This is a genomic window from Bradyrhizobium sp. NAS80.1, assembly GCF_001908205.1.
Lineage (GTDB): Bacteria > Pseudomonadota > Alphaproteobacteria > Rhizobiales > Xanthobacteraceae > Bradyrhizobium.
In genome coordinates, this window is sequence record NZ_LGHL01000028.1 from 1 (window position 1) to 94,905 (window position 94,905).

At 63.3% G+C, this 94,905-nt stretch carries 83 protein-coding genes, 1 tRNA gene and 2 pseudogenes; 27 read left to right on the plus strand and 59 right to left on the minus strand.

Going from position 1 to position 94,905, the window contains the following annotated elements; genetic code table 11:
* The 10 genes from AC629_RS07190 to AC629_RS07235 form a co-directional block, all read right to left on the minus strand.
* A partial coding sequence (locus AC629_RS07190; RefSeq protein ID WP_143198968.1) for a chemotaxis protein occupies positions 1-1,520 on the minus strand: 1,520 nt, incomplete at its 3' end.
* 5 nt (positions 1,521-1,525) lie between these two features.
* A complete protein-coding gene (locus tag AC629_RS07195; protein WP_084804038.1) occupies positions 1,526-2,617 on the minus strand; it encodes a protein-glutamate methylesterase/protein-glutamine glutaminase in 1,092 nt (363 codons plus the stop codon).
* Between the two features lie 15 nt (positions 2,618-2,632).
* Positions 2,633-3,487, minus strand: coding sequence for a CheR family methyltransferase (locus AC629_RS07200; RefSeq protein ID WP_084804039.1), 855 nt, complete (start codon positions 3,485-3,487; stop codon positions 2,633-2,635).
* A gap of 136 nt (positions 3,488-3,623) precedes the next feature.
* On the minus strand, positions 3,624-5,819 hold the full coding sequence (locus tag AC629_RS07205) for a HAMP domain-containing methyl-accepting chemotaxis protein (protein ID WP_084804040.1): 2,196 nt from the start codon (positions 5,817-5,819) through the stop codon (positions 3,624-3,626).
* A gap of 65 nt (positions 5,820-5,884) precedes the next feature.
* Positions 5,885-6,373: a chemotaxis protein CheW gene (locus AC629_RS07210; protein WP_084804041.1), complete on the minus strand. Its 489-nt coding sequence runs from the start codon at positions 6,371-6,373 to the stop codon at positions 5,885-5,887.
* Positions 6,374-6,433: 60 nt separating this feature from the next.
* Positions 6,434-8,128: a methyl-accepting chemotaxis protein gene (locus AC629_RS07215; protein WP_084804042.1), complete on the minus strand. Its 1,695-nt coding sequence runs from the start codon at positions 8,126-8,128 to the stop codon at positions 6,434-6,436.
* Positions 8,129-8,170: 42 nt separating this feature from the next.
* Positions 8,171-8,632 (minus strand): chemotaxis protein CheW, encoded by a 462-nt coding sequence (locus tag AC629_RS07220; RefSeq protein ID WP_168195417.1) that lies wholly within the window; start codon positions 8,630-8,632, stop codon positions 8,171-8,173.
* Positions 8,632-10,752 (minus strand): chemotaxis protein CheA, encoded by a 2,121-nt coding sequence (locus AC629_RS07225; protein WP_084804044.1) that lies wholly within the window; start codon positions 10,750-10,752, stop codon positions 8,632-8,634. Before AC629_RS07225 ends, AC629_RS07220 begins: the two co-directional genes overlap by 1 nt.
* Entirely contained in the window at positions 10,749-11,114 is a 366-nt protein-coding gene (locus AC629_RS07230; RefSeq protein WP_027562191.1) for a response regulator, read from the minus strand. The genes AC629_RS07225 and AC629_RS07230 overlap by 4 nt, the downstream gene beginning before the upstream one ends.
* Positions 11,114-11,437, minus strand: coding sequence for an STAS domain-containing protein (locus AC629_RS07235; protein ID WP_084804045.1), 324 nt, complete (start codon positions 11,435-11,437; stop codon positions 11,114-11,116). The genes AC629_RS07230 and AC629_RS07235 overlap by 1 nt, the downstream gene beginning before the upstream one ends.
* Positions 11,438-11,722: 285 nt before the next feature.
* On the opposite strand from AC629_RS07235, the gene AC629_RS07240 reads away from it, so the two are divergent.
* The 3 genes from AC629_RS07240 to AC629_RS07250 all read left to right on the plus strand — a co-directional run bounded on the left by AC629_RS07240 (position 11,723) and on the right by AC629_RS07250 (position 15,890).
* Positions 11,723-12,844, plus strand: a complete 1,122-nt coding sequence (locus AC629_RS07240; protein WP_084804046.1) for a response regulator — start codon at positions 11,723-11,725, stop codon at positions 12,842-12,844.
* A gap of 205 nt (positions 12,845-13,049) precedes the next feature.
* Positions 13,050-13,721 carry a hypothetical protein gene (locus tag AC629_RS07245; protein ID WP_084804047.1) on the plus strand — a complete coding sequence of 224 codons (672 nt, stop codon included), beginning with the start codon at positions 13,050-13,052 and terminating at the stop codon, positions 13,719-13,721.
* Positions 13,722-13,739: 18 nt separating this feature from the next.
* Positions 13,740-15,890 carry an adenylate/guanylate cyclase domain-containing protein gene (locus AC629_RS07250; RefSeq protein WP_084804048.1) on the plus strand — a complete coding sequence of 717 codons (2,151 nt, stop codon included), beginning with the start codon at positions 13,740-13,742 and terminating at the stop codon, positions 15,888-15,890.
* Between the two features lie 180 nt (positions 15,891-16,070).
* Here AC629_RS07250 and AC629_RS49765 read toward each other — a convergent pair whose 3' ends face one another.
* Together AC629_RS49765 and pobA are read right to left on the minus strand one after the other, a co-directional pair.
* A complete protein-coding gene (locus tag AC629_RS49765; RefSeq protein WP_283845854.1) occupies positions 16,071-16,199 on the minus strand; it encodes a hypothetical protein in 129 nt (42 codons plus the stop codon).
* 198 nt (positions 16,200-16,397) lie between these two features.
* Positions 16,398-17,570 (minus strand): 4-hydroxybenzoate 3-monooxygenase, encoded by a 1,173-nt coding sequence (gene pobA, locus AC629_RS07260; RefSeq protein ID WP_084804050.1) that lies wholly within the window; start codon positions 17,568-17,570, stop codon positions 16,398-16,400.
* Positions 17,571-17,621: 51 nt separating this feature from the next.
* On the opposite strand from pobA, the gene AC629_RS07265 reads away from it, so the two are divergent.
* Positions 17,622-18,527, plus strand: coding sequence for a helix-turn-helix domain-containing protein (locus tag AC629_RS07265; RefSeq protein WP_084804051.1), 906 nt, complete (start codon positions 17,622-17,624; stop codon positions 18,525-18,527).
* A 25-nt stretch (positions 18,528-18,552) separates the two neighbouring features.
* On the opposite strand, the gene AC629_RS07270 is transcribed toward AC629_RS07265, so the two are convergent.
* The 3 genes from AC629_RS07270 to pcaH all read right to left on the minus strand — a co-directional run bounded on the left by AC629_RS07270 (position 18,553) and on the right by pcaH (position 20,504).
* On the minus strand, positions 18,553-18,942 hold the full coding sequence (locus AC629_RS07270; RefSeq protein WP_084804052.1) for an SPW repeat protein: 390 nt from the start codon (positions 18,940-18,942) through the stop codon (positions 18,553-18,555).
* Positions 18,943-19,084: 142 nt separating this feature from the next.
* The gene (gene pcaG / locus AC629_RS07275; RefSeq protein WP_084804053.1) at positions 19,085-19,711 is read right to left on the minus strand and encodes a protocatechuate 3,4-dioxygenase subunit alpha; all 627 of its coding nucleotides are present in this window, start codon (positions 19,709-19,711) and stop codon (positions 19,085-19,087) included.
* A gap of 4 nt (positions 19,712-19,715) precedes the next feature.
* A complete protein-coding gene (gene pcaH, locus AC629_RS07280) occupies positions 19,716-20,504 on the minus strand; it encodes a protocatechuate 3,4-dioxygenase subunit beta (protein ID WP_084804054.1) in 789 nt (262 codons plus the stop codon).
* 105 nt (positions 20,505-20,609) lie between these two features.
* Here pcaH and AC629_RS07285 point away from each other — a divergent pair, with 105 nt between their 5' ends.
* Both AC629_RS07285 and pncB read left to right on the plus strand, forming a co-directional pair.
* Positions 20,610-21,530 carry a LysR family transcriptional regulator gene (locus AC629_RS07285; protein ID WP_084804055.1) on the plus strand — a complete coding sequence of 307 codons (921 nt, stop codon included), beginning with the start codon at positions 20,610-20,612 and terminating at the stop codon, positions 21,528-21,530.
* A gap of 129 nt (positions 21,531-21,659) precedes the next feature.
* Positions 21,660-22,964 (plus strand): nicotinate phosphoribosyltransferase, encoded by a 1,305-nt coding sequence (gene pncB, locus AC629_RS07290; protein WP_084804056.1) that lies wholly within the window; start codon positions 21,660-21,662, stop codon positions 22,962-22,964.
* A 167-nt stretch (positions 22,965-23,131) separates the two neighbouring features.
* On the opposite strand, the gene AC629_RS07295 is transcribed toward pncB, so the two are convergent.
* Positions 23,132-23,752, minus strand: a complete 621-nt coding sequence (locus AC629_RS07295) for a TetR/AcrR family transcriptional regulator (protein ID WP_084804057.1) — start codon at positions 23,750-23,752, stop codon at positions 23,132-23,134.
* A 52-nt stretch (positions 23,753-23,804) separates the two neighbouring features.
* On the opposite strand from AC629_RS07295, the gene AC629_RS07300 reads away from it, so the two are divergent.
* The 3 genes from AC629_RS07300 (at position 23,805) to AC629_RS07310 (ending at position 28,486) form a co-directional block, all read left to right on the plus strand.
* On the plus strand, positions 23,805-24,071 hold the full coding sequence (locus AC629_RS07300; RefSeq protein ID WP_084804058.1) for a hypothetical protein: 267 nt from the start codon (positions 23,805-23,807) through the stop codon (positions 24,069-24,071).
* A 331-nt stretch (positions 24,072-24,402) separates the two neighbouring features.
* Positions 24,403-27,804, plus strand: a complete 3,402-nt coding sequence (locus AC629_RS07305; RefSeq protein WP_084804059.1) for an acyl-[ACP]--phospholipid O-acyltransferase — start codon at positions 24,403-24,405, stop codon at positions 27,802-27,804.
* A complete protein-coding gene (locus AC629_RS07310; RefSeq protein ID WP_084804060.1) occupies positions 27,746-28,486 on the plus strand; it encodes an alpha/beta fold hydrolase in 741 nt (246 codons plus the stop codon). The genes AC629_RS07305 and AC629_RS07310 overlap by 59 nt, the downstream gene beginning before the upstream one ends.
* 27 nt (positions 28,487-28,513) lie before the next feature.
* On the opposite strand, the gene AC629_RS07315 is transcribed toward AC629_RS07310, so the two are convergent.
* The 4 genes from AC629_RS07315 to tcuA all read right to left on the minus strand — a co-directional run bounded on the left by AC629_RS07315 (position 28,514) and on the right by tcuA (position 31,806).
* Complete coding sequence (locus tag AC629_RS07315; RefSeq protein WP_245331746.1) at positions 28,514-29,068, minus strand: disulfide bond formation protein B; 555 nt, start codon at positions 29,066-29,068, stop codon at positions 28,514-28,516.
* Positions 29,069-29,093: 25 nt separating this feature from the next.
* Entirely contained in the window at positions 29,094-29,252 is a 159-nt protein-coding gene (locus tag AC629_RS46580) for a DUF5993 family protein (protein WP_168195418.1), read from the minus strand.
* 69 nt (positions 29,253-29,321) lie between these two features.
* A complete protein-coding gene (tcuB, locus tag AC629_RS07320) occupies positions 29,322-30,428 on the minus strand; it encodes a tricarballylate utilization 4Fe-4S protein TcuB (RefSeq protein ID WP_084804062.1) in 1,107 nt (368 codons plus the stop codon).
* Positions 30,415-31,806: an FAD-dependent tricarballylate dehydrogenase TcuA gene (gene tcuA, locus AC629_RS07325; protein WP_084804063.1), complete on the minus strand. Its 1,392-nt coding sequence runs from the start codon at positions 31,804-31,806 to the stop codon at positions 30,415-30,417. Before tcuA ends, tcuB begins: the two co-directional genes overlap by 14 nt.
* Positions 31,807-31,965: 159 nt before the next feature.
* On the opposite strand from tcuA, the gene AC629_RS07330 reads away from it, so the two are divergent.
* Positions 31,966-32,646: a GntR family transcriptional regulator gene (locus AC629_RS07330; RefSeq protein WP_084804064.1), complete on the plus strand. Its 681-nt coding sequence runs from the start codon at positions 31,966-31,968 to the stop codon at positions 32,644-32,646.
* 5 nt (positions 32,647-32,651) lie between these two features.
* Here the strand turns inward: AC629_RS07330 and AC629_RS07335 are convergent, their stop codons facing one another.
* The 13 genes and pseudogenes from AC629_RS07335 to mobB all read right to left on the minus strand — a co-directional run bounded on the left by AC629_RS07335 (position 32,652) and on the right by mobB (position 47,082).
* Positions 32,652-33,410 carry an IclR family transcriptional regulator gene (locus AC629_RS07335; RefSeq protein ID WP_084804065.1) on the minus strand — a complete coding sequence of 253 codons (759 nt, stop codon included), beginning with the start codon at positions 33,408-33,410 and terminating at the stop codon, positions 32,652-32,654.
* An 8-nt stretch (positions 33,411-33,418) separates the two neighbouring features.
* The gene (locus tag AC629_RS07340; RefSeq protein ID WP_084804066.1) at positions 33,419-34,300 is read right to left on the minus strand and encodes an NAD(P)-dependent oxidoreductase; all 882 of its coding nucleotides are present in this window, start codon (positions 34,298-34,300) and stop codon (positions 33,419-33,421) included.
* Between the two features lie 63 nt (positions 34,301-34,363).
* The gene (locus AC629_RS07345) at positions 34,364-35,560 is read right to left on the minus strand and encodes an ABC transporter substrate-binding protein (protein WP_084804067.1); all 1,197 of its coding nucleotides are present in this window, start codon (positions 35,558-35,560) and stop codon (positions 34,364-34,366) included.
* Between the two features lie 16 nt (positions 35,561-35,576).
* The gene (locus tag AC629_RS07350) at positions 35,577-36,434 is read right to left on the minus strand and encodes an alpha/beta fold hydrolase (RefSeq protein ID WP_084804068.1); all 858 of its coding nucleotides are present in this window, start codon (positions 36,432-36,434) and stop codon (positions 35,577-35,579) included.
* Positions 36,431-36,874 carry a hypothetical protein gene (locus AC629_RS07355; protein ID WP_084804069.1) on the minus strand — a complete coding sequence of 148 codons (444 nt, stop codon included), beginning with the start codon at positions 36,872-36,874 and terminating at the stop codon, positions 36,431-36,433. The genes AC629_RS07350 and AC629_RS07355 overlap by 4 nt, the downstream gene beginning before the upstream one ends.
* A gap of 299 nt (positions 36,875-37,173) precedes the next feature.
* Positions 37,174-37,647 (minus strand): Cys-tRNA(Pro) deacylase, encoded by a 474-nt coding sequence (ybaK, locus tag AC629_RS07360; protein WP_084804070.1) that lies wholly within the window; start codon positions 37,645-37,647, stop codon positions 37,174-37,176.
* Positions 37,648-37,911: 264 nt separating this feature from the next.
* Positions 37,912-40,680 (minus strand): formate dehydrogenase subunit alpha, encoded by a 2,769-nt coding sequence (fdhF, locus tag AC629_RS07365; protein WP_084804071.1) that lies wholly within the window; start codon positions 40,678-40,680, stop codon positions 37,912-37,914.
* A pseudogene (locus AC629_RS07370) lies at positions 40,677-42,387 on the minus strand (NADH-ubiquinone oxidoreductase-F iron-sulfur binding region domain-containing protein). The gene fdhF and the pseudogene AC629_RS07370 overlap by 4 nt, the downstream one beginning before the upstream one ends.
* A gap of 249 nt (positions 42,388-42,636) precedes the next feature.
* The gene (locus AC629_RS07375) at positions 42,637-42,921 is read right to left on the minus strand and encodes a hypothetical protein (protein WP_084804072.1); all 285 of its coding nucleotides are present in this window, start codon (positions 42,919-42,921) and stop codon (positions 42,637-42,639) included.
* 89 nt (positions 42,922-43,010) lie between these two features.
* Entirely contained in the window at positions 43,011-44,663 is a 1,653-nt protein-coding gene (locus AC629_RS07380) for an OFA family MFS transporter (protein WP_084804073.1), read from the minus strand.
* Positions 44,664-44,979: 316 nt separating this feature from the next.
* Positions 44,980-45,243 (minus strand): sulfurtransferase TusA family protein, encoded by a 264-nt coding sequence (locus AC629_RS07385; RefSeq protein ID WP_084804074.1) that lies wholly within the window; start codon positions 45,241-45,243, stop codon positions 44,980-44,982.
* Positions 45,244-45,288: 45 nt separating this feature from the next.
* Positions 45,289-46,545 (minus strand): molybdopterin molybdotransferase MoeA, encoded by a 1,257-nt coding sequence (locus AC629_RS07390; protein WP_084804075.1) that lies wholly within the window; start codon positions 46,543-46,545, stop codon positions 45,289-45,291.
* A gap of 9 nt (positions 46,546-46,554) precedes the next feature.
* Positions 46,555-47,082 (minus strand): molybdopterin-guanine dinucleotide biosynthesis protein B, encoded by a 528-nt coding sequence (gene mobB / locus AC629_RS07395; RefSeq protein ID WP_084804076.1) that lies wholly within the window; start codon positions 47,080-47,082, stop codon positions 46,555-46,557.
* Positions 47,083-47,189: 107 nt separating this feature from the next.
* Between mobB and fdhD the strand changes: the two genes are divergently transcribed.
* Together fdhD and mobA are read left to right on the plus strand one after the other, a co-directional pair.
* Complete coding sequence (fdhD, locus tag AC629_RS07400; RefSeq protein WP_084804077.1) at positions 47,190-48,080, plus strand: formate dehydrogenase accessory sulfurtransferase FdhD; 891 nt, start codon at positions 47,190-47,192, stop codon at positions 48,078-48,080.
* On the plus strand, positions 48,061-48,702 hold the full coding sequence (gene mobA, locus AC629_RS07405) for a molybdenum cofactor guanylyltransferase MobA (protein WP_143198971.1): 642 nt from the start codon (positions 48,061-48,063) through the stop codon (positions 48,700-48,702). Before fdhD ends, mobA begins: the two co-directional genes overlap by 20 nt.
* A gap of 361 nt (positions 48,703-49,063) precedes the next feature.
* Here mobA and AC629_RS07415 read toward each other — a convergent pair whose 3' ends face one another.
* From AC629_RS07415 to AC629_RS07430, 4 genes are read right to left on the minus strand one after another with little or no spacing between them, the layout of a single operon-like run.
* Positions 49,064-50,194 carry an FAD-dependent monooxygenase gene (locus AC629_RS07415; RefSeq protein WP_084804078.1) on the minus strand — a complete coding sequence of 377 codons (1,131 nt, stop codon included), beginning with the start codon at positions 50,192-50,194 and terminating at the stop codon, positions 49,064-49,066.
* 50 nt (positions 50,195-50,244) lie between these two features.
* Positions 50,245-52,194, minus strand: coding sequence for a molybdopterin biosynthesis protein (locus AC629_RS07420; RefSeq protein ID WP_084804108.1), 1,950 nt, complete (start codon positions 52,192-52,194; stop codon positions 50,245-50,247).
* A gap of 13 nt (positions 52,195-52,207) precedes the next feature.
* On the minus strand, positions 52,208-53,314 hold the full coding sequence (locus tag AC629_RS07425; RefSeq protein WP_084804079.1) for a molybdopterin-binding protein: 1,107 nt from the start codon (positions 53,312-53,314) through the stop codon (positions 52,208-52,210).
* 54 nt (positions 53,315-53,368) lie between these two features.
* Positions 53,369-54,202 carry an ABC transporter substrate-binding protein gene (locus tag AC629_RS07430; protein ID WP_084804080.1) on the minus strand — a complete coding sequence of 278 codons (834 nt, stop codon included), beginning with the start codon at positions 54,200-54,202 and terminating at the stop codon, positions 53,369-53,371.
* A gap of 411 nt (positions 54,203-54,613) precedes the next feature.
* On the opposite strand from AC629_RS07430, the gene AC629_RS07435 reads away from it, so the two are divergent.
* Positions 54,614-55,507, plus strand: a complete 894-nt coding sequence (locus AC629_RS07435; protein ID WP_084804081.1) for a substrate-binding domain-containing protein — start codon at positions 54,614-54,616, stop codon at positions 55,505-55,507.
* A gap of 98 nt (positions 55,508-55,605) precedes the next feature.
* Positions 55,606-56,820, plus strand: a complete 1,215-nt coding sequence (locus AC629_RS07440; protein ID WP_084804082.1) for an ABC transporter substrate-binding protein — start codon at positions 55,606-55,608, stop codon at positions 56,818-56,820.
* A 128-nt stretch (positions 56,821-56,948) separates the two neighbouring features.
* Here the strand turns inward: AC629_RS07440 and AC629_RS07445 are convergent, their stop codons facing one another.
* Positions 56,949-57,926 carry a TAXI family TRAP transporter solute-binding subunit gene (locus tag AC629_RS07445; protein WP_084804083.1) on the minus strand — a complete coding sequence of 326 codons (978 nt, stop codon included), beginning with the start codon at positions 57,924-57,926 and terminating at the stop codon, positions 56,949-56,951.
* Positions 57,927-58,033: 107 nt separating this feature from the next.
* Between AC629_RS07445 and AC629_RS07450 the strand changes: the two are divergent.
* The 3 genes and pseudogenes from AC629_RS07450 to AC629_RS07460 all read left to right on the plus strand — a co-directional run bounded on the left by AC629_RS07450 (position 58,034) and on the right by AC629_RS07460 (position 61,400).
* Positions 58,034-59,012 (plus strand): annotated as a pseudogene (locus AC629_RS07450) (Bug family tripartite tricarboxylate transporter substrate binding protein).
* 349 nt (positions 59,013-59,361) lie between these two features.
* A tRNA-Ile gene (locus AC629_RS07455) sits at positions 59,362-59,437 on the plus strand.
* Positions 59,438-59,654: 217 nt separating this feature from the next.
* The gene (locus AC629_RS07460) at positions 59,655-61,400 is read left to right on the plus strand and encodes an adenylate/guanylate cyclase domain-containing protein (RefSeq protein ID WP_143198973.1); all 1,746 of its coding nucleotides are present in this window, start codon (positions 59,655-59,657) and stop codon (positions 61,398-61,400) included.
* A gap of 65 nt (positions 61,401-61,465) precedes the next feature.
* Here the strand turns inward: AC629_RS07460 and AC629_RS07465 are convergent, their stop codons facing one another.
* From AC629_RS07465 to AC629_RS07495, 8 genes are all read right to left on the minus strand, one after another.
* Entirely contained in the window at positions 61,466-62,521 is a 1,056-nt protein-coding gene (locus AC629_RS07465) for a HupE/UreJ family protein (RefSeq protein ID WP_143198974.1), read from the minus strand.
* Positions 62,518-63,051, minus strand: a complete 534-nt coding sequence (locus tag AC629_RS07470; protein WP_143198975.1) for a hypothetical protein — start codon at positions 63,049-63,051, stop codon at positions 62,518-62,520. Before AC629_RS07470 ends, AC629_RS07465 begins: the two co-directional genes overlap by 4 nt.
* A complete protein-coding gene (locus tag AC629_RS07475) occupies positions 63,036-64,529 on the minus strand; it encodes a GldG family protein (RefSeq protein WP_084804086.1) in 1,494 nt (497 codons plus the stop codon). The genes AC629_RS07470 and AC629_RS07475 overlap by 16 nt, the downstream gene beginning before the upstream one ends.
* Complete coding sequence (locus AC629_RS07480) at positions 64,526-65,227, minus strand: ABC transporter permease (RefSeq protein ID WP_084804087.1); 702 nt, start codon at positions 65,225-65,227, stop codon at positions 64,526-64,528. Before AC629_RS07480 ends, AC629_RS07475 begins: the two co-directional genes overlap by 4 nt.
* On the minus strand, positions 65,224-65,976 hold the full coding sequence (locus tag AC629_RS07485) for an ABC transporter ATP-binding protein (protein ID WP_084804088.1): 753 nt from the start codon (positions 65,974-65,976) through the stop codon (positions 65,224-65,226). The genes AC629_RS07480 and AC629_RS07485 overlap by 4 nt, the downstream gene beginning before the upstream one ends.
* A gap of 119 nt (positions 65,977-66,095) precedes the next feature.
* Entirely contained in the window at positions 66,096-66,950 is an 855-nt protein-coding gene (locus AC629_RS07490) for an N-acyl homoserine lactonase family protein (RefSeq protein ID WP_084804089.1), read from the minus strand.
* 598 nt (positions 66,951-67,548) lie between these two features.
* The gene (locus AC629_RS48380) at positions 67,549-67,800 is read right to left on the minus strand and encodes a helix-turn-helix domain-containing protein (protein WP_245331747.1); all 252 of its coding nucleotides are present in this window, start codon (positions 67,798-67,800) and stop codon (positions 67,549-67,551) included.
* On the minus strand, positions 67,766-68,608 hold the full coding sequence (locus AC629_RS07495) for an AraC family transcriptional regulator (protein ID WP_245331748.1): 843 nt from the start codon (positions 68,606-68,608) through the stop codon (positions 67,766-67,768). Before AC629_RS07495 ends, AC629_RS48380 begins: the two co-directional genes overlap by 35 nt.
* A gap of 194 nt (positions 68,609-68,802) precedes the next feature.
* Here AC629_RS07495 and AC629_RS07500 point away from each other — a divergent pair, with 194 nt between their 5' ends.
* Positions 68,803-72,180: an AAA family ATPase gene (locus tag AC629_RS07500; RefSeq protein WP_084804090.1), complete on the plus strand. Its 3,378-nt coding sequence runs from the start codon at positions 68,803-68,805 to the stop codon at positions 72,178-72,180.
* A 143-nt stretch (positions 72,181-72,323) separates the two neighbouring features.
* Here the strand turns inward: AC629_RS07500 and AC629_RS07505 are convergent, their stop codons facing one another.
* The 4 genes from AC629_RS07505 to nagA form a co-directional block, all read right to left on the minus strand.
* On the minus strand, positions 72,324-72,548 hold the full coding sequence (locus AC629_RS07505; RefSeq protein WP_084804091.1) for a hypothetical protein: 225 nt from the start codon (positions 72,546-72,548) through the stop codon (positions 72,324-72,326).
* Between the two features lie 87 nt (positions 72,549-72,635).
* Complete coding sequence (locus AC629_RS07510; RefSeq protein WP_084804092.1) at positions 72,636-73,364, minus strand: class I SAM-dependent methyltransferase; 729 nt, start codon at positions 73,362-73,364, stop codon at positions 72,636-72,638.
* Between the two features lie 375 nt (positions 73,365-73,739).
* On the minus strand, positions 73,740-74,942 hold the full coding sequence (locus AC629_RS07515) for an aspartate kinase (protein ID WP_084804093.1): 1,203 nt from the start codon (positions 74,940-74,942) through the stop codon (positions 73,740-73,742).
* A complete protein-coding gene (gene nagA, locus AC629_RS07520) occupies positions 74,943-75,845 on the minus strand; it encodes an N-acetylglucosamine-6-phosphate deacetylase (protein ID WP_245331751.1) in 903 nt (300 codons plus the stop codon). It abuts the gene before it with no gap.
* Positions 75,846-76,217: 372 nt separating this feature from the next.
* Between nagA and AC629_RS07525 the strand changes: the two genes are divergently transcribed.
* From AC629_RS07525 to AC629_RS07535, 3 genes are read left to right on the plus strand one after another with little or no spacing between them, the layout of a single operon-like run.
* A complete protein-coding gene (locus AC629_RS07525; protein WP_084804094.1) occupies positions 76,218-77,201 on the plus strand; it encodes a glucosamine kinase nucleotide-binding domain-containing protein in 984 nt (327 codons plus the stop codon).
* Positions 77,202-77,220: 19 nt separating this feature from the next.
* Complete coding sequence (locus AC629_RS07530; protein WP_084804095.1) at positions 77,221-78,177, plus strand: N-acetylmuramic acid 6-phosphate etherase; 957 nt, start codon at positions 77,221-77,223, stop codon at positions 78,175-78,177.
* A gap of 11 nt (positions 78,178-78,188) precedes the next feature.
* On the plus strand, positions 78,189-79,187 hold the full coding sequence (locus AC629_RS07535; protein WP_084804096.1) for an SIS domain-containing protein: 999 nt from the start codon (positions 78,189-78,191) through the stop codon (positions 79,185-79,187).
* 55 nt (positions 79,188-79,242) lie between these two features.
* On the opposite strand, the gene AC629_RS07540 is transcribed toward AC629_RS07535, so the two are convergent.
* The 4 genes from AC629_RS07540 to AC629_RS07555 form a co-directional block, all read right to left on the minus strand.
* Positions 79,243-79,641, minus strand: coding sequence for a VOC family protein (locus tag AC629_RS07540; protein WP_245331749.1), 399 nt, complete (start codon positions 79,639-79,641; stop codon positions 79,243-79,245).
* Positions 79,642-79,978: 337 nt separating this feature from the next.
* Positions 79,979-80,767, minus strand: a complete 789-nt coding sequence (locus AC629_RS07545; RefSeq protein ID WP_084804097.1) for an enoyl-CoA hydratase/isomerase family protein — start codon at positions 80,765-80,767, stop codon at positions 79,979-79,981.
* A gap of 62 nt (positions 80,768-80,829) precedes the next feature.
* Positions 80,830-82,041, minus strand: a complete 1,212-nt coding sequence (locus tag AC629_RS07550; RefSeq protein WP_084804098.1) for an ABC transporter substrate-binding protein — start codon at positions 82,039-82,041, stop codon at positions 80,830-80,832.
* A 98-nt stretch (positions 82,042-82,139) separates the two neighbouring features.
* Positions 82,140-83,375, minus strand: a complete 1,236-nt coding sequence (locus AC629_RS07555; protein ID WP_084804099.1) for a CaiB/BaiF CoA transferase family protein — start codon at positions 83,373-83,375, stop codon at positions 82,140-82,142.
* Between the two features lie 208 nt (positions 83,376-83,583).
* On the opposite strand from AC629_RS07555, the gene AC629_RS07560 reads away from it, so the two are divergent.
* The gene (locus AC629_RS07560; protein WP_168195419.1) at positions 83,584-84,306 is read left to right on the plus strand and encodes an IclR family transcriptional regulator; all 723 of its coding nucleotides are present in this window, start codon (positions 83,584-83,586) and stop codon (positions 84,304-84,306) included.
* A gap of 97 nt (positions 84,307-84,403) precedes the next feature.
* On the opposite strand, the gene AC629_RS07565 is transcribed toward AC629_RS07560, so the two are convergent.
* A complete protein-coding gene (locus tag AC629_RS07565; RefSeq protein WP_084804111.1) occupies positions 84,404-85,306 on the minus strand; it encodes a LysR family transcriptional regulator in 903 nt (300 codons plus the stop codon).
* Between the two features lie 125 nt (positions 85,307-85,431).
* On the opposite strand from AC629_RS07565, the gene AC629_RS07570 reads away from it, so the two are divergent.
* The 3 genes from AC629_RS07570 to AC629_RS07580 are packed head-to-tail and all read left to right on the plus strand — an operon-like array spanning position 85,432 to position 88,401.
* Positions 85,432-86,208 (plus strand): SDR family oxidoreductase, encoded by a 777-nt coding sequence (locus AC629_RS07570; protein ID WP_084804101.1) that lies wholly within the window; start codon positions 85,432-85,434, stop codon positions 86,206-86,208.
* A 39-nt stretch (positions 86,209-86,247) separates the two neighbouring features.
* Positions 86,248-87,315 carry a glutathione S-transferase family protein gene (locus AC629_RS07575; RefSeq protein ID WP_084804102.1) on the plus strand — a complete coding sequence of 356 codons (1,068 nt, stop codon included), beginning with the start codon at positions 86,248-86,250 and terminating at the stop codon, positions 87,313-87,315.
* A gap of 21 nt (positions 87,316-87,336) precedes the next feature.
* A complete protein-coding gene (locus tag AC629_RS07580; RefSeq protein WP_084804103.1) occupies positions 87,337-88,401 on the plus strand; it encodes an alpha/beta fold hydrolase in 1,065 nt (354 codons plus the stop codon).
* A 20-nt stretch (positions 88,402-88,421) separates the two neighbouring features.
* Here the strand turns inward: AC629_RS07580 and AC629_RS07585 are convergent, their stop codons facing one another.
* Complete coding sequence (locus tag AC629_RS07585; protein ID WP_245331750.1) at positions 88,422-88,967, minus strand: SCO family protein; 546 nt, start codon at positions 88,965-88,967, stop codon at positions 88,422-88,424.
* Complete coding sequence (locus tag AC629_RS07590) at positions 88,964-90,526, minus strand: linalool dehydratase/isomerase domain-containing protein (protein ID WP_168195420.1); 1,563 nt, start codon at positions 90,524-90,526, stop codon at positions 88,964-88,966. The genes AC629_RS07585 and AC629_RS07590 overlap by 4 nt, the downstream gene beginning before the upstream one ends.
* A gap of 322 nt (positions 90,527-90,848) precedes the next feature.
* Here AC629_RS07590 and AC629_RS07595 point away from each other — a divergent pair, with 322 nt between their 5' ends.
* Both AC629_RS07595 and AC629_RS07600 read left to right on the plus strand, forming a co-directional pair.
* Positions 90,849-91,445, plus strand: a complete 597-nt coding sequence (locus tag AC629_RS07595) for a YqaA family protein (RefSeq protein WP_084804105.1) — start codon at positions 90,849-90,851, stop codon at positions 91,443-91,445.
* 180 nt (positions 91,446-91,625) lie between these two features.
* Entirely contained in the window at positions 91,626-93,029 is a 1,404-nt protein-coding gene (locus tag AC629_RS07600; RefSeq protein WP_168195421.1) for an adenylate/guanylate cyclase domain-containing protein, read from the plus strand.
* 71 nt (positions 93,030-93,100) lie between these two features.
* On the opposite strand, the gene AC629_RS07605 is transcribed toward AC629_RS07600, so the two are convergent.
* Together AC629_RS07605 and AC629_RS45035 are read right to left on the minus strand one after the other, a co-directional pair.
* Positions 93,101-93,874, minus strand: a complete 774-nt coding sequence (locus AC629_RS07605; protein WP_084804106.1) for an SDR family NAD(P)-dependent oxidoreductase — start codon at positions 93,872-93,874, stop codon at positions 93,101-93,103.
* Positions 93,875-94,118: 244 nt separating this feature from the next.
* Positions 94,119-94,550, minus strand: a complete 432-nt coding sequence (locus tag AC629_RS45035; protein WP_143198978.1) for a hypothetical protein — start codon at positions 94,548-94,550, stop codon at positions 94,119-94,121.
* Between the last annotated feature and the right edge of the window lie 355 nt (positions 94,551-94,905).

The following is a 94,905-nucleotide window of genomic DNA, read 5'->3' on the forward strand; positions in this document are numbered from 1 at the left end:
CGCGCGGCGACCGCGGGCAAGGCCGCGGAGCCTTCGCCGAGCGAGCTCATCAGGCCTTGCGCCGAATTCATCAGGCCTTCGAATTCCGCACCTTCACTAACGAGCCGGCTCATCAGCTTGCCGAGCCGTTCGTTGCCGGCCCCGACTTCGCGCAGCGCCTGGAGGATTTGCGGCTCCAGCTTGGCGAGTTGGGTGGGATCGCCCTGCACGCGAAGCTCCTTCAGCTCATTGGCCGAGCGCTCGATGTCATCGAGCACCGGACGCAGCCGCCCCGCGCCCGCCGAGACCTGGTCGGCGGTCGCCTTGAGCTCGTTGGCGATGACGACGAAAGCGCTACCGCGGCTGCCGAGATGGCTGGCCTTGAGGCCCGCATTCATGCCGATCAGTGTGATGTCGACGGTTGCCTCGGCGAGCCCGGCGATCGCCTGGCGAAACTTCGCCAGCGTGTCCTCGACGATCGCGAGCGCCTCGTCGACGGAGCGGCCGGCGCTCTCGCAAGTCGCGATCAGGGTCGAGGCGTGCGCCAGCGTCTGCTTGATGCGTGCAAGGAACGACGATTCGCCGCCATCCCCGCCGCCAAACAGCGTACGGCCGTGACCAACGACGCTGCTCGCATCGTGCAAGATCGCGGTCAGCGCGCGCACGATCTGGCCGATGTCGCCGCCGAACTCGCGCTGGGCGTCCCTGAGCAGGGCCGCCTGCAACTGGCAGATCGCGCGCGCACCGTCGTCGCTCGCGACCGGCCCCGGAACCAGGCTCGGGCCAGAACCCGACGCAAGGCCGAGGCCATGACAGACATGCTCGAGGCGCTGGCGCGTGCTGTCGCCGGCCTGCAGGGAAATGATCGAACTGCCGACCGCCTCGGCGATCTTCCTGGTGCTGGCACTCGCCAGATCGGCGAGATGGCTGCTCTTGCTGCGCTGGTCGCGCAATCCGGAATAGGCTTCGCCGAGCTCGGCGCTTTCCGACACCAGCTGATTCCGGTAACGGCTCTCGAATTCCTGCTGCCGGCCGGACGCGATGGCAACCGCCTCGGACAGGCGCTGCTGGTCCCGTGCGCAGCCTTCAATCGAGCGCTGCACGGCCTTGCCGAGATCGTAGGCTTCCTGCGTGAAAGCGAGAAAGCCCTCGCGATCGCCGTCAAGGGAAGCCGCCTCGATCCGCGCGCTGCGCGCGATGATGGTGATCATCTGGATGTGCTTGAACAGCGGCTTGAGCAGCGAAGACGCCTCCGCGGTGCTCGTGCCGATCGTTGCAAGCAGGGCGCTTTCGGCCGGCAGCGCCTGCGCCAGCTCACTGAGCCGCGCAGCGATCTCCTGCAAGGCAGTCGCGGCAACCTCGATCTCGGCGCCGGAGAGTTCCTCCGAGAGCGTCGCGAGGCCCTGATTGAGCTCCTTGAAAATGATGTGACCGCGACCGAGCTCGTGGCCGACGCGCGCAAAGACGTCCTCGATGCGCGACGAGACGTCCTCGATCGCAACGATCGCCTCAGTGAGCGTGTTGGCCGGAATAGCGGACATTGTGATCAACCTGTCAGCGCCGCATGCCCGGCCTGATACCAGAGCATGATCTCGCGCGGGATATGGTTCAGCGAGACGACCTTCTCGACGCCACCATGGGCAATGGCCTCCTTGGGCATGCCGAACACCACGCAGCTTTCTTCATCCTGCGCTCGCGTCGAGGCTCCGAGCTTGCGCATCTCGAGCATCCCGCGCGCGCCGTCGTCGCCCATGCCGGTCATGATGACGCCGAGCGCATTGGCACCTGCGTGCTGAGCCGCCGAGCGGAACAGCACGTCGACGGACGGACGATGCCGCGACACCGGCGGGCCGTCCTTGATCGCGATCTGATAGCGCAAGCCGATGCGCTGAAGCAGCATGTGACGGGCGCCCGGCGCGATATAGGCGCAGCCCGGCAGAACCGGCTCGCCGTCCTCGGCTTCCTTGACCCGGATCTGGCAGATGCTGTCGAGACGTTTGGCGAAGGCCGCGGTGAAGCCCGCCGGCATGTGCTGGACAATGACGATGGGAGGACAGTGCGGCGGCAGCATCTCGAGCACGTCGTTGAGCGCCTCGGTGCCGCCGGTCGATGAACCGATGCACACGATGCGTTCCGTCGTCGGCCGGACCTTGCTTTGCACTGGCGGCGGGATGATGGCGTCAGCGGTCAGCTTCTTCTCGACCATCCGCCGCTCCGACCGTGGGCGGACACGCGCGCGCGCCGCCGACTTCACGGCCTCGCGGAGCCGCGTGGAGCATTCGAGCAGCGCCTGCCGCGTGTCGATCTTCGGCTTGGGCACGATGTCGACGGCGCCCGCCTCGAACGCCTCAAACATCACGTTCGAGCCCTCGCTGGTAAGCGAGGAGCAGATGATCACCGGGATCGGACGCTGCGCCATGATCTTGCGCAGGAACGTCATGCCGTCCATCCGCGGCATCTCGATGTCGAGGATGATGACGTCGGGGATCTCGTTCTGCAGGCGGCGGGCCGCTGCGAACGGATCCGAGGCCGTGCCCATCACCTCGATGTCGGGATCATCGTTGAGGATCGTTTGCATGATTTGGCGCACCGACGCCGAATCGTCCACGATCAGTACGCGAACCTTCTCCTTCGGCATTTGGTTGCGCTCCGGTTAGACCTGGAAAATGGTGGGCTGCACCTGCTTCAAACCAGGCACGGCACTGTGAATCATCGATTCCGAATGTCCGACCAGCAGGTAGCCGCCCGGCCGCAAATGGTTGCACAATTGCTCGATCACCGTGCGTTGGGTCTCGCGCTCGAAATAGATCAGGACGTTACGGCAGAAGATGATGTCGACGTCGCGGTCGACGGGATAGGACGCATCCATGAGGTTCATCCGCATGAAATGCGTCATGCGGCGCAACTCCGGCACCACCCGCACCTCGCCGCGCGACTTGTCCCGCGACGTCAGGAAATATCGCCTCACGAATTGCTCAGGCACCGGCGCGACCATGTCACGGGTATAGATCGCGGTCTTGGCAAGGCGCAGCACGGCGGTAGAGATGTCGGTCCCGAGGATGCGATACTGAAACCGCGATCCGCTCCGCGCCATGTCGTCCAGCACCATCGCAGTCGTATAAGCCTCCATGCCGGTCGAGCTCGCCGAGCTCCAGATCTTCAGGTTCGCGTTCCTGCGTCCGCGTAGCTTGAGCAGAGCCGGAACAGCGACCTCCCGTATGAACGTGAAGTGCTGGGGCTCGCGGAAGAAGTCGGTCTTGTTGGTGGTAACGACATCGATGAGATGGGTTAGCTCCGTGTCGAAATGATCCGCCTCGAACAGATTGTCGACATACTCATTGAGATCGGAATAGTTCAGCGCGCGGACGCGCTTGTGCAATCGACCTTCCAGCATCAACCGTTTGCCTGGCGGCAGCTTGATGCCGACCTGGCCTTCGATCAGCTCGGCAATGGTCCGGAAGTGGCGGTCCGACAGATGCGCGGCCGTATGCTGCACGGCCGGCATCATGGCCGTGTGCTCCGGCCAGCGACGGCCGCATGCACAAAATGTCGGGCCATAGGGGCCATCTCGAAACCTTACGCGTTTACGCGATCATTGAGCACGAACCGATCCACCACAGGGATGGACCGGTTCCCGGGGTATCCTAGCGCTGGAAATCGGCGTCCCGATCGTCCTCACCGTCATTCATGTCGAAGGCGAATCCGCCACCATTCGCGACCTTCGCGGCGCGCGCCGGCTTGGCCTGCGGCTTCCTGGCCGGACGCTCCGCCGCCGCCATGGTGGCAGCCTTCGCACGCAGTTGATTGACCGCCCGGTCGATCGGCGCCGCCGCATGGTCCCTGGCGCCTTGCTCGATGCGGAAATAGGCGATCGTCGACTGCAACTGCTCGGCCTGCGAGGCGAGCTCCTCCGAGGTCGAGGAGACCTCTTCCGAGGCGCTGGCGTTCTGCTGGCCGACCTTGTCGAGTTGCTGAATCGCCTGGTTGATCTGCGAAGAGCCGACATCCTGCTCGCGGCAAGCCGACGTGATTTCTTCAACCAGCTCGGCCGTCTTCTTGATATCGGGCACCAATTTGGCGAGCATGTTCCCGGCATCCTGCGCGACCTTCACGGTCTCACTCGAGAGAGAACCGATCTCGGCCGCAGCCGCCTGGCTGCGCTCGGCAAGTTTCCGCACCTCTGAGGCCACCACGGCAAAGCCCTTGCCATGCTCGCCGGCACGTGCGGCTTCGACTGCTGCGTTCAGGGCGAGCAGATCTGTCTGCCGTGCGATCTCCTGAACAATGGTGATCTTCTCCGCGATGGTTTGCATCGCTTCCACTGCACGGCCCACGGCGGCACCGCTGGCCTCGGCGTCCTTGGCCGATTGCGCAGCGATCTTTTCGGTCTGGTTGGCATTGTCGGCGTTCTGCTTCACGTTCGCCGCCATCTCCTCCATCGAGGAGGAAGCCTCTTCTGCAGAGGACGCCTGCTCGGTCGCCCCCTGCGAGAGCTGCTCTGCGCTGGCCGAAAGCTCCTGGCTGCCCGCGGAGACGTTCCGCGCCGCGGTCAGAGCCTCGGACACGATCTGGCGAAGCTTCTCGACCATACGCTCCAGGGCCAGCCCGAGCGTATCCTTGTCCGAGAGCGGCTTTGCCTCAACGGTGAGGTTGCCATGCGCGATCTCGTTGGCGATCCCCGCCGTCGCGTTCAGGTTCACCGTCATCACGTTCAGCGCCTTGATCAGATCGCCGATCTCGTCATCGCTCGATACATCGATCTTCTGACTGAGATCGCCGAGCGCGACCGCATCGGCGAGACCGACGGCTCGGGAGAGACCGCGGCTGATGTTGATCGCGATCCAGACGGCTGACCCGACAGCCACCAGGAGCGACGCGATGATGATGCTGATCAAGATGATCTTGGCGTGGCTCGCGTCGGCTGCGGCTTGAGCCGCCTGCTCTCTCATTATCTTCTTCAAATAGGAAATGTAGCTCGCCGATGTCGTGATGGCTTCCGCGGCGTTTGCTTTTCCCTCGGTCGCGGCCAGCGCTGCGGCACGGATATTGCCGCCTTCCCTTACGATGTCCGTCACCTTGGCAATGATCTTCAGAACCCGTTCCGTCTGTGCCGCGAGGGTGGTGGAAGACTGTCCGGCGGCCGTCAGCGAAGCATAGCTCTGCTGCACGGCGTCCCGAAGCGCAGTCAGGCGGTCGTCCATCACTTTCATCGACGCGTTCAGCTCATCCATGCTGGTCGCCGAAAAGGTTAGCGCGACCTGCCGTTGGGATCGTGCGCCCTCCAGCCTGATGGTCTGGAGTGCCATCAAGACGTTGGCGCGCTCGGGCGAGCTTGCCGCGCGGCTGGCTTCCGCGAAAAGCGCATCGATCGAGTCGTTCCACTCCTTCAGAATCGGTTGCCCCTCGGAGGCCCAGAGCTGAGCACCTCGGTTGTTCGAGTTCAAGAAGGCGAACTTCATGACGGAATCTTCGGTCGCGTTCATCTTGTCGTACGCAGCCGAGAACTTCTCGATCAGGCGCTTTCCGGCCTCGGCCGTGCCCGCATAGATCTCATCGCGGAGGCGGGTCGCCTCCTTTCGGTCCAGCTTGATCTCGTCCGAGATCGCCTGCATCTCGGTTTCCGTCGAGGCGATGATGATGTCGCGCTCGGCTCGGGCCTGGGTCAGGACGAAATTCTGGAGCTCGCCGGCCCGCTCGATCCGTCCCGACCGCTGGACCAGCAAGTCCGATGTGTCCGCAAGTTGGCTCAGCTTGACATAAGCGAGCCCACCGGTGATCGCCGACAGGATAATCACTGTGCCAAAGGCGCCCGCCAGTTTGGCTTTAACAGTAAGTCTCATCTCTCATTCCTCGAATTCGTTATCTCATGAACTGACGCAATACCGACTCTGCGAAAGGCGCGGTCCTAAGCCGCCACTGGAGGTTTGGAGGCCGCATCCGGCGGCGCCGGCATGTCCGCTCCCGCCATCAAGCGTGCCAGGTCGAAGATGATCACGAACCTGTCGCCCTTTCGTCCGATGCCGGCGATGTAATCCGACTGCCAGCGGCCGCCGACGGCTGGAACCGGTTCGAGAGTACTCTCGTCGATGTCGGTCACCTCGAAGACGCAATCCGCGACAAAGCCGACGCCGACCAGGCGATCTTTCATCGGCACGTCGAGAATGATGATCCGGGTGGCCTCCGTCGCCGCCACACTCGGCAAGCCAAGCTTGATACGGAGGTCAACGATCGGATAGCCGCTGCCGCGCACGTCGATCATTCCGAGCAGGAAATCCGGCGCGTGCGGCAGGCGCGAGATCGGTCGCATGTCGAGGATTTCGCGGACGTTGCGGATGCTGATGCCGAACGTCTCGCCGGCGAGCCCGAGCGTCAGATATTGCGAGGTCACGGCCATGATTGTAGTCCAGGGTCAGAAGGTTTGAATGCGCGGTCCGGCGTAAGGCTAGGCCATCCGTCAGCGTTGAAACTCGGCGTCGCGATCGTCCTCGCGATCCTGCATGTCGAAGGCAAATCCGCCGCCGGCGACTTTCATCGCACGCGCCGGCTTGCGGGCGGGCGCGGGCTTCTTCGCGCCCCGGTCGGCTGCCGCCATCTGCGCGGCCTTGGCACGGAGCTGGCTGACGGCATGGTCGATCGGCGCGGCCGTCGCGCGCTCACCGCGTCCGCCCTGCTCGATGCGGAAGAACGAGATGGTGGACTGCAGCTGCTCGGCCTGCGAGGCGAGTTCTTCAGAGGTCGAGGAGACCTGCTCGGAGGCGCTAGCGTTCTGCTGACCGACCTTGTCGAGCTGCTGGATCGCCTGGTTGATCTGGGCCGAACCCACGTCCTGCTCGCGGCAGGCCGCGGTGATCTCCTGGACCAGCTCGGCGGTCTTCTTGATGTCGGGCACCAGCTTGGACAGCATGTCGCCGGCTTCCTGGGCGACCCTCACGGTTTCCGTCGACAGCATGCCGATGTCGGCCGCAGCGGCCTGGCTGCGCTCGGCGAGCTTGCGTACTTCGGAGGCGACCACGGCAAAGCCCTTGCCATGCTCACCGGCGCGCGCGGCTTCGACCGCCGCGTTGAGCGCGAGCAGGTCAGTCTGGCGCGCGATCTCCTGCACGATCGTGATCTTCTCGGCGATGGTCTGCATCGCCTGGACGGCGCGGCCCACGGCGACGCCGCTGGCTTCGGCGTCCTGGGCCGAGCGCGCGGCGATCTTTTCGGTCTGGTTGGCGTTGTCCGCGTTCTGCTTCACGTTCGAGGCCATCTCTTCCATCGAGGAGGAAGCTTCCTCGGCGGACGAGGCCTGCTCCGTGGCGCCTTGCGAGAGCTGCTCGGCACTGGCGGAGAGCTCCTGGCTGCCGGCGGAGACGTTCTGCGCGGCCGTCAGCGCCTCGGAGACGATCTGACGCAGCTTCTCAACCATCGTGTTCAGAGACTTGATAAGATCGCCGATCTCGTCATTGCTGGCGGAGGGAATCGTCTGGTTGAGATCGCCGTCAGCCACCGCTCCGGCAAGGCTGACTGCGCGGCCAAGCGAACGGCTGATCGAGATCGAGATCCACAGAGCCGCGCCGATCGCAACGAGCAGCGAAATGCCGATGAGCGTCATCAGCAGGAATTGCGCCTGGTGTCCTTCTTCCTTGGATTGGGCGGCCTGGTCGGCCATCTGCTTCTTGGTATTCTGCACATAGGCGCCCATCGCCTCCAGCGCATCGGCGACGACCTTGCGGCCCTCGTTCATCGAGCGATCGGTCGCTTTCGCCTTGTCGGTCTTCGCGAGGCGGATCGTTTCTTCCTCGTAGGCGTTCATCTTCGCATAGGCGGCCGCGAAGCCGTCGAGCAGCTTCTTGCCGGCTTCGCTCGCCAGCGCATAAACCTCGTCACGGATCTTCATCGCGTCTTCGCGCCGCTTGGCGGCATCGGCGGCGAACTGTTCCGCTTCGGCTTCGGTTCCGAGAATGGCGTTCTTCTCTGCCCGCAACTGCAGCAGGATGGTCTTCTCGATCTCGGTCGCCCTTTCCATGCGCTTGGCACGCAGGACCATGCTATCGGCGGTCGCCATCATGTCGCCGAGCTTCGTGTAAGCCACGCCGCCCGCCACCATGGACAGGATGATGACCAGGCCGAACGCGCTGGCCAGCTTCGCCTTGACCGTAAACCTCATCTTCAGCCCCTACCCCAGAGTCCCGCCTGTGGGACCACGATTTCAATTCAGGATGCGTTCCATGTTGGGAACGATGACGAACTCTTCACGCCACTTGGCGATGAAGCGAATGAACTCCGGCTTCCAGTGCATGCCGACGCGCGGTGTCTGCTGCACGTCAGACTGCGATATCTCCGTAACTTCGTAGACCTTGTCGGCGGTGACGCCGACCAGAACCGGCTCGCCGTCGAGCTGGAGCTCGATGACGACGATGCGCGTGTCGGCCGAGTTGTCGAGCTGCGGCATTCCGAAGCGGATGCGCAGGTCCGCAAGCGGAATGACGTTGCCGCGCACGTTGATCACGCTTGGAACGAAAGAGCGCGCGCCCGCAACCTTGGTCGCCGGCACCGGATCGATGATCTCGCGCACAAGGCCCGCGTCGAGCGCGAACTTCTCGTCGCCGAGGCCGATCATCACGACCTGCATCGCGTCGGCCTGATGTTCGCCGGCCAAACCATCGTTCATCACGCCGCCTCGCTGATATGCTGCTTCTCGACCTTCGACTGCGCCAGCGTGACGAGCTGCGCGACGTCGAGGATCAGCGCCGCCGTGCCGTCCCCCAGGATCGTCGCGCCGGAGAAGATCGTGACGTCGGAATGCAGCTTGGAAAGCGACTTGATCACGGTCTGGTGGTTGCCGATGATCTGGTCGGCGACGAGGCCAACGCGGGTCTCGCCGGTCGAGATGATGATCGTCTTCTGGTGCCGGTCGGGCGAACCCGACGAGGACATGATGTCACGCAGGCGCAGGAACGGGACGAGGTTGCCACGCACGTTGAGGAAGTTGCGGCCGCGCGAGCGTTCGTCCTCGGCCGTCAGCTCGACGCATTCCTCCACTGCCGGCAGCGGAATGATGTAGCGGCCTTCGCCGACGCGGATCAGGAGACCCTCGATGATCGCGAGCGTCAACGGCAGACGCAGCGTCACGGTGGTGCCTTCGCCCGGCCTGGTGGACAGGTCGATCGACCCACGCATGTTCTCGATGGTGCGCTTGACCACGTCCATTCCGACGCCACGACCGGACAGCGCCGAGATGGTCTGCGCGGTCGAGAAGCCCGGATGGAACAGGAACTGGTGGATCTCGTGATCGGTGAGCACGGCGCCGGCAGCAATCAGCCCCTGCTCTTCCGCTTTCGCACGAATGCGTGCGGTGATGAGGCCGCCGCCATTGTCCTTCACGGTGACGAGCACCTGCGCGCCGGAATGAACGGCGGCGAGCTCGATCCGGCCCTGCGCGGTCTTGCCGTTGGCGGCGCGGGTCGCGGTGTCCTCGATGCCGTGGTCGATGGCATTGCGGATCAGGTGCACGAGCGGATCGGCAAGGCACTCGATCATGGTCTTGTCGAGCTCGGTATCCTCGCCCGTGGTGACGAATTCGACCGGCTTCGACAGGTCCCGCGACAGGTCATGCACCAAGCGGCGGAAGCGGCCGAACAGCGAGCCGATCGGCACCATGCGCGCGCCCATCGTGGTGTCGCGCAAGGACGAGGCGAGGCGCTCGATTTCCTCGGCGATCATCTTGATCGAGAGATCGGAACCGGAAGCGGCGAGCTGGGTCAACCGTGCCTGAGCGATGACGAGTTCGCCAACCCGGTCCATCAATTCGTCGAGACGTTCGGCCTGGACGCGGACGGTGGCGATGCCGCGCTCCTGCTTGGCTTCCTCGCGGCGTGCGGGTGCCGCCTCGCGCTTGAACTCGGGCTTCGTTTCGGACCTGGCTTCGAACCTGGGTTCGGATGTGGGCTCCGCCTTTGCAATGGGCTGCTCGGCGGCCAGCGCAGCAGCAACCTCAACCATAGGCGCGGTCATCTCGGCCGCCGGGGCCGGCTCCTCGTCGAGAAGCTGGAACAGCGGTGCCGGCGCGGGCGCTTCGACATGCTCCAATGGTGAGAGCGTGAGCTTCATCTCGTCCTGGACGAACATGAAGACGTCGTCGATCGCATCTTTGTGGCAAGCGGCGTGCAGCTTGACGTCCCATTTCAGATAGCAGTCTTCCGGCTCCATCTCGTCGAGGAACGGGATGCCGTCGGTGATCGGAACGACGAAGCAGGGACCAAGCTTGCAGAGGTCTTCCAACAGGTCGAGCGGATTCGAACCGTTGCGCAGGATGTGGGATTCAAATTCCAGATACAGATGCCAGCCGGCTTGCTTGCTCTCGCCGGGAGCCCGCGACGGCGCCTCGATGATCTCGGCGACCGGAGCGGCGGGCTGATCGGCCGACACGAAGCGCTTGAGATCATCGAGGATGGCTTCGCCGATGATGTCGTCGGTCGATTGCGGATCCTCGATCAGCGCGCGGATATAATCCTTGGCCGCGAGCGCGACCGAGATCAGCTCCTGCGTCGGCTTGATCTCGCCCTTGCGGACGCGATCGAAGGCGGTCTCGAATTCGTGGGTGAAGGAGGCGACCTTGTCGAAGCCGAACATGGCGCCCGAACCCTTGATCGTATGCAGGGCGCGGAAGGCGGAATCGACCAGCTCGCGGTCGTCGGGACGCTGGCCGAGGTCGAGCAAGGCCCCTTCCAGGACCTCGAACAGCTCGCTGGCTTCCTGGCGAAAAACCTCGGTCGGGTCCATCGCGCTCATGCGCGCACCAGCTTGCCGACGACGGCGAGCAACTGCTCGGGCTTGAACGGCTTCGTGATCCAGCCGGTGGCGCCGGCGCTCTTGGCTTCCTGCTTCACCGCGTCGTTGGATTCGGTGGTCAGGAACACGATGGGCATGCCGACCGCGCTCGGCAGCTTGCGCAGCGCCCGGATCAGCTCGAGCCCGTTCATGACAGGCATATTAAGGTCGGTGATGACGAGATCGAGCTTGCCGGCCTGCGCCTTGGCGAGCCCTTGCGCGCCGTCGCCGGCCTCGATCACGTTGTGACCGGCCGGCTCGAGCACGACCTTGATCATCTGCCGAATGCTTGGGGAATCGTCGACCGTGAGAATCGTGGCCATTAGGTGCCATCTTTCTTTTGCGGGAAGTGCTGATCGATCATGGCCTCGCTGGCGAAGCCGGCGCGACGAAGAGTGTTGCGCAAAGACTGAGAGAATGATGTGAGCACCACCGGGCGGCCCTGGGCCTCACCGGTCTTGGCGGTCGACAGCAGAAGCTGGATCGAGGTGACGTCGGCCTTGTCGACGCTCGAACAATCGATCTCGAGCCGGTCCTGTCGGCCGAAAGCTTCGCGGATCAGGTCATAGACACTACGGATCGCAGCGATGCTGCAATCCGCCGGCAGCCGCAGGGACCACTTCGGCTCGGTGACATCAGACGACATTCGTCCCCCAAATTTCCCCGGATTCGCTGCGCGCATCGCGCGAATCCCGCACCACGACTATTCGTGTCGGAGAGTGTGCAAACCCCTAATGGACATCACCGTACAACTACGGGTCACAAACCGGAGGACTTCGCGTATGCACGCAGACGCGCATGGCCCGCGCAAATTTCATGCACTGCGCGCAGTCTTGAGCAGTTTGCCGCGGGCTTGATGTTTGCTTCGCGTTAAATCGCAAAGGCTATTCGTTGACATCATGCCTCGCCATCCGAACGAGCCCGGCCGCCGATGCTGACCCAAGCGCTTCTGATTGATGACAGCCGCTCCGTCCTCAATTTCCTGAAACATCATATCGAAGCTGAAGGCCTGATCGAGGCCACCACCTTCCTCGATCCCGTCGAGGCGCTCGCCTGCGCGCGCGAATGTGTGTTCGACCTCGTGCTGGTCGATTACGAGATGCCCCATATGGACGGCATCGCCTTCATCCGCACGTTCCGCACCTTGCCCGGCTGCGCAGACATCCCGATCGCGATGATCACGTCGCGGCAGACCGATGACGTCAAGATGGAAGCGCTGCAGGCTGGTGCAACCGATTTCCTGCCCAAGCAGCCGCAGAGCGTCGAGATGACGGTGCGCTTGCGCAATTTGGTGCGGCTCGGTGCAGCCGTACGCAAGCAGAACGACCGCGCCGCGGATCTGGCGAGCGCGGTGGCGGCCGCGACCCAGAAGCTCGGCGAGCGCGAGGAGGAGATCATCCTGCGGCTCGCGCTCGCGGTCGAATACCGCGACAACGACACCGGCGAGCACACGCTGCGGGTCGCCCGATACAGCCGCATCATCGCCGAGCAGCTCGGCCTGCCGGCCCGGCTCTGCCGCGACATCTATCTTGCGGCTCCCCTGCACGACGTCGGCAAGGTCGCCATTCCCGACAACATTCTTCTCAAGCCCGGCAAGCTCACCGACGAGGAGATGGCGGTGATCCGGACCCATGCGACGATCGGCAAGAAAATCCTGGCGGGCTCGAGCTGCGAGCTGATCCAGCTCGGTGCGCAAATTGCCGCAGGCCATCACGAGCGCTGGGACGGCGCGGGCTATCCCAATGGCCTCAAGGCGGACGAGATCCCGGTCGCCGCACGCGTGGTCGCGGTCGCCGACGTTTTCGACGCGCTCACGACGCGACGGCCATATAAAGAGCCGATGCCGCTCGAAGTGGCCCGCAAATACCTGGTCGAGAACAAGGGACGGCAGTTCGATCCCGCCTGCGTCGAGGCCTTCCTGGCGCGCTGGGACGAGGTCGTGGAGATCGCCGCCGGGCAGAACGCGACGCCATTTAAGAAAACCGAGGCCACGCTCGTCCCTATGATAGAGAGTGTGGCTGAAAGCTGCCCGGTCGAGGACGGTTCGCCTTAGGCCGTCCGGGCGCCTGACCTGATCCACCCGGGCAACAGCTTGCCGCGGCTCCGTTTTCTCCGGTCGCCGGTTTGAACCTCTTCCTGATAAAGTGCACTCAATATCTAAGAGTGATTCTGGTCACACTTGCCTGGGCGCTCCGCTGCTACGCATCGGACCAGGATAAGGGACCGCAGAGCATCGGTTGAGTTGGATGAGAATACCCATGAGAAGCCTGATCGGCACCCTTGCCGGCGCGTTCTGTCTTGCGGCCCCCGCCCTGGCGGCTGAGACTCCCGCGGCGATCGTCGAGGACGTTCAGGGCAAGGTCGACGGCATCGCGTTCATGGACTACGTGTCGCCCGGCAAGATCATCAAGCTCGGGCCGAAGGCGAGCATCACGCTCAGCTATCTCAAATCCTGCCTGCGCGAGACCATCAGCGACGGCGTCGTCCTTGTTGGCACCGAGCAGAGCACCGTGCAGCTCGGCGAGGTACAGCGGGAAAAGGTACCCTGCGACACCAATGCGGTACGGCTGTCCGAACGCGAGGCGAACCAAAGCGCCGCAACCACCTTCCGCACCATGCGGTCCGACACTAAGAGCGCGCCGTCCAAGATTCCCACGATCTATGGCGTCTCTCCGCTGGTCCAGGCCAAGAGCGGCAGTACGCTGGTCATCGAGCGCACCGACGGCAAGGAGCCCACGATCAGCGTGCCGCTCAGGAATGACATCATGATTGGCGGCAAGTTCTATGACTTTGCCAAGGCCGGGAAGTCGCTGACGCCCGGCGGCAGCTATCTCGCCATTCTCGGCGCCAAGCGCTACGCGTTCCAGGTCGATGCCAGCGCTACGTCGTCGCCGACGCCGATCGTCGGCCGGCTGCTGCGGCTCGAATAGGCGGCCAGCGACGAGGCGATGCGGCGGATCGGCAGACGGGACATCGTTGCGGCGATCCTGATTGCGCTCCTTGCGGGCGCCGTCTTCACGTCTTCGCCGCTCCAGACGCTGCAAGGTGTCTCGCTCGACATCCTCACGGCCCTGCGCGGCAGGATCGTCGGCGATCGCCGCGATCCCTCGACGTCGCCGGTTGTCGTCGTGGCGATCGACGGGGAGACTTACGACACACCGCCCTTCAAGGGATCGCCGACCCAGGCCTGGACGCGCGAGATCGGCCGGGTGCTGGGCAGCATCGCCGACGGCGGTGCCAAGGTGATCGGCTTCGACGTCATCTTTCCGAGCTCGATCGAGCAGTCGGAGATTCCCTTCGGCGAGGCGCCGCTCGGCGCGCGCATGAAGGGGTTTGACCGCGATTACCTGATCGCGCTGCGCCAGATCTCCGACACCGGCAAGCTTGTGCTCGGCGAAATCCTGAGCAACGACCATCCGGAAGGGCCGTACCGCGCGCAGCGACTGGCGGCGAAAAACAATGTCCGTGCGCTCAATGTCAACACCGACACCGACGACGTCATCCGGCGGATGCCGCTGAGCTTCCCCATCGACGGCAAGCCGGTACCCGCCATGGCCGTCGAACTCGCCGCGCGCGCGCTCGAGGGAAAGCCCGAGATTGCGCCGTCCGGCGCGACCGAATTGTCCGGCTATGCAATCCCGAGTGCGGTACCGAACACACTCACACTCAATTTTCGAGGGTTGGGCCGCGACGTCCCGACCTTCTCTTTCGCCGATCTGCGCGCCTGCGTCGAGAAAGGCGACCGCGATATCTTCCGCCGCGCCTTCGACGGCAAGGTCGTGCTGCTCGGCACCATCCTGAATTTCGAGGACCGCAAGCTAACCTCTATGCGCCTCTCCGGCAGCTATGATGGGACGCCCGCCGCGCGATGCGCCCTGCCTGCCCCGGCACAGGCCGCGCAGACGGCCCGCAGCGCAGTCGCCGGCGTCTTCGTGCATGCCACCGCCGTCCGAAACCTCATCGAGCGCGACGCCGTGACCGAGCTCGGCTTTCCGCTGCGGAGCATTCTCACGATCGTGTTCGCGGCGATCATCGCCTGCGCGGCCTGCGTGTTAGCACCGGGTGGCGTACTGATCGCATGGCTCGTCCTCACCGCCGCTTACGCGGCCATGGCTATCGGCGTATTCGTACACGCCCTGGCGCTGCCACTTGCGGAGCCAGCACTCGCGAGCCTTGCCGCGCTCGCGATGATGATCGGCTATCGCTTCGTGCTAGCCGACCGCGACGAGCGCTTCCTGCGCAAGAGCTTTGCCTTCTACCTCGCCCCCGAAGTCATCAACACCATGGTGGCCTCCGGCAAGATGCCGGCCCTCGGCGGCGAGATGCGCAACATCACCATGTTCTTCTCCGACCTCAGCGGCTTCTCCTCGATCGCGGAGACGATGACGCCGGGCGAGCTGGTCACGCTGATGAACGAATATTTGTCCGCCATGACTGACATCATCGAAAGCCATGGCGGCTACGTCGACAAATATATCGGCGACTCCATCGTCGCGATGTTCGGGGCGCCGGCCGACGATCCCGCCCATGCACGCAACGCCGTCCGCGCCGCGCTGAACTGCCACGAGAAGCTCGCGGAGCTCAATGCCAATAATCCCGCCTTCGCCGGCCACGGCCTGTCGCATCGCATCGGGCTCAACAGCGGCGAAGCCGTGGTCGGCAATATCGGCTCCCGCCGCCGCTTCAACTACACCGTCATGAGCGACACCGTGAACGTCGCTTCGCGGCTCGAGGGTGCCAACAAATATTACGGCACGGCGATCATGGCATCGGAAACAACGATGGCGCAGACTGGCGACGCATTCGCCTGGCGCGAGCTCGATGCGATCAGGGTGCTGGGCCGCGGCGAAGCGATCAAGGTGTTCGAACCGCTGGCCGACAAGGGCGCGGAGAGCGCAGAGCAGACGAAGGTCGCCGCCGCGTATGCGGAGGGACTGGCCTGCTGGCGGGCGCGGAAGTTCGAGAAGGCGGCGGTCGCGTTCGATGGCGTAGCTAAGATAGATCCGCCATCATCTCTGTTTGCTAAGCGCGCGAGGGCGCTTATCACCAACGCACCGCCGCCGGATTGGACACCGGTCAACACGCTGGAAGGGAAGTAGCGGCCTCAACCGCGGGCCGGAGCATGCGCCGCATGTGCAGGCGCTCGCCGAGTTGAAGCGGCTGGCGCGGGGGTAGCGGGCGGGAACCGCTCTTTGTCGCGGCCCGGTGCTTTTTTCAACCGGCGCAAATGCGCCATGACAGCTCGGGCAGGTTCGCCTGCCCAAGGTTGAAGAAACGGGCTAAGGTTGCAGCCCCATCAAGGGCCAAAAGGCAAGTTCGATGTCGCCAATCAAGCTCTTGTCGATTGGATTGATCGCGATCGCCATGCTCACAACGTCCGCCGTGGCTCGCGAGAAGCGACGCGTCATAGTGCGCGCGCCTTTTTATATGGACCATTCCGCCACCGCCGGCAGGTCCTACAAGCTTCCGCTTGAACCGGATGGCCGCTGGATTTTCCGGGACGGCATTCCAATATGGTTCGGTCCGTCGGTCCGGGGCTGGCCCGGTCACATTTGCGACTGGGGCGACAACGGGCAGATATGCTGAGTCATTTGCTGACGGTCTACCTAAAACGGCAGCCCGACATAATTCTCCGCGAGAAGGCGCTGCGCGGTCTCGGATGAGAGCAGATATTCCAGCTCCGTCTGCTGAAGACGATCCTCGTAGTCGAGACGGTCGGGGAAGCGGTGCAACAGCATCGTCATCCACCACGAGAACCGCTGCGCTTTCCAGATCCGCGCGAGCGCCTTGGCGGAATAGCCCTTGAGGCCGGAATCATCGTCGCGCAGATAATGCGCGAGCATGGCGTGGTAGAGATAGTAGATGTCGGATGCGGCGCTGTTCAGCCCGCGCGCACCGGTCGGCGGCACGATGTGGGCGGCATCGCCCGCGAGGAACAGGCGGCCATAGCTCATCGGCTCGGCGACGAAGCTGCGCAGGGGCGCGATGCTTTTCTCGATCGACGGTCCCGTGACCAAACGGCCAGCGACCTCCTCCGGCAGGCGACGCTTCAGCTCGGCCCAGAACGCATCGTCGCTCCAGTCCTCCACCTTGTCGGTCAATGGCACCTGAATGTAGTAGCGGCTCAGCACCCGTGAGCGCAGAGAACAGAGCGCAAAGCCGCGCTCGTGCTTCACATAGATCAGCTCGGGCGACACCGGTTTCGTCCGCGACAGCACGCCAAGCCATCCGAACGGATAGACCTTCTCATATTCGCGCAGCACATCCTTCGGGATCGACTTGCGGCTGACGCCGTGAAAGCCGTCGGCCCCGACGATGTAATCGCAATCGACGCGGATGGTCTCGCCGTTGGAACGGTAAGTCACGTACGGCCGGTCCGACGTCAGATCATACGGCGTCACGTCCTCGGCGTTGTGCACGACCTTGCCGCCGAGACGGTCGCGCGCTTCATAAAGGTCGTGCGTCACCTCGGTCTGGCCGTAGACCAGCACCGAATTGCCGCCGGAATGCCTGTGCAGGTCGATGTGGGAGAGTACGCCGTCATGGGCGATCTCGAATCCATTGTGGATCTCGCCCTCGCGATCCATCCGCTCGCCGCATTGCGCCTCGCGCATCAGCTTTGCGAAGCCATGCTCGAGTACGCCGGCGCGGATGCGGGCCAGCACGTGGTCGCGGCTGTACTTCTCCAGCACGACCGTGTCGATACCCTTCAGGTGAAGCAGTTGGGACAACAGCAAGCCGGACGGCCCACCGCCGATGATACAGACCTGAACCTTCATTCTTACGTCCTCCCGTCGGCACTTTTTTTGCAGACAAGACGCAGCAGACCGATGGAGGGTTTCGCCTTTGTCTTGTACTATTCGAACATGAGAACCGCGGCCCCTCCCCCGGCGATCCGGGTCTACAACCTCTTCGGCGAGTCCGGCGACCTTCCAGACGTCGTGCATTGCGAGACGCTCGCGTCCCGCTCGGTGCTGCACGACTGGACCTTGGCCGTGCACCGTCATGCCCGGCTGCACCAGGTGCTGCTGATCGAGCGCGGCGGCGGTGAGGCAACGCTCGACGGGCGCGTGGTGCCCTTGAGGCCGATGCAGATCGTCAACGTGCCGGTCGGCCACGTCCACGGCTTCCGCTTCGTGCCTGAGACGCAAGGCTGGGTGCTGACCATCGCTGCGGAAATCCTGGACGAGACGCTGCTCGCGGCCGAAGGCGTGCGCGGCGCGCTGTCGCGCTCGGCCGTGGTGCGCGGCACGCCGCAGATCCGCACCACCATGAAGCAGATTTTCGCCGAATACGCAGGGCGCGATTTCGGTCGCGCGCATGTGCTGCGCGCACTGTCGGCAGCGATGATCGGGCTGGTGGCCCGCGTGCTCACGAGCGAGAGCGGCGGCACCGGCACGGCCGAACCCGCCCTGTTCCGCCGCTTCGAGGCGCTGCTGGAGCAGCATCATCTGGAGCGCTGGAGCGTCGCCGACTACGCCGACGCGCTGTCGATCACCCCGACCCATCTCAACCGGGTGACGCGCGCGGCGACCGGCGATACCGCTTCGCACCTGATCCTCAACCGGCTGATCCGCGAGGCGCGACGCAACCTCGTCTACACCAACCTGCCGGTCTCGACGATCGCCTACACGCTTGGCTTCGAGGATCCCGCCTATTTCAGCCGCGTCTATGCGGCCGCCACGGGACTATCGCCACGCGCCTTTCGCGTGCAGCTCCACGGCGGAGACAATTGACGCGCACGTCGGGTCGCGCCGGCCGCTACTGATGCGCCCTCTCCCGTCCGGATTCCATGGGCAGGTCGTCCGGATGCCTCTTCTCATAGTGAAGGAAGAGATCGAGCAGGGCCAACAGCACTATGAAGACGCCGAAGCCGATGCTGAGATGCATCGCCCGCGTATGCGGGAACCCGAGCAGCCAGGGGGAGGCGATGAGCCAAACGCCCATGAGGACGTTGAGCCATTCCTCCCAGTCCCGGTAAGCGATTATGGCCGCCAGCGACAGCACGACGATGATCGCGCTCGTGACCCAGAGATCGATCTTGCCCTGGCTGTTGGTCAGCCTGAACAGCCACGGTGATATGAAGAGGACAGAAGCGAGAAACAGATTGTAGACGTCAGGGACAGTTTCGGGCTTTTGCAGCCTGCTCATGACACACCTCTCCAAGAGGATATGTCGAACGACTCGCCGGGACGCGATTTGGTTCCCCTCGGCCGGGCCCACCTCGGGTAGACTTTGGTCTCGGGTCAAGTTGCGGCCAACCCGGCTGACCGGGTTGGCTGCATCGCGACGATCAGACGTCGAAGAACACCGTCTCTTCCGGCCCCTGCAAATTGATCGTGAAGGAATACACGACCTTGCCGCCGCGCTCGCTGCGCGTGGCGATCAACGTTTTGCGACGCACTGCCGGTTCGACCAGGTTGAGCACGGGATCGGCGGCATTGGCGGCCTCTTCATCGGAGAAATAGAGCCGCGTGTTGAGACCGATGTTGATGCCGCGCGCGACGATCCAGACATTGACGTGCGGCGCACATTTGCGCCCCGTCTTGTCGGTGATGGCGCCGGGCTTGATGGTCTCGAAGGTGACGAGGCCGCTCTCGAAGTCGGAGCCGGCGCGGCCCCAGCCACGAAAGTCCTGCTCCAGCGCGCCGGCCGAGCGGTCGGCCGGATGATTGTAGCGGCCGGCGGCGTTGGCCTGCCAGATCTCGAGCAGCACATCGCGCAGCGGCGAACCGGTGCCGTCGAGCACCTTGCCTTCCAGGACGATGCGCTCGCCCTGGGTGTTCGGCGTCACCAGCACGTTCGAAAAGTTCTTCTCGAAGATGTCGAAGCCGGCCATGGCCGGGATCAGGCCGATATGGACGTAGGGGCCGGCGGTCTGCGAGGCGGTTTCCTTGAGGTAGTTGAGCGGCTGCGGCATGGACTCAGTTTCCCTCGGTGCGATTTTCAAAATAGGTGGAGCGCTGGCCGCGCAGCACGATGTCGAAGCGGTAGGCGAGCGAATCGAACGGCGTCGAGGCGTTGAGGTCGAGCGGCGCGACGAGGCGATCGAGCGCGTCCTTATCCGGGATCGTCGTCAGGATCGGACAGATCGGAATCAAGGGATCGCCCTCGAAATACATCTGCGTGATCAGACGCTGCGCGAAGCCCGAGCCGAACACCGAGAAATGGATGTGGGCTGGACGCCAGCTGTTGACGTAATTGCGCCAGGGATAGGGCCCCGGCTTCACGGTGCGGAAATAGTAGTAGCCGGTATCGTCCGTCAGCGCGCGGCCGCAGCCGCCGAAATTCGGATCGATCGGCGCCAGATACGTGTCCTTCTTGTGCCGGTAGCGACCGCCGGCATTAGCCTGCCAGAACTCGACCAGCGTGTTCGGCACGCCCCGACCGGTCTCATCCAGCACGCGGCCGTGGACGATGATGCGCTCGCCGACGGGATCGCCGTCCTTGGCGTAGTTGCGGACCAGATCATTGTCGAGCGGGCCGAGATCGTTGTGCCCGAACACCGGCCCTGTGATCTCCGAGACAGTGTTCTCCAGCGACAGCAGCGCCTGGCGCGGCGAACGCAGCACCGAGGATTTGTAGCCGGGCGCATGCGCAGGCGGATGCATGGAACGGTCACGCTGGAAGAAGCCACCATCGCCGAGCGGCGGCGCGAACGGCTCCGGGCGATTGAGGCGGGGATCCTGCAAGGCTGGCGCCTGGGCATTCATCGGCGTGGTCTCTCCCTGGGGCGCCCCGGGTCCGGGCGCGCGGCTTATCCGGAGATCATGGGCCGGCCTATTCTCAAGATAAATAGATCGATTATAATATATTGCATGAAAGAAATCGATCATTTGGCCCTCGACGGCCACGCGCTCGAACTGTTCCTCGCCGTGCTGGAGGAAGGCTCGGTCACGGCAGCCGCAACGCGGCTCGGCCTGACGCAGTCCGCGGTCAGCCACGGGCTGAACAAGCTGCGGCGGATCGCCGGCGATCCGCTGTTCGCAAAATCCGGCCGCGGCATCGTCGCCACCTCCCACGCGCAGGCGCTGGCCGCAAAAGCACGCGCGCTGATCGACGAAATGCGGAGTTTTGCCGGCGGCGTGAGCTTCGAGCCCGCGCGCGCGCAGCTCTCGCTGACGATCGCCGCCAACGACTTTCAGCGCGACCTGCTGCTGCCACGATTCTTCGATCATCTGGCGGGACAGGTGAAGAGCCTCAACCTGCGCGTGATCCCATCGCAGTCGCCCTCGCCTGCGATGCTACGCGAAAACCGCTGCGATCTCCTGATCACGCCGCTGCCGCCGTCCGGCATCGACATCGTGCAGAAGCGCCTGCTGAAGGATCACTACGTCTGCTACTTCGATCCCAAGGCGCGCACCGCACCAATCGGCCGCGGCGCCTATCTCGCCGCACGCCACGTCACCGTGGTCTATACCGACAACGAGCGCCTCGACTTCGACCGCCGGCTTGCGGCCAACGGCTTCCACCGCGACATCGCAATCTCGGTGCCGAGCTTCTCCGGCGTGCCCTCGTTCCTGCGCGGCTCGCAGATGCTCGCGAGCATGCCGAGCCTGCTTGCATCCGGCGTGATGCGCGGCTTCGCGCAAACCCGCATTCCGCTGGCCTCGCGCGCGCGCACGCTGGCCGAGCTGCCTATGTTCATGGTTTGGCACCAGCGCTACCAGAAAGACCCGGCCCATCGCTGGATCAGGAACCAATTCGAGATCGTTGCGGCGACGGCCGCGGGCGGCTGAACAGGGGTTCAGCCGCTCTGCTGGACCAGGGAATTATTTCACCGCCGCTGACGGGGCCGCCCCGCGCGGGGGCCAGCCCCTCGCCAAACCCACTGGTTGCGCCAAGGCCGGCACGCTAGAATTTCGGCCATGACAGTGACCGACATTGCGAGCCGGACCTACAATCACAGCTGGCGGCTGGATCCCATCATCCGCAGCCTGCTTGATACCGACTTTTATAAACTATTGATGTTGCAAATGATTCGGGAATCTTACCCGAGTCAGCAGGTGACCTTCTCGGTCATCAACCGCTCGCGCCATGTGCGGCTCGCCGAGATCATCGACGAGGGTGAGCTGCGCGCCCAGCTAGACCATGCCCGCACCATCCGCTTCACCAAGAAAGAGCTGATCTGGCTTGCCGGTAACACGTTCTACGGCAAGACCCACATGTTCTCGGCGGACTTCATCCGCTGGCTGGCCGAATTCCGCCTGCCCGAATACGAGCTGCGCAAGGTCGAGGGCCAGTACGAGCTGCATTTCCATGGGCCCTGGACCCACACCACGATGTGGGAGATTCCGGCGCTCGCGATCCTCAACGAGCTGCGCTCGCGCGCGGCCATCAAGGGCCGCGGCCGCTTCGAGCTCGACGTGCTCTATGCCCGGGCCAAGGCCAAGCTGTGGACCAAGGTCGAGCGGCTGCGCAAGCTCGAGAATTTGCGCCTCTCCGACTTCGGCACCCGGCGTCGCCACGGTTTCCTCTGGCAGCGCTGGTGCGTCGAGGCTGTGAAGGAAGGCCTGGGCCCGTCCTTCATCGGCACGTCCAACGTGCTGCTCGCGATGGATAATGATCTCGAAGCCATCGGCACCAACGCGCATGAGCTGCCGATGGTCGCGGCAGCTCTCGCCAAGGACGACGAGGAATTGCGCTGGGCGCCCTATCGCATTCTGGACCAGTGGCGCCAGACCTATGGCGGCAATCTCCTGGTCGCGCTGCCTGATGCCTTCGGCACCAAAGCCTTCCTGCGCGATGCGCCGGAATGGGTAGCCGACTGGACCGGCTTCCGCCCCGACAGCGCGCCGCCGATCGAGGCCGGCGAGGAGATCGTCGCCTGGTGGCGGAAGAAGGGCCGCAACCCCAAGGACAAGCTGCTGGTCTTTTCCGACGCGATGGATGTCGGCTCGATCGAGCAGACCTATCACCACTTCGCCGGGCGCGTGCGGCTCTCCTTCGGCTGGGGCACCAACCTCACGAATGATTTCGTCGGTTGCACGCCCGACGGCTCGTTCAACCTCGATCCGATCTCGCTGGTCTGCAAGGTGTCGTCGGTCGATGGACGTCCCGCCGTCAAACTCTCCGACAATCCGGAGAAGGCGACCGGCCTTCCCTCCGAGATCGAGCGTTACCTGCGCGTGTTCGGCGACGCCGGCCGCGTGCGCCAACCGGTATTGGTCTAGAGCCATTTCCGTTCCGATAGTATCGGAACGGGGCTCTAGATTCTTACTTTAGCGCGTTTTCTTTACGCGAACCGGTATCCACTTCGCTCGAAAACGCTCTCTGGCACCAGACCGGACTTTCTCATGGCGTGAATTGCGCGCGAACGTGCATAAGCCGCTCGCCGCTGTCACCGGACGGACAGAATCCCAAGGCCGGTGAGATGCGCGTCGAGAAACTGGTCGACCTGCTGTCGCAGCATCTGCGGCGGCACGGCCACCATGCGCTCTTCGAGGCCGAGCGAGATGATCCCGTGCACCGCCGAGAAGAGAGTGCGCGACAGCAGCGCGATCTTCACATCATCCGCCTCCGGCAATAGCCGCACCAGGGGCGGATGCATCAGCGCGAAGGCGTCCATCACCATCTGCAGGATGTCGTCCGGATAAGGACGGTCGTCCTCCATCCGGTGCTCGAACAGCGAACGCAGCAGATTGGCGTGCTCGGCAAAGAATGCGAGATAAGTCTCGGCAAGCCCGTAGAGCTGGTGAACGGGATCCTCGCTCGGAACTCCGGCAAGCCGCACCGTGAGCGCCTGAACGGTCTCCCGATTAACAGTCAGGATCACCCCGTCGAAGTCGCCGAACTCGTTATAGACGCTGCCGACCGAACAGCCGGCGGCTTCGGCAACGTCACGAACCTTCAATGATCTCAATCCTTTAGTTGCAATTATGGCGCGGGCGATCTCCAGGATCTGGAGCCGTCGCCTGATTTTTTTCTGGTCGCGCAGCGGTTCATCTTGAACATTGTTCATTTTTAGGCTACTCATATTGAACATTGTTCAAATTAACGCGGAGACCTGCAAAATGCAAACCCTCGCTGTTGATATTGCCACCACCTTTGTCGATGACGCCGCAGCTCTTGTGACCGGCCTTGGCCGGGCCGCCCTCAGGCTGGCGATGGCGCCGATCGATCGCATTGCGAATGCCTGCGACATTGCCGGCGTGCTCACTGAGCGCCGCGCGACCTTCCGGATGTGGCGGGCCAGCCGCGCCCGAGCCCGTCACGAAGGCCGCAGGTCCGGCTTGCTCGGCCGCTTCTCGCCCTTTCGCCACCTCTCCCATCTCACCTGAGACGACCACACCCGACACGGTCAGGTCGGCTCGAATGCCAGAACCGGTTGCAAGGAAGGACTCATCATGTCCCCACATTCGCGTCCGATGTTGTGTCTCTCCGCGGTGCGGTTCAGCTTTTCGTCATCGCACGGCGCGAAATCCCGGCAAGCGGTGACTAGAAATCTGCGAACCTAACGAGATCAGTTGGAGACCAACAGGATCGGATGGCCCGGAGGGGACAGAGCAGGCGGCCGTCGCCAACCTGCCATCGTCCGTCCCTACCTTACGGTCGTGACGCCTCACCGACAATAGAACAACCTCAGGCTGCCTTACCAAAACAGGACTAGTCATGATCAGGGAATTGATGTCGTCACGCCGTTTCGCGCCGCTGTTCTGGGCGCAATTCTTCTCGGCGCTCAATGACAACGTGCTCAAGAACGCTCTCGTCATCATTCTGCTTTACAGCGCGGCAACCGGCCACGGTGATGCCCTGGTGACTGTCGCAGGTGCCGTCTTCATCTTTCCCTATTTCATCCTGTCCGGGCTCGGCGGCCAGCTCGCCGACAAATACGTCAAGTCCGTCGTCGCAAGGCGGCTCAAATTCGCAGAGATCTTTGCCGCCGGCTTTGCTGCGACCGGCTTCTTCCTGCACTCGGTGCCCGTGCTGTTCGCAGCGCTCGCGCTGTTCGGCATCATCGCCGCCCTGTTCGGCCCCGTGAAATACTCCATGCTGCCGGATCAGCTCGAGCTCGGAGAGCTCGCGACCGGCAACGCGCTGGTCGAAGGCGCAACCTTCATGGCCATCCTGCTCGGCACCGTCGCGGGCGGCCAGTTCGTGGCCGGCTCCGCGCATATGGGCTGGGTCGCATCGGCCGTGGTCGTGCTGGCCCTGCTGTCCTGGGCCTTCGCCTCCCGCATCCCGGCGACCACGCCATCTGCGCCGGATCTGCCCGTCAGCGCCAATCCCTGGACCTCGACGCTCGATCTGTTGAAGACGCTCTACGCGGACCGGCGCTTGTGGGACGGCACCGTGATCGTCTCCTGGTTCTGGCTGGTCGGCGCCATCGTGCTGTCGCTGCTGCCGGCGTTGGTCAAGGAGGTCGTCGGCGGCACCGAAGGCGTGGTGACGCTGTGTCTGGCGATCTTCGCGATCGGCATTGCCATCGGCTCGCTGTTCGCCGCTAGCCTGAGCCACGTTCGCCCGAACCTTGCGCTGGTGCCGATCGGCGCCATCATGATGGGATTGGCCGGCATCGACCTTGCCTGGGCCATCAGCGTGACCACTGGGGGGCACGAGATCACCGCGGTCGACTTCGCAACGTCATTGGCGGGCCTGCGCATGTTGATCGACTTTGTCGCATTCGCGTTCGGCGGCGGCTTGTTCGTCGTTCCGTCCTTCGCCGCTGTCCAGGCCTGGTCGGCACCGACCGAGCGCGCCCGCATCATCGCCGCCGGCAACGTGCTGCAGGCCGCCTTCATGGTAGTCGGCTCGCTGTTCGTCGCGCTGTTGCAGGCGGGCGGATTGCATGTCGGCTGGATCTTCTTCGGCCTCGGCGTCGCCAGCTTCGGCGTGATGTGGTTCGTGCTGACGAAGTGGGGCAAGGAAGGCGTGCGCGACTTCGGCGCGCTGTTGTTCCGCGCACTGTTCCGCACCGAGGTTCGCGGGCTCGAGAACCTGCCGCCTCCCGGCACGCGCATGCTGATCGCGCCCAATCATGTCAGCCTGATCGACGGCCCGCTGCTGCACGCCGTGCTGCCGATCGACGCGAGCTTCGCGGTGGATACCGGCATCTCTAAGGCCTGGTGGGCCAAGCCGTTCCTGCGCGTGGTCAAGCACTACACCATGGACCCGACCAAGCCGATGGCTGCGCGCGACCTGATCAAGCTCGTCGCCGCCGGCGAACCGGTGGTGATCTTCCCGGAGGGACGCCTCACCGTCTCCGGCTCGCTGATGAAGGTCTATGACGGCACCGCGATGATCGCGGACAAGGCCGACGCCGTGGTCGTGCCCGTTCGCATCGAAGGCGCGCAACGCTCGCATCTCAGCTACCTCAACAGCAGCCAGATCAAGCGCTCGTGGTTTCCAAGGGTGACGGTCACGATCCTGCCACCGGTCAAGCTTCCGATCGATGAACAGCTGAAAGGCAAGGCGCGCCGCAACGCCGCCGGCAGCGCGCTGCAGGATGTGATGATCGACGCCCTGGTGAAGAACGCCATGCTCGACCAGACGCTGTTCGAGGCGCTCGGACACGCCTATCGCGACCGCGACACCGGCAAGGTCATCGTCGAGGACGCGCTCGGCACCAAGCTGACCTATCGCAAGCTGATCCTCGGCGCGCAGGTGCTGAGCCGAAAGCTTGAAGCGGGCACGGCAGCCGGCGAGAATGTCGGCGTCCTGCTGCCGAACTCCGCAGGCGTCGCCGTCGTCTTCATGGCCCTGCAAAACATCGGCCGGGTCCCGGCGATGCTCAACTTCTCGGCCGGCCCGGTCAACGTCCTCGCCGCCATGAAGGCCGCGCAGGTCAAGACCGTGCTGACGTCGAAGGCCTTCATCGAGAAGGGCAAGCTCGACAAGCTGATGGCGGCGATCTCCACTGAAGCCCGTGTCATCTATCTCGAGGACGTCCGCGCCTCGATCGGTACGGCCGACAAGATCAAGGGCCTGCTCGCCGGCACGGCGCCGCGCGTCTCCCGCCAGGCGAACGATCCGGCCGTCGTGCTGTTCACGTCGGGCTCGGAAGGCACGCCCAAGGGCGTGGTGCTGTCCCACCGCAACATCCTCGCCAACGCGGCGCAAGCGCTGGCACGGGTCGATGCCAACGCCAACGACAAGGTGTTCAACGTGCTGCCGGTGTTCCACTCCTTCGGGCTGACCGGCGGAATGATGATGCCGATGTTCGCGGGCATTCCGATCTATATGTATCCCTCGCCGCTGCACTACCGGATCGTGCCCGAACTGATCTACCAGACCGGCGCCACGATCCTGTTCGGCACCGACACGTTCCTCACCGGCTATGCACGCTCGGCGCACGCCTACGACTTCCGCACCCTGCGCCTGGTGATCGCCGGCGCCGAAGCGGTCAAGGACCGGACGCGGCAGGTGTTCATGGAGCGCTACGGCATCCGCATCCTCGAAGGCTATGGCGTCACCGAGACGGCGCCGGTGCTGGCGATGAACACGCCGATGGCCAACCGTCCCGGCACCGTCGGCCGCCTGTCGCCGTTGATGGAAAGCCGGCTTGATCCGGTCCCCGGCATCGAGGAAGGCGGACGCCTCTCGGTGCGCGGACCGAACGTGATGCTTGGTTACCTCAGGGCCGAAAATCCCGGCGTGCTCGAAGCACTCGTCGAAGGCTGGCACGACACCGGTGACATCGTGGCGATCGACTCTGCCGGCTTCATCACCATCAAGGGCCGTGCCAAGCGCTTTGCCAAGATCGCCGGCGAAATGGTCTCGCTGTCGGCGGTCGAGAGCATCGCGACGACGCTGTGGCCGCAGGCCGCATCGGTCGCCGTGTCGATCCCGGACCAGCGCAAGGGCGAGCGCATCGTGCTGCTGACGACGGAGAAGACCGCCGAGCGCAGCGCGATGCAGGCCCAGGCCAAGGCGATCGGCGCGTCCGAGCTGACCGTCCCCGCGGCAATCATGGTGGTCGACAAGGTGCCGCTGCTCGGCACCGGCAAGACCGACTATGTCACTGCAACCACGATGGCCCGCGAGAAGGCGGCGCCGGAGCGCGAAGTTGCGTGATGCGCACACCAGAGCTTTTGCACGGGCGCACGCGCGGTGCGACGGCGTGGTGCTGCTCCACGGCATCGGGGTCGGCCCCTGGACGCTGAAGAAGCTCGAGCGAGCGCTGCAGCGTCGCGGTTTCGCGACGCTCAACCTCAACTACCCCAGCCGCAAGAAGCCGCTCGAGGCGCTTGCGGAGGAGATCCACGCACGGATCGCCGCATTTGCGGAGCAATGCGACGGCACGATCCACTTCGTCGCCCATTCCATGGGCGGGCTGCTCGCGCGGGTCTATATCGCGAGATACCGGCCGGAGCGGCTCGGCCGCGTCGTGATGCTGGGCACGCCCAATAGTGGCAGCGAGGTCGCCGACCTCCTGAAGCACCTTTCGATCTACCGCGCCGTTTTTGGCCCGGCCGGCCTGCAGCTTTCGACCGCCCAGGCCCCGGTGCTCGCCGCCCTGCCGCCGCCCGATTATGCGATCGGCATCATCGCGGGATGCCGCACGATCTCACCGATCGCCTCGGCCTTTGTCCTGCCGCGGCCCAATGACGGACGAGTTTCTGTCGCGAGCTCGAAACTGATCGACATGGCCGACCACATCGTCGTCAAGGCGTCCCATACCGGACTGCCGCGTCACCCTGCCGCGATCGAGCAGACAATCGCGTTCCTGCACGACGGTCGCTTCAGGTCGACGTGACTTACACCGCCGTCGCGCCCGCCCTTATCACTTGAGCAGGAGATAGCGGACCGGGTTGTCGTCGCATTGACCCGCTCCACATTCCAGCACTGTGGACAGGAGGTTTGCGGCAATCAAACATGCGAAGATCGCGAATACCGCGTTCGATGCCGCTCCGCTCATGGGCGCGTCCCCGGCGCCCCGCTCGCCGATCACATCCTTCAGGACGAAGACTAATGCGACATAGCACACGACCCCGACGGCCGCGATGAGCGCCCAGGTGTAGAAATGCAGCCCAGACAGCGTCGAGCCGTATCCGGGATCGCCAGGCGCGAGATGCAGCGACACCTGCCGGATCGAGATGAAGCCGGTGACGAGGCTCGCCACGATAATCATCGCATAGTGCGAGGGCCGCTCCCCGATGCGCATGTTGAACAGGAAGCCCAGGCCGATCGCGATGAACCCGGCCCGCTGCAGCAGGCAAAGCGGACAGGGCAGCTCACCAAGCGCAAGCTGATAGGTGAATGCGACCGCCAGGACGGACGAGATCCCGAGCAGCCCAAGCATATTCAGTATCGCGCTGAACGATCGTTGTTCGCTCATCTTCGTCGTGTCCATGTTTTGCGGTTCAGAACGAAAATTTCAGCGGATCGGTCGCGTGGTGGAAGAACCATGCGACCGTGACGACGATTGTTGCGCTCCAGAGCAAATAGCCCAGTCCTGCGCGCGAACGCCAGGCGCAGCCGCAGCTCGCGAGCGCCAGCAGGAAAGGCAGAAACATGTACATACGCCGGCTCCTCGAGCGATTCGCTCTCCGCGCGAGCGGGGCAAGACATACGTCAGTCCCGCAAGCCCCTCAAGCGCCGGCTTCGCTGCGTCGCTCCTGCGCATAGCGCACCAGGGCCGTAAAGCGATAGATGCCGTGCACGAACTTTCCATAGGGCATGGTGATGAACAGCGCGAACACCACGCCGAGATGCAGCGCCAGCAGCGGCCCCATCGCAGCAGTCTCGCGCAAGAGCAGAAGCAGCATGCCCGTGAGGCCGGTCAGGAACAGCATGGCGATGAAGCCGACATCCATGCCGTAGCGCTGCTCGTCGAGCAGCTCCGGCGCCCGGTGCGATTTCGCGACGAACAGGCCGATCGGACCGACGATGAGGCCGATGCCGCCGAGCGTGCCGAGCACCACGGGCAGATCCCACCACGGATACGGCGCCTCGCGTCCCCCGAGGTAGTGATACAGCGTGGCGACCGAGGTCGCGGCAAAACACAGCAGGAATCCGTAGAAGGTCAGGTGATGGAAAAGCTTGCGCCGGTCGGTCGGCTTATCGTCCTCGTTGTAGCAGCCGACGCCGCCGCCATGGAGATAGCGCAGCTCACCGGCATCGCGGATCGCCTGGAAGATCGAGCCGCCGTCGGCGCGGCCGCCGATCGGCGCGCCGATGTCACGCCAGAAGGCGCGCACGCTCATGACCAGCGCGAGGATCGCGTAAAGGAAGGCGGCGCTGAACCAAGCGGCCATCGCATTGTGCGGCATCAGCTTGTAGAACGCGCCAGGACCGGTGTGCGCGCCGAATAGCACGCTATGGTCGACCAGGGCGGCGAAACCGAAAATGAAGGCCGCCATGCTGAGGGCGGCGATGATGCTGATGACGAGGCCGTTGCGTGCGAAGGTGCCGGACAGCGCCTGCGGCCAGGCATAGGCCGCATAAGACTCCGCACGCGCGACCGCGAGCGTCTTGGGGACATTGACGTTGAATTCGTGCGGCGGCGAGAACTGGCAATCGACGTAGCAGGCGCCGCAGGAATGGCAGAGATTGGCGAGATAGTTGAGGTCGCCATCCGAGAAAGCACGCCGCATCTCCATCGCCGGAAATACCGCGCACAATCCCTCGCAGTAGCGGCAGGAATTGCAGACCGTCATCAGACGGTCGGCTTCGTCCAAAATCTTAGTTCCGTGCATGTTTCGCCGCTTCCCGTCCTGCGATCCGCCCGAACACACTGCCGATCGTCATGCCCATGCCGGCGGCATAGCCCTTGCCGAGCACATTGCCCGCCATGATCTCGCCGGCCGCGAACATGTTGCCCGACGGCTTGCCGTCGGCCATCAGCATCCGCGCCTCCTTGTTCACGCGCGTGCCGAGATAGGTGAAGGTGATGCCGGGCCGCACCGGATAGGCGAGATAAGGCGGCGTCTCGATCCGACGCGCCCAATGCGTCTTTTGCGGCGTGATGCCTTCGGTGCGGCAGTCGTCCAGAATGGTGTGGTCGAACGTGCCGGGCCGCACCGCGGCATTGAACTCGGTGATGGTCTTTTCCAGCGCCGCCGGATCGAGCTCCAGCTTGCCGGCGAGTTCGGCCACCGTTTGCCCGGCAATCGGCGGGAACAGCGTCGGCATGAAGCTCGTGACGACGGTTGAATCGAAGATGATGTAGGCGATCTGGTCGGGCTGCGCCGCGACCAGACGGCCCCAGATCGCGTAACGCTTCGGCCAGATGTCCTCGCCCTCGTCGTAGAAGCGCTGCGCATGCTTGTTGACGACGATGCCGAACACGACGGAGTCGTGGCGGGTAATGATGCCGCCGTCGAACTTCGGCGCGCGGGCGTCGATCGCGACCGCATGACACTGCGTGGGATCGCCGACCTCCTGCACGCCCTTGTCGAGCAGCATTTTCAGGATCGAGCCGCGATTATAGGGTGTGCCGCGGATCAGGAAATTGTCGGCGGCTTCGCCCCAATATTGCTTGAGCCATTCGATGTTGGCCTCAAACCCGCCGGCCGCGGCGACCAGCGACGTCGCGCGGATCGCGGTCTCGCCCTTGATCGGCCGCTTGACGCGGGCGGCGAGAAACATGCCGTCCTCGATCACGAGATCGGTGACCTCGGCATCGTATTCGACGTCGACGCCAAGCCGCTCGGCGGTGAGATAAAGCGCGTTCAGCATCGCGCGACCGCCGCCGAGGAAGAAAGAGTTGGTGCGGCCGAGGCTCAGCGTGCCGCCAAGTGACGGCTGCCAGCGCACACCCTGCTCCACGATCCAGTTCAGGATGTCCTTGGATTCGCGGATCATGTGACGGGCCAGCACCTCGTCGGTCTGCCCGCCGGTGACGCGCAGCAGATCCTCCCAGAACTCGTCCTCGGTGTAGGGGCCTGTGAGGATCTCGGTTGCCGCGTCGTGGGCGCAGCGCATGTTGCGGGTGTGGCGGGTATTGCCGCCCCGATAGAATTTCGGCGCGCCTTCGAGCACGAGCACCGAGGCGCCGCCCCGCCGGGCGCTGATCGCCGCGCACAGCGCCGCATTGCCGCCGCCGATCACCAGCACATCGTATTTACTGCTCATGCCGTCTGCCCGGTACGACGAAGTTGGAAACATTCTGCCCGCCGGCGGCCTCGGTCAATCTGGTCCGCCATTGCGTACTTTTGTATACAAAGATATACAGATGGAGAGCAAGCGTCATCTCTGCATGGGCAGGATGCGCTTGGCGGTCCACGAGGAAGCATGGCCAGACGCGCGGCAAAGACAGACGGATCGATCGTGCGCGGCGCTGGCGTGGCGCTGGGCGAGGCCGTATTCCGCTCGCTCTGCGAGGCGCTTCAGGCCGGCAGCTACCGCGCCGGCGACCGCCTGCGCGAGGAAGAGGTCGCCCAGCGGCTGAAGGTCAGCCGCACACCGGTCCGGGAGGCTCTCGGCCGGCTCGCGGCGCGCGGCTTTGTCGAGCCCGCCGGCGGCCGCGGTCTGATTGTGCGCAACCTCGACATTTCCGAGGTGCTCGAGCTCTACGCCATGCGCGAGATCATGGAAGGCGCGGCTGCGCGCCTGGCAGCCGAACACGCCTCTGCGCCCGAGGTCGACGCACTCAGGGATATCGCGCAGGCTCTTGAGGCTTCCGAGACCGACGCCGCCGAGATGGCGCGGCTCAACCGCGCCTTCCACGAGGCGATCTGCCGTGCCGCGCGCAACCGCTATCTCGACAATGCCTCCCGCGAATTGCAGGACTGGATCGCCCTGCTCGGCCCGACCACCTTCACCGTAACGGGCCGCCCCTCGAGCAGCCACCGCGAGCATCAGGCCATCATCGACGCCATCGCCGCGCGCGACGGCGACAGGGCCGAACAGCTTGCGCGCGCGCACATTCGCGAAGCGCTGCGCTGCCGGCTCAAGCTGCTGCAGAAGCAGTAGGCGGCCTATCTCCTCGCCTGACGCGCAGGACGCGAATCTGCATCGGCCGCGGCAGTCAGAGCACTGTCGAGCAGCTCGGTCGAGCCGCCCAGCGTGCGCGTGAGGCGGATGGCGGCCTTCAGCAGCAGCGACGTCATCGTCTTGATATTGTCCCGCGTGAAGCGCGGCGTCGGCCCCGAAAGCGACAGCGCGCCGACGCATTTGCCGCCGGGGCCGAACACGGGACAGGCGAGCCCGGCGCAATCCGGATCGCGCTCGCCGAACGACAGCGAGATGCATGCATCACGGAGCTCGTCAAAGGCCTCGCCCTTCTCGCCGTCGAAAGCCAGGATGATTCGACCGGCCGCGCCACGATCGAGCGGCAACAGCATGCCGGCCTCGACCCGGTCGAGCGTCGAATGCTGGGAATCGACGCGGAAGACGCAGAGCCTGCGCTTTTCGTCATGCCGGACATGGAACGACGGGCTTTCGGTGCCGTCGGCCACCAGCTGCCGCAGCAGCGGCATCACGCGGTCATGCAGATTGTTGCTGCGCTGGTAGACGGCGCCCAGCCGGAACGGCGTCGGCCCGAGATGATAGCGGCCGTCGGCAAGCTGCAGGAGATAGCCGAACTCCTGGAGCGATGTCATCAACCGCAACAGAGTGCTCTTGTACATGTCGGTGCGCCGGGCAAGCTCGGCCAGCGTCATCGGCTCCGGCGCATCCTCGAAGGCCGCAAGGATGGTCAAAGCACGGTCAACGGCGGCGACACCGGGCGAAGGCATGCGGTCTCCTATTGGGGGAATCCGGAGGGATCGATGAGCTTTGCGATCACCGGAAAGTACGCATCGCCCATGCCCTTGTCGATCGTCTCCTGGAAGATCGTGCGCATCAGCGCCGCGCCCCGCAAGTTCAGCCCGGCATCACCCGCGAGTTCCAGCGCGTAGGTCAGATCCTTCATGGCGTATTCGGTCGAGAAGGCGCGCAGCGGAAAATCCTTGGCGATGATCGCCTTCATGCCGTGGTTGCGCAGGGCAAAACAGTCCGCCGAGCCCTTCGACAACGTCTCCAGCAACAGCTTCGGCTCGACGCCGCTATGCTTGGCGACAGCGACGGCTTCCGCGAGCGCATTGACCGTCTCGAACAACACCATGTTATTGAGAATTTTTGTCACCTGCCCCGCTCCGGTGCCGCCGCAGAGCGTCACGTCGGTCGCGAAATGCCGGATCAGCGGCTCGATCTTCGAAAACTGCTCCGGCGTGGCGCCGACCATGACGCTGAGCGTACCGTCCTGTGCCGCCTGACGGGTGCGGGCGATCGGCGCATCGATCCAGAGCGCGCCCTTGTCCGCGAGCTGCTTGGCGAAAGACCGTGTCAAGCTGACATCGGATGTCCCGAGATCGATCACGGTCTGGCCGCTCTTGATTTCCGGCAAAATGCCTGAGAACACGGACATCACATGCTTGGCGCTGGGCAAGCAAAGGAAGATGGTTTGGCTGCCGCCGACCACATCGCCGACCGACTTCGCCGCAGTCGCACCGTCGGCCACGATCCTGGCCAGCGGCTCCGCGGCGAGATCAAATGCAAGCACCGTTCGCCCGCTCTTGCGCAGGAGGTTGCGGCAGATCGGCTCGCCCATGACGCCGAGACCGATGAACCCGATCAAACCAGACATTCCGTACTCTCCTCGAATAATCCTGCGACCGGACGGGCGCGAATACCCGCCCGGTCGACCCGATCACTTGACCAGCGGACAACCGCCTTCGCTCATCGGCCGGAACACCTCGTCTCCCGGCTTGGAGCTGACGACCCGGTAGTAGTCGTATTTGTACTTGGACTCCTCCGGCTTCTTGACTTGCACGAGATACATCGCGTGCAGGACACGGCCATCAGGCCGGATCGCGACGTCCTTGTTGTACATGTCGTTGACCTTCATCTCGTGCATCTTGGCGGCGACGGCGGTCGCATCCGTCGTACCAGCGGCCTTCACGGCGGCGAGATAGTGATGGACGCCGCTGTAGACGCCGGCCTGCACCATGCTCGCGACCTTGCCATCCATCAGCGCAGCATAGCGCTTCGACCACGCCCGCGTCTCCTCGTTGAGGTCCCAATAGAACGAGGTCGTCACCTGCAAGCCCTGGGTCACTTTCAGACCGAGCGCATTGACGTCGGTGATGAAGACGAGGAGGCCGGCGAGTTTCTGGCCGCCCTCGACGATGCCGAACTCGCCGGCCTGCTTGATCGCGGTCTGAACGTCCGCGCCTGATGTCGCGAGCCCGACAACGTCGGCCTTCGAGCCCTGCGCCTGCAACAGGAACGAGGCGAAGTCGGAGGAACCGAGCGGATGAGCGGCCGAGCCGATCACCTTGCCGCCGGCCGCCTCGATGAACTTCGTGGCGTCACGCTGGAGCGCATGGCCGAACGCGTAGTCGGCCGTGACGAAATACCAGGTCTTGCCGCCGGCCCGCGTGATCGCGTCGCTCGTGAGCTTCGACAGCGCATAGGTGTCGTAGTTGAAGTGGAAGCTGACCGGCGAGCAGGACTTTCCGGTGAAGTCGGACGAGCCGGGCCCAGAGATCACAAAGATCTTGTTCTTCTGCTTGGCGACTTCGAGGATGGCAAAGCCGGCGGACGACGCCGCGCCGTCCGCGATCATGTCGACGCCCTCATTGTCGAACCATTTGCGCGCGGTGGCCGAGGCGATATCGGGCTTGTTCTGGTGATCGGCCGAGATGATCTCGATCTTCTTGCCGAGGAGCTCGTTGCCGAAATCCTCTGCGGCAAGCTTTGCCGCAGCGACCGAGCCGCGCCCGCCATTGTCGGCAAACACGCCGGACTGGTCGTTGAGCACGCCGATCCTGATGACATTGTCAGCCGCAAACGCGGTACCCGCCTGTGCGGCCACAACGGCCGCCATCATCCAACGAAACTTCATAATATACGCCTCCCGCTTACGAACTCTGCTTGTCGAGGATGTCTTGCAGCACCGGCGCGATGTAGCGGCGGAACTGTTCTGGGTTTTCACTCATCGGAAAATGGCCGAGCCGCTCCATGACAGTGGCCTTCGCGCCGGGGATGCCGGCAGCGGTGCGCAGAGTGTCCTCCGGCGTGCAGGAGAAATCGTACTCGCCGGTCAGGAGATAGAGCGGGCATTCGCGCACATCGATGCTGCCGGTGCGCCCGCGCAGATCGCGGTCGACGCGGTAGAAATAAAGGTCGCCCTTGAAGATGCCGGGGCCGCCCTGCTTGTAGCCCCACAGCGTTTCGTTGCGAGCGGCTTCCGGGCCATCGGGCGCGATCAAGCCGGACACCAGCGCGGCGCAGACTTCGCCACCATGCACGTCGGGCCGGTTCAGCCAGGTGGTGTCGTACCAGGGCTGCTGGAAGTCGGCGGACTCGAGCCCGATCAGCGCGCGAAACTCGCGCGCGTGCTCGATGGCAAGGTTGAGCACGATCCGCCCACCGATCGAGCAGCCCATCACCACCGGCCGCTCCAGCTTCAGCGCGTTGCAGACCGCGCGGATGGTCACGGTGTAGCTCGCGGTGGTCAGCCGGTATTCACTGCCATATTGGCTGTCTGGCGGATTCGACTTGCCGTGCCAGGGCATGTCGAAGGCGATGACACGGAAATTCTTGGTGAACTCCTCGTCAGCAAGCAGATGACGCCACTGCCGCGCGTCGGAGCCCGCGGTGTGCAGGCAGACCAGCGGAATGCCGGTGCCGTTCTCCTCGAAATAGATCCGGTTGATCTCGCCGTCGATCTCGACATGGACGTAGCGGCCGACGATCGGTTCGATAAAGCCGCTCACAACGCGCCTCCAAAACCGTTCTGCCGCGGCAAGGCCAGCAGATCCTTGAAATACTGGAGATGCGCCATGAAGGGATGCAGATCGCCTTCGAGCGTCGCCTGTCCGCGCTTGGTCAGCGCCAGAAGATCATGCCAGCCTGCCGGCGGCATCGCCTGCCAATAAGCGGCAAACGCAGCGGGTGTCGCGCGATAAGCGAAGCGCCAGGAGCGCATCAGGACCGGCACCGGCGTTATATCCACGATCTGCCCGGCGCGGATGGCGACGTAAAACGGTTGCGTGCTCGGCCCGAGCAGGCAATCGACGTCGAGCCAGCGGCCGCGTGCGGCCAGCGCCGCATCGCGCGCAAGCAAGTCCGGGATGGCCTTGAAGCCGGCGATGATCGCGTCGGGCGCGAACGGCACTGGTGGATCAGTGTTTTGGCGGACGCGTTCGGACTCCATCGTTTCGTCCCTCCATTGGATCGTTCTATTGGGCAGAACGATATTCTATTTATCTCTAAGCTCTATACAGGGCTCACGCGCGAACTCAAGTCCGACGGTGAATCGAGGGCTGAATGCCCCGGCCCCGCTGGGGGCAGGGGCTTAAAGAGATGTCGTTCGTTCTGGGGGACTACGTCGTCCGACGTGGACGTCGAGGCACTGGCCAACGCCGCCCTGTTCACATCGGCTCAATGAGAGGCAATCAGCGCCTCGGCTGCACGAGCACTACCCGCGCGGACCGCTACCGATATTCTTCGCCTTCACGAGAGCACATCCGCGACGACCGCCTTCAAGGCATCCCGCACGTCGCCCGGCCTCAGCCGCACCTGCAAGCCGCGCTGTCCGCCGTTGAGATAGACCTGGTCATGCGCGAGCGCGCCCTGCTCGATCACGGTGCGCACCGGTTTCCGCTGTCCGAACGGGCTGATGCCCCCGACCTTGAAGCCGGTGACGCGCTCGGCTTCAGGCGGCTTCATCATCTGCGCCGACTTGCCGCCGGCGGCCGCGGCAAGCTTCTTCATCGAGACTTCCTGGTCGGACGGGACGACGACGCAGACCGGCTTGCCATCCACCAGCGCCATCAGCGTCTTCAATACGCGCGCCGGATCCTCGCCGAGCGCGGCCGCCGCCTGCAGCCCGATGCTCTCGGCGTCAGGGTCGTAGTCATAAGCGTGAACGGTGAAGGCAATTCCGGCGGCCGAAAGCGCGCGCGTGGCTGGGGTGACTTTGGACATGGGCATATCTCTGCGCCGTCATTGCGAGGAGCGCAAGCGATGACGATGTGGGCGCACACAGGCACTACACCCTCGATGTCGTCCCGGCCTAGTGCGCAATTGCGCACGGGCGCCGGGACCCATAATCCCAGGGAGGAGATTGGCTAAGATTCGCGGTCCGGTACTGCGACTATGCACAATCGATAGATCACGCGGTATGGGTCCCGGCGTTCGCCGGGACGACACCAGGTGAGCGACACGGTGCCACCACGCGACGACGGAGCCCTACTCCGCCGCGTCCCGCATCTCCGCACGCTCGGCCCTGGCCGCGCAGAACTTGAACTCCGGGATCTTGCCGAAGGGGTCTAGCGCCGGATTGGTCAGGAGGTTCGCCGCCGCTTCCGCATAGCAGAACGGCATGAACACCATGTTTTCCGGCACGTCGCGATCGGAGCGGACCTTCACCTCGACTGCGCCGCGGCGGGTCTCGAGCCGGATGAAATCGCCGGGCGCGAGCTTCTTCCTGCGCATGTCCTTCGGCGACATGAAGGCGACCGCCTCGGGCTCAATCTGGTCGAGTACCTGGGCACGACGGGTCATCGAGCCAGTGTGCCAATGCTCCAGCACGCGGCCGGTCGAGAGCACCATCGGATACTCGGCGTCGGGCAGCTCATCGGGCGGAATGACCTTGGCCGGCACGATCTTGCCGCGGCCGTTCGCAGTCGGGAAGCCCGTGGTGAAGATGATTTCGTTGCCGGGCTTGTTCGGATCATCGGCCGGATAGGTCACGGCACCTTCTCGCACCAGCCGCTCCCAGCTGATGTTCTTGAGCGACGGCATCAGCTCCGCCATCTCGGTGTAGACCTCGCCGGGGCCGGAGTAATTCCACGGCAGGCCCATCCGCTTGCCGATCTCCTGGATGATCCAGAGATCCTGCTGCGCATCGCCCGGCGGCTTGATCACCTGACGCGCGAGCTGCACGCGGCGATCCGTGTTGGTGAATGAGCCCACCTTCTCCGCAAAGGCGGAGGCAGGCAGGATCACATCGGCGTGGAATGCGGTCTCCGTGACAAAGAGATCCTGCACCACGAGATGATCGAGCATGGCTAGCGCGTGGCGCGCATGCTGGAGATCAGGGTCGGACATCGCGGGATTCTCACCCTCGATATACATGCCCTTGATCTCGCCGGCATGGATCGCGTTCATGATCTCGACCACCGTCAGGCCGCGCACGGGATCGAGGTCCTGGCCCCACAGCTTCTCGAAGGCTCCGCGCAGGTCGTCGCGGCCGACCGGCTGATAGTCCGGCAGGAACATCGGGATCAGGCCGGCATCGGAGGCGCCCTGCACGTTGTTCTGGCCGCGCAGCGGATGCAGGCCCGTGCCGGGACGGCCGACCTGGCCGGTGATCAGCGCGAGTGCGATCAGGCAGCGCGCATTGTCGGTGCCGTGGACGTGCTGGCTGATGCCCATGCCCCAGAAGATGATCGACGACTTGGCACGCGCGTAGGTCCGTGCCACCTCGCGCAGGGTTTGCGCCGGGATGCCGCAGATCGGCTCCATCTTCTCCGGCGTGAATTCCTTGATCTTCTCCTTGAGGTCCTCAAAGCCCTCGGTGTAGCCGGCGATGTACTGGTCGTCGGTGAGGCCTTCGGTGATGATCGTGTTGATCATCGCGTTCAGCATGGCGACGTCGGCGCCGGGCTTAAATTGCAAATGCTTGGTCGCGTGACGCGACAGCGACTGCCGGCGCGGATCCATGACGAACAGCTTTGCGCCATTCTGCTTGACCGCGTTCTTGATGAAAGTCGCGGCGACCGGATGGTTCACGGTCGGGTTCGCGCCGATCACCCAGATCACTTCGGCGTCCATCGCCGCGGAGAACGGCGCCGACACAGCACCCGAGCTCAGGCCTTCGAACAGCGCCGCAACCGACGAGGCGTGGCACAGGCGGGTGCAGTGATCGACGTTGTTCGAGCCGAAGCCGGTGCGCACCAGCTTCTGGAACAGATAGGCCTCTTCGTTCGAGCCCTTGGCCGAGCCGAAGCCCGCGAGCGCCTTCACGCCCTCCTCATCGCGGATCTTGACCAGCCCCTTGGCGGCGATGTCGAGCGCTTCCTCCCAGCTCGCTTCGCGGAAATGCGTGAAGGGATTGGCCGGATCGACCTGGTCGTTGGGATCCTTCTTCGCATTCGGCAAGCGCACCAGCGGCTTGGTCAGGCGATGCGGATGGTGGATGTAGTCGAAGCCGAAACGACCCTTGACGCAGAGGCGATTGTGGTTAGCAGGGCCATCACGGCCTTCCGCATAGATCACCTTCTCGTCCTTGACCTGATAGGTCACCTGGCAGCCGACGCCGCAGAACGGGCAGAGCGAATCGACCTTGCGGTCCGCATAGGTGACGCGGGTCTGCTTGTCGTCGAGCATCACCGAGGGCATCAACGCGCCGGTCGGGCAGGCCTGCACGCATTCGCCGCAGGCGACGCAGGTGGACTCACCCATGGGATCGTCGAAGTCGAACACGATTTTCGCGTCGGCATTGCGATAGGCCATGCCGATGACGTCGTTGACCTGGACCTCACGGCAGGCGCGCACGCACAGACCGCACTGGATGCAGGCATCGAGATTGACGCGCATCGCCGGATGGCTCGCGTCGGCCTCCCAGCGCTCGGCGGCAGGGAAGCGGCTTTCGGTGACGCCGGTCGCCTCGGCCCAGTGCCAGAATTTGGAATCCGGATCGTGGGAGGTCTCGCGCGCCGGCTGGTCGGCGACGAGCAGCTCCATCACCATTTTTTGCGCCGACACCGCACGCGCGGACTCGGTCTTCACCTTCATGCCGATCGACGGCGTCCGCATGCAGGACGCAGCGAGCACGCGCTCGCCCTCGATCTCGACCATGCAGGCACGGCAATTGCCGTCGGGCCGATAGTCCGGCGCGGGCGAATAGCAGAGATGCGGGATGTCACGGCCCTGACGCTTGGCCACCTGCCAGATCGTCTCGCCGGGATTGGCTTCGACCTGCTTGCCGTCGAGCTCGAACGTAATCTTCGTCATTCGGCCGCTTCCTTGAACTCGTCAGCGAAATACTTGATCACGGATGTGAGCGGATTGGACGCTGCCTGTCCGAGACCGCAGATCGAGGCATCGCGCATCGCCTGGCTCAATTCCTCCAGCAACGCCCGGTTCCAGACCGGCCTCTGCATCAGCAGCGCCGCTTTCTGTGTTCCGACGCGGCACGGCGTGCACTGGCCGCAACTCTCGTCCTCGAAAAAGCGCATCAGGTTCAGCGCCGCGGATCTCACACTGTCCTGTTGCGACAGGATCACGATCGCCGCCGAGCCAATGAAGCAGCCGTATTTCTCCAGCGTGCCGAAATCGAGCGGGATGTCGTCCATCGAGGCCGGCAGGATGCCGCCAGATGCACCGCCCGGCAGATAGGCATAGAAATTGTGACCGTCGGCCATGCCGCCGCAATATTCGTGGATCAATTCGCGGATCGTGATGCCGGCAGGTGCGAGCTTGACGCCCGGCTCCTTGACCCGGCCGGAGACCGAATAGCTGCGTAAGCCGTGGCGGCCATTGCGCCCGTGCGAAGTCCACCAGGACGCGCCCTTCTCGACGATATCGCGGACCCAGAACAGCGTCTCGAGATTGTTGATGAGCGTCGGCCTGCCGAACAGCCCGACCTGGAACGGATAAGGCGGCTTGTGCCGCGGCAGGCCGCGCTTGCCTTCGATGCTCTCGAGCAGCGCCGATTCCTCGCCACAGATATAGGCGCCGGCGCCGCGCCGAATGTGGATGGTGGGGCCACCCGGCGGGAGCTTGGCGATCTCGATCGGCGCGAGCTTGAGCGCGGCCGGATACTCGTCGCGCAAGTAGATATAGACGTCCGTGGCATCGACGACATGCGCGGCTATCAGCATTCCCTCGAAGAGGCGATGCACGTCGCGAAGCATGTAGAAGCGGTCCTTGAAAGTCCCCGGCTCGCCCTCGTCAGCATTGACGACCATCAATCGCGGGCCAGGCTCACCGAGCACGGCGCGCCATTTGCGTCCCGTCGGGAAGCCGGCGCCGCCCAGTCCGCGAAGGCTGGAATCATCGAGGGTCTTGAGGATGTCCTCCTTGCTGATCCTGCCTGCGCGAAGGTCGCCGAGCAGCTTGTAGCCGCCTTCCTTCACATAGGCGTCGTAATCGACATAGGCCGGAATGATCGGATCGGTTTCGCCGCGAGTAGCGGTATCAAGCACCTCCGCAGTGGTCGCGTTCAGCACATAGTGATGTCCGACTTCGGCAACGGGGGGCGCTGTCGCAGAAGCCGACGCAGGGCGCGCGCACGACGCGAATGCCGGGACCGGCTGTGTCCTGCAGCTCTTCCAGCAGCTTCTCAGCCCCCATCATCGCGCAAGTGATCGAGTCGCAGACGCGGATGGTCAATGGCGGGATATCAGGCTCACCTTCCTTCACCACGTCGAAATGCGCATAGAAGGTCGCGGTCTCGAACACCTCGGCGAAGGCAAGCTTCATCTCGTCGGCGAGCGCGGCAAGATGCGCGGCCGAGATCTGGTGATACTTGTCCTGGATCAGGTGCAGATATTCGATCAGGAGGTCGCGCCGCCGCGGCCTGTCGCCGAGCAACTGCTCGATCTCGTGGGCGGCGGTCGGATCGACCTGCCGTCCTTTGGGTGTGGCCTTGGCGCGCCGGCGGCCCTCGCCCGGATGCTCGAATTCCCTGACCTTGTGAACGTCGTCGTTGCTACTCATGGAAACGTCGCGTTCTCCTCAAAAGCGCGATGATCTCGGGCGGGATCGCCATCGCAACCCGCCCTCATCTCTAGGCCCGATCGCCGGCCAACCGTGTCGCCGGCGCCCCGCGGATCAGGTCTCATTCGACCCAACTCTAGTTGCTGGTATGCCAGATGCAAGAACAATTTAGAACGACTCTATAAGGAGTTAGGGGGCAGGCAGCCGCCCTGCCATACCCCCTTGCGCAAACTTCGCGCGGAACCTGAATCAGGTCTTCTCCATACAATCTTCGATATAGAACCAGCGGTCGTCGTCGATCAGGCCCTTGGCCTTCACCTCGGCGCGGCACGCCTTCAGCTTGGGCTTGTTGGCCGACCACTTGGCCTTCATGTCCTTCAGCTTCTGCACGGTGAGCTTGATCTTGCCCGGCGGCTTGGCGGAGTTTGATGCCGCAGGAGCGGGAGCAGCAGGTACGGCTGCGGTCTGCGCCGACGCGGTGTGAAGGCCCGCGGCCAAAAGCATGGCGGCGAGGCAGATACGGGTGCAAAGCATAGGAATCCCCCTTGGTCCCATTCTCTATGATTTGGAAGGCGAACACCGCGGGAAGCTGACGTCAGCTTCCGCGGGCGGCGGCTTTGCGATCAGAGGATCTTAACCGCGCTCTCGAGCGTCTTGTACACGCCCCACGCCAGCGGAATGCCGACGAAGAGCCAGAACATCGCAGCCTTGACGTCGAGGCCGCCAGTGCCGATTCCGAACGAGCCCGTCTGGACCACAGCGGCGCCGGCGTTCGCCGCCTGTAACTTGGCGACCTCAGCCTCGCTCATGTACCATTTCGAAGCGACCGGCTTGACCAAATAGTTGCAGATCATGCCCGCGATCAGCATCGCACATAGAATATACATGGTCGTGTTGTAGAGCTGGTCACGCGGCACGCCCGCCGCGAGCTGGAACTCGCGGATGTAGTTCACGACAACGGGGCCGATGATGCCTGCGGTGGACCACGCCGTCAGCAGCCGGCCGTGGATCGCGCCGACGAACTGGGTGCCGAACATATCGGCGAGATAGGCGGGCACAGTGGAGAAGCCGCCGCCATACATCGACAGGATGATCCCGAAGCCGAGCACGAAGAGCAGCTTCGAGCCCATTGCGGCGAAGGTCGGCGCCAGCGCGTAGAGCACGATGCCGAGGATGAAGAACGTATAGTAGGTGTTCTTGCGGCCGATATAGTCGGACAGCGACGCCCAGACGAAGCGGCCACCAATGTTGAACAGCGACAGCAGGCCGGCGAAGCCCGCCGCGATGCCGGCGATGACGGTCTTCTGCTCGACCGAGAGCTGACCAAAGGCAAGCTCCGGATGCCCGATCAGCTTGCCGGCGAAGATTTCCTGGAGCATCGGAGAGGCCATGCCGATCACGCCGATGCCGGCCGAGACATTCAAGCACAGCACCCACCAGATCAGCCAGAACTGCGGCGTCTTGTGCGCGTTGTCCAGGTGAACGTGATGCTCGGAGATCATCGTCTTCTTCTCGCTCGGCGGCGTCCAGCCATCGGGCTTCCAGCCGACCGGCGTCACGCGGTAGGCGAATGCGCCGATGATCATGAAGACGAAATAGACCACGCCCATGACGACGAAGCTTTGCCACACACCGACGTCGGTCGACGTCTTGAAGTGGTTGATCAGGAGGTTGGCAAACGGTGCGCCGATCATGGCGCCGCCACCGAAACCCATGATCGCCATGCCGGTCGCCATGCCGCGGCGATCGGGGAACCATTTGATCAGCGTCGACACCGGCGAGATGTAGCCGAGGCCAAGGCCGATGCCCCCGATCACGCCGGAGCCGAGCCACATGATCCAGAGCTGATGCAGATAGATGCCGATGGCGCCGAGGATGAGACCGCCGCACCAGCACAGCGCCGCAACGAAGCCAGCCTTGCGGGGGCCGGCACGCTCAAGCCAGCCGCCCCACAGAGCGGCAGAGACGCCGAGCACGACGAAGAACAGGGTGAACATCCAGCCGAGGCTTGCGACTTTCCAGTCGCAAGTGGTCGTGAAGAGCTCCTGCCACAGCGACATATCCGGACAAGCTTTTGGCGCGGTGATGCCGATCGCGCGCGAGAGCGGCAACCAGAACACGGAGAAGCCGTAGGCCATGCCGATGCACAGATGAATGCACAGCGCTGCCGGCGGCACCAGCCAGCGATTGAAGCCGGTTTTGGCGATCGTTCGCTCGCGATCAAGAAAACCCGTGCCAGCGCCCGAAATCGTTCCGGCGCTCTCAATTGTTGTCATGTACTCCTCCCCTGCAGCCGCCCCTCTGAGCAGGTCTGCCGCTACGATCAAATTCCTCAACCCCTTGCGGTGCAGCCATCGGTCCCTGCTGCTCCGCACATCCGACGCGCGCCAGGATCGTCGCGCGCATCCCAAACGTTAACCCCTCAAGCGGGGCTCTATGCCCGATACGGCGTGCAGGATTCGTGCGTGGCCCCGTTAATCCGTGTATCGCAGACAAGACTCAACCTCCGCGCCTGCACGGAGATTTGTCAATTGGGCAGAAGCTGTGGTCGATGTCGATTGACAAAAGGTCGGTATCAGCGCGGTAACGCTCTCACGTATGCAGCGCACCATTGACGCGCTCTATCGAGCCATTCGTCTTTTCTATCAAGAATACGATACGCGCGTCGCTGCGCTCGGTGATCTCCACCGTGTCGCCCGTCTCGCGGATCAGGTTCGGAATGTCGATCACCGACAAAGGATCGGTGCAGTGCACCTCGAGTTGATCGCCCGGCTGCAACGGCTTCAGCGCCTTGCGCGTCTTTAACGCGGGCAACGGGCATTTGAGTCCGGTGAGATCGAGTATCGTTCTTGTCATGAGCGCAACATGGCGGGGCCGATGATCGGCGTCAACGCAAGGACTTCAGAGCAGATCGGCATAGGACAAGAAACCTACGGCCTGCCCCGGTTCGACTTGCGTAATGTCCTCGCCGAGTTCAACGAGACCGTCGGTCTCGACCAGAGACGACAACAGCCCGGCGCCTTCGCGCGGGAAGTTGACCGCTTGCAGCACGCCGTCCTTTCCGCGCCGCAACGAGGCGCGAACGTATTCGCGGCGGCCGATCTTCTTCTTGTAGGCAAACGCCGCGCGCACGGGAATCGGCGAGAGCGGTTCGGGCAGACCGCCGGCCAGCGCAAGCACGGTCGGCCGCACCACATGGACGAACGTGACGAAACTCGCGACGGGATTGCCCGGCAATCCAATCAGCGGCGTGCCGTCGATGATGCCCATCGCCACGGGCCGGCCCGGCTTAATCGCCATCCGCCACAGCACCAGCGAACCTATGCTCTCGACCGCAGCCTTGACGTGGTCCTCCTCGCCGGTCGAGACGCCGCCGGTGGTGAGGATGAGGTCATGGCTACCTGCAACCTGCTTCAAACCATTCGCGAGCGAGGTGCGCTCATCGCGCAAGATGCCGAGATCCGAGACCTCGCAGCCGAGCCGGCGCAGCATCGCCATCAGCATGAAGCGGTTGGAATCGAAGAGCTGCGATGCCGCGCGCGGCTCGCCGGGCGAGGCCAGCTCGTCGCCGGTCGAGAACACGGCAACGCGAATGCGCCTGACGACGTCGAGCCGGGTCAGGCCGAACGCCGCGGCGAGCGCGACATGCTGCGGCCGCAACCGTTGCCCGGCGCGCAGCGCAACGTGCCCTTCGGGAATGTCCTCGCCCGCGGGGCGGACATTGGCGCCCGGCCTCAGCCCCGGCGGCAGCACGATTCGGCCGGCATCATCGATGCGGACATCTTCCTGCATGAAGACGGTTTCGGCATCCGGCGGCGTCGGCGCGCCCGTGAAAATGCGCGCGGTATGGCCGGGCTTGATCGGTGCTTGCGCGAGGCCGCCGGCCTGGATACGGCCGTCGAGCGGGAACGCCTGTTCGGCGCTATCAGGAAGATCGGCGTTACGCACGGCATAGCCGTCGACAGCGGAATTGGTGAAAGGCGGCAGCGGCAGGGGCGCTGCGATATCGTGCGCCAGCACGCGTCCATCGGCATCGACGAGCGCCACGGTTTCGACATCGGCAATCGCGTTGACGCGGGTCGTGATCAGGCCAACGGCCTCGTCGACCGACATCATCGGGCCGCCGAAGGCAAAGCAATCATCAGACAGTTGCGCCATGGTGCCTCGTCAGCGCATTGCCGCGCTTTTTGCCACCGCTTCCTCGACCGGCATGGCTGCGCGCAGCACCAGGGCCGCGACGGCCGGGATATCGTCGAGATGGACAGTGGGCAGCCGGGTTTCAATCGCGATGTCGGTCGCGATCCCGACAATCCCGGGGTCATCGGGAAACAGCAGCGGCTTGTCGTTGGCGGCGCGGTGCACCTCGATCTTGTTATGCGGCTCGCGCTTGAAACCCTCGACCACGACGAGATCGACCGCGGAGAGCTTGCCGAGCAGTTCCGGCAGCCGCGGCTCCGCCGCGCCCCGCAACTCATGCATCAAGGCCCAGCGGTTTGAGGAAGCAACCAGCACCTCGGCCGCGCCCGCCTCACGATGGCGCCAGGAATCCTTGCCGGGCACATCGACGTCGAACCGGTGATGCGCATGCTTGATCACGGAGACGCGCAGACCTTGCGCGTTGAAATGCGGAATCAGCCGCGTCAACAGCGTGGTCTTGCCCGCACCGCTCCAGCCTGCAAGGCCGATGACTTTCATAACAGCTCGATCTCCGCCAGCCATATCTCGCGACTGGAACCGCCTACTCAATCACAGTGGGCATGCTTATATCGGCTTGAGCCGAATGTCATGCTAACGTCGCAACCATGATGAAGATCGACAAAGCCCCGGTGCCCCTGATCGTCCCTGACACGGGCGACCCGCGCCTGACCCAGAGCGTGACCGGGACCGATCAGACCGGCGCCAAGGTCGAGATCAAGGTGCCGATGGAGCGGCCGCTGACGCTCTACCTGAATTCGCAGGAGATCGTCACCATGATGACGATCGGCGACTATCCGGAATATCTGGCGCTCGGCTACCTGCTGAACCAGAACATGCTGAAATATAGTGACGTGGTCACCGAGGTCGAATACGACGACGACCTCCAGGTGGTGGTCGTGCGTACCGAACACCACACCAATTTCGAAGCCAAGCTGAAGAAGCGCACGCAGACGTCGGGCTGCGCGCAGGGCACCGCCTTTGGCGACCTGCTCGAAGCCGTCGAGAGCGTCGCGCTGCCCAAGGCCGAGCTGCGCACCTCCTGGCTCTACCAGATGACGCAGACCATCAACACCATGCCCTCGCTCTATCTCGAAGCCGGTGCGATTCACGGCTGCGTGCTGTGCAAGGAGGGCGAGCCGCTCTGCTACACCGAGGACGTCGGCCGCCACAACGCCGTCGACAAGATCGCGGGCTGGATGTACCGCCACGGCGTCGATGCATCCGACAAGATCCTCTACACCACGGGACGCCTGACCTCGGAGATGGTGATCAAGACGGTGCGCATGGGCATTCCGATCCTGGTGTCGCGGTCCGGCTTCACCGCATGGGGCGTCGATCTCGCCCGGCAGGTCGGCCTGACACTGATCGGCCGCACCCGCGGAAAACGTTTTATCGCACTGGCTGGCGAGGAGCGCATCGTCTACGACCAGAACCTCGCTTACGTCGAGGAAGAATCGGCCAAGCATAAGCGCAAGGGTGAAGGTGGTGACGACTGAGATTCCGGCAACGCAAGGTGTCCTGCTCGCCGGCGGCCTCGCCCGGCGCATGGGCGGCGGCGACAAGCCGATGCGCACCATCGGCGGCCGCACCATCCTTGAGCGCGTGATCGCGCGCCTCTCGCCGCAATGCAGCGGGTTGATCCTCAATGCGAACGGCGATCCCACGCGATTCGCCGCGTTCGGCTTGCAGGTCATCGCCGACGACGTGCCCGGCTTTCCCGGCCCGCTCGCCGGCATCCTCGCCGCGCTCGACTGGACCGCAACGAACCGGCCCGAGGTCGAATGGGTGCTCAGCGCCGCCGGCGACTGCCCGTTCCTGCCGCGCAATCTCGTGACCCGCCTGCATGAAGCGCGAGAGCGGGAGAACGCGCAGCTCGCAGTCGCCGCATCGGGCGATCAGTCGCATCCGGTGATCGGCTTGTGGCGCGTCGCCTTGCGCGACGAGCTGCGTCACGCGCTGATCGTCGAGGACCTCCGCAAGATCGATCGCTGGACCGCGCGCTATCCACTCGCGACGGTGACATGGCCGGCCGAGCCGCTCGATCCGTTCTTCAATGCCAACACGGTCGAGGACATCGCCGAAGCCGAGCGACTGGCGACGCTGGATGCGGCAACCTAGCGACTTACGATTTGGGAAATTCGTTGAGAAGCTGCATCCAGATGATCGCGAAGGCGATCAGCCCGCAGAGACCGACAGCGGTGCTCAATCGCGGCAGACGTCCGAGCGCGACCAGCAGCCCAGACCGGGATGAAGAAGAGCCCAAAGATCATGCCGAGCGGAAATACCGCGAGCCATTGAAAGCCGGTGCCGTCGCCCGGCGGGACGTGGGCGATCGCGTAGAGAACCTATAGAGCCAGAACAGCGTTCCGGCGGCTGCGACGAGGGCGGCCATCTTGCGGAAATTGAGGGGGGCTGACGTGGTCATGGCTGGCTCACGCTCCTTTGTCGCGGCGGCGACCATCCGAGTTCATGGAGCCGCTCAAGCCGCCAGCGGAACCGACCAGGCGTCGTAGCCGTAGACCCAGCTCGTATCCGTCCTCACCTTCAGCCAGATGTTCGCGCGCGAGGTCTCCTGCACCCGCGTCGTCCGCTCTTTTCGCGTCGCCTCGAAGCGGCGGAATGCATCCGCAACGCCGTCGCGGTCGACACCTGCGAGGCAGCGCGAGAGCACGGCGGCATCCTCGATCGCCATGGCCGCACCCTGCGCCATGTAGGGCGTCATCGGATGGCAGGCATCGCCGAGCAGCGTCACCTTGCCATCGGCCCAGCGATCCAGCGCATCGCGGTCCATGATCGCCCATTTGTGCACATCGGGACAGGCGGCGAGCACCTGGCCGACCTGCGGATGAAAGCCCTCGAACGATGCACGCAGATCGCGCACATCACCCTTCGCCGACCATGACTCGATGCGGAAGTTCGGCTCGGGCTGGCTGGTGACGAGGTAGACCTCGCTACGGTCCGGCTTGACGTAATAGATCACGATGTGGCGGTCCTCGCCCCACCATTTGGTGCAGTCGTCGATCGTCCCGCCGCCGAGCAGCGCGGCGGGATAGGTGGTGCGATAGGCGATGCGGCCGGAGAATCTCACCGGCGCGGTGTCAAACAGGATGTCGCGAACCGCCGAATGAACGCCATCCGCACCGACCACTGCGTCGGCAACAGCGCTGGTGTTGTCGGCCAAGGTCAGCCGGACACCCTCGGCGGTCTCGTCGAGACCGACAAGCTTGTGGTTGAGCCGCACGCATTCGTCCGGCACCGCGCTCGCCAGTGCCGCGTGGAGATCGCCGCGATGGGCGAGCAAATAGGGCGCACCGAATTTCTCCTCCGCGCTCTCGCCGAAGATCATGTCGAACTTGATGTCGCCGCTGCGCCAGTCGCGGTTATTCCAGGAGCGCGGATAAAAGGATTGGCTGCGCATCCGCGCCTCCAGCCCCAGCGCGCGCAACACCTTCATAGCGTTGCAGCCGACCTGGATGCCGGCGCCGATGCGGGCGAATTGGGAGGCCTGCTCGTAGACCATCACGTCGATGCCGACGCGCCTGAGCGCAGCGGCGGTCGCAAGCCCGCCCATGCCGGCACCGACGATCGCAACCGAAAGCGGCCTTGCCATCGCGTCCCCCACCCTGTCTGCCGCGCGGCTTGAATGCCGCGTCGTCTGCTCTACGCGGGCCGGAAGCCGGCTCGCTCCAGTGCCGTACGCGCCTCGTCCGAGCCAAGCGCATCCAGAAAGGCCTGCACGGCCGGGCGCTGCTTGCGCGCCGTCACCAAGGCAAAGTCATAATGCTCTTCCGCCAGCGGAATGAAACCGAGGCCGACCGCATGGGCGACCGGCGCAATGGTCATGCCCCAATCGGCGCGGTGCTGCGCAACGGCGGCAGCGACAGCGTTATGAGAACGCGGCTGGTTCCAATAACCTTCCGGGCGCGCACCGCCGAGCAGCCGGTCGATCAGGATACGCGTGCCGGCGCCCTGATTGCGGTTGACCATGATGCATTCTGGGTCAGTGAGCGCGGCGGCGACGGCATCCTTCGCACTGAAGCCCTCGAAGCGCTTGTCGCCTTTGCGGAAGACAATGCCCTGCATCCGCCGCCAGCCCGGCACGAGTTCGAGCCCATCGACGAGGTAAGGTGTGTTGTAGGTCTCGCTCTTGTCGTCGAACAGATGGATCGGCGCAAGATCGCATTCGCCGCGCTTCGCCGCCGCGAGCCCGCCGAGACTGCCGACCGCAATCGAGCGCACGGTCAAGCCGGCATGCGCGAGCTGTGCAGTGACGAGATCAAGGCCGGTGCAGTGGCTGCCGACAATGACAAGGTCGGGGACCCGCACATGCGGCGTGAACAGCGTCACCTCGGCTTCGGTCCCCGCCGGCATCTGGTCGGCAAGCGCGTCGATGCGCACGAAGCCGTCAGCCTGCGCGAAGGATGTGATCGCACCAGACCCCTTGCCGGAGGGATAGGCGATCAAGCCGTCCTTGCCCTCGACCAGCGAGACCATGACGAATTCGGTGCGGCCGAGTTCGGAGGCGATGCGCACCGGCACGGTCGCGTTCACCTTGGCATCGGAGCGCGGCGGCAATCCGGCCATCTTGCGCAGCACCGGCACGATCATGTCGTGGAAGGTGAACATCGCCGAAGTCGGGAAACCCGGCAGGATCACCACCGGCTTGCCATCGCACACCGCGAGGCACAGCGGCTTGCCGGGCTTGAGCGCAACGCCGTGCGCGATGATGCCGGGCTTGCCGAGCCGGCCGATGATGCGATGGGACAGATCGCCCGCGCCCTTCGACGTGCCGCCTGATAGCACCAGCATGTCGGCGTCCACCAGCGCACGGCGCATGGCGGCTTCGAGCTTTGCTTCATCGTCGGGAATGGCGCCGAGGAAAACCGCCTCGCCGCCATTCTCGTCGATTGCGGCTGCGACGATCGCGCCGTTGGTGTCGTAGATCGCCGCCGGCGCGAGCACTTCGCCGGGCTGCACCAGCTCGTCGCCGGTGGAGATCACGGCAACGCGCGGCTTGCGCGCGACAATCACCTCGGCGATGCCGCAGGCCGCCAGCATGCCGATCTCGCGCGAGCCGATGATCGTGCCGGCGCGCAGCAGCGCTTCGCCGCGCGCGATGTCGGAACCGGCATAGGACACGAATTGTCCGGGAGACGCGGCGCGGCGGACATCAATCGCATCCAAGCCAGCCGGCTGGGTATGCTCGACCATGACCACGGCGTCGGCGCCACGCGGCAGCGGACCGCCGGTGGCGATCGCCGTGGCTGTTCCCACGGCGACTTGCAGTATCGGCGCGGTGCCGCAGTGAATGGTCTCTCCGTTCAGCGCGAGGCGCCGGGGTGCGCCTTCGCCGGCTGCGGCGAGATCCGCCGAGCGCACGGCAAAGCCGTCGACATTGGAACGGTCGAAGGGCGGAACGTCGATCGGCGCGGTGATGTCTTCGGCGAGCGCGGAGCCGAGCGCATCGGCAAGCTTGCGCGGCTCGCCTGGGATCGCGCGCGGGAACAGCGCAGCCTCGAAGCGCGCCAGCGCATCCTCGCGCGACAGGATCCTGAGGAACTGTTCCTGTTCTAGCGAGCTACGATCTTGCGACTGCGGGATCATGGTCATGCCGGAACCCATATCATTCCCGCATCAGATAAGCATCGGCCGGCGCGCCCGCTGCAAATCCCTCGCTGCTCCCGTGAATGATCAGCCAGGCATCCGCTCGGGCAATTGCCTGTAACGGCCACTCCCCCACCGCAAGCGGCATCCACGCATGATGTTCCTCCGCCAGCAGAGCGATCTCGGCGATGCCGACACTGGATGCGATCTTGCGCGCGAGCGGCAAGGTCAGCTGTCGGCGCGGCCGGCGCGCCGACAGTCGGCCGATGAGCGGAAGCACGAGCGCGAACCAGGCCGCGAGCGCATGATCCGGCGAGCCGGGCAAGGCGACGGTGGGAACTTTTCCGAGCCGCGCCACAGCGGCGGTACGCCCGGGCTGGAGCGCAAGACCATGGGCGATCACGTCGCCTCGCCGGGCCAGCGCGGTCACGGCAGCATCGCGGCGACCGACGCCGCTGCCGCCGATCGTCACAACAAGATCGCAGTCGAGATCGCCGAGCGCCTCCGTGATCGATGCGGCATCGCGCGTTCCGGCTTCGCGGGTTTGCACGTGCAGTCCCGCAGTACGCGCGACGTCCGCGATCATATGCATTGCCGCCGCAGCGCCCGGCACATTGACGATGTGCAGCCGCGGCCGCCGCACGCTCAGCCGGTCCAGCCCGGCAACGCGCGCGAGCAGCAGGGCGGCGGGACTAACGGGATGCCCCTCTATCGCGACAGACCTACGTTCTCCGATATCACTTCCGGCGCGCCTGACGCCCTGCCCCGGCACGGCCTCCGCCAGCACTTGGGCAAGCGGCCCCGACATCTCGACGGCGTCGGCATCGAGCACACAGTCGCGTCCCCTCGGCACCGCATCGCCGGCATCGACCCAGGCCGGCATCGTTGCCAGCGGCAGCGGCGAATAGGCGGACGCTCCGACGAGATCATTGGCGCACAGTGCCCAGCCGTCTGCGGCGGCGATGTCGTGAGGCGGATAAGCCGCAAGCAGCGGAGTGCCCGCCGCGATGCAGCCGGCCGCTTCAGTCAGCGGCAGCTCCACCGGTGCAAGCGGCCCGAGCCCTTCCAACAACGCGACGAGCGCAGTGTCGAGCGGCGTCAGGGATGGCGGCAGGCGCTGGGTCATGCGCCATGATGGACCATGCATCGCCCGATTTGGCAACCGCTGGCGACGCGGTCGTCAGCCGCCGGACTTGCCCGCATTCGGGAAGAACAACTGTTGACCGTCGACCTTGTAGCCGGCGATCGCCGCCTGCCCCTCCTGCGAGATCAACCAGTCGATGAAGGTCTGCCCCAGTTCCCCCTTGACGGTTGGAAACTTCTCGGGGTTCACCGGTATCACGCCGTATTGGTTGAGCAGGCGCTTGTCGCCTTCGACGACGATGTCGAGATCGCCGCGATCCTTGAAGGCGATCCAGCTGCCGCGGTCGGACAGCATGTAGGCATTGGCAGCACGCGCGGCCTCGAACGCTGCGGTCACGCCCTGCCCGGCCTCGCGATACCAGGCTCCCTTGGCACTGGCGATGTCGATGCCGGCGACGATCCAGAGCGCGAGCTCCGCGGCGTGGGTGCCGGAGCGGTCGCCGCGCGTCACGAACGGCGCGCCCTTGGCCTCGATCGCCTTCAGCGCGGTCACGATGTCCTTGCCCTTTACGCCGGCGGGATCGCTCTTCGGCCCGATCAGCACATAGTCGTTGTACATGACGTCGAAGCGCTTTGCGCCAAAGCCGTCGGCGACGAATTTCTCTTCCTGCGGCCGCGCATGCATCAGCACGACATCGGCTTCACCCCTTCGCGCCCCATCGAGCACCTCATCGGCGCGACGCGCAATCACGGTCACCTCAATGCCGGTTTTGTCACGGAAGATCGGCAGCAGATAATTGAGCAGGCCCGACTCCTGCGTCGATGCCGTCGTGGCCAGGACGATCGCGCGGTCTTCCGCGAATGACGCCGCGACACCTGCGGCAAGGCCGCAGAGAAGCGCTAATGCAACCGACAGGCGGCGAACGACCATGGCTGGTTCCCGTGAGGTACGAAATCGGCATGATCCTGATGACGGATTGCGCCACGCTCGTGACCGATTCCACTTCGGACGGCACAAACAGGACAACATCCGATAGAACGCGTGATTGACCACCACCGGCAGCAGGTCTCGCTGCGCGCGGCCGACTGAGCACCCGGGAAACATCGGCAATGCATCGACCGGCATCTCGATTGCAATCGCGAGCGCGCTTCGCAAGGCCCGCACCAAGTCAGCGTGCGAGAAATGACGACAGGTGCAGAATCGGAAGTCAGATCGGAAGTCAGGACGTGTTGCAAAGCAGCGAGATGATCGGGCATGGTCCGTGTGAACCGAAACTGAACTGCAGAATTCCACCTGCGTCGAACCTCTAAACAGAAGCAAGAATTTGCATAGGAATGCAGGATGGAATTCCTGACGACGAGTGAAGCCGCCGACTATCTCCGGCTCGGCGAGCGCAAGCTCTACGAGCTTGTCACCACCGGTGCGATCCCTTGCACCAAGGTGACCGGGAAGTGGCTCTTCCCGCGGCACGAGCTCGATCTCTGGGTGCTTTCGGGAATGTCGCGTCCGGCCGGGATGCTGATCGCGGAGCCGCCGCCGGTCGTGGGCGGCAGCCAGGACGAGCTCCTGGATTGGAGCCTGCGCGAATCCGGCTCAGGCCTGGGATCGATGAGTGAAGGCAGCGCACGCGGGCTCGAACGCTTGCAGCGCGACGAGGTGATGGCGGTCGCCGTGCACTTCCACGGCTTGGATGCCTCCGACAATCTCGCCCGCGATGCCAGTACCGATGCGCTGCGGGTCGCTCCAGACCTGCACGATGTGGTGCTGGTCGCGTTCGCACGCCGCGAGCAGGGTCTCGTGTTGCCGCCGGGCAATCCCAAGCGGCTGCGCGGCCTGTCCGACGTGCTCGCGCTCGGCAGCAGGATGGCGATGCGGCAACAGGGCACGGGCGCGCAGATGCTGCTCGACGTGCTGTTGAAGCGCGCCGGCGCCTCGATGCGCGATTTGCGCCAGGTGGAGACGCCAGCCCTCACCGGGCCGGATCTCGCCGAAGTGGTCCGCGCGGGACAAGCCGATTGCGGCGTCGCAACGCGAACGGCAGCGCGCGCAGCCGGCCTCGATTTCGTGCCGCTGGTCTGGGAGAATTTCGATCTTGCGATGCGGCAGCGCAGCTATTTCCGCGCGCCGATGCAGACCCTGCTCCGGTTCCTGAATGAAAGACGGCTGCGGCAGCGCGCCGAGGAGCTGACCGGCTACGATCCCTCGCCCGCGGGACAGATCCGCTTCGCAGCCTGACGTTGACGGCCGCCCCCAAATAGTTGCAAAAGAAACCAATTAAACCGGGCCATACCCGGGCAACACCGGCCAACGTGCCGGATCAGGGGAGGACAAGCGTGAATCCAATGAGATTTGGACTGCCGGTCGTTGCCGCATTGGCGGCGGCGCTGATGCCGGGCACGGCGTCGGCGCAGGTTTCCGATGACGTCGTCAAGATCGGCGTGCTCACCGATATGAACGGCCCCGCCTCCGCACCGACCGGCCAGGGCTCGGTGACGGCGGCACAGATGGCGATCGACGATTTCGGCGGCACCGTGCTCGGCAAGCCGATCAGCATCGTGATCGGCGACCACCAGCTCAAGGCCGACGTCGGCGCCGCCATTGCGCGGCGCTGGTACGACGTCGACCAGGTCGACCTGATCGTCGACGTGCCGGTCTCCGCGGTCGGGCTCGCCGTGCAGAACATCGCCAACGAGAAGAAGCGACTGTTCATCACCCACTCCACCGGCACCGCGGACTTCCACGGCAAGTTCTGCTCGCCCTACGCGATGCAGTGGGTGTTCGACACCCGCGCGCTCGCGGTCGGCACAGCGGATGCAGTCGTCAAGCGCGGCGGCGACAGCTGGTTCTTCATCACCGACGACTATGCCTTCGGCCATTCGCTGGAGCGCGACGCCTCCAGCGTCATCACCGCCAATGGCGGCAAGGTGCTGGGCTCGGTGCGGCCGCCGCTGGCAACGCCAGACCTCTCCTCCTTCGTGCTGCAGGCGCAGGCCTCCAAGGCCAAGATCATCGGCATCGCCGCCGGCCCGCCCAACAACATGAACGAGATCAAGACTGGCTCGGAGTTCGGCGTATTCAAGGGCGGCCAGCAGATGGCGGCGCTGCTGGCGCTGATCACCGACATCCACGGCCTCGGCCTGCAGGCGGCGCAGGGCCTGTTGCTGACGACGTCGTTCTACTGGGACATGGACGACAAGACCCGCGAATGGTCGAAGCGCTACTTCGCCAAGATGAACAAGATGCCGTCGATGTGGCAGGCCGGCGTCTATTCGTCGGTGATCCACTATCTCAACGCCATCAAGGAAGCCGGCACCGACGATCCGCTCAAGGTCGCCGCCAAGATGCGCGAAAAGCCAGTCGAGGATTTCTTCGCCCGCCACGGCAAGCTGCGCGAGGATAATCTGATGGTGCACGACCTCTGGCTGGTGCAGGTGAAGACGCCGGAAGAAAGCAAGTACCCCTGGGACTACTACAAGATCCTCACGACGATTTCGGGCGAGAAGGCCTTTGGGCCGCCGGACCCGGCGTGTCCGCTGGTGAAGAAGTGACCGCGTAGCGGTCATTCCGGGGCGGTCCGCAGGACCGAACCCGGAATCTCGGGATTCTCAGGTGCGCAACTGCGCACCATAGTTCGATGCCTTGCATCGCCCGGAATGACGGTCGCTTAGAGCGACCGTCATTTCACCACGCCGATCTCGCGAAAGTACTTCATCACGCCCGGATGTATCAGCTCTAGCTTCGGCGCCGCCGCGACCGTGTTCGCCGCCGTGGTCTCGCAGGCTTGCGCTAGCTTCTTGCAGAAGGTCGCCTCGACACCGTGCAGCGTCTTCGCGAGCCGGTAGGCGACATCGTCAGGCAGATCTTCGCGCGTCAGCACAAAGCTCCAGGAGCCGAGCGAGGCGATAGGCTCGGACTGCTTCGGGTAGGAGCCGGCCGGCACGGTCAGCGGCTTGAGGAACGAGTGCTTGGCGCGGATGCGCGCGATCTCCTCGGCATCAGGGGCGATGAAGCGCGCGCCTGATGCACTCAATGCCACCGCCGCAAAGCCGGGCCAGCCGATGCCCGCGCCCCACAGTGCGGCCACACGACCATCCTCGACCATCGCGGGGCCATCGCCGGCGCGGTCGAGATACACAGCCTTGAAGTCCTCGTCCTGCTTCAGGCCAAGCCCGTCCAGCACATAGCGCGCCAGGATCGGCAGGCCCGAGCCCTTGGCGCCGAAGGCGACGGGCTGGCCGACCAGATCGCGGATCGTCTTGTAGGGACTGTCCGCCCGCACCACGAACATGCCGGGGTTGGAATAGATCGCGGTGAGGATTTTCAGCCGCACCGGCGCGCGGCCGATGCCGGCAAAGGCTTCATAGGCCGGCTCGCCCGCGACCAGCGCGAGATCGAGCTCGCCCTTCTCCAGGAGCGGAATGTTCTCGTTGCTGCCTTTGGTGTTGCGCGGGGCGATGGTGGCTTGCGGATCGGCCGCGTTCATCACCTCGGCAAAGGCGTTGCCATAGAGCGGAAAGCCGCCGCCGGGCGTCGCGGTGCCAAGGCTAATCGTAAGGCTGATCGTCGTGGTCGGAATGGCCTTGCCTCCGGTTTGAGCAGCGACGGGACTAGCGAGCAGCGCCGCACTGAGAAGGATAAGGAAAGCGAATCTCATGGTCGTTCCCGGCGGACCTGCGTCAACACCGACTTGCGGCGATGTAGGCAACGGCCCGATTTTGTGAAAGCATGCTGCCCAACGACAATAAAACAATGGGAGGCGACATGTTGCGAATTTTGCGTAATGCTGTTTTCGGGCTGGTGTTTCTTCTCTGTCTTTTCAGCGCTTCCCCTCCCGCCTCCGCCGCCGACTACCCCCAATCGCCCCGTGCACTGGATGATCGGCTTCGCCGCCGGCGGCCCGGTCGACATCGTTGCGCGGATCATGGCGCAGTGGTTGTCGGACCATCTCGGCCAGCAATTCATCGTCGAGAACCGCGCCGGCTCCGGCGGCAACATCGCGGCCGCCGCGGCGATCAACGCGCCGGCCGACGGCTATACGCTGCTGTTCGTCGCGCCCAACAACGCAATCTCGACCTCGCTCTACAAGAAGCTGCCCTACGACTTCCTGCGCGACACCGTGCCGGTCGCGAGCATCATGCAGCTCACCAACATGCTGGTCGTCTCCAATGCGATGCCGGTGAAGACCGTCAAGGAGTTCATCGACTACTGCAAGGCCAATCCCGGCAAGATCTCCTTCGCCTCGTCCGGCAACGGCACCTCGGTGCACATGTCGGCGGAGCTGTTCAAGGTGATGACGAAGTGCGACATGGTGCATGTGCCCTATCGCGGCTCGGCGATCGCCTTCCCCGACATCATCTCCAACAAGGTGCAGCTGATCTTCGACAATCTGCCCTCCGCGCTGGAGCAGGCGAAGGGCGGCAATGTCCGCGCACTCGGCGTGACCTCGCCGCAGCGCTGGCCCGCCGTGCCCGACGTGCCCGCGATCGCAGAGACCGTGCCGGGCTTCGAATCGGTCGGCTTCTACGGCATCTCCGCGCCGAAGGGCACGCCGCCCGAGGTGGTCGAGATCCTCAACAAGGCCGTCGGCGAGGCGCTGAAGGACCCGAAACTGGCGGCGCGGCTGACCGAGAACGGCGGCATCCCCAAGCCGATGACGCCCGCCGAGTTCGGCAAACTGGTCGCGGACGAGACTGAAAAGTGGCGCAAGGTGGTGGAGTTCGCCGGGGTTTCGGTGGATTAGGGCCGGCCGGCCGCGGTGGCTGTCGCTTGCCGCTAAGAGATCGGGGGACCGGCGGGTCCCCCTCGAATCAAAAATGTCGAAAACAACCCCATGCACAGTAGAAAAGGCGGGGGATCACAGCGGGTTACAGGAGCGAAAAATGAACTCCGTAAGGGGTATTTGACTCGTCGGGCAAAACAGCCGCACAATCCTATCATCACCCCATCCCAGCAATCGACCGGCGAGCAGCGCTTGACGCACGGCGCCAGCGCTCCCGATCGCCCAGGGCCGGCATTGCACCCCCGCCTCAGGCCCTGTAAACGAACCGCGCACCGTTGCCGGCCGCACGTCAAGCGGCCGTCTCGCGGCGGGGCCTGTAGCTCAATGGTTAGAGCCGGCCGCTCATAACGGTCTGGTTGCAGGTTCGAGTCCTGCCGGGCCCACCACCCTTGGAAAGGAGGGCCCTTGATCTCTCAGCACTTTTTGCCAACTAGACAAATTCATTCTTGGTTTTTGCCACGGTTTGTTCTGCGCCAGCGACTTCATCGCGCCCTCGTTTTCTGTGCGGGCCCCTCCCGCGATTAGCGCCTCACAGGCCACAACAAAGTGCTAGGCTCCTCCTTGTCCCAGCGACGTGTTTTGCCTGGTCGTTCGGAGGGCGCTGTGGCGGAGCAGCGGATTCAAAGACGATTAGCGGCGATCCTGGCCGCTGACGTGGTCGGTTATTCCGCGCTGATGGAACGCGACGAGGAAGCTACCTACGCCGAGTTCGAACGGTTCAAGCGAGAGCTGATCGAGCCTAGCCTCTCCCGCCACGACGGGCGACTGATCCGGACCACGGGTGACGGCGCGTTGGCCGAGTTCGCAAGTCCATCGGCTGCGGTGCGATGCGCGGTGGAGATACAGGAAAGCATCGCGTCAGGCCGAAGCCCCCTTAAGCTACGCATTGGGGTCAATCTCGGAGAGATTATCGTCAGGGCTGACGGCGATCTTTTTGGTGACGGGATCAACATTGCTGTCCGGCTGGAGGGGACCGCCGACCCGGGCGGCATCCTGATTTCCGAAAAGGTGTACAGCGAAGTCGAAGGCAAGCTGGATCTTGGCTTCGAGGACCGGGGCGAACAGCAGCTCAAGAACATCTCCAAGCCGGTCCGCGCTTTTGCGGTGCGCGCGGGAGCGCATAGCCCGCTAATCGAGAGGCTAAGTGCGGCCCCGCCACTCCCGGACAAGCCGTCCATCGCTGTGCTGCCGTTCGAGAACATGAGCGGCGATCCCGAGCAAGAGTATTTTGCGGATGGAATGGTTGAGGAAATCATCACGGCGCTCTCACGGTTCAAATGGTTGTTCATGATCGCGCGCAATTCGAGCTTTACGTTCAAGGGCAAAGCCGTCGATGTGAAGGAGGTCGGACGCAGGCTTGGCGTGCGCTATGTCCTTGAGGGGTCTGTGCGCAAGGCGTCAGGGAAGGTTCGGATCACAGGGCAGTTGATTGACGCGGTGACAGGCGCGCACATCTGGGCGGACAGGTTCGAGCGTGATCTAACAGACGTTTTCGCTCTCCAGGACGAGGTAACGGTCGCCGTTGTCTCGGCCATTCAGCCAAAATTGCTTCAGACAGAAATTGCAATGGCGGCGCGGCGGCGACCGGAGAACCTCACCGCCTATGACTTTTTTCTCCGGGCCATGCCGCAGTTCTACTTAACGACCCGCGAAGGGGTGGCCGAGGCGATCAGGCTGGCCCGTCGGGCTTTGGAGCTAGATCCCGGGTTCGGCTTGGTCGCGGCTCTGGCAGGTGCCAGTCACATGCGCAATGTCGTTTGGGGCTATGCTGTCGATCCCCAATTCGAACGCAACGAAGCGGTTCGGCTTCTTCGCTGGGCATTGAGCGTCGACGATGGCGATCCAGACACGCTAGCAGTGGCTGCCGTCATCTCGGCGTTCATGGTCGGTGATAGGGAAAGTGAGATCGAAATGGCTGACCGGGCGGTCGCGCTCAACCCAAATTCATACATCGCGTGGCACGGCCGAGGCTGGGTCTATGAAGTAGCGGGGCTGCCGGAGGAAGCGATCCGGAGCTTTGAACGCGCCCTTCGCATGAGCCCGGTGGACCCGATGCTACACCAGACGCTTAGTGGGATGGGATATGCCTTTATTGAGCTTGGTCGCTTTGACGAGGCCATCATCGCAGGGAAGAGAGCCCTTCGTCAGAACCCCTCCTTGGGGGTCGCTTATCGCTGCCTCGCGTCCGCTTTCGCCCTTCTTGGACGTGACGCGGAGGCCCGTGAGGCGGCCGCGCGTCTGCTTGAGGTCGATCCGGCCTTCACAATATCCGCGAGGATGGGTCGGGTCAGACGATCACACGCGAAGCTGCTGATTGAGGGCCTTCGTAAAGCGGGGTTGCCCGAGTAACTTCTGGCGCCCAAGCGGCGGTCCCGGATGGTCCGCTCTCGCGCCGCTGTTTTGGCTCACGAGGTTCAACCGACAAGAACTCGCTCGAGCAACCAATACGTGCCGATCGCCGCGGCGGCGATGGAGGCGATGCGCGGCGTCAGCTGCGCAGCCCGCCCTTGCGACATCAGCGTCAGCAGCGGAAGCGCGATCACCACGAAGATAAGCTGGCCGATCTCGACACCTGCGTTAAATCCGACCAATGCGCGGAGCAAGGCTGCGCCCTTCAGTTCGAGCTCGCCAAGGGCAGATGCAAACGCAAGTCCGTGCACGAGGCCGAATCCAAAGCTCCACATCCACCGCCGCCGATCCGGCGCGGCCGCAAACAAGTTTTCCAGCGCAACCCAGATGATGGTCGCGGCTATAAGCGGCTCAATGATGCGTTCGGGGACCCTGACAAAACCGAGCGCTGCCAGCGTGAGCGTCACGCTGTGGGCGAGCGTGAAGGCGGTTACGATCTTCACCACCGACCAGAAGCCGCGCGCGATAGCGAGTAGCGCGAGAAGAAAGAGCAAATGATCGTAGCCGGTGAGAATATGCTCGACGCCGAGCTTCACAAAATCCAACCAGCCGGTCGCGACGGGACGGTCAATGTCGATGGCCGCCGTTCGTGATGTCTCACCGAAGACCACCTGCCGCTCGCCGTTCGACGTGTGGATGTTGCCGAGGCTCTGATAATGTTCGCCAAGAAGACCGCCCCAGTCTTCTGTAACCGTGAGGCGGCCATGCCCAGGGTCACAAGTGAAGCCGATCTCGATTGTCGCGCGGGTCTCGTTTGCGCCGGCGCCACCGATGCGCACGCGTCCAGCGCGGCAGCGCGTGCCGCCAAGGTCGATCGTGACGCTCCTGCGCGCCGCTTCGGCTACCGCTTCGGCCGCCGAGCGATCGCCATTGGCGGCGGCGTTCAGCATGGAAGCCGACGCCTGCGGTATTTCGGGCAACGCGACAGAGAGCGCATAAGAGAGACGGTCACCCGACAACTCGATGCGGACCAATCCGGTGGTGGTCACGTGGGCCGAGACATCGGCGCAGCAGGCAATTGCAAGCCAGAATGCTGTCCATAGTGCAAAACGCGCGCTCACGGCATCTTCCCCACCCGCTCCCACTCCTCGGCGACGAAGCCGGGCAGCAGCGCAATCTCGCCGCTTCCCTCGCGCCTGGCATAGTGCGACAGTCCGAGGACATTGGTCGCGCCGAAAGAGATGACGAAGGACGAAGCACCACTGCCGTTGACTACGACGCGCAGCCGGGGCGGATCCAATCCGAATTGCGCGGGGTCGACGCCTGCAGTCTCGGTCGCGCTCAGTACACGCTCCGGTCCCGAATTGCGCAGCAATCTGAGCGCGCCGTCAAGCCGAGCCGCGAAGCCTGCCGTCGTCGCCCCCGCCGCCGCATGCCAGCCATCCTCCGCGCGGACAAAATGCCAGCGTCCCTCGCGTGTTTCCAATTCGACCTCGCGAACATCCTGAAGCTGGATCGTCATCAGGCCTTTCGGCACAAACGGCAGCAACCCCGAACCGCCGCGACCGCCGGTCAACGCGAGTGCCGCCAGAAAGACGATGGCGCCCAGAGCAGCAGCGCTCCAGATCAACCGGTTCATCGCCGCAACCACCACATCGCGCCACCGGCGAAAGCGATCAGCCCCGGCATCAATAGAACAGTGACGATGAAGATGCCGCGCATCTGCTCGCCCGTCAGCGTGACGGTCGGCAACACTTCCACAGGCGGCTTCATGGTCGGCGCTCGCTCCTCGTGCGTAAGCCAGGCGAGTGCCGCGAGCACAACGTCCGAGTTGGCCAGATACGGGAAGAATGAGTTGGAGACGAAATCGGCGTCACCAGCCACGACCATGCGGAATATCGAGGGGGCCGTTTCGTTCAATCGGCCTTCGGCGGCGACAGCGATAATCCTCGATGCGCGTAGTGCGGACACCGCAGTCGAATCGTCACCCAAGCGGTCGGCGATGATGTAAGCCTCGGAGCTGCTGGCCGCCAGTGGCGTCAGCTTGAGGCCGGCCGTCGCGACTATTTCGAGTGGGCGCGCCCCCGGATAGAACGACAGTGTCAGGCCGCGCGTGATCGGATGGACACCATAATGTGACACGGCAATCATCTGTTCGTCAGTGAAATAGTGCTCCTTGGGATCGACGATCACGCCATTGCCAACCTTGATGCCGGCAGTAGCGAGCAGCGCGGCAAGGCTGTCATCAAGCTCATAGTCGGGCTCGATCAGGAACATCGCCGAGCCGCCCCGCTCCAGATAGCGGCGCATCAGCTCGGTCTGGCCGGGAGAATAGCGGGTGCGCGGATTGGCTACGACGACAACGCCGCAATCGTCCGGGATCGGCTGGCCGGTTGCAAAGGAGACCTTGCGCGCGGCAAGGCCGAGCTTCTCGATCGCGCGTCGTAACCGGCCGATCCCGTGCTGCTCCATCTGCACGACCGCCAAGCCCGAAGCGTCGTGGCTATGGCTGTGAGCACCTTCGAAATGGGTATGGAATTCGAAATTGTCGATGTCGTATTCGCCGTTTCCGGCGGCAAAGCAGATCACGACCTCGCGTCTGCGCAACAGACGCAGCACGCCGAGCGCGATCTCGCGATCATCTGTCGTCACGACTTCGATGCGGCGATCGCCCGACCGCAACACGGCCGAATTGTAGGTGCGCACGCCGAAGCTGGAGGCAAGCGCGGGGTTCTGGTCGGCGTCGATCAGGCGGACGCGAAAGTTCGCGTTCTCTCGTTCGAGCTGCCGCAGCATGGTTCCGAGGGCGACCGCGCCGGGATTCTGCTTCTGATAGAAATAGGCAATGTCGATCGGTTCGGCGAGCCTGCGCACCACCTCACCGGCTTCCGCAGAGGGCGTGAAGGCCTTCTCGCGCGTGAAATCGAGATGCGCGTCGTGACGGAACAGCGCCACGTTGGCGAGGACCACGACGGCGACGGCTACGGCGACCACAAGGGCAGCAGAGACAGCACGGCTGGCATAGCCGAGCCGCACCGGCAGCTTCAGGCCCGCCACAAACAACAGCGCAAGCGCGGCAATCACGCCTAAAAACCAGACGATATTGATCGCCTCGGATGCCTGCATCATCGCTGTGCAAGCCTCCAGGTGGTCAAGAACAGCGCGAGCATGCTTGCGGTGATGAAATAGCCGATGTCCGAGACGAACACCGAGCCTGACACCATCGGCTTGAAATGTCCTATCAGGGACAGGTTGAGGGCGAGGCTGTCGAACGGCGGCGATAGCAGATAGGACACCGAATCGGCAAACCAGAGCATCAGGAAGATACCGATCGACAGCGCCGCCGCGACGACCTGGTTTTCGGTGATGCTTGACATCAGCAGGCCGACCGCAACCAGGAGCGAGGCATGCAACGCGAGCGCCAGATAGCCGGCATGGATTTGTCCCCAGTCGGGCTCGCCGTAACGATCGAGGATCACCGCATAAACGAGCGAGAGCGCAAAGATGCCGAGCACGAGTGTCAGCGTGGCGGCATATTTGGCCAGCACGATCGAAAGTTCCTGCACCGGCGCAGTCAAGAGCAGCTCGAGCGTCTCCGACCGCCGCTCCTCGGCAAAGCTGCGCATGGTCAGCACCGGCACGAGCAGGATCGACAGCACATACATCTGGTGAAAGATATATTGAAGGTTGGCGACCTTGGTCGCAAACAGCGTCAGGCTGAATGTATAGCCGAGCACGAGCAGGAAAACCGCGGCCACTGTGTAGCCAATCGGCGACGTCAGCGTCGCGTTGAGCTCCTTGGCAAAGAGAATGCGCAGCGTTCTCATGCGAGCGACAGGAACCAGGCTTCGAGGTCGGGGGTATCTGCCATTGCGCGGACGCCCAGGAGGCGCCCGTTGAGCAGCACCGCTACCCGGTCACAGGTCTTCTCGACTTCGCTGAGAATGTGGGAGCTTATCAGCACCGTGTGGCGCCCGGCCAGCGAGCGGATCAGCTGCCGCATCTCAATGATCTGGCGTGGATCAAGTCCATTGCTGGGCTCGTCGAGAATAAGGATGTCCGGATCGTGGACCAACGCCTGGGCGAGCGCAGTCCGCTGCCGATAGCCCCTGGACAAGGCCCGTGTCGGCTTGTCGGCGACAGCGGACAGCGCGAGCCGATCGACGATGCGTTCGACGGCGCCTTTGACGTTCCGCTCGGGCACGCCGCGCAGCCGTGCCATGAAGGCCAGGAATTCTCCCACCCGCATCTGCCGGTACAGCGGCGCTGCTTCCGGCACATAACCGATGTGCCGCCGCACCGCGAGTGAATCGCCGACGACATCGTGCCCTGCGACCATCAAGCGGCCCGCCGATGGCAGGAGATAGCCCGCAAGCAGCCGCATAAACGTGGTCTTGCCGGAGCCGTTCGGACCCAGCAAGCCAAACACTTCCCCGGCGTGAATGTCGAGCGTGAGCCCCTCCAGCGCCGATACCGGCCCGTAGCGCTTGCTCACATTGGACGCGGAGATCGCTGGGGCGTGATCCGTCTGGATCAACGCATCACTAGGCGCGGCGTCGATTGCCGAGATGGTCATGCGGCGTCCCGAACAGGCGAGTCCCTCCGCGGGAGAAGTGAATCTACGGCCCCGCTTCGGGGACCCGCCCTGAGGTCCGGCGCGGGCTCTCAAGGGAGCGCCCCGCGCCGGGTTAAGGCTCAATCATAGAACTCTGGCGCATGCTTGGTGGCTTTGAAAACCTCCGGATCGTGCCCGTAGAAGATCTGGGCATTGTTGGCGTCGCGAACCAGCCGAACGCGCTGGTAGCTGCGATAGGCATCGCTCGGATTGAACGTGCCCGGAATCGGCGGGATCAGGTTCTTGTCGAGGTTCTCTTTCAGATAGACCACGTCGCTGGTCAGAATAACGGTACCCGTCTTGGGCAATTTGACGGTCACGAACTGGCTGCCGGGGGTATGGCCGGGAGCCCGCATCACGCGTACGGAACCGTCATCGAACAGATCGAGGTCGCCCTCGAGGCGGATGATGTTCATCTTCTTGGTGTCAGCGAAGTCGCCCGGAATATAATAGAGCGAGTAGCCGACATCCGGCCACCAGGCGGCCTTCAGTTCGTCGTTCTGGGCAACGAGGGTCGCATTCGGAAACTGACTGACATTCCCGCCATGGTCGAGATGCAGGTGACCGACCACGACATATTTGATGTCGTCAGTCTTCAGTCCGATCTTCTCGAGCTGTGCGGGAATGGCATCGTCCTTTGTCATCTTGAGACCGAACCCCTTGGCAAGAGGTCCCCACCAGCCATCGGGATCGGCAATCGTTTTATCGTTGTTTCCGGTATCGATGATGACATTGCCCTTGGGATGCTTGAGCACATAGAAGCTCACGGGCGCCCAATCGATATTGCCTTGACCACCCATCTGCAGGGCTGCCTTCGGGAAGCCTCCCAGCGAACCCGACGTAAAGACGTATAGCTTTGGGCCTTCCTGCGCGGCGGCAGCGCTCGCAAGGCCGAGCGCGATAGCCAGACTCAATGCAATCTGCTTGATCGTCATGGCAACTCCTCCTGAGCCTTCGTTTTACGGGCTGTCTTTGTTTTACGAGCTGTCCTTGTTTTACGGGCTGTCTTTGCAGCCACGGCTGCCTCGCCTGGCGCGGCCGAGGCGGATAGCCAGTAAGAATAGTTTCGCCCCTTGCAAAAGCAAGTTGGCCTACCCGGCCCAAACGGGAATGTTTTTCCCCCACGGGGCCAGAGTTGAAAGAACGATACGGTTCAGGCGGTTCGCAAAAACGGCCCGGCAAAGGGCGGACCCATGTTTTTGCTGACCAGCCTCGGCATCAACACGCTGCGCTGCACTCGTGGCATCTCGGATGGGGGTAGAAGTCAGTCCACGTTCTTTCCGTCTTTGTTTTCCCGTCCAGAGCTACGGCCTGGCCGCGATAGCCCAGCCAATGGCACCGGGACCGGCGGTGCTTTCAGGCATGGGAATCCATGGCCCTTCAGACCTTGCAGGCTCACTTCGATACATCGACATCCCAGCATAGACAGCGATCTTCGTTTTTAAACTGTGGGTTATCCCCCTCGGGATCTGCACAACCGCGCAGGCGATATGGGTTATCCTTTCGATTTAGAGGCGCTTGTTCGAAAACTGGTCAGCTGCCCGTTCTCTTATCGCGACGGCACTCGGATGATCGGAATTGCCTTGGGGTCGTTCCAGTCCACCGCCTGAAGGCATTTGTCAAAGAACTAACTTCCCGATAGCCCAGCAGCCACGCAATTTCGGAAACCGGCAACTTTCGGTCGCCGAGATACCGTTTGGCGAGTGCGGCCCTCAGTTGGTCCAGCACATCCGCGAAGGTAACACCCTCATCACGAAGCTTCCGCGATAGCGTTCGAGGACTCATCCCAAGCTGGCGCGCGACTTCCGACGCGCTGGCTTTGCCGTGCGGCAGTAGCTGCGGCACGATTCGCTCCACATTCGAACGGATACTCGCGCGCTCTCTCGGTCGGGAAGCAAGCGCTTCTTCCGCGTATCGTAGCAGCAACTTGTTCAGATAGGTGTCGTGTCCCACAATCGGAAGCGAAGCGACTGACGCAGAAAAAAACGATTTCGTCAGCATCAGCGCCAAATTCAACATCAGCCCCGAAAAAGGCTTTGAACTCCGCCGGCGGATCAGCTCGAAAATGCCTAACTCTTAGTTTGTGCGGCGCTAGTTGGTTGGCTGTCAGCTGTCGGCAGATCCGCACCAGCGTAACCAGCCAGAACTCCAAGTGATGCCGGTCCGACCACCGGTCCGCGCTAATGTAGTCGAGAGTGATGGTTGCCGTTCGATCCACGCTGAAGTTCAAGCGGACTCCTTCATTATTAATCCGGCTGTAGCGCTCGCAGTTGCGGAGAGCGTCCGCAAGTCGCTGCGAGGATGCCATCACGTAGTAGAGTAGACCGATTTCTCGCAAGTCGAAGTTGCGGGCCAGATGAAATCCGAGCAATTCGTCCCGAAGTTCCTCGGCTGCTAATTCCAGAACCTTCACTTGGGCGTGCACCTCAAGCCGGGTGGTCGGATCGTCGGCCTCCTGGACGGTTAGTCCGGCCCCCGACACAACAAGCCTCACGTCTTTGCCTAACTTGCGCAGTTGGGCGCATGCTAGACGAGCGACCCCTCCGGTGGCGCTCGGTATCCCACCGAAACCTCTGGGTTTGACAGAACGCATGTCTCCCAACCGGTCCAATCACTGGTCTACGGCGAAAAAGGCCAAAATCATTGGCTTCCAATCGCAAGATTTTCTGCGTAAGGCCTCCCAAAATCGACCATGATCTTCCCGGCGGCTTGCGTCCTATTGATGTGGATCAAGAACCTAGCGGCGAGTTGAGCGCCCGATCTATCGCGTAAGGGACGCGTTGCGAAATGCGGTCGGTCAGAAAATGGCTAACTTCGCTTGGACTGTCCGAGTATGCGGACCGCTTTGCCGAACATCGAATCGATTTTTCCATCCTTCAAAACCTCACGGACAAGGATCTCAAGGAGGAGCTTGGCATCGTGCCTCTTGGAGATCGCCGGAAATTGCTCCGCGCGATTGCCAAGCTTGCCGGGGCTGCCTCCGCCACGCGGAGGCCTGCGCCTGGGTCCAAATCGAGCCCACGGGACGAAGCCGAGCGCCGTCAAGTCACGGTGATGTTCGCCGATCTGGTCGGTTCGACCGCGCTTTCCACGCGCATAGACCCGGAGGACTTGCGAGAAGTCATTTCCGCCTATCAGAAATGCGTCGCCGAGACCGTGCCCCACTTCGGCGGGTTCGTCGCCCGGTATGTGGGCGATGGTGTCCTCGTGTACTTTGGTTATCCGCATGCTCATGAGGACGACGCCGAGCGAGCGGTCCGGGCTGGGCTCGAGCTGATTACGGTCGTTGCCGGGCTCAAGATGCGCGCTCCTCAGCAAGTCCGGGTCGGTATTGCAACCGGAGTGGTCGTGGTCGGGCACCTGATCCCATCGGGCGAGTCGGAGGAGCGCGGGATGGTGGGCGAGACGCCGAATCTTGCGGCGCGCCTGCAAAGCATCGCCGAACCGAACACAGTCGTCATCGCCGAAAGCACGCGAAGGCTTCTCGGCAGTTTCTTCCAGCTCGATGACCTCGGGATGAGGAACCTCAAGGGCATTGCCGGACCGGTGCAGGCGTGGGCAGTGCTGCAGGCCAGTTCCGTGGCAAGCCGCTTCGAGGCGCTGCACGCGTCCGGCTTGACCGCGCTCGTCGGGCGCGAAGAAGAATTGGAATTGCTACGGCGGTGCTTCTTCAGGGCGACGGAAGGTGAAGGGCAGGTGATACTGCTCTCCGGCGAGGCCGGTATTGGGAAATCACGGCTCACGAGCGCGTTTGTTCGACTTCTTGCTGGCGAGCCACACATACGCTTGCGCTATTCCTGCTCTCCGCAACACACTGACAGTGCGCTCTACCCGATCATCGGCCAAATCGAACGTGCTGCCGGACTGGCGCGCGAAGACACCTCGCGGGCGAAACTCGAAAAACTCGATGGGTTGCTCAAACAGACCTCGACGTCCGCGACGGACGCTGCGCTCTTTGCCGAGATGCTATCGCTGCCGAACGACCGACGCTATCCCGCAGTCGAACTCACCCCGCGGCAGCGCCGTCAAAGAACACTGCAAGCAATCGTTCTGCAAGTAGAGACTCTGGCCCGCTCCTGTCCGGTGCTGATGGTCTTCGAGGATGCGCATTGGTCCGACCCTACCAGCCTGGAACTATTGGGTCGGGTGGTGGACCGGATTCGGACACGAAGCGTGTTGCTGGTCGTAACCTTCCGGACGGAATTCAAGCCGGGCTGGATCGGAAAGCCGCATGTGACCTCCCTTAGTCTCAATCGGCTGGCGCCCCGCGAGGTCGGCGCCATCATAGACCACATCGTCGGAAGCAACCCGCTGACGGCGAGCATGCGGCAGGACATCATCGAGCGTACGGACGGCATCCCCCTGTTCGTGGAAGAGATGACGAAGGCAGTGCTGGAGGCAGCGAGCGAAAGCGAAGCGCAGCGGGCCGCCGCCTTGGTTCCTTCGCCAGCACTGGCGGTCCCCGCAAGCTTGCACGCATCGTTGATGGCGCGGCTCGACCGGCTCGGCCCCGCCAAGGAGTTGGCGCAAATCGGGGCGGCGATCGGACGCGGGTTCTCCCATTTCCTGCTGTCTGCGGTCGTGCGCAAGCCGGAAGCAGAGCTGCAATCGGCACTTGACCGTCTTATTTCGGCTGGCTTGCTGCTCAGGCGAGAGGGCACGCCGTACGCGACCTACTGCTTTAAGCATGTACTGGTACGGGATGCAGCTTACAGCACGCTGCTGCGCGAGCCGAGACGTGCGCTTCATGCCAGAATCGCCGAGACCCTCGAAAGTCACTTCGCGGAAATCTCCGAGAAGCAGCCCGAGCTGATTGCGCATCACTACCGAGAGGCGGGCGATGTGGCAAAGGCCGTCGGTTACTTGTCTGCCGCCGGAGACCGCGCGCTGTCGCATTCGGCGCTGAAGGAGGCGCACGAACACATCACCCAGGCGTTGCAGCTGATTTCCGCATTGCCTGACGATGACATCCGACGGCATGGTGAGCTGAAGCTGCAGACTGCACTCGCCCGAACGCTGCAAGAACAGAAGGGCTACGGGGATCGGCAGGTGGGCGAGGCCTACACCAAGGCGCGCGAATTCTCGAAACGCGTGGCCGATGCGGGGATGCATCTCGCGGCGCTCTACGGGCTGTGGGCGTATCATTACCTCAGTGGCCAACCCGCCGCGATGCTGGAGCAAGCCAACGAATTCCTGGCCCTTGCCGAGCGCGAAGACGAAGCGGGCCCGATCATGGTCGGGTACCGCCTGGTCGGAACGTCGCGTCTGATCAACGGGTACATCGCAGACGCGAGCGATGCACTGCATCAGGCGCTTGTGCGCTACGATCCCGACGCGCACGGCGCCGCCTCGCCGGCCGGGCGGAGCTTGCGCGCGCGCTTCGGCCATGATGTGGGCGTGACGATGCACTCGTATCGATCATGGGCGCTGTGGCTGTCTGGCCAGCCTGCGGATGCAGAGAAGGCTGCGGAAATTGAGCTGGAACGGGGCCAAGCGTTGGAGCACGACGATCAGTCACGGCTCTATGCCCTATGGCATGCCGGGATGACGTATGTGCTGTTGCGCAATGAGGACAAGGTGGCGGAGATCGGAAGTCAGCTAACAGAGCTCGCCGATGATCGCCAGCTTCCGTATTGGCAGGCACTCGGTAATTTTTTGTGCGGCTGGCGCGCTGCGCGCGGAGGCCAAGCGGGAGACGCGGTCCGGCTGCTGGACGAGGGGCTGCGGCTTTGGGCGCAAACGGGCTCACGAATATTCCGCCCGATTTTCCTGGCGTTCCTCGCCGAGGCCTATGCCGCTGATGACAAGCCAGACCTGGCCCATCGCACCTTCGAGGAAGCGCTTCGGACTACAAACGAAACCGGCGAGCGATGGGCTGAACCTGAAATCCATCGCCTGTTCGGTGATTTCCTCACCCGCCGCGGATCGGGTGACGCGGCGATCGCCAGTTACGAGCAGGCGATCACCGTCGCCCGCGGGCAGGGATCACGATCGTTCGAACTGCGTGCGACAACGAGCCTCGCCCGTGTCTTGTCCGATCAGGACAGACATACGGAGGCGCATGACCGTCTCCTGAACATCTATCGGTCCTTTGACGCAGGGTGCGATGCGGCGGACTTGGCCGACGCGAAGGCCCTGCTCGACGAGCCGCCATCCGCATCGTGACGGCGCGGCCAGTGCGATGCCTCAATTGATGGCCCAACCCGGGATTACGGGATTACAGTGACAGTGCACTCAATGATTCCGGCCGCTTTCGTGGGCTCGAAGGCTTATGAAATAGGTGCACAGTCACCGTAATACCGAAAAACTCACTCGGGATTGTCCAGCTTGTCCAGCTCAGCCCTCGCCAGCGCCGTGGCTTTCTCGATGGCCTGTTCTCGCGTGACAGTGTTGGGGTTCAACCGGCGTGAGACAAGGTTGTCCCAATAGAACCGGACCGACTTCCGTCCGTCCGCGAACCACACCTCAACGCTCCCGCAGTCGTCGTCTACGCCACGGTGAGGGATGATGCGGATGGGGTCGCCTTCGGCCATGGGCGAACGCTACCATTCCGGCAGGACGGGGGCAACGACGGCATGTGTGGCCGCTGATGAGCGTTCGCCCCGCCCGGACCTCGGATGCTAACGACGGGCAGAAACGAGAAGCATCATTGGCCGCTCCAACTCTTCCGCGAGCTCAGGCGTTTGTGCGATCTGCTCGGGCGACGGGGCAAACTCTTCGACGGCAAGGAGCTGGAAGCCGGAGCGGATCAATGTGTTGAGCGTCGTGCCGATGGTCCGGTGATACTTGATCACGCCTTTCGCAAACCAGTCGGTCTGGCGCTCGCCTTCGATCGAGTAGCGATTGACCGGCCAAGTCTTGCGCCCGCCCTCGTCGGCGATCCAGTGCGGATGGACCGCTGCCATGAAGATCGGATGCTCGATGGTGAATACGAGCTCCCCGCCAGGCGCGAGCGCCTGATGGATCATGCGGATGAGACGGTTGAAATCCCTGATGTAGTGGAAAGCGAGTGCACTGTAGGCGAGATCAAAGGCTGCCTTTGGCAACTCCACTGTCTCCAGATCTGCAATCCGGTATTCGATTTCGCGATCGTTGGTATCCGCCTTTGCTCGGCTGATCATATTTTCAGAGAGGTCCAGGCCAAGCACCGAGCTTGCACCTTGCTCACGCATCCAGCGCGCTGCCCAACCAAAGCCGCACCCCAGATCGACCACGCGCTTGCCGGAAACTGTCGGCAACATCGCACGTATGGCATGCCATTCGGGCGCGCCGTCGAGGCCCCGAATCTGTCTCGAGAGCTGGCTGTAAGCGGCAAAGAAGTGCGGATTGTCGTAGATATTCTGTGCCATGGTGTTCTCCATCTTTTTGGACGGGGACGAGGCACATTCACAACCGAAAAACCTCGTCCGCAAGGGCGAGGCCAAGTTGGCGATACGCTTGATCAGTTAGCGCGGTCGACATCCCGGCATCCCACCCGTGGTGATGCCGGCAAACCGGGAAACGATATGCGTGTCCTTGTCGACCATGCGTTGAACATCTCTCAATCGTTGGCCCCGGTCAAGCAGGAGCATAGCGCAATGGCTGCTTTGCCCGCATCCCCGTCATCCCTCACTTGAGGTTTCTCGCTCGCGCAACTCGAGCGAACCGATAGAAGGCCTATCTGTTCGTCACGGCAACATTGGAAACCAGGACGTAAGCGAAGCGATCCCTGCCGCTTCCCGAAGCTATGCTTGCTGAACGAGCGAATGCAACGCCTGAACCGCGGCCTCGCGGCTCTCCACGGGAACGAACAGACTGACCGAATGCGGCGACAGCACGTAACTGTCGGGGACGATGCCGTGATGTTCGAGGACCTGCAACGCGCGGAACGGCAATTCCGACGAAACGCCGCCGAAGCAGGTGAGACTCACCGAGCTCGAGGCCTCGCGCTGCTTGCGCAGATCCTTGGCATCCTCCAGCGTGCGCAACAGGGCATCCAGCCATTCCGTATCACAGGCCACGGTCAAGTTGGTTTTTCCCGTCGTGAAGTGTGATGCGAGGAGCTGCGGCCAGGACAGGCTGTTTTGCTTCAGATGCTGCGCGAATTTCTCGAAACCTTGATTGAGATCAGTGGAATCGATTTCCACGTACTCAATGCGAGCCATCGAGTTGACGGCAAGAACTCTTCCGTTTTCCATGCCCACAACCTCCTTCATCACTTGCGTGCTGTCTTCGACGCCGCTCCACTGCTTGAGAACCAGGGGTACATCCTGGCTTTGCGCGAGCTCCACGCTCCGAAAGTGCAGGATCTTTGCGCCCCAGAAGCACATTTCGGACAGCGATGCGAAGTCCACGCGCCGCAGCGGCTTTGCATCCGGCACGATACGCGGATCGGCCGAGCAGATGCCGTCGACCTCCTTGATGATTTCACAGCGGTCGGCTTTCAGCGCCGCGGCCATCGCGACGGCCGTGGTGTCGCTGCCGCCACGGCCAAGCGTGGTGATCTCCCTGGTCGCCGGGTTCACGCCCTGAAATCCGGCCAGCACCACGACGCGCCCGCGATCAAGTTCCTCGCGCACCCGAATGGGCCGTACATCCAGAATGCGTGCCGAGGAATGGGAGTCGTCGGTCATCACGCCGGCCTGGCTGCCGGTGAAGCTGATCGCGGGCACGCCGAGATCGGAAAGCGCCATGCTCATCAGGGACATGCTGATGCGCTCACCGGTCGTCAGCAGCATGTCGAGTTCACGGCGATTGGGGGTCAGGCTTACCTGATAAGCCATCTGGATCAATTGGTCGGTAGTCGTGCCCATGGCGGAGACGATCGCCACGACACGATGGCCCTGTCCATGCAGGTCAGCGAGACGGCGCGCAACCGCGCGGATCTTCGCCGGTGTTGCGAGACAGACACCGCCATATTTCTGCACAATGACCGGATGGTTGCTCATCTAACCTCGCTCGGAAGCGACACCGCCTATCCATGTGCCGACGACTTCGAAGTTCGGGCGGAAGGCAACGAGGTCCGCGCGGTATCCGGGCGCGATCCGCCCAAGCTCGGACTCCAGACCCAGAAAGGCCGCGGGCGTCCGAGACGCCATCACGAGGGCATCGACAAGCGAGATTCCGGCCAGCGCAACCGCGTTGCGTACCGCCTCGATCATGGTGAGGTGAGCGCCCGCGAGTGTGCCATCGGGACCCGTCAGGCGATTGTCGTGCAGCGTGATTTGCCGTCCCTGCAGCATGAATTGCCGGTCGTTCGTGCCCGCCAGAGGCATGGCATCGCTGACCAGCATCAATCGATCGCGCCCCTTGCAGCGGAAGGCAATGCGCAAACCGGTGGGGTCAACGTGGATCCCGTCGCAGATGATCCCTGCAAACAGCCGGTCATCTCCCAGCGCGGCGCCCACCAGGCCCGGCTCCCGGGCGTTCAACTGCGACATGGCATTGAACAGATGGGTCACCCCCGAGACACCGCGATCGACCACCTGCCCGATTTCGGATGCCGTGGCATCGCTGTGGCCGGCCGCGACACGCAATCCGGCGCTGATCAGTTCATCGATCATGAACACGGGCACGCATTCCGGGGCCAGGGTCACAACGGAGCGGCCGCAGTCCCCAAAGCTTTTGATGGCGGCGAGATCGCGGCCGTTGGGCACGCGGATCTCCGCTTCCGGATGGATACCCTTGCGGGACTTGTTGAGGGCCGGACCTTCAAGATGAAAGCCGTGCACGCCGGGAATCTTGAGGCACGCCTGAGCTGTCGCAGCCAACCGCTCGATGACCTCGCTGCGGTCGGTGATGAGGGTCGGCAGGCAGCCCGTGGTTCCCGCCTCGCGATGCGCAGCGACGATGCGTCGAACGCCGGCCTCGGTCGGCTCGTCGTTGAGGAGAACGCCCCCCGCCTCCGTTCACCTGAGTGTCGATGAATCCGGGTGCAAGGATCGCATCCTGGGGAAGCCGGATCGATGCGCGCGGCTCTGACTCTCCGAGGGTGATGCCTTCAATCCGGCCCCGCGAAATCCTGATCGACCCCGGCCCACACATGGCGGTTCCGTCAAAGATTTGCGGCGCAGCGATCGTGAGAACGTCGGAAGAGGAGCAGGCGCCCATCAGGATTCATCCGAAAGTGGCAGTCACAGACCCGTGAGACGAGCGTCGTAACCTCAAATGGTCCCCATCTAGGCATTGGGGGACCCGGAGCGTAGCCCTGGCGTTAACATCCGATGGGAACAAAAGGTACCACGTATCTTGGCATTGATGGGGGCGGAACTCGCTGCCGCGCCCGGATTGAAGACGAAAACGGCAGGCTGCTCGGCGAAGCAAGCTCGGGACCTGCGACGACCCGCATTGGCGTCGAAAAGGCCTGGCGTTCCATCATGGAGGCGACAGAAGCCGCTGCCACGCAGGCGGGTTTGGCGCGCGAGGATTTCGCGCGGATGCATGCCGGAATTGGCCTCGCCGGGCTTGGCCGCCGGGGCGCGGAAGCGGCGCTCAAGAACATCGCCCATCCCTTTGCGTCCGCCATCTTCATCAGCGACGGCTTGGCTGCCTGTCTCGGCGCCCACAGCGGCGCGGACGGGGCGATCGTGGTTGCCGGCACGGGCTCGGTTGGCGTCGGCCTGATCGGCGGCCGCGAAATCCGTCTCGCCGGTTACGGCTTTCCCGTGTCGGACGAAGGCAGCGGTGCCGACATCGGCCTGCAGGTCGTTCGACTGGCGCTGCGGGCCGCGGATCGCCGCGGCGAGCTGACCCCGTTGCTTTCAGAGGTGCTGGGCGCATTCGATCATGATCCTTATCAGGCGGTGGCCTGGTCTGAAGACGCCAGGGCCACCGACTACGCAGCGTTCGCGCCAATGGTGATGCGGCACGCCAATGAGGGCGATCCGGTCGGCCGTCGCATTGTCGAACGCGCGGCCGATGCCATTGGCGATCTGCTCGATCTGTTCCTGGCGAGAGGAATTGATAGGCTCGCACTGGTGGGCGGGCTCGCGGATGCCATTACGCCCTGGCTGACGCCCGATCTGCGCGCCCGCCTGAGGCCTCCTGACGCCGACGCGGTGGCCGGCGCCCTGCTGGTGGCGCGAGGGCGGCTTGATCTACCCAAGCCGGATCTACCCAAGCCGGATCTAACCAAGCCGGATCTGCCCAAGCTTGATTTGCCCGAGAGAGAGACCGATCATGAACAGGCATCGAAGTCCCGCGGATGAGGGCGCATGGATCAACCAGATGGCCACCGAAGACGTCGATCCCCGCTTTGCCGATCTTGATGCATGGTCGCTGACTTCCGCGATGGAAGCCATGTGGGAGGGTCAGCTTGCGGCAGTCGCGGCGATCGGCCATGCCCTTCCTGCAATCACTGCGGCGACCGAAGCGGCCAAGGCGGCACTGGGCGATCACGGACGCATAGTATATGTCGGCGCCGGCACCTCGGGCCGCGTGGCGGTGCAGGACGGCGCCGAGCTGACACCGACCTTCGCCTGGCCTAGGGAGCGCGTCCGCTTCATCGTCGCCGGCGGAGACAGCGCGTTCGTCACCAGCATCGAGGGCGCGGAGGACGATATCGACGATGCGGTCGCGCAGATTGATGCGGCGCGGCTCACGCCGCACGACGTGGTGATCGCCGTTGCCGCCAGCGGGACCACGCCATTCACGGTCGCGGCGCTGCAGCAGGCAGGCTCTTTCGGTGCTGTGACGATCGGTATCGCCAACAATCCCGGCACCGCACTCCTGGCATCGGCAAAGTTTCCGATCCTGATTGAGACCGGCCGCGAGCTGATCGCCGGATCGACGCGGATGAAGGCGGGTACCGCGCAGAAGGTCGTGCTCAACCTGATCTCCTCAGGGATCATGCTGCGCCTTGGCCGGGTGTATCGCGGCATGATGGTGAACATGCCGCCGACCAATGCCAAGCTGAAGCGGCGTGCAGAGGCCATGGTGGCGCAAATCGCGCACTGTGATCCCTCGCAGGCGGCACGCTCGCTCGAGCAGGCCGAAGGAGACATCAAGACGGCAGCCCTTCTGGCCTTGGGCATCGACAGGATTGATGCCGAGACCGTTCTGAAAAACTGTGACGGCAACCTTCGGCGCGTATTTGCCGAGCTCGCCAGGAATCGCGAATTGCATCGCGACCGGCACCCAAAGGGAACGGCCGCGCACAATCGAGGCGGGGCGGTCGAGCCGTGACGACATCCGCGATGGCGAGTGAAATCGGGGAGAGCGCGGATGTCGTCGCCAACATAGTTGGCAGCCGCCCCGCCACGCGCGACATCGCACAGCGAATTGGGATTGGCTCCCTCCCCCTGTGCGTCGTGTGCGGCCGGGGAAGCTCCGGGCATGCCGGAGTCTTTTTGAGATACCTCGTCGAGACGCGGCTTCGCCTGCCCGTTTCAGCCAGTGCTCCGTCGGTGATCACGGCATTTCGTACGCCCTTGATGTTGCGCCATGCGCTGTTCATCGTGATCTCGCAATCCGGGCGCAGCCCGGATCTCGTCGCAGCGACCAAATCGGCCCGCGCTGCGGGCGCCCGCACTGTTGCCATCGTCAATGCGACGTCGTCGCCGGTAGCTGACGAGGCGGAATTCGTCGTTCCGATCGAAGCCGGCGAAGAGCACTCCGTAGCGGCGACCAAGACCGTGATCGGCTCGATGGCCGCGAGCGCCGGACTTGTTGCCGAGCTGGCGGACGATCATGCGCTGCGGTCGGCGCTCGACAGGCTGCCTGAGCGCCTTACCCACGCGCTGGCGCTTGACTGGTCCGAGGTTGCCGATGATCTCGCCAAGGCGTCAGCCGTGTTTGTGGCGGCTCGGGGCCTGGGCCTGGGATCGGCGCGGGAAGTCGCGCTCAAACTTTCGGAAATCCTGCGCCTGCCTTCCATTGGTCTGAGCTCCGCCGAGCTGCAGCACGGGCCGCGGGCCGCGTTATCATCGCGCACACCGGTTGTCATGATGCGCCTCATGGATGAAACGGCGGCTACGGTGGACGCACTGGCAGAAGAACTGCTCGAGCAAGGGATCACGCTGCATCTATGCGGCGGACCGCATGGCTCGCTGCCCTGGCTGGCCGAGGATGACCCCGCTACCGACCCGATCACCATGCTCGTTCCAGCCTATCGGATGATCGAGCAGGCGGCGCGCGCCTGCGGATTTGACCCGGACCGTCCCCCTCGCCTGAGCAAGATCACCGAGACGTTTTGATAGCTGGCTGCTCGCTGGCGACCGAGAGCCGGAGCAGCGCCGCACCAGCAAGGCACTAGCTGTTCTGGGGTTGGCAAGCGAACTCGAGACGAATGCCGCCGGGGGCCGCTACCATAAAGTGGACCTTGGGTCCCTTTCCGACAGGTTCAGGCGCAAACTCCACAGCGACGCCTGGCCACATCGAGACTTTTCGAAACAGTATGTTGAGGCTTTCGATATCGCTGACCTTCAGTGCAAGGTGATGCAGTCCCAGGTTCTTCTTTCTGTCGAATTCGGTGTAGACGGCGCCTTGCACTTGCCAGAGCGTAATCCGATCGTGACCGTCCGAAACGAATACCGCCGGATAGCTCGGATTGCCCCCGACGACATTCCAACCCAGGCACCCGCAGAAGAACTGTCTGGACGCCTCAAGGTCGAGAACCGTAAGACCGACATGGTCGATGCCAGTCGTCATAGTCAGAGCCTGCTCTGGCTGTCTCTGATCTGCACCCATCGTCTTTCCCAATGTCTCGTCGAAACGGAATTTCCGTTCCGAATGCGAATTGAGAGAAAGTTAGGGCTACCCGCACCTGACGCGAAGCCCCGCCGTCCGGAAGACACCATTGCGTACAGCGAACGAATACGCGCCTGTGCTGCTGTTCTCAAAGCGGAGACGCAACGACATGACCGTTCGATGCTTGAGGCAAGCCGAAGTCGATGGTCGAATTGCATCAACAGTGCTGTATTGGAAGGCGCTCGGAAGCGAGTGCGGGTTGAGAAACCCTACTTTTTGCCGCGAGCTCCGATCGACATCACCATTTCGGAGGACGTCTCTCCACGAAGGCCCGCAGACCTTCCTGTGCGGCGTCGGTAACTGCCACGTTGCAGATGTCCTCGACTGCGTTCGCGATGCTCCGGCGATAGTCCAGATCGATCTGGCGCATGAAGGCGGCCCGGCCCAGTCGCACGACGGTCTCGGATTTGGACGCGAATTGCGCCGCGAGATTCATCGCCGCGGAATCGAGTTCGGCGTCGGGAACAACTCTGTTGACTATTCCCAACTCGAACGCCTCCCTGGCATCGAACGCACGACCGCTGAAGAGCAGTTCGAACGCCCTGTGACGACCAATCAGTCGTGGCAGATGCGCATAATGAATCCCGGGGATGATGCCGACGTCGATTTCCGGATAGCCAAAGGTAGCGCTTTCGCCGGCCAACACCACGTCACAGGACACCGCCATGGTCATGCCGCCACCACGTGCGGCTCCGCCCACGGCCGAGATCGACGGCTTGCCGAGATTATACTGCGCATCGTACAGGCCGATGTAGAGCTCTTGCACGAACTCACGGATCTGCTCGCCGGATTTGCCAAGCAGGATATCGAGATCGAGGCCGGCCGAAAATCTCCTCGCGACAGCACTGGAGAGAACGACGACACGTGCCGTCTGGTCGGCGGCAGCGCGCCGGAAGGCGGCCACCACCGCGCGTATCATCTCGAGACTTAACGCGTTCACCGGCGGTCGCTGTAGCGTGATCCTGGCGACGTTTCCGGAAAGCTCGTAACGAACGGTTTCCGCCGCGCTGTCAGATTCTTTCGTCATTCATCAACCCCGACGTTCCTCGTGCCGATGGCGCGCAGGATCAAAAGCAACAGCCATCATCCTCAGTTCGCGGCCTTCACCAACGGACACTTTCCTTCCGAAAGCGGCCGATAGGCTGTCGCCGCGTCGATCTTGCCGATAACCTTCAAGTCATCGAATTTATACTTCGACTCCGCCGGCGACTTCACTTCAACCATCATGAGATCTTCCAATACGCGACCATCGTCCCGGATCGATGCGCCATGGACGAAGACATCGTTGACTTTCATTTCGCGCATCTTCGCAGCGACCTTCTCACCGTCCAGCGTTCCCGCTTCCTTGGCCGCTTTCAGCCAATGCAGGACGCCCGAATAGGTCAGGGACTGCACCGTCGTCGGCGGATTGCCGCGGTAACGCTTCATGAACTCACGCGACCAGGCTCGTGTCTTGTCGTCGATGTCCCAGTGAGTAGCGGTCGCGAACTGCAGGCCCTGAGCGGCCTGCAGTCCAATCGCCTGGATATCGCTGGTGAAAACGACAAAGCCGACGACATGCTGGCCGCCCTGCGTGATGCCGAATTCCTGAGCTTGCTTCAACGCGTTGCTGAAATCGCCGCCGCCGTTGGCCAATCCAACTGCCTTGGCCTTGGAAGCCTGCGCCTGCATCAAGAAGGAGGAGAAATCAGAGGTGTTTAGCGGATGCATCGCGTGGCCCAGAACCTTTCCACCAGCGGCCTGTACGGCCGCGGCCGCATCCCGGTAGAGCGATTGGCCGAAAGTGTAGTCGGCCGCCAGGAAGTACCAGCTATCAAGTCCCTTTGCGACCGCCGCCCGCGTGGGCGCTGTGGAAAGGGCGTAGGTGTCCGGAATGAACTGAAAGGAAGTGGGAGCGCACGAGGGCCCGGTCAGCGTCGATGCGAAGCCTCCCGCGATGGCAAAGACGAATTTCTTTTCGCGCGCCAACTCCTGCACGGCGGTCGCAACCGAGCTCGGACCGCCGTCGGCGACGAGAGCAACGTGGTCCACATCAACCCATTTTCGGACGATCGACGACGCGATATCGGGCTTGTTCTGATGGTCGGCGTGAAGAACCTCGATCTTGCGGCCCAGCAGTTCACCGCCGAATTCCTCGACCGCCATTCTCGCGGCAACCGCCGAGCCCTCTCCGCTCAAGTCGGCGTAGAGGCCCGACGAATCATTGAGCACGCCGATCCGGATGGGATCATTGTCGGCAGCAAAGGCTCCGGGGGCGACCGTCGTGAGAGCCAGCGCCGCAATTGAAATGATCTTCCTCATCGAGCACTCCCATATTGTTTTGTTTCGCAGCTTCCGCTGCTTCGTCTTCGGCGACACCAGTGCAGCCCTGCGGCCTCGCCCACTCGCTCGCAGACCGGTCACCCCTTCGAAGATTTTGAAGGCGTTTCACGCGGTTCGAATACGATCCCGCGCGTGATCATGTCGTCTATGTCGGACTGATCGAAGCCCGCTTGCCGGCACACCTCTCGCGTATCGGCGCCCAGAGTTCGCGGCGTGGAACGCACCGTACCCGGCGTGCGCGACAGCTTGATCGGGATGCCCAGCGCCTTGTACGCACCCTCCTCGACGATCATCGACCGATGCGCGGTGTGCGGTGCCGCCAGCACCCCCGGCACGTCAAGGACTGCGCTTGCCGGAATTCCCTTCGCGAGCAGCCGGGTGCTCAGGGCTTCCGCGTCCTGGTCTGAGAGGTGAACCTGGAGGAGGTCGTGCAGCTCGGCCCGGTTCTTCACCCGCAAGGCGTTGGTGCCGAACCGTGGATCATCCGCCAAGCCTGCGCATCCCAATTCACTGCACGCGGCGGTGAACTGTCCGTCATTGCCGACGCCCAGAAACATCGGTCCGCTCTTTGTCTGAAACTCCTCGTAGGGCGCGATGCTCGGATGCTGATTGCCGGTCCGCGCCGGCACCACGCCGGCTTGAAGGTAACCTGCGGCGTGAGGGTGAAGATACGACAGTGCACAGTCGTAAAGGCAGACGTCGAGCTTCTGCCCGAGCCCCGATCGCTCCCTTTCATAGGCGGCCAGCAATATCGCCGCGAGCGCGTTCATGGCGGTGCCGAGGTCGACGATCGACATGCCGACGCGCGTCGGACCGGTTTCGGCCCGCCCGTTGACGCTCATGCAGCCGGCGATGGCTTGCACGACGGTGTCGTATCCGGGCAATCCGCCAAGAGGACCGTCTTCGCCAAAACCGGTGATGTGACAATAGATGAGCCGGGGGAATCTTTTCGACAGGACATCGTCATAACCGAGGCCCCAGCGCTCGAGCGTTCCCGCCTTGAAATTGTGGACCAGAACGTCCGCCCCCTCGAGCAACCGCAGGAGCAGATCGCGGCCTTCGCTCTTCGACAAGTCGGCGGCTGCATGCATCTTGTTGCGGTTGATGCCGCTGTAGAAGGCGCTTCCCTCCGGCCCGAAGGGTGCCCATGACCTGGTCTCGTCGCCCGACGGCGGCTCGATCTTGATCACCTCCGCGCCGTGATCGCCCAAAATCTGCGTGCATACGGGCCCGGCGAGCACCCGAGACAGATCGATCACCTTGAAGCCTGCCAAGGCGCCACCGCTCGATTTATCTTTCGAAATGCGGTCCATATGTTTCATATACTGAAATTATGTTTTTCTTTTTGACACGTCAAGGGCGGATGTGGCGAGTTCGATGTGCGATAACCTTGAACGACTCGTCCGGGCGGGAGATGGGAGAACGGGAAACTGAATGTCGCGAAGACGAGCCATAACGGGCGATCGCCCTGTCAGCGATGCGGAGGCCGGGGAGCGCGGATCGAACCCGAGTGGAGCCCTGTTGCGCGGACTGGAGGTGCTTGAGGCGTTTTCGCCGGAGCGCGCTATGCTCGGCAACGCCGAAATCTCCGCGGCAACGGGTCTTCCGAAGCCTACAGTATCGCGGCTGACCCGCGCCCTCGTCGAGGCCGGTTACCTCGAATACGAACCCATCCGCGGCAAGTATCAATTGCGTCCGCGGGTCCTGACACTGGGCTTCTCTGTTCTCAGTAACATGAAGGTCCTGCCGATCGCCCACGAGCAACTGCAACGGCTCGCGACCGCCAGCGGTTGCGCAGTCTCACTCGCCTGGCCGGACCTGCCGCACATGATCTATCTGGACCGATGCATCGGAGAGGCGTTGCCTTACTTCTTCAGCGTCGGATCTGCCATCGACATGGCCAGAACTGCGACCGGCCGCGCCTATCTCGCGTCCCTTGATCCGAAAGCCCTCGAAAGCATGCTCGCGAAACTCGCGCCTTACTACCCGGACGACTGGCAACCGTTGCGCGATGCCATCATGCTCGCAGTATCTGAGGTCAATGAAAGAGGATTCTGCCTCGTGGACACGACGTGGCGCCAGAATATCCGGGGCGTCGCGGCTCCCCTCGTCTCGAGGGATGGTCGGACGCGGATGTCGATCAATTGCGTCACGCCCACTTTCGCGATGGACCAGGAAACGTTGGTGGGGAAATGGGGCCCCCTGCTTGCGAACACAGCCCAAGCGCTCTCGATGTATCTATAGCTTCAATGCGGCGAGGATCTGCCCTCCCCTGATCAGGGCCAGCTACATCACGCAGTCGCGCGGCTCGCCCTTCTCCGGCAGCGAGGTCTTTACGATTTCAATCCCACGGCGGCTTGCCCCGGAAGGCCTCGACCAGGAAATCCACCATGACACGCACCTTCGCACTGACGTGGCGGCGGCTCGGATAGACGACGAGCACGTCGATCTCGGGTGACTGATAGTCCGGGAGCAGACGGATCAACCGGCCCTGCCGAAGGTACTCGCCGATCAGGAACGTCGGCTGCAGGATGAGTCCGAATCCGGCCAGTGCCGCCGCACAGGCCGTTTCGCCGTTGTTGGAATGGAGGATATTGGACACCGGCACCGCGTGAACCTTGCCGGCCTTATCAAGCAACCGCCATTCGTTGACCGACGCGGAATAGGAATAGGCAATGCAAGCATGGTTCCTGAGTTCGTCGGGCGTTTGCGGCGCGCCATGCCGCGCGACGTAGTCCGGTGATGCACAGACGAAATGATGGACGGCGGCGAGCTTGCGGCTGATCAACGCTGGCGATCCGCCGCGCGAGATGCGGACCGCCAGGTCAAACCCCTCGTCGACGAGATCGACGAGCCGGTCGACCAGGCTGATGTCCAGTTCGATATCCGGATAACGCGCCATGAAGCGCGGCCATAGCGGCGCAAGATGAAGGATGCCGAAGCTGAGTGGCGCGTTGATCCGCAGACGCCCGCGCGGCTGCATTGCGGCTGAGGACGCGATCGCCTCGGCCTCGGCCACTTCGTCCAGGATCGAGATCGCGCGGTCATATAACGTCTTGCCGGTTTCGGTCAGCGACAGGCGCCTTGAGGTCCGATTGAGCAGGCGCGCGCCGAGCATCCCCTCCAACTCGTTGACGTAGCGGGTGACATTGGCCGGCGAGGTCTCGAGCTTGTCCGCGGCGCGGGTAAAGCTGCCTTGACCAACCACCGTGGCGAAAACCTCGAAAGCACGCAGACGGTCCATGGGCGCCTCGATCATTCAGGAAAACTGAACTATATAGTCAGTTTCTGCGCCTACTTTCCAGCTTTGTGAGGGTCTAGGTAGTTTTTCATGACCCGCGATTGGCGCGGCCGAACGGGAGAACCGACATGGCACAGGGTACGGGACGTCTTTCAGACAAGGTTGCAATCGTGACCGGCGCGAGCTCGGGCATCGGCCGGGCCACGGCCAAGCTGTTCGCGGCCGAGGGCGCCAAGGTGGTGGTCGGCGCGCGGCGCGAAAGCGAGCTCGCGAGTCTGGTCGAAGAGATCAAGGCCAGCGGCGGCTCGGCTGTCGCGCTCGCGGGCGATGTGCGCTCGGAAGATTATGCCAAAGCCCTCGTCGCATTGGCCGTGAAGACATTCGGCAGGCTGGATATCGCCTTCAACAACGCCGGCACGCTCGGTGAAGGCGGCGCCTCGACCGGCGTCTCCGAGGCCGGCTGGAACGACGCCGTCGCGATCAATCTCACCGGCTCGTTCCTTGGCGCCAAGCACCAGATCGCCGCGATAGCCAAGCACGGCGGCGGGTCGGTGATCTTCACCTCGACCTTCGTCGGCTACAGTTCCTCGTTCCCCGGCGTCGCCGCCTATGCCGCGAGCAAGTCGGGCCTGATTGGCTTGACGCAGACTCTTGCCGCCGAGTTCGGCCCGCAGAACGTCAGAGTCAATGCGGTCCTGCCCGGCGCGATCGAGACCGAGATGTATCGGGAGATGAACGACACCCCCGACAAGGCGGCCTTCATCACCAACCTGCACGCGCTGAAGCGCGTGGGACGGCCGGAGGAAGTCGCGCGCTCGGTGCTTTACCTGGCGTCCGAGGATTCCTCGTTCGTCACCGGGACCGCCTTGCTGGTCGACGGCGGCCTGTCGATCACCCGCACCTGAGGCGGTCGATTAACCGCGGCATCATTTGAGGAGGCTGACATGGGATTGCTGGTCGACGGTGAATGGCGAGACACCTGGTATGCGACGAAGGCAAGCGGTGGCCGCTTCATTCGCAAGGACAGCTCCTTCCGCAACTGGGTCACGGCCGACGCCAGCGCCGGCCCGACCGGAATTGGCGGCTTCAAGGCCGAAGCCGGCCGCTATCACCTCTACGTCAATCTCGCCTGTCCATGGGCACACCGCACGCTGATCATGCGCGCGCTGAAGGGGCTCGAGGACAATATCTCGGTATCCGTGGTGCATTGGCTGATGCTCGAGCATGGCTGGACCTTTGCTGACGGCCCGGGAGTGGTCCCCGACACCGTCTACCACGCGCAGTTCCTGCATCAGATCTATTCGGCGGCCGATCGATACTACACCGGTCGCGTCACCGTTCCCGTGCTGTGGGACAAGCACACCGGCAGCATCGTCAACAACGAATCGTCAGAGATCATCCGGATGCTGAACTCGGCCTTCGACGAGGCCGGTGCCGTCCCCGGCGATTATTATCCGGCAGCGCTGCGCGAGGAGATCGACACGATCAACGCGCGCGTCTACGACACCGTCAACAACGGCGTCTACAAGGCAGGCTTCGCAACGACGCAGGAGGCCTATGAGGAAGCCGTTGTGCCGCTGTTCGACACGCTGGACTGGCTCGAGCAACGGCTTGCCGATCGGCGCTTCCTGCTCGGAGACGGCCTGACCGAGGCCGATATCCGCCTGTTCACGACGCTGGTGCGCTTCGATGCCGTCTATGTCGGGCACTTCAAGTGCAACATCCGGCGGCTGGTCGATTATCCTAATCTGTCGGCCTTTACGCGCGACATCTACCAGTGGCCGGGCATCGCCGAGACGGTGAATTTCGAGCACATCCGGCGGCACTATTACGAAAGCCACCGCTCGATCAATCCAACCGGGATCGTTCCGCTCGGTCCTGCGCTTGACTTCACCCTGGCGCACGGTCGCGAACGCTTGGCCGGAGCGAACACTGCCTCGGTCGGCAGCTTGATCGATAGCGCGCCCATGCACTCCCGTTCTCGCGACAGATTGCAAATCGACGAACGCTGATACACAAGAGGAAGAGCCGTCATGCCCCGCCGTCACGCGAACCAGTTCGCTTCATTGCTGACCGCCGTCACGCTCGCGAGCAGCGTCCTTGCCTTGACCGGCGGCGCCCTGGCGCAATCGGCAACCGCCCAGCCGGCCGGGCCGCAGAAGCGCGTGCAGTCGATCGGCATCGGTCTCGAGGAAATCGAATACCCTTATCCGGTGCGGTTCCTTGACCTCACCATCGAAGGCCAGCAAGTGCGCATGGCCTACATGGACGTGCCGCCCTCCGCTGCCGCGAACGGCAAGACCGTCGTGCTCCTGCATGGCAAGAGCTTTTCGGGCAACTACTGGGCGCACATGGTTGCGACCCTGACGGGCCAGGGATATCGCGTGATCGTTCCGGATCAGATCGGGTTCGGAAAATCGTCGAAGCCCGATATCCGTTATCACTTCGATCTTCTCGCGCGCAACACCAAGCTGCTGCTCGACAACCTCGGCGTGAGTCGTGCGGCGATCGTCGGCCACTCCTTCGGTGGCATGCTCGCGGTTTATTTTGCCCGCAATTATCCCGAAACGACGGCCGTTCTGGCACTGGAGAATCCGATCGGCCTCGAGGACTACCGCAGCGCCATCCCGCCGCAGCCGATCGAGGCCCTGGTGAAGACCGAGATGTCTCAGACGCCGGAAAGCTACCGTGCCTTCATGGCGGCCTTCTTCGTCGGCTGGCCGGCGACGGCGCAGCAATATGTGGACATTTTCTCGGGCGTACTGCTGAGCGCTGAGTATCCGCGCTGGGCGCGGGCGTCGGCGCTGACCTACGACATGATCTTCAACGAGCCGATCCGTCACGAATATCGCCTCCTGAGGATGCCGGTCCTGCTCACGATCGGGCAAAACGACCGCAGCGTATTCTTCCGCCGTTATGCATCGCCGGAAGCGATCAAGCCGCTCGGCAATTGGCCGGAACTTGGTCGCCAGGCCGCAAAGGATATCCCCGATGCCCAGTTGATTGAGATCGACCATGCCGGCCATCTGCCTCACATCGAGCAGCCGGAGCAGACTGAGGCAGCTCTCACGGCATTTCTCGCAGAGCGGTTTCAATAGTCGGCGGAGCTCTGTCGGCTTTATCTCGTCGGCGCTCGCTCGCAAGGCGCCTTGTCGGGTTCGAGCAGTGACCTCAAGCGGCCTGCTATTTCCTCTGCGGAGAGAGCATCGCCAAAGTGAGCCGCAAATTTGCCCTGAGGATCGATGAGATAGGTTATCGCAGTGTGCGGGATCACGTAGTCACCCTTGCTGGCGTGATCATCCCGTCTTTCCGCAAAGACGCGAAACGCTCCTTTGACCTGATCGATCTGCTCCCGCGAGCCCGTCAGCCCGGTAAATCGCGGATATGATCGCAAAAACGCGCGCATCACGGCCGCTGTGTCACGTTCCGGATCGACGGTGATGTAAATCGGCCGTATTCGGTCGGCGAGTGGACCGAGCGAATCCAGCGCAACGGACAGCTTTGTCAGCGCACGCGGGCACACCAGCCGACAATTGGTGAAACCGAAGAAGATCAGAACGTGGTAACCGCGATAGGTCTGGTCCGAGACCTCGTGACCATCATGATCCATCAGGCGGAACGGTCCGCCGATCGACGCCGGCGATGAACTCCCAGCGCCGCTCACTTGGAATCCTGTTCGCCAGGTTCAAACGCCATCACGCATGAATGTGCAAAACGCTCGGGACAATGGAGCACCACGTCGGCGCCGTCAATTTCCACCTGAACAGCTCCCGCGATCTGCACGTTGGTCCCCGAGCCGCGCGCGAACTCCGCTCCGTCACAAGCCAGCGACCATGGACCGCGGGCTAACGCCCTTGCGATACGCACGATACCATCGCCCGAAACGTCGCGCCGCCGCTCGACCGCGAAGTTCAGCCGGTTGTTCTCTGGATCAAATATCGCACGGCTGATATCGACATCTGATCCGACAGCGACGATGGCCGGCTCCTCAAAGTGAGCCGGCTCCCAGGGCTCATTGTACAAGTGCCAGAGCCCGTCGGGAATATTGAGCCGAGCGTACCCCAACAGCACGTTTCCAGACATCGGTTCGACCAACGTCCGGACGCCTTCGGCATTCTCGACCAAATCGTTCCGTGGATAGTACAATCCGCCGTCAAGCCAGGCCGGAGCCATGTAACGATCCGCGTGCGCGAGTAGCCCGCGCAGCGTTTCGGCATCTCCCATTTCCGAGACCCAAGCAGTGATCCACCCGAAATCGCAATCGTCGGTGACGATACGCTGACCCATGACTTCCGGCCGCGCCGGCACATTGATCGAAAGCGCGCCGTCGACGCCGGGTTTCAGAAAGTCGCGGATCTGCCTCGGATAATGCGCATGGACAAAGTCGCGATTCCACATGTTAAGCAATGCACCCGTCCACGCATCGACCCACGGCGCCTTACCAATATTCTGACGCACCGCCTTCGTATCCTGGGCCATCATGATGTGATAATGGCCGTTGTCACCGATGCGGCCAAAATCCTTCCAGGCCTGCTCATAGCTTCGTGTCACCTCCTCCGCAATCGACCCGCCGTTGATTAGATCATGCATGCGGAAGCCGAGAATCGCGGGCTGATTGCATATCTGAAACACGCAGTTCGGCTCGCAGGCGACACCAAGGTAACCGGATTCAACCATCTGCCAGTAGATGTGATCATTGAGCGAATTCTGGTCGTACTCGAAGCACTTCGCCTCGCCTCCCCAAAAATAGGACCAGAACCGGAAAGTCAGCGCAGCCGGCTGTGCGTAGCGAGCATCGTTGAAGAGATAACCATACAGCAGTGCCATCGATTGAACGTAGGCGCTGTACATGATGTTATCTCGACCGACCGGATTCCATTCCTCGCGATAATTCGCCGCGAGGTGAGCGTTGAAGATGCTTCCGCCGCGGCTCACATCGCGCCAGTACATCCAAACTTCCGGCAAAAGCATCTTTTCGATCAGCCGCTCGAAGACCGGCTTGAACACACCGGGCGCCGCAGGCAGTCGATGCCTATGCGTCAGCGCCAGGGCGTAAGCCATGTAGGCGAGCTGAAAGCGAAAGCCACCAAAATCCTCCTGCCCGTACCCCTTTCCTTTCATCAGCTTCCATTGATTGGGCGGCTGTCGGGAGAGATTGTCGAAATGACGGATGTGACCTATCTGCAGCTTGTCCAGACTCTCAAATGCATAGCGGCTGCTCATGGACATCTCCCGAGACCGAGCGTTGCCGAACCTTACACCATCACCACCATCTTGCCTCAGACATTTGACCGGATAGAGATAGACGATGCCTTCGAGATCGCTCCGGAGCAGCGGCAGCGCCACGCGTAACATGCCCGATGTGACCATCTCGGTCCGCACAGCAAGATCGGCGCCTGCCGCACATCGGCATTTGCTACGCTAGTGCCAGGACCAGCAGACAAACACGACGGAGAAAGCGCTCTCCGTCAGGATGGGTTGAGGGACCGCCAGTCACGGATTGCTGATCTTGGCGATCCAATAGTTGTTGTAAATATCGCGGATCATGTTCCTGTTCTCCACGAACGGCGAAGTTTGGCGACGCCGTGCTGAGGCTTTCTCAGATAGCAGATGGGGCCTGGCCCTGCTCGCGCTGATCGCCTTTGCAGATAGTTCGGTCCTTCCGCTTCTGCCGGACCTGCTGCTCGTGCCGATGTTGCTCATACGGCCGGATCGGAGCGTTCTGCTGTGCACCGTCTGCGTCGTCGCGGCGTCTGCCGGGGCCCTCCTTGGCTACGGCATCGGCCATCTCGCCTGGGCCGCGGTTGGACAGACGCTCGTCGATTTCTACGGCCAGGCTGACAACTTCGAGCGCTACCAGCGCCTGGTCGAGGATTGGGGTGTCTGGATCATTATCGCCAAGAGCTTCACGCCGATCCCGTTCAAATTCATCGCTATTGCTGCCGGCGTTGCATCGATGAATGTCTTGACCTTCATCGTCGCCTCCGTGATCGGTCGCTTCCTGCATTTCGCGATTGTGACGGCCCTCGTCGTGTTCTGGGGAACCCATTTTCTGCACTCGATTGAGAAGTATCAGCGATGGCTCGTCGGGCTCGGGCTTCTCACGGCGATCGGCCTTGGCATCGTCTACTCCTTCCGCTAACCAACGCCGGCCTGGTTGATGCGGGCTGCCGAGCATTTAGCGGACATCCATTCTCGCGAGTAAGTCGAAGTCCTCAGTTCGAGCTGATGACCCGACACCCATCTATCACTAGACTGGATGTTGGTACGGCTGCTGATGACCGTTACCGTGCTGCAACCGCTCACTCGAGGAGGGCCGCCTGTGACCACGCTAGTCGAGCGCCTCGACTTGCCCGCCGCGTTGCTGCGCGCGCGCAGTCGGCGCGAAACTGAAACTGACACCGTTCAGTTTGCGCAGGCCGCGCTGGCAGCGGCTAAGCAGGAAGGCCTGCGGCTGGCGGTGCGAGTGCGCTATGTCGCGCTTGCCGTCATCGCCTGCCTGTTGCCGATTATCAACCCGGCATGGGAGCAGCTATATTATGTGGCGCTGCTGGGCCTGTTCGCGCTGATCGGCTGGGCGCAGGCCAGGGTTGGGCGGGTCGGCGTGTCGAGACCGGAGCTTGCGCTGCTGTTCTGCGACCTCGCGCTGCTGACGTTCATCATCGTGGGGCCAAATCCCTTCGGCTCCGGACACTGGCCGGCGGCGATGCAACTCCATTTTGGCAACTTCATCTATTTCTTCGTGCTCCTGTCGGGCGCGACGCTGGCCTATTCCTGGCGCACGGTCATCACGGTCGGAACATGGACCTCCGCCCTCTGGATCATCGGAATTGCCTGGGTGTGGTGGCAGCCAGATCGCGATCCCGCGCTGACCGCCCGCATCGCGGCGGCGCTCGGCAGCGATCACAGGCTGTTTCACCAGATCTCACCCAACTCGATCGTGTTCGGCGAGCGCATTCAGGAGATCGTCGTGTTCATGATCGTCGCGGTGACGCTCGCCGTGGCGGTGCGCCGCAGCAATGATCTCCTGATCCGCCATGCCGCGGTGGAGCGCGAACGCGGCAATCTCGCGCGCTACTTCTCGCCGAACGTGGTCGAGGAATTGTCAGGGCATGACGAGCCACTGAAGCAGGTGCGCACACAAAACGTCGCGGTGCTGTTCGTCGACATCGTCGGCTTCACGGCCTTTGCCGATGCGCGCACGCCGGACGAGGTCGTGCACACCTTGCGCGAATTCCACGCGCTGATGGAGCAGGAGGTCTTCCGTCACAGCGGCACGCTGGACAAATATCTCGGCGACGGTCTGATGGCGACGTTCGGCACGCCGTTCGTCGGAAAGGCCGACGCCATAAACGCCCTACGCTGTGCGCAGGCGATGATGACGGCGGCGGATCGATGGAACGACCGGCGCAAGGCGGCCGGCGAGACTCCGATCCGCGTCAGTTTTGGCTTGCACTATGGGCCGGTGGTGCTCGGCGACATCGGGCTGACCTGTCTCGAGTTTGCGGTGATTGGTTCGACAGTGAACGCCGCAAGCCGGCTCGAAGCCCTGACCCGAACGCTCGACTGCGCGCTGGTGGCGAGCGACGATCTCGTCAGGCAGGCCAGGACCGAACTCGAAAGTGCAGAAGCGGCGTTTCGTCCCCTGATGGCCCAGGCCCCGCAAACCATCCGCGGGCTCGATCAGCCGATTGCGGTCTGGACGCAAGCACGCGCGGAGGAGTGATCGGTCGGGGTGATCGCGGGCGGCTTGCCGGCCGGCACTTGACCGAGTGCCTCTGGCAAAGAGTTCGCCCGTCAGACACCGATTGTATATCCGCCGTTCACCGAAAGATGCTGGCCGGTGATGTAGCTGGCTGCCGGCGACAGCAGGAAGCAGACCGGTTGCGCCGCCTCATCGGGAGTGGAAAAACGCCGCATCGGTATCTGTGACATAAAGGTTTCCCGGAACTTTTCCGACCGAGCCGTCTCGGTCATCTCCGTTTCTACGACGCCGAAACAGACCGAATTGACGCGAATGCCGCGCGCTCCCCATTCTCGCGCCGCGCTCATGGTGATTCCCATCACGCCCGATTTGGCGGCGCCATAATTTATCTGGCCGATCGTACCGCGGCGGCCGGCATCCGACGAGATGTTCACGATCACCGCCGGTGACGTGTCACCCGTCTCGATGCGATCCATCATGTGCCTTCCCACAGCCTGTAGACAATAGAAGACGCCAGACAGATTGACGTCGATGACCTGCTGCCATGTCGCTTGCGACATCTTGTGAATCATCGCCGCGCGTACGATACCCGCGTTGTTCACCAGGCCGTGGATCGCGCCGCGCGCTCGAACCACGTTGTCGACCAACGACTGCACAAATTGCGGGTCCGCCACGGAGCCGACATGAGCGTCTGCGCGTTCTGGCCCGAGATCGGCGACTAAGGTCTTGAGCTTGTCTTCCTTCAAGTCCACGAGCGTAACGTGTGCACCAAGTTCGACGCTCTGTCGGGCGACGGCCTCACCGATGCCCTGGACCGCACCGGTGACGATAATGTTGTAGTCCGCAAGGGTCATGGGGTTCTTCATGGTTCCTCCAGGTCGGCTTGTTGGGATTCTGCGACGAGCGCATTCGCCGATTCAATAGGAGCGCAGCATACCGAGATCGTGTTGCGCAACATAGTCTAGCTAGGACTGGCAAGATCAGCCGGCGTCCGATCGCAACCGGTCCAGTCGGTCGGCTGCGCTTTGCTTCTTCAATGCATGGGGGTGATCTGAACGTTCAACTATTCTTTGCTACGAGACGCCGATGAGCGCCACAACATGCGAGCGCTCAGAATTGAAATGGACTAACCGAAACCGACACCGTTCCATCCGGTGCTTGTTCTACCTCAAACTCCACCTGCTTTTGCGCTGTCACATCCTCCACCGTCGCAGACAATACCCCACTGCAAGTCACTGCTCGCTGGTCCTTGCTTCTTGAATTCGTGCTTATATCATCACCCAACCTGTAGGACGCCCCCTGTCTCGCCTTTTCCCAAACTGCCAATTTTTCAGCTTCTGTGCTCGCACTATTTACTCTTGCTTCAACCACGCTCGAATGCCTGGCAGCGTAGTTGACAAGCGCATTATTGCCGTCGCCCGAAACGACCTTAACCACCGCGTTGCGCGTATCCAAAGAATCACACTCAGGCCCGGCCTCGCCGCCGCAACCGCTCAGCACAAGCAAAACAGGAAGACTCCCCAGAACCGTCTGCCGCTTCATCGAGCGCTCACGATTATCTTTCGGTGTCCGACAAGGCCTCCTGTTACCGGAGCGGACGCCATTACTGGTCATTTTCCATCCGAGTACGGCAAGTATGGCGTGGTTCTTCCTTGCCGGGCACACCCGGTTTGGCACAGATATGTTTCATGAGCAGTATATCGTAACTGACCCGCTTCGTATCGTTAGAAGTGCCTGCTGCTCTTCCCGTTCTGGATCACAATGCGACGCGCCCTTGGCGAGATGCCGACGTCTGAATCGACCTCGATTGTGTTGCAAAACTCCGGTTGAGGCGACTCGCGAACCGTGATTCCGTTGGTTTGAGGCGGCATTTGCGGGAGCAGCGGATGTTAGGGCG

Excerpts from the sequence above, each read along its gene's own strand:
- AC629_RS07605 (WP_084804106.1), bottom strand. The coding sequence starts at position 93,874 with ATGAAGAACCCCATGACCCTTGCGGACTACAACATTATCGTCACCGGT.
- AC629_RS07380 (WP_084804073.1), bottom strand. The coding sequence starts at position 44,663 with ATGACAACAATTGAGAGCGCCGGAACGATTTCGGGCGCTGGCACGGGT.
- AC629_RS07485 (WP_084804088.1), bottom strand. The coding sequence starts at position 65,976 with ATGACCATCTCGGCAATCGACGCCGCGCCTAGTGATGCGTTGATCCAG.
- pcaG (WP_084804053.1), bottom strand. The coding sequence starts at position 19,711 with ATGCCGCAGCCGCTCAACTACCTCAAGGAAACCGCCTCGCAGACCGCC.
- AC629_RS07200 (WP_084804039.1), bottom strand. The coding sequence starts at position 3,487 with ATGATGCCGGCCGTGCAGCATACGGCCGCGCATCTGTCGGACCGCCAC.
- AC629_RS45035 (WP_143198978.1), bottom strand. The coding sequence starts at position 94,550 with ATGAAGCGGCAGACGGTTCTGGGGAGTCTTCCTGTTTTGCTTGTGCTG.
- AC629_RS07230 (WP_027562191.1), bottom strand. The coding sequence starts at position 11,114 with ATGGCCACGATTCTCACGGTCGACGATTCCCCAAGCATTCGGCAGATG.
- AC629_RS46580 (WP_168195418.1), bottom strand. The coding sequence starts at position 29,252 with ATGTACATGTTTCTGCCTTTCCTGCTGGCGCTCGCGAGCTGCGGCTGC.
- fdhD (WP_084804077.1), top strand. The coding sequence starts at position 47,190 with ATGATGAAGATCGACAAAGCCCCGGTGCCCCTGATCGTCCCTGACACG.
- AC629_RS07415 (WP_084804078.1), bottom strand. The coding sequence starts at position 50,194 with ATGGCAAGGCCGCTTTCGGTTGCGATCGTCGGTGCCGGCATGGGCGGG.
- AC629_RS48380 (WP_245331747.1), bottom strand. The coding sequence starts at position 67,800 with ATGAGTCCTCGAACGCTATCGCGGAAGCTTCGTGATGAGGGTGTTACC.
- pcaH (WP_084804054.1), bottom strand. The coding sequence starts at position 20,504 with ATGAATGCCCAGGCGCCAGCCTTGCAGGATCCCCGCCTCAATCGCCCG.
- AC629_RS07220 (WP_168195417.1), bottom strand. The coding sequence starts at position 8,632 with ATGAACGATGGTTTGGCCGGCGAACATCAGGCCGACGCGATGCAGGTC.
- AC629_RS07385 (WP_084804074.1), bottom strand. The coding sequence starts at position 45,243 with ATGACAAGAACGATACTCGATCTCACCGGACTCAAATGCCCGTTGCCC.
- tcuB (WP_084804062.1), bottom strand. The coding sequence starts at position 30,428 with ATGCACGGAACTAAGATTTTGGACGAAGCCGACCGTCTGATGACGGTC.
- AC629_RS07375 (WP_084804072.1), bottom strand. The coding sequence starts at position 42,921 with ATGCTTTGCACCCGTATCTGCCTCGCCGCCATGCTTTTGGCCGCGGGC.
- AC629_RS07500 (WP_084804090.1), top strand. The coding sequence starts at position 68,803 with ATGCGGTCGGTCAGAAAATGGCTAACTTCGCTTGGACTGTCCGAGTAT.
- AC629_RS07475 (WP_084804086.1), bottom strand. The coding sequence starts at position 64,529 with ATGATGCAGGCATCCGAGGCGATCAATATCGTCTGGTTTTTAGGCGTG.
- AC629_RS07355 (WP_084804069.1), bottom strand. The coding sequence starts at position 36,874 with ATGGAGTCCGAACGCGTCCGCCAAAACACTGATCCACCAGTGCCGTTC.
- ybaK (WP_084804070.1), bottom strand. The coding sequence starts at position 37,647 with ATGTCCAAAGTCACCCCAGCCACGCGCGCGCTTTCGGCCGCCGGAATT.
- AC629_RS07330 (WP_084804064.1), top strand. The coding sequence starts at position 31,966 with ATGGCCAGACGCGCGGCAAAGACAGACGGATCGATCGTGCGCGGCGCT.
- AC629_RS07300 (WP_084804058.1), top strand. The coding sequence starts at position 23,805 with ATGCAAACCCTCGCTGTTGATATTGCCACCACCTTTGTCGATGACGCC.
- AC629_RS07425 (WP_084804079.1), bottom strand. The coding sequence starts at position 53,314 with ATGACCCAGCGCCTGCCGCCATCCCTGACGCCGCTCGACACTGCGCTC.
- pobA (WP_084804050.1), bottom strand. The coding sequence starts at position 17,570 with ATGAAGGTTCAGGTCTGTATCATCGGCGGTGGGCCGTCCGGCTTGCTG.
- AC629_RS07490 (WP_084804089.1), bottom strand. The coding sequence starts at position 66,950 with ATGACGATCAAGCAGATTGCATTGAGTCTGGCTATCGCGCTCGGCCTT.
- AC629_RS07315 (WP_245331746.1), bottom strand. The coding sequence starts at position 29,068 with ATGAGCGAACAACGATCGTTCAGCGCGATACTGAATATGCTTGGGCTG.
- AC629_RS07515 (WP_084804093.1), bottom strand. The coding sequence starts at position 74,942 with ATGAGCAACCATCCGGTCATTGTGCAGAAATATGGCGGTGTCTGTCTC.
- AC629_RS07225 (WP_084804044.1), bottom strand. The coding sequence starts at position 10,752 with ATGAGCGCGATGGACCCGACCGAGGTTTTTCGCCAGGAAGCCAGCGAG.
- AC629_RS07420 (WP_084804108.1), bottom strand. The coding sequence starts at position 52,194 with ATGACCATGATCCCGCAGTCGCAAGATCGTAGCTCGCTAGAACAGGAA.
- AC629_RS07590 (WP_168195420.1), bottom strand. The coding sequence starts at position 90,526 with ATGAGCAGCCGCTATGCATTTGAGAGTCTGGACAAGCTGCAGATAGGT.
- AC629_RS07545 (WP_084804097.1), bottom strand. The coding sequence starts at position 80,767 with ATGACGAAAGAATCTGACAGCGCGGCGGAAACCGTTCGTTACGAGCTT.
- AC629_RS07510 (WP_084804092.1), bottom strand. The coding sequence starts at position 73,364 with ATGGCACAGAATATCTACGACAATCCGCACTTCTTTGCCGCTTACAGC.
- AC629_RS07215 (WP_084804042.1), bottom strand. The coding sequence starts at position 8,128 with ATGAGGTTTACGGTCAAGGCGAAGCTGGCCAGCGCGTTCGGCCTGGTC.
- AC629_RS07310 (WP_084804060.1), top strand. The coding sequence starts at position 27,746 with ATGTCACTGCAACCACGATGGCCCGCGAGAAGGCGGCGCCGGAGCGCG.
- AC629_RS07580 (WP_084804103.1), top strand. The coding sequence starts at position 87,337 with ATGCCCCGCCGTCACGCGAACCAGTTCGCTTCATTGCTGACCGCCGTC.
- AC629_RS07235 (WP_084804045.1), bottom strand. The coding sequence starts at position 11,437 with ATGTCGTCTGATGTCACCGAGCCGAAGTGGTCCCTGCGGCTGCCGGCG.
- AC629_RS07505 (WP_084804091.1), bottom strand. The coding sequence starts at position 72,548 with ATGGCCGAAGGCGACCCCATCCGCATCATCCCTCACCGTGGCGTAGAC.
- mobB (WP_084804076.1), bottom strand. The coding sequence starts at position 47,082 with ATGAAAGTCATCGGCCTTGCAGGCTGGAGCGGTGCGGGCAAGACCACG.
- AC629_RS07265 (WP_084804051.1), top strand. The coding sequence starts at position 17,622 with ATGGAGGGTTTCGCCTTTGTCTTGTACTATTCGAACATGAGAACCGCG.
- tcuA (WP_084804063.1), bottom strand. The coding sequence starts at position 31,806 with ATGAGCAGTAAATACGATGTGCTGGTGATCGGCGGCGGCAATGCGGCG.
- AC629_RS07205 (WP_084804040.1), bottom strand. The coding sequence starts at position 5,819 with ATGAGACTTACTGTTAAAGCCAAACTGGCGGGCGCCTTTGGCACAGTG.
- AC629_RS07575 (WP_084804102.1), top strand. The coding sequence starts at position 86,248 with ATGGGATTGCTGGTCGACGGTGAATGGCGAGACACCTGGTATGCGACG.
- AC629_RS07340 (WP_084804066.1), bottom strand. The coding sequence starts at position 34,300 with ATGTCTGGTTTGATCGGGTTCATCGGTCTCGGCGTCATGGGCGAGCCG.
- AC629_RS07245 (WP_084804047.1), top strand. The coding sequence starts at position 13,050 with ATGAGAAGCCTGATCGGCACCCTTGCCGGCGCGTTCTGTCTTGCGGCC.
- AC629_RS07565 (WP_084804111.1), bottom strand. The coding sequence starts at position 85,306 with ATGGACCGTCTGCGTGCTTTCGAGGTTTTCGCCACGGTGGTTGGTCAA.
- AC629_RS07555 (WP_084804099.1), bottom strand. The coding sequence starts at position 83,375 with ATGGACCGCATTTCGAAAGATAAATCGAGCGGTGGCGCCTTGGCAGGC.
- AC629_RS07250 (WP_084804048.1), top strand. The coding sequence starts at position 13,740 with ATGCGGCGGATCGGCAGACGGGACATCGTTGCGGCGATCCTGATTGCG.
- AC629_RS07480 (WP_084804087.1), bottom strand. The coding sequence starts at position 65,227 with ATGAGAACGCTGCGCATTCTCTTTGCCAAGGAGCTCAACGCGACGCTG.
- AC629_RS07530 (WP_084804095.1), top strand. The coding sequence starts at position 77,221 with ATGGCCACCGAAGACGTCGATCCCCGCTTTGCCGATCTTGATGCATGG.
- AC629_RS07535 (WP_084804096.1), top strand. The coding sequence starts at position 78,189 with ATGGCGAGTGAAATCGGGGAGAGCGCGGATGTCGTCGCCAACATAGTT.
- AC629_RS07295 (WP_084804057.1), bottom strand. The coding sequence starts at position 23,752 with ATGAACAATGTTCAAGATGAACCGCTGCGCGACCAGAAAAAAATCAGG.
- AC629_RS07570 (WP_084804101.1), top strand. The coding sequence starts at position 85,432 with ATGGCACAGGGTACGGGACGTCTTTCAGACAAGGTTGCAATCGTGACC.
- AC629_RS07305 (WP_084804059.1), top strand. The coding sequence starts at position 24,403 with ATGATCAGGGAATTGATGTCGTCACGCCGTTTCGCGCCGCTGTTCTGG.
- AC629_RS07445 (WP_084804083.1), bottom strand. The coding sequence starts at position 57,926 with ATGAGATTCGCTTTCCTTATCCTTCTCAGTGCGGCGCTGCTCGCTAGT.
- AC629_RS07550 (WP_084804098.1), bottom strand. The coding sequence starts at position 82,041 with ATGAGGAAGATCATTTCAATTGCGGCGCTGGCTCTCACGACGGTCGCC.
- AC629_RS07210 (WP_084804041.1), bottom strand. The coding sequence starts at position 6,373 with ATGGCCGTGACCTCGCAATATCTGACGCTCGGGCTCGCCGGCGAGACG.
- AC629_RS07345 (WP_084804067.1), bottom strand. The coding sequence starts at position 35,560 with ATGAAGTTTCGTTGGATGATGGCGGCCGTTGTGGCCGCACAGGCGGGT.
- AC629_RS07195 (WP_084804038.1), bottom strand. The coding sequence starts at position 2,617 with ATGCCGAAGGAGAAGGTTCGCGTACTGATCGTGGACGATTCGGCGTCG.
- AC629_RS07540 (WP_245331749.1), bottom strand. The coding sequence starts at position 79,641 with ATGACGACTGGCATCGACCATGTCGGTCTTACGGTTCTCGACCTTGAG.
- AC629_RS07430 (WP_084804080.1), bottom strand. The coding sequence starts at position 54,202 with ATGGTCGTTCGCCGCCTGTCGGTTGCATTAGCGCTTCTCTGCGGCCTT.
- AC629_RS07435 (WP_084804081.1), top strand. The coding sequence starts at position 54,614 with ATGGAATTCCTGACGACGAGTGAAGCCGCCGACTATCTCCGGCTCGGC.
- AC629_RS07595 (WP_084804105.1), top strand. The coding sequence starts at position 90,849 with ATGTTCCTGTTCTCCACGAACGGCGAAGTTTGGCGACGCCGTGCTGAG.
- AC629_RS07335 (WP_084804065.1), bottom strand. The coding sequence starts at position 33,410 with ATGCCTTCGCCCGGTGTCGCCGCCGTTGACCGTGCTTTGACCATCCTT.
- AC629_RS07285 (WP_084804055.1), top strand. The coding sequence starts at position 20,610 with ATGAAAGAAATCGATCATTTGGCCCTCGACGGCCACGCGCTCGAACTG.
- AC629_RS07525 (WP_084804094.1), top strand. The coding sequence starts at position 76,218 with ATGGGAACAAAAGGTACCACGTATCTTGGCATTGATGGGGGCGGAACT.
- AC629_RS07390 (WP_084804075.1), bottom strand. The coding sequence starts at position 46,545 with ATGGCGCAACTGTCTGATGATTGCTTTGCCTTCGGCGGCCCGATGATG.
- AC629_RS49765 (WP_283845854.1), bottom strand. The coding sequence starts at position 16,199 with ATGACGCGTCGCTTCTCGCGAGCCACGGCGGACGTTGTGAGCATGGCG.
- AC629_RS07495 (WP_245331748.1), bottom strand. The coding sequence starts at position 68,608 with ATGCGTTCTGTCAAACCCAGAGGTTTCGGTGGGATACCGAGCGCCACC.
- pncB (WP_084804056.1), top strand. The coding sequence starts at position 21,660 with ATGACAGTGACCGACATTGCGAGCCGGACCTACAATCACAGCTGGCGG.
- fdhF (WP_084804071.1), bottom strand. The coding sequence starts at position 40,680 with ATGACGAAGATTACGTTCGAGCTCGACGGCAAGCAGGTCGAAGCCAAT.
- AC629_RS07270 (WP_084804052.1), bottom strand. The coding sequence starts at position 18,942 with ATGAGCAGGCTGCAAAAGCCCGAAACTGTCCCTGACGTCTACAATCTG.
- AC629_RS07240 (WP_084804046.1), top strand. The coding sequence starts at position 11,723 with ATGCTGACCCAAGCGCTTCTGATTGATGACAGCCGCTCCGTCCTCAAT.